General features: G+C 53.6%; 115 protein-coding genes, 2 tRNA genes and 1 riboswitch (1 of these 118 running past the window's edge). Of the genes, 61 read left to right on the top strand and 56 right to left on the bottom strand.

What is annotated here, in order from left to right; translation table 11 throughout:
- The 4 genes from ABJV08_RS07125 to folK all read right to left on the bottom strand — a co-directional run.
- Positions 1-731 carry the 5' portion of a nucleotidyltransferase family protein gene (locus ABJV08_RS07125; RefSeq protein WP_348040436.1) on the bottom strand. Its footprint begins 346 nt before the window's first position, so the window shows 731 of its 1,077 coding nt (coding positions 1-731); the start codon lies at positions 729-731; its stop codon lies beyond the left edge, outside the window.
- A gap of 7 nt (positions 732-738) precedes the next feature.
- A complete protein-coding gene (locus tag ABJV08_RS07120) occupies positions 739-1,035 on the bottom strand; it encodes an ATP-binding cassette domain-containing protein (RefSeq protein ID WP_348040434.1) in 297 nt (98 codons plus the stop codon).
- Positions 1,036-1,073: 38 nt separating this feature from the next.
- Positions 1,074-1,149, bottom strand: a tRNA-Lys gene (locus ABJV08_RS07115).
- 45 nt (positions 1,150-1,194) lie between these two features.
- On the bottom strand, positions 1,195-1,725 hold the full coding sequence (gene folK, locus ABJV08_RS07110; RefSeq protein WP_348040432.1) for a 2-amino-4-hydroxy-6-hydroxymethyldihydropteridine diphosphokinase: 531 nt from the start codon (positions 1,723-1,725) through the stop codon (positions 1,195-1,197).
- A gap of 117 nt (positions 1,726-1,842) precedes the next feature.
- Between folK and ABJV08_RS07105 the strand changes: the two genes are divergently transcribed.
- The 4 genes from ABJV08_RS07105 to ABJV08_RS07090 all read left to right on the top strand — a co-directional run bounded on the left by ABJV08_RS07105 (position 1,843) and on the right by ABJV08_RS07090 (position 4,648).
- Complete coding sequence (locus tag ABJV08_RS07105) at positions 1,843-2,394, top strand: superoxide dismutase family protein (protein WP_348040430.1); 552 nt, start codon at positions 1,843-1,845, stop codon at positions 2,392-2,394.
- Between the two features lie 43 nt (positions 2,395-2,437).
- Entirely contained in the window at positions 2,438-2,902 is a 465-nt protein-coding gene (locus ABJV08_RS07100) for a low molecular weight protein-tyrosine-phosphatase (protein ID WP_348040428.1), read from the top strand.
- A 204-nt stretch (positions 2,903-3,106) separates the two neighbouring features.
- On the top strand, positions 3,107-3,841 hold the full coding sequence (locus ABJV08_RS07095) for a Bax inhibitor-1/YccA family protein (RefSeq protein ID WP_348040427.1): 735 nt from the start codon (positions 3,107-3,109) through the stop codon (positions 3,839-3,841).
- 150 nt (positions 3,842-3,991) lie between these two features.
- On the top strand, positions 3,992-4,648 hold the full coding sequence (locus ABJV08_RS07090; protein ID WP_348040425.1) for a hypothetical protein: 657 nt from the start codon (positions 3,992-3,994) through the stop codon (positions 4,646-4,648).
- Positions 4,649-4,724: 76 nt separating this feature from the next.
- Here ABJV08_RS07090 and ABJV08_RS07085 read toward each other — a convergent pair whose 3' ends face one another.
- On the bottom strand, positions 4,725-5,339 hold the full coding sequence (locus ABJV08_RS07085; RefSeq protein ID WP_348040423.1) for a glutathione S-transferase family protein: 615 nt from the start codon (positions 5,337-5,339) through the stop codon (positions 4,725-4,727).
- Positions 5,340-5,359: 20 nt separating this feature from the next.
- Here ABJV08_RS07085 and ABJV08_RS07080 point away from each other — a divergent pair, with 20 nt between their 5' ends.
- Positions 5,360-5,743: an EthD domain-containing protein gene (locus tag ABJV08_RS07080; protein WP_348040421.1), complete on the top strand. Its 384-nt coding sequence runs from the start codon at positions 5,360-5,362 to the stop codon at positions 5,741-5,743.
- A gap of 108 nt (positions 5,744-5,851) precedes the next feature.
- On the opposite strand, the gene clpA is transcribed toward ABJV08_RS07080, so the two are convergent.
- Both clpA and ABJV08_RS07070 read right to left on the bottom strand, forming a co-directional pair.
- Positions 5,852-8,170 carry an ATP-dependent Clp protease ATP-binding subunit ClpA gene (clpA, locus tag ABJV08_RS07075; protein WP_348040419.1) on the bottom strand — a complete coding sequence of 773 codons (2,319 nt, stop codon included), beginning with the start codon at positions 8,168-8,170 and terminating at the stop codon, positions 5,852-5,854.
- 272 nt (positions 8,171-8,442) lie between these two features.
- Positions 8,443-8,637: a DUF1192 domain-containing protein gene (locus ABJV08_RS07070; protein WP_348040417.1), complete on the bottom strand. Its 195-nt coding sequence runs from the start codon at positions 8,635-8,637 to the stop codon at positions 8,443-8,445.
- A gap of 100 nt (positions 8,638-8,737) precedes the next feature.
- On the opposite strand from ABJV08_RS07070, the gene ABJV08_RS07065 reads away from it, so the two are divergent.
- The 5 genes from ABJV08_RS07065 (at position 8,738) to ABJV08_RS07045 (ending at position 13,900) form a co-directional block, all read left to right on the top strand.
- Positions 8,738-9,748, top strand: a complete 1,011-nt coding sequence (locus ABJV08_RS07065) for an NAD(P)H-quinone oxidoreductase (protein ID WP_348040415.1) — start codon at positions 8,738-8,740, stop codon at positions 9,746-9,748.
- Between the two features lie 101 nt (positions 9,749-9,849).
- Entirely contained in the window at positions 9,850-10,764 is a 915-nt protein-coding gene (locus ABJV08_RS07060) for a UDP-2,3-diacylglucosamine diphosphatase (RefSeq protein ID WP_348040413.1), read from the top strand.
- Positions 10,761-11,825, top strand: coding sequence for a glycosyltransferase family 1 protein (locus tag ABJV08_RS07055; RefSeq protein WP_348040411.1), 1,065 nt, complete (start codon positions 10,761-10,763; stop codon positions 11,823-11,825). Before ABJV08_RS07060 ends, ABJV08_RS07055 begins: the two co-directional genes overlap by 4 nt.
- Before the next feature lie 154 nt (positions 11,826-11,979).
- Positions 11,980-12,666: a DUF1013 domain-containing protein gene (locus ABJV08_RS07050; protein WP_348041259.1), complete on the top strand. Its 687-nt coding sequence runs from the start codon at positions 11,980-11,982 to the stop codon at positions 12,664-12,666.
- A 115-nt stretch (positions 12,667-12,781) separates the two neighbouring features.
- Positions 12,782-13,900 (top strand): MBL fold metallo-hydrolase, encoded by a 1,119-nt coding sequence (locus ABJV08_RS07045; protein ID WP_348040409.1) that lies wholly within the window; start codon positions 12,782-12,784, stop codon positions 13,898-13,900.
- Positions 13,901-13,920: 20 nt separating this feature from the next.
- Here ABJV08_RS07045 and ABJV08_RS07040 read toward each other — a convergent pair whose 3' ends face one another.
- Positions 13,921-15,204: a TCR/Tet family MFS transporter gene (locus ABJV08_RS07040; protein ID WP_348040407.1), complete on the bottom strand. Its 1,284-nt coding sequence runs from the start codon at positions 15,202-15,204 to the stop codon at positions 13,921-13,923.
- A gap of 96 nt (positions 15,205-15,300) precedes the next feature.
- On the opposite strand from ABJV08_RS07040, the gene ABJV08_RS07035 reads away from it, so the two are divergent.
- Positions 15,301-16,980 (top strand): long-chain fatty acid--CoA ligase, encoded by a 1,680-nt coding sequence (locus ABJV08_RS07035; RefSeq protein ID WP_348040405.1) that lies wholly within the window; start codon positions 15,301-15,303, stop codon positions 16,978-16,980.
- 28 nt (positions 16,981-17,008) lie between these two features.
- Here ABJV08_RS07035 and ABJV08_RS07030 read toward each other — a convergent pair whose 3' ends face one another.
- Positions 17,009-18,301: an NADH:flavin oxidoreductase/NADH oxidase family protein gene (locus ABJV08_RS07030; protein ID WP_348040403.1), complete on the bottom strand. Its 1,293-nt coding sequence runs from the start codon at positions 18,299-18,301 to the stop codon at positions 17,009-17,011.
- Between the two features lie 207 nt (positions 18,302-18,508).
- Here ABJV08_RS07030 and ABJV08_RS07025 point away from each other — a divergent pair, with 207 nt between their 5' ends.
- The 3 genes from ABJV08_RS07025 (at position 18,509) to ABJV08_RS07015 (ending at position 21,209) form a co-directional block, all read left to right on the top strand.
- Positions 18,509-18,901 (top strand): hypothetical protein, encoded by a 393-nt coding sequence (locus ABJV08_RS07025; protein ID WP_348040401.1) that lies wholly within the window; start codon positions 18,509-18,511, stop codon positions 18,899-18,901.
- 87 nt (positions 18,902-18,988) lie between these two features.
- Positions 18,989-20,335: a TldD/PmbA family protein gene (locus ABJV08_RS07020; protein WP_348040399.1), complete on the top strand. Its 1,347-nt coding sequence runs from the start codon at positions 18,989-18,991 to the stop codon at positions 20,333-20,335.
- A gap of 85 nt (positions 20,336-20,420) precedes the next feature.
- The gene (locus ABJV08_RS07015; RefSeq protein ID WP_348040397.1) at positions 20,421-21,209 is read left to right on the top strand and encodes an inositol monophosphatase family protein; all 789 of its coding nucleotides are present in this window, start codon (positions 20,421-20,423) and stop codon (positions 21,207-21,209) included.
- 17 nt (positions 21,210-21,226) lie between these two features.
- Here the strand turns inward: ABJV08_RS07015 and ABJV08_RS07010 are convergent, their stop codons facing one another.
- From ABJV08_RS07010 to crtY, 3 genes are read right to left on the bottom strand one after another with little or no spacing between them, the layout of a single operon-like run.
- Positions 21,227-22,153: a phytoene/squalene synthase family protein gene (locus tag ABJV08_RS07010; RefSeq protein ID WP_348040395.1), complete on the bottom strand. Its 927-nt coding sequence runs from the start codon at positions 22,151-22,153 to the stop codon at positions 21,227-21,229.
- 45 nt (positions 22,154-22,198) lie between these two features.
- The gene (locus ABJV08_RS07005) at positions 22,199-23,710 is read right to left on the bottom strand and encodes a phytoene desaturase (protein ID WP_348040393.1); all 1,512 of its coding nucleotides are present in this window, start codon (positions 23,708-23,710) and stop codon (positions 22,199-22,201) included.
- 13 nt (positions 23,711-23,723) lie between these two features.
- Entirely contained in the window at positions 23,724-24,896 is a 1,173-nt protein-coding gene (crtY, locus tag ABJV08_RS07000) for a lycopene beta-cyclase CrtY (RefSeq protein ID WP_348040391.1), read from the bottom strand.
- A 109-nt stretch (positions 24,897-25,005) separates the two neighbouring features.
- On the opposite strand from crtY, the gene ABJV08_RS06995 reads away from it, so the two are divergent.
- From ABJV08_RS06995 to ABJV08_RS06985, 3 genes are all read left to right on the top strand, one after another.
- On the top strand, positions 25,006-25,770 hold the full coding sequence (locus tag ABJV08_RS06995; RefSeq protein ID WP_348040389.1) for a sterol desaturase family protein: 765 nt from the start codon (positions 25,006-25,008) through the stop codon (positions 25,768-25,770).
- A complete protein-coding gene (locus tag ABJV08_RS06990) occupies positions 25,712-26,170 on the top strand; it encodes a DUF2141 domain-containing protein (RefSeq protein WP_348040387.1) in 459 nt (152 codons plus the stop codon). The genes ABJV08_RS06995 and ABJV08_RS06990 overlap by 59 nt, the downstream gene beginning before the upstream one ends.
- Positions 26,171-26,260: 90 nt before the next feature.
- A complete protein-coding gene (locus ABJV08_RS06985) occupies positions 26,261-27,127 on the top strand; it encodes a MipA/OmpV family protein (RefSeq protein WP_348040385.1) in 867 nt (288 codons plus the stop codon).
- Between the two features lie 22 nt (positions 27,128-27,149).
- On the opposite strand, the gene ABJV08_RS06980 is transcribed toward ABJV08_RS06985, so the two are convergent.
- Both ABJV08_RS06980 and ABJV08_RS06975 read right to left on the bottom strand, forming a co-directional pair.
- Positions 27,150-28,934, bottom strand: coding sequence for a flotillin domain-containing protein (locus tag ABJV08_RS06980; protein WP_348040383.1), 1,785 nt, complete (start codon positions 28,932-28,934; stop codon positions 27,150-27,152).
- A gap of 89 nt (positions 28,935-29,023) precedes the next feature.
- The gene (locus tag ABJV08_RS06975) at positions 29,024-29,665 is read right to left on the bottom strand and encodes a YqiJ family protein (protein WP_348040381.1); all 642 of its coding nucleotides are present in this window, start codon (positions 29,663-29,665) and stop codon (positions 29,024-29,026) included.
- A 131-nt stretch (positions 29,666-29,796) separates the two neighbouring features.
- Positions 29,797-29,914, top strand: a riboswitch (TPP riboswitch).
- A 47-nt stretch (positions 29,915-29,961) separates the two neighbouring features.
- Between ABJV08_RS06975 and ABJV08_RS06970 the strand changes: the two genes are divergently transcribed.
- Together ABJV08_RS06970 and thiC are read left to right on the top strand one after the other, a co-directional pair.
- Positions 29,962-30,366, top strand: coding sequence for a hypothetical protein (locus tag ABJV08_RS06970; RefSeq protein WP_348040379.1), 405 nt, complete (start codon positions 29,962-29,964; stop codon positions 30,364-30,366).
- 34 nt (positions 30,367-30,400) lie between these two features.
- Positions 30,401-32,299 (top strand): phosphomethylpyrimidine synthase ThiC, encoded by a 1,899-nt coding sequence (gene thiC, locus ABJV08_RS06965; RefSeq protein ID WP_348040377.1) that lies wholly within the window; start codon positions 30,401-30,403, stop codon positions 32,297-32,299.
- 7 nt (positions 32,300-32,306) lie between these two features.
- Here thiC and ABJV08_RS06960 read toward each other — a convergent pair whose 3' ends face one another.
- From ABJV08_RS06960 to ABJV08_RS06950, 3 genes are all read right to left on the bottom strand, one after another.
- A complete protein-coding gene (locus tag ABJV08_RS06960; protein WP_348040375.1) occupies positions 32,307-33,389 on the bottom strand; it encodes a DUF262 domain-containing protein in 1,083 nt (360 codons plus the stop codon).
- Positions 33,386-34,126 (bottom strand): FRG domain-containing protein, encoded by a 741-nt coding sequence (locus ABJV08_RS06955; protein WP_348040373.1) that lies wholly within the window; start codon positions 34,124-34,126, stop codon positions 33,386-33,388. Before ABJV08_RS06955 ends, ABJV08_RS06960 begins: the two co-directional genes overlap by 4 nt.
- 383 nt (positions 34,127-34,509) lie before the next feature.
- Entirely contained in the window at positions 34,510-35,211 is a 702-nt protein-coding gene (locus ABJV08_RS06950; RefSeq protein WP_348040371.1) for a hypothetical protein, read from the bottom strand.
- Between the two features lie 419 nt (positions 35,212-35,630).
- Between ABJV08_RS06950 and ABJV08_RS06945 the strand changes: the two genes are divergently transcribed.
- Positions 35,631-36,077, top strand: coding sequence for a DUF4442 domain-containing protein (locus tag ABJV08_RS06945; protein WP_348040369.1), 447 nt, complete (start codon positions 35,631-35,633; stop codon positions 36,075-36,077).
- A gap of 159 nt (positions 36,078-36,236) precedes the next feature.
- Positions 36,237-37,616: a nuclear transport factor 2 family protein gene (locus tag ABJV08_RS06940; RefSeq protein ID WP_348040367.1), complete on the top strand. Its 1,380-nt coding sequence runs from the start codon at positions 36,237-36,239 to the stop codon at positions 37,614-37,616.
- Between the two features lie 17 nt (positions 37,617-37,633).
- Here ABJV08_RS06940 and ABJV08_RS06935 read toward each other — a convergent pair whose 3' ends face one another.
- Positions 37,634-38,074 (bottom strand): hypothetical protein, encoded by a 441-nt coding sequence (locus ABJV08_RS06935; protein WP_348040365.1) that lies wholly within the window; start codon positions 38,072-38,074, stop codon positions 37,634-37,636.
- 76 nt (positions 38,075-38,150) lie between these two features.
- On the opposite strand from ABJV08_RS06935, the gene ABJV08_RS06930 reads away from it, so the two are divergent.
- Complete coding sequence (locus ABJV08_RS06930) at positions 38,151-39,065, top strand: 3-keto-5-aminohexanoate cleavage protein (protein ID WP_348040364.1); 915 nt, start codon at positions 38,151-38,153, stop codon at positions 39,063-39,065.
- Positions 39,066-39,080: 15 nt separating this feature from the next.
- Here ABJV08_RS06930 and ABJV08_RS06925 read toward each other — a convergent pair whose 3' ends face one another.
- The 4 genes from ABJV08_RS06925 to ABJV08_RS06910 form a co-directional block, all read right to left on the bottom strand.
- Positions 39,081-39,830 (bottom strand): GGDEF domain-containing protein, encoded by a 750-nt coding sequence (locus ABJV08_RS06925; protein ID WP_348040362.1) that lies wholly within the window; start codon positions 39,828-39,830, stop codon positions 39,081-39,083.
- 101 nt (positions 39,831-39,931) lie between these two features.
- Positions 39,932-40,225, bottom strand: a complete 294-nt coding sequence (locus tag ABJV08_RS06920) for a hypothetical protein (protein WP_348040360.1) — start codon at positions 40,223-40,225, stop codon at positions 39,932-39,934.
- A 174-nt stretch (positions 40,226-40,399) separates the two neighbouring features.
- Positions 40,400-40,831 carry an ester cyclase gene (locus ABJV08_RS06915; RefSeq protein WP_348040358.1) on the bottom strand — a complete coding sequence of 144 codons (432 nt, stop codon included), beginning with the start codon at positions 40,829-40,831 and terminating at the stop codon, positions 40,400-40,402.
- 12 nt (positions 40,832-40,843) lie between these two features.
- Complete coding sequence (locus tag ABJV08_RS06910; RefSeq protein WP_348040356.1) at positions 40,844-41,335, bottom strand: Rrf2 family transcriptional regulator; 492 nt, start codon at positions 41,333-41,335, stop codon at positions 40,844-40,846.
- Positions 41,336-41,494: 159 nt separating this feature from the next.
- Between ABJV08_RS06910 and ABJV08_RS06905 the strand changes: the two genes are divergently transcribed.
- Complete coding sequence (locus tag ABJV08_RS06905) at positions 41,495-42,355, top strand: cupin-like domain-containing protein (protein ID WP_348040354.1); 861 nt, start codon at positions 41,495-41,497, stop codon at positions 42,353-42,355.
- 45 nt (positions 42,356-42,400) lie between these two features.
- On the opposite strand, the gene ABJV08_RS06900 is transcribed toward ABJV08_RS06905, so the two are convergent.
- Positions 42,401-42,955: a lipocalin family protein gene (locus ABJV08_RS06900; RefSeq protein WP_348040352.1), complete on the bottom strand. Its 555-nt coding sequence runs from the start codon at positions 42,953-42,955 to the stop codon at positions 42,401-42,403.
- Positions 42,956-43,083: 128 nt separating this feature from the next.
- Positions 43,084-43,533 (bottom strand): GFA family protein, encoded by a 450-nt coding sequence (locus tag ABJV08_RS06895; RefSeq protein WP_348040350.1) that lies wholly within the window; start codon positions 43,531-43,533, stop codon positions 43,084-43,086.
- Positions 43,534-43,653: 120 nt separating this feature from the next.
- On the opposite strand from ABJV08_RS06895, the gene ABJV08_RS06890 reads away from it, so the two are divergent.
- Entirely contained in the window at positions 43,654-44,646 is a 993-nt protein-coding gene (locus ABJV08_RS06890) for a hypothetical protein (protein ID WP_348040348.1), read from the top strand.
- Positions 44,647-44,836: 190 nt separating this feature from the next.
- Here the strand turns inward: ABJV08_RS06890 and ABJV08_RS06885 are convergent, their stop codons facing one another.
- The gene (locus ABJV08_RS06885; protein WP_348040346.1) at positions 44,837-45,514 is read right to left on the bottom strand and encodes a hypothetical protein; all 678 of its coding nucleotides are present in this window, start codon (positions 45,512-45,514) and stop codon (positions 44,837-44,839) included.
- A gap of 142 nt (positions 45,515-45,656) precedes the next feature.
- On the opposite strand from ABJV08_RS06885, the gene ABJV08_RS06880 reads away from it, so the two are divergent.
- The 4 genes from ABJV08_RS06880 (at position 45,657) to ABJV08_RS06865 (ending at position 47,661) form a co-directional block, all read left to right on the top strand.
- Positions 45,657-46,223 carry a hypothetical protein gene (locus ABJV08_RS06880; protein WP_348297219.1) on the top strand — a complete coding sequence of 189 codons (567 nt, stop codon included), beginning with the start codon at positions 45,657-45,659 and terminating at the stop codon, positions 46,221-46,223.
- 116 nt (positions 46,224-46,339) lie between these two features.
- Positions 46,340-46,672 carry a DUF2834 domain-containing protein gene (locus tag ABJV08_RS06875; RefSeq protein WP_348040342.1) on the top strand — a complete coding sequence of 111 codons (333 nt, stop codon included), beginning with the start codon at positions 46,340-46,342 and terminating at the stop codon, positions 46,670-46,672.
- Positions 46,673-46,675: 3 nt separating this feature from the next.
- Positions 46,676-47,158, top strand: a complete 483-nt coding sequence (locus ABJV08_RS06870) for an anthrone oxygenase family protein (protein ID WP_348040340.1) — start codon at positions 46,676-46,678, stop codon at positions 47,156-47,158.
- Positions 47,056-47,661: an N-acetyltransferase gene (locus ABJV08_RS06865; RefSeq protein ID WP_348040338.1), complete on the top strand. Its 606-nt coding sequence runs from the start codon at positions 47,056-47,058 to the stop codon at positions 47,659-47,661. The genes ABJV08_RS06870 and ABJV08_RS06865 overlap by 103 nt, the downstream gene beginning before the upstream one ends.
- Positions 47,662-47,664: 3 nt before the next feature.
- On the opposite strand, the gene ABJV08_RS06860 is transcribed toward ABJV08_RS06865, so the two are convergent.
- From ABJV08_RS06860 to ABJV08_RS06845, 4 genes are all read right to left on the bottom strand, one after another.
- Positions 47,665-48,102, bottom strand: a complete 438-nt coding sequence (locus ABJV08_RS06860; protein WP_348040336.1) for a hypothetical protein — start codon at positions 48,100-48,102, stop codon at positions 47,665-47,667.
- A gap of 1 nt (position 48,103) precedes the next feature.
- Positions 48,104-49,564 (bottom strand): S41 family peptidase, encoded by a 1,461-nt coding sequence (locus tag ABJV08_RS06855; RefSeq protein ID WP_348040334.1) that lies wholly within the window; start codon positions 49,562-49,564, stop codon positions 48,104-48,106.
- Between the two features lie 199 nt (positions 49,565-49,763).
- A complete protein-coding gene (locus ABJV08_RS06850; RefSeq protein ID WP_348040332.1) occupies positions 49,764-51,356 on the bottom strand; it encodes an isocitrate lyase in 1,593 nt (530 codons plus the stop codon).
- Positions 51,357-51,546: 190 nt separating this feature from the next.
- Entirely contained in the window at positions 51,547-52,269 is a 723-nt protein-coding gene (locus tag ABJV08_RS06845; protein ID WP_348040330.1) for a LuxR C-terminal-related transcriptional regulator, read from the bottom strand.
- 282 nt (positions 52,270-52,551) lie between these two features.
- On the opposite strand from ABJV08_RS06845, the gene ABJV08_RS06840 reads away from it, so the two are divergent.
- Complete coding sequence (locus ABJV08_RS06840) at positions 52,552-52,962, top strand: hypothetical protein (protein ID WP_348040328.1); 411 nt, start codon at positions 52,552-52,554, stop codon at positions 52,960-52,962.
- 101 nt (positions 52,963-53,063) lie between these two features.
- On the opposite strand, the gene ABJV08_RS06835 is transcribed toward ABJV08_RS06840, so the two are convergent.
- Genes ABJV08_RS06835 through ABJV08_RS06825 form a run of 3 tightly spaced genes read right to left on the bottom strand, consistent with a single transcriptional unit; the run spans position 53,064 to position 54,598 of the window.
- Positions 53,064-53,516, bottom strand: coding sequence for a DoxX family protein (locus ABJV08_RS06835; protein WP_348040326.1), 453 nt, complete (start codon positions 53,514-53,516; stop codon positions 53,064-53,066).
- Positions 53,513-53,941, bottom strand: a complete 429-nt coding sequence (locus ABJV08_RS06830) for an ion channel (RefSeq protein ID WP_348040324.1) — start codon at positions 53,939-53,941, stop codon at positions 53,513-53,515. The genes ABJV08_RS06835 and ABJV08_RS06830 overlap by 4 nt, the downstream gene beginning before the upstream one ends.
- A 6-nt stretch (positions 53,942-53,947) precedes the next feature.
- On the bottom strand, positions 53,948-54,598 hold the full coding sequence (locus ABJV08_RS06825) for a hypothetical protein (RefSeq protein WP_348040322.1): 651 nt from the start codon (positions 54,596-54,598) through the stop codon (positions 53,948-53,950).
- A gap of 228 nt (positions 54,599-54,826) precedes the next feature.
- On the opposite strand from ABJV08_RS06825, the gene ABJV08_RS06820 reads away from it, so the two are divergent.
- On the top strand, positions 54,827-55,033 hold the full coding sequence (locus ABJV08_RS06820) for a cold-shock protein (protein ID WP_089132154.1): 207 nt from the start codon (positions 54,827-54,829) through the stop codon (positions 55,031-55,033).
- Between the two features lie 75 nt (positions 55,034-55,108).
- Here ABJV08_RS06820 and ABJV08_RS06815 read toward each other — a convergent pair whose 3' ends face one another.
- Positions 55,109-56,257: a cupin domain-containing protein gene (locus ABJV08_RS06815; RefSeq protein ID WP_348040320.1), complete on the bottom strand. Its 1,149-nt coding sequence runs from the start codon at positions 56,255-56,257 to the stop codon at positions 55,109-55,111.
- Between the two features lie 144 nt (positions 56,258-56,401).
- Here ABJV08_RS06815 and ABJV08_RS06810 point away from each other — a divergent pair, with 144 nt between their 5' ends.
- From ABJV08_RS06810 to ABJV08_RS06800, 3 genes are read left to right on the top strand one after another with little or no spacing between them, the layout of a single operon-like run.
- Positions 56,402-56,947 (top strand): pseudouridine synthase, encoded by a 546-nt coding sequence (locus tag ABJV08_RS06810; protein ID WP_348040318.1) that lies wholly within the window; start codon positions 56,402-56,404, stop codon positions 56,945-56,947.
- 58 nt (positions 56,948-57,005) lie between these two features.
- Positions 57,006-57,971: an alpha/beta hydrolase gene (locus ABJV08_RS06805; RefSeq protein WP_348040316.1), complete on the top strand. Its 966-nt coding sequence runs from the start codon at positions 57,006-57,008 to the stop codon at positions 57,969-57,971.
- 50 nt (positions 57,972-58,021) lie between these two features.
- On the top strand, positions 58,022-58,396 hold the full coding sequence (locus ABJV08_RS06800) for a hypothetical protein (protein ID WP_348040315.1): 375 nt from the start codon (positions 58,022-58,024) through the stop codon (positions 58,394-58,396).
- Here ABJV08_RS06800 and ung read toward each other — a convergent pair.
- Positions 58,356-59,090, bottom strand: a complete 735-nt coding sequence (ung, locus tag ABJV08_RS06795; protein WP_348040313.1) for a uracil-DNA glycosylase — start codon at positions 59,088-59,090, stop codon at positions 58,356-58,358. The genes ABJV08_RS06800 and ung overlap by 41 nt on opposite strands.
- Before the next feature lie 132 nt (positions 59,091-59,222).
- Here ung and ABJV08_RS06790 point away from each other — a divergent pair, with 132 nt between their 5' ends.
- Genes ABJV08_RS06790 through ABJV08_RS06775 form a run of 4 tightly spaced genes read left to right on the top strand, consistent with a single transcriptional unit; the run spans position 59,223 to position 62,275 of the window.
- Positions 59,223-60,356 (top strand): beta-ketoacyl-ACP synthase III, encoded by a 1,134-nt coding sequence (locus ABJV08_RS06790; RefSeq protein WP_348040312.1) that lies wholly within the window; start codon positions 59,223-59,225, stop codon positions 60,354-60,356.
- Between the two features lie 15 nt (positions 60,357-60,371).
- Positions 60,372-60,776, top strand: a complete 405-nt coding sequence (locus ABJV08_RS06785) for a GFA family protein (RefSeq protein ID WP_348040310.1) — start codon at positions 60,372-60,374, stop codon at positions 60,774-60,776.
- A complete protein-coding gene (locus ABJV08_RS06780) occupies positions 60,773-61,339 on the top strand; it encodes a hypothetical protein (protein ID WP_348040308.1) in 567 nt (188 codons plus the stop codon). The genes ABJV08_RS06785 and ABJV08_RS06780 overlap by 4 nt, the downstream gene beginning before the upstream one ends.
- Positions 61,340-61,372: 33 nt before the next feature.
- On the top strand, positions 61,373-62,275 hold the full coding sequence (locus ABJV08_RS06775; protein WP_348040306.1) for an alpha/beta hydrolase: 903 nt from the start codon (positions 61,373-61,375) through the stop codon (positions 62,273-62,275).
- Positions 62,276-62,307: 32 nt separating this feature from the next.
- On the opposite strand, the gene ABJV08_RS06770 is transcribed toward ABJV08_RS06775, so the two are convergent.
- The 5 genes from ABJV08_RS06770 to ABJV08_RS06750 form a co-directional block, all read right to left on the bottom strand.
- Positions 62,308-63,084, bottom strand: a complete 777-nt coding sequence (locus ABJV08_RS06770; RefSeq protein WP_348040304.1) for an enoyl-CoA hydratase — start codon at positions 63,082-63,084, stop codon at positions 62,308-62,310.
- The gene (locus tag ABJV08_RS06765; RefSeq protein WP_348040302.1) at positions 63,084-63,908 is read right to left on the bottom strand and encodes an SDR family NAD(P)-dependent oxidoreductase; all 825 of its coding nucleotides are present in this window, start codon (positions 63,906-63,908) and stop codon (positions 63,084-63,086) included. Before ABJV08_RS06765 ends, ABJV08_RS06770 begins: the two co-directional genes overlap by 1 nt.
- Complete coding sequence (locus ABJV08_RS06760; RefSeq protein WP_348040300.1) at positions 63,908-64,297, bottom strand: hypothetical protein; 390 nt, start codon at positions 64,295-64,297, stop codon at positions 63,908-63,910. The genes ABJV08_RS06765 and ABJV08_RS06760 overlap by 1 nt, the downstream gene beginning before the upstream one ends.
- Positions 64,298-64,307: 10 nt before the next feature.
- Entirely contained in the window at positions 64,308-64,625 is a 318-nt protein-coding gene (locus ABJV08_RS06755) for a DUF3297 family protein (RefSeq protein WP_348040298.1), read from the bottom strand.
- A gap of 90 nt (positions 64,626-64,715) precedes the next feature.
- A complete protein-coding gene (locus tag ABJV08_RS06750; protein ID WP_348040296.1) occupies positions 64,716-65,171 on the bottom strand; it encodes a DUF805 domain-containing protein in 456 nt (151 codons plus the stop codon).
- A gap of 258 nt (positions 65,172-65,429) precedes the next feature.
- On the opposite strand from ABJV08_RS06750, the gene ABJV08_RS06745 reads away from it, so the two are divergent.
- Positions 65,430-66,932, top strand: coding sequence for a PQQ-dependent sugar dehydrogenase (locus ABJV08_RS06745; RefSeq protein WP_348040294.1), 1,503 nt, complete (start codon positions 65,430-65,432; stop codon positions 66,930-66,932).
- A 58-nt stretch (positions 66,933-66,990) separates the two neighbouring features.
- Here the strand turns inward: ABJV08_RS06745 and typA are convergent, their stop codons facing one another.
- Both typA and ABJV08_RS06735 read right to left on the bottom strand, forming a co-directional pair.
- Complete coding sequence (typA, locus tag ABJV08_RS06740) at positions 66,991-68,808, bottom strand: translational GTPase TypA (protein ID WP_348040292.1); 1,818 nt, start codon at positions 68,806-68,808, stop codon at positions 66,991-66,993.
- A 63-nt stretch (positions 68,809-68,871) separates the two neighbouring features.
- Entirely contained in the window at positions 68,872-69,498 is a 627-nt protein-coding gene (locus tag ABJV08_RS06735; protein ID WP_348040290.1) for a D-Ala-D-Ala carboxypeptidase family metallohydrolase, read from the bottom strand.
- A gap of 64 nt (positions 69,499-69,562) precedes the next feature.
- Between ABJV08_RS06735 and ABJV08_RS06730 the strand changes: the two genes are divergently transcribed.
- Positions 69,563-70,522, top strand: coding sequence for a bile acid:sodium symporter family protein (locus ABJV08_RS06730; RefSeq protein WP_348040288.1), 960 nt, complete (start codon positions 69,563-69,565; stop codon positions 70,520-70,522).
- Here ABJV08_RS06730 and ABJV08_RS06725 read toward each other — a convergent pair.
- Both ABJV08_RS06725 and ABJV08_RS06720 read right to left on the bottom strand, forming a co-directional pair.
- Positions 70,519-73,029, bottom strand: a complete 2,511-nt coding sequence (locus ABJV08_RS06725) for an FtsX-like permease family protein (protein ID WP_348040286.1) — start codon at positions 73,027-73,029, stop codon at positions 70,519-70,521. The two genes, ABJV08_RS06730 and ABJV08_RS06725, sit on opposite strands and share 4 nt — an antisense overlap.
- Positions 73,026-73,751, bottom strand: coding sequence for an ATP-binding cassette domain-containing protein (locus tag ABJV08_RS06720; protein WP_348040284.1), 726 nt, complete (start codon positions 73,749-73,751; stop codon positions 73,026-73,028). The genes ABJV08_RS06725 and ABJV08_RS06720 overlap by 4 nt, the downstream gene beginning before the upstream one ends.
- Positions 73,752-73,768: 17 nt before the next feature.
- Here ABJV08_RS06720 and ABJV08_RS06715 point away from each other — a divergent pair, with 17 nt between their 5' ends.
- The 3 genes from ABJV08_RS06715 to ABJV08_RS06705 all read left to right on the top strand — a co-directional run bounded on the left by ABJV08_RS06715 (position 73,769) and on the right by ABJV08_RS06705 (position 76,570).
- Positions 73,769-74,485, top strand: a complete 717-nt coding sequence (locus ABJV08_RS06715) for an arylesterase (RefSeq protein ID WP_348040282.1) — start codon at positions 73,769-73,771, stop codon at positions 74,483-74,485.
- Positions 74,486-74,644: 159 nt separating this feature from the next.
- Positions 74,645-75,850 carry a toxic anion resistance protein gene (locus tag ABJV08_RS06710; protein WP_348040280.1) on the top strand — a complete coding sequence of 402 codons (1,206 nt, stop codon included), beginning with the start codon at positions 74,645-74,647 and terminating at the stop codon, positions 75,848-75,850.
- Between the two features lie 6 nt (positions 75,851-75,856).
- Positions 75,857-76,570 carry a hypothetical protein gene (locus ABJV08_RS06705; RefSeq protein ID WP_348040278.1) on the top strand — a complete coding sequence of 238 codons (714 nt, stop codon included), beginning with the start codon at positions 75,857-75,859 and terminating at the stop codon, positions 76,568-76,570.
- A gap of 7 nt (positions 76,571-76,577) precedes the next feature.
- Here ABJV08_RS06705 and ABJV08_RS06700 read toward each other — a convergent pair whose 3' ends face one another.
- Positions 76,578-77,021 carry a glyoxalase superfamily protein gene (locus ABJV08_RS06700; RefSeq protein ID WP_348040276.1) on the bottom strand — a complete coding sequence of 148 codons (444 nt, stop codon included), beginning with the start codon at positions 77,019-77,021 and terminating at the stop codon, positions 76,578-76,580.
- A gap of 298 nt (positions 77,022-77,319) precedes the next feature.
- On the opposite strand from ABJV08_RS06700, the gene ABJV08_RS06695 reads away from it, so the two are divergent.
- Entirely contained in the window at positions 77,320-77,907 is a 588-nt protein-coding gene (locus ABJV08_RS06695; RefSeq protein ID WP_348040274.1) for a carboxymuconolactone decarboxylase family protein, read from the top strand.
- 11 nt (positions 77,908-77,918) lie between these two features.
- Positions 77,919-79,190 (top strand): cytochrome P450, encoded by a 1,272-nt coding sequence (locus ABJV08_RS06690; protein WP_348040272.1) that lies wholly within the window; start codon positions 77,919-77,921, stop codon positions 79,188-79,190.
- Positions 79,191-79,219: 29 nt separating this feature from the next.
- Here ABJV08_RS06690 and ABJV08_RS06685 read toward each other — a convergent pair whose 3' ends face one another.
- A complete protein-coding gene (locus tag ABJV08_RS06685; RefSeq protein WP_348040270.1) occupies positions 79,220-79,972 on the bottom strand; it encodes a siderophore-interacting protein in 753 nt (250 codons plus the stop codon).
- A 906-nt stretch (positions 79,973-80,878) separates the two neighbouring features.
- Between ABJV08_RS06685 and ABJV08_RS06680 the strand changes: the two genes are divergently transcribed.
- A complete protein-coding gene (locus ABJV08_RS06680) occupies positions 80,879-81,193 on the top strand; it encodes a hypothetical protein (RefSeq protein ID WP_348040268.1) in 315 nt (104 codons plus the stop codon).
- A 66-nt stretch (positions 81,194-81,259) separates the two neighbouring features.
- Here the strand turns inward: ABJV08_RS06680 and ABJV08_RS06675 are convergent.
- Positions 81,260-81,333: transfer RNA gene (locus ABJV08_RS06675), tRNA-Gln, on the bottom strand.
- Between the two features lie 57 nt (positions 81,334-81,390).
- Positions 81,391-81,576 carry a hypothetical protein gene (locus ABJV08_RS06670; protein ID WP_348040267.1) on the bottom strand — a complete coding sequence of 62 codons (186 nt, stop codon included), beginning with the start codon at positions 81,574-81,576 and terminating at the stop codon, positions 81,391-81,393.
- Positions 81,577-81,689: 113 nt separating this feature from the next.
- On the opposite strand from ABJV08_RS06670, the gene ABJV08_RS06665 reads away from it, so the two are divergent.
- Complete coding sequence (locus ABJV08_RS06665) at positions 81,690-82,799, top strand: Ppx/GppA phosphatase family protein (protein ID WP_348040266.1); 1,110 nt, start codon at positions 81,690-81,692, stop codon at positions 82,797-82,799.
- Positions 82,799-83,467: an RlmE family RNA methyltransferase gene (locus ABJV08_RS06660; protein WP_348040264.1), complete on the top strand. Its 669-nt coding sequence runs from the start codon at positions 82,799-82,801 to the stop codon at positions 83,465-83,467. Before ABJV08_RS06665 ends, ABJV08_RS06660 begins: the two co-directional genes overlap by 1 nt.
- 2 nt (positions 83,468-83,469) lie before the next feature.
- Here the strand turns inward: ABJV08_RS06660 and ABJV08_RS06655 are convergent, their stop codons facing one another.
- The 3 genes from ABJV08_RS06655 to ABJV08_RS06645 all read right to left on the bottom strand — a co-directional run bounded on the left by ABJV08_RS06655 (position 83,470) and on the right by ABJV08_RS06645 (position 88,539).
- The gene (locus tag ABJV08_RS06655) at positions 83,470-84,255 is read right to left on the bottom strand and encodes a DsbA family protein (RefSeq protein ID WP_348040262.1); all 786 of its coding nucleotides are present in this window, start codon (positions 84,253-84,255) and stop codon (positions 83,470-83,472) included.
- A gap of 84 nt (positions 84,256-84,339) precedes the next feature.
- The gene (locus ABJV08_RS06650; protein WP_348041257.1) at positions 84,340-85,653 is read right to left on the bottom strand and encodes a M48 family metalloprotease; all 1,314 of its coding nucleotides are present in this window, start codon (positions 85,651-85,653) and stop codon (positions 84,340-84,342) included.
- 207 nt (positions 85,654-85,860) lie between these two features.
- A complete protein-coding gene (locus ABJV08_RS06645) occupies positions 85,861-88,539 on the bottom strand; it encodes an Rne/Rng family ribonuclease (RefSeq protein WP_348040260.1) in 2,679 nt (892 codons plus the stop codon).
- A 520-nt stretch (positions 88,540-89,059) separates the two neighbouring features.
- Here ABJV08_RS06645 and ABJV08_RS06640 point away from each other — a divergent pair.
- The 5 genes from ABJV08_RS06640 (at position 89,060) to phoU (ending at position 95,688) form a co-directional block, all read left to right on the top strand.
- Positions 89,060-90,304, top strand: coding sequence for an N-acetylmuramoyl-L-alanine amidase (locus tag ABJV08_RS06640; protein ID WP_348040258.1), 1,245 nt, complete (start codon positions 89,060-89,062; stop codon positions 90,302-90,304).
- A 109-nt stretch (positions 90,305-90,413) separates the two neighbouring features.
- Positions 90,414-92,942, top strand: coding sequence for a PBP1A family penicillin-binding protein (locus tag ABJV08_RS06635; protein ID WP_348040256.1), 2,529 nt, complete (start codon positions 90,414-90,416; stop codon positions 92,940-92,942).
- A gap of 21 nt (positions 92,943-92,963) precedes the next feature.
- Positions 92,964-93,587, top strand: coding sequence for a GNAT family N-acetyltransferase (locus tag ABJV08_RS06630; protein WP_348040254.1), 624 nt, complete (start codon positions 92,964-92,966; stop codon positions 93,585-93,587).
- 157 nt (positions 93,588-93,744) lie between these two features.
- On the top strand, positions 93,745-94,785 hold the full coding sequence (locus tag ABJV08_RS06625) for a substrate-binding domain-containing protein (RefSeq protein ID WP_348040252.1): 1,041 nt from the start codon (positions 93,745-93,747) through the stop codon (positions 94,783-94,785).
- A 186-nt stretch (positions 94,786-94,971) separates the two neighbouring features.
- A complete protein-coding gene (phoU, locus tag ABJV08_RS06620; protein ID WP_348040250.1) occupies positions 94,972-95,688 on the top strand; it encodes a phosphate signaling complex protein PhoU in 717 nt (238 codons plus the stop codon).
- Between the two features lie 41 nt (positions 95,689-95,729).
- Here phoU and ABJV08_RS06615 read toward each other — a convergent pair whose 3' ends face one another.
- Positions 95,730-97,124 (bottom strand): porin, encoded by a 1,395-nt coding sequence (locus ABJV08_RS06615; RefSeq protein WP_348040248.1) that lies wholly within the window; start codon positions 97,122-97,124, stop codon positions 95,730-95,732.
- Positions 97,125-97,239: 115 nt separating this feature from the next.
- Positions 97,240-97,416, bottom strand: a complete 177-nt coding sequence (locus ABJV08_RS06610; RefSeq protein WP_348040246.1) for a hypothetical protein — start codon at positions 97,414-97,416, stop codon at positions 97,240-97,242.
- A gap of 116 nt (positions 97,417-97,532) precedes the next feature.
- On the opposite strand from ABJV08_RS06610, the gene lepA reads away from it, so the two are divergent.
- Entirely contained in the window at positions 97,533-99,338 is a 1,806-nt protein-coding gene (lepA, locus tag ABJV08_RS06605; protein ID WP_348040244.1) for a translation elongation factor 4, read from the top strand.
- 74 nt (positions 99,339-99,412) lie between these two features.
- Here lepA and ABJV08_RS06600 read toward each other — a convergent pair whose 3' ends face one another.
- From ABJV08_RS06600 to ABJV08_RS06590, 3 genes are all read right to left on the bottom strand, one after another.
- On the bottom strand, positions 99,413-100,144 hold the full coding sequence (locus tag ABJV08_RS06600) for a class I SAM-dependent methyltransferase (protein WP_348041255.1): 732 nt from the start codon (positions 100,142-100,144) through the stop codon (positions 99,413-99,415).
- A gap of 221 nt (positions 100,145-100,365) precedes the next feature.
- Complete coding sequence (locus tag ABJV08_RS06595; protein WP_348040242.1) at positions 100,366-102,720, bottom strand: EAL domain-containing protein; 2,355 nt, start codon at positions 102,718-102,720, stop codon at positions 100,366-100,368.
- A 152-nt stretch (positions 102,721-102,872) separates the two neighbouring features.
- The gene (locus tag ABJV08_RS06590) at positions 102,873-103,808 is read right to left on the bottom strand and encodes an NAD(P)-binding protein (RefSeq protein ID WP_348040240.1); all 936 of its coding nucleotides are present in this window, start codon (positions 103,806-103,808) and stop codon (positions 102,873-102,875) included.
- 134 nt (positions 103,809-103,942) lie between these two features.
- On the opposite strand from ABJV08_RS06590, the gene ABJV08_RS06585 reads away from it, so the two are divergent.
- The 4 genes from ABJV08_RS06585 to ABJV08_RS06570 all read left to right on the top strand — a co-directional run bounded on the left by ABJV08_RS06585 (position 103,943) and on the right by ABJV08_RS06570 (position 106,932).
- Positions 103,943-104,302: a DUF393 domain-containing protein gene (locus ABJV08_RS06585; RefSeq protein ID WP_348040239.1), complete on the top strand. Its 360-nt coding sequence runs from the start codon at positions 103,943-103,945 to the stop codon at positions 104,300-104,302.
- On the top strand, positions 104,299-104,793 hold the full coding sequence (locus ABJV08_RS06580; RefSeq protein ID WP_348040237.1) for a DUF427 domain-containing protein: 495 nt from the start codon (positions 104,299-104,301) through the stop codon (positions 104,791-104,793). Before ABJV08_RS06585 ends, ABJV08_RS06580 begins: the two co-directional genes overlap by 4 nt.
- 4 nt (positions 104,794-104,797) lie before the next feature.
- A complete protein-coding gene (locus ABJV08_RS06575) occupies positions 104,798-106,141 on the top strand; it encodes an AarF/ABC1/UbiB kinase family protein (RefSeq protein ID WP_348040236.1) in 1,344 nt (447 codons plus the stop codon).
- A gap of 188 nt (positions 106,142-106,329) precedes the next feature.
- Entirely contained in the window at positions 106,330-106,932 is a 603-nt protein-coding gene (locus ABJV08_RS06570) for a 1-acyl-sn-glycerol-3-phosphate acyltransferase (RefSeq protein ID WP_348040235.1), read from the top strand.
- 132 nt (positions 106,933-107,064) lie between these two features.
- On the opposite strand, the gene ABJV08_RS06565 is transcribed toward ABJV08_RS06570, so the two are convergent.
- Complete coding sequence (locus ABJV08_RS06565; RefSeq protein ID WP_348040233.1) at positions 107,065-107,697, bottom strand: TetR family transcriptional regulator; 633 nt, start codon at positions 107,695-107,697, stop codon at positions 107,065-107,067.
- A gap of 156 nt (positions 107,698-107,853) precedes the next feature.
- Between ABJV08_RS06565 and ABJV08_RS06560 the strand changes: the two genes are divergently transcribed.
- The 4 genes from ABJV08_RS06560 to ABJV08_RS06545 are packed head-to-tail and all read left to right on the top strand — an operon-like array spanning position 107,854 to position 110,838.
- Complete coding sequence (locus ABJV08_RS06560; protein ID WP_348040231.1) at positions 107,854-108,507, top strand: DsbA family protein; 654 nt, start codon at positions 107,854-107,856, stop codon at positions 108,505-108,507.
- Between the two features lie 37 nt (positions 108,508-108,544).
- On the top strand, positions 108,545-109,339 hold the full coding sequence (locus ABJV08_RS06555; RefSeq protein WP_348040229.1) for an SDR family oxidoreductase: 795 nt from the start codon (positions 108,545-108,547) through the stop codon (positions 109,337-109,339).
- A 13-nt stretch (positions 109,340-109,352) separates the two neighbouring features.
- Positions 109,353-110,429: a glutathione S-transferase family protein gene (locus tag ABJV08_RS06550; RefSeq protein WP_348040227.1), complete on the top strand. Its 1,077-nt coding sequence runs from the start codon at positions 109,353-109,355 to the stop codon at positions 110,427-110,429.
- 55 nt (positions 110,430-110,484) lie between these two features.
- Positions 110,485-110,838, top strand: coding sequence for a hypothetical protein (locus ABJV08_RS06545; protein ID WP_348040225.1), 354 nt, complete (start codon positions 110,485-110,487; stop codon positions 110,836-110,838).
- The last annotated feature ends 1,004 nt before the right edge of the window (positions 110,839-111,842 follow it).

Genomic DNA, 111,842 nt, shown 5'->3' with positions numbered 1-111,842 from the left:
ACTAATAGAGATAAATCCACAACCCATTTTAGTCGCGGCCAAAGCGCTAAAGCACCATGAAGAATGAAATAGAAGCAATAATAGACATTGTTTATCGACGGGTATCTTTCAAACCCAACAGCTTCGTTAAAATTTGAGATCAGACCATCGGGTTCTATTTTAAATAAACGCTCGTGCAACTCGATCATGGTCGAGAATTTCAAATCTGCAAACGTCTGATCTTTGAGTCTTTTCATATCTGAGATTTGTCGAGATTCAGAAAATGATCTTCTCTTTCTTATTACCGAAGGTTGGTGAACATATCCTTTTTCATTGAATAATCGTATTGCAGATGCTGACGCTGTCTTTGGGATCAAAATATCGATATCTTTTGATTGTCGGGAATTGGGGTCATCATAAAGCTGGCGTGCCAGCCCCCATCCTTTCAAAAAGGTAAATGGGATGGCTTCACTTTCCAACAAAGCTATCAGTTTTTTTGACGTCGCGCGTTGAGTTAATATGGCACGAACGTTCTCACGATAAGATTGTTCGAGCCGAAGCTGTTCGGAATTCTTGGTCGCACCAATCTGCTCCAATGCCTTGTAGAGTATTGGACCAACACGATGCCGATGGATAGCGTAGGACACCAAATCCTGGTTGAGCGATATATTTTGAATGTCGAACGGAAGGCCCAATTGTGGACGAATAAGAGTGCTCAAGCTTTCAAGTTGGGAAAATCGTTTGTCATTCATCAGCAGTCTACCGGTTGTCCTGACGCTCAGTAGAACGCCCATGCATATCGGATTGAACTTGACCACCGTCCAAAATTATCAACTGATCAGCATTTTCCAATGTTGGTAACCTATGGCCAATAACGATAACCGTCATTTCATTTTGCAGTTTATCAATAGTATCGCGGATACGTGTTTCATTTTCTATGTCCAGCGCGCTTGAGGCTTCACCCAGAATAAGGATTTGTGGTTTTTGCAGCATTGCTCTGGCAAGAGCAATGCACTGCTTCTCTCCGCCTGATAGCCCATTGGTATCCCAACGCATCACATGCTCACCCCATTATCCATAACCTATTGAAATAATGGTGAGCCCTGCTGGGTTCGAACCAGCGACCTACTGATTAAAAGTCAGTTGCTCTACCGACTGAGCTAAGGGCCCCTCTAGCGACTGGTGCAGTGCACAAAGCCGCTGGGAAGCGCTTCCCTAGTGGCGCTTGGTTGTGCGGTCAAGCGGCTTTGGCGCTTTTTCCAATCGTTTTTTTTGTCGCCGGTTGCGGGCGTCCAATTGGGTGATGGTCAGGCCGCTTAGGGGATCACGCCAATCCCCCGCAATTTCCTTGGCTGGACCAAGTACAAAGCGGCGTTCCCGCATTAGCGGATGTGGGATGGTGAGGGCGGGTATAGTGGTGGAAAATACCCCGCCGCTCCACAATATAATGTCGAGGTCGAGCACTCTGCGCGACCAGGCCTGACCGCGCCGGTGACCGAATTCCGCTTCGATACGCTTGAGCGATGACAGCAGGACAGGCGGAGGTTGGGTTGTAGCGATCACCGCGACGCTATTGGCATAAGACCGTTGGGATGGTCCGATCGGACGCGAGGTGATGATGCGAGATGTCTCAATCGGGGACAGATCTTGTTCGGCCAGTCGGCGCAAGGCCGCCGCAATGACATTCCGCGGGCCGCCAAAGCGCTGATGGCGCTGGTTCGAGCCCAAGGCGATCAGGTAAAGCATGTCCGGCAATCTGGCTCCTGCGAAGCGATGAAAATTAGAGATAGGAACAAATGGTTCCAAGCGGCTCGTTCGGCTGCTAGCATGCAATTCATGCCAAGGAAATCAAGGAGAAGCTTTGTGCGCCAGCGTCCCATCATTTTGTCGAACGTGGTCCTTTTGTCCCTCGTGGTTGCCGGATGCGGGCAGCAAGGGGAATCTCCAGGCGAAGTCAGTGGCAATGTCGCCCGTGCGGCGCTCGTAGGCGCAGATCAGGCGCAATATGGTGAAGTGATTGTCGCAGAAGGCGGCGATGGCTTGATCGTCAATATCAATGCACAAGGCATGACACCGGGGCCGCATGGCGTGCACATTCACGAAACGGGCAAGTGCGAAGTTCCCGATTTCAAATCGGCGGGTGGTCATTGGAACCCCACGGCGAAACAGCACGGCTTTGACAATCCGCAAGGCGCGCATGCCGGCGATTTTTTCAATCTGGATATTGGCGCAGATGGCAATGGTGCGCTGGAGGCCACGGTTTCTGGTGCAAAGCTTAAAGACGGCGAAAATGCCCTGCTTGATGCCGATGGCGCCGCTTTTGTGGTGCACGCTGGGCCGGACGATCTGAAGACTGACCCTTCTGGAGAAAGCGGTGGTCGGGTGGCCTGTGGTGTATTTGTCGGCGGTCGTTGATCCGTTCCAATTGTTTGGCGAGCGTTAGAGTTAGAGTAGTTTTATGACCCAATCCGTGTTGTTTGTCTGTTTGGGCAATATCTGTCGTTCCCCTCTTGCAGAGGCCGCCTTGCGGCAAGAATGCGCCAATGCCGGCCTGAATATCATCGTTGATTCTGCGGGAACCGGCGAGTGGCACGTCGGACAGGCGCCGGACGAGCGTGCTGTGGCTGTCGCGGAGCGCAATGGCGTAGATATCAATCATTTGCGCGCACGGCAGGTGACCGCATCAGATTTTCGCGATTTCAATCATATCATCGCGCTCGACAATCAAAATTTGAATGATTTGACTGCTATTCAACCTGCAAAGCCCGGCGCAAAACTATCCTTGTTATTTGATCATGTTGAGGGTCGGGCAGGCGAAGATGTCACTGATCCCTATTATGGCGGAGCAGAAGGGTTCGACCAAACTTGGGAAGAAGTGACCGAGGCTGCCCAAACGATCCGCGGCTGGCTGGAAGACCGCTAGACTTTGCTAGTAGATCGCAAAACCTGTGGTCCTTTCAAAAAAATCCATGCGCAAATTAGCGGGTTCGATAGATTTTGTCTATCAATGCCGATGATGATATTTTGGGTAGCCTTACCGGTTTTCCTTGAAATATCTGCTATATTACCCGATATTGATAGAGAAAGAGCCCGTTTGTCGGCTCGCTAATTTGAGGAGTATGGAATTATGGCTTGGCAGGATCCAAGAACAACCTTCGGTCAGCCCGCTGTGGGCGCCACAGCACAAACGGATGTGGCGTTTGATGCGGGGCTGCGTTCATACATGCTCAAAGTGTATAATTATATGGCGAGCGGTGTTTTGCTGACCGGTATTGTTGCTATGCTCTTTGCAAGCTCCGGCATGGCGCAGGAGGTCATGTTCGGCGGCGGCCCTCTAAAATGGCTGATTATTCTATCGCCTCTCGCGATCGTTTTTGCGATGAGCTTTGGTCAAAATAAATTTTCAACCTTTACGTTGCAGGCAATGTTCTGGGGTTTCGCGACCCTGATGGGCCTCTCCATGTCGACCATTTTTCTGGTCTACACTGGGGCATCTATTGCGCAGACATTCTTCGCAACATCAGCTGCGTTCCTAGGCCTGAGCCTCTATGGATATACCACCAAGAAGGATCTGTCCGGTTGGGGCAGCTTCTTGATCATGGGCGTGATCGGTTTGTTGGTTGCCATGGTGATCAATATCTTCCTGCAATCAACGGTCATGCACTTCGCCATCAGCGCGATCGGTGTCCTGATCTTCGCAGGTCTAACCGCATATGATACGCAGCGGATCAAGAGCATGTATAGCTATGTTGCAGGTACGGATATGGTAGGCAAAACCATCGTTCTGAGCGCGCTCAGCCTGTATCTGGACTTTATCAACATGTTCCAGTTCTTGCTCACATTCATGGGCAGCCAAGACTAGCTTCAAACCCTAGGCACGAAATGCAAAAAAGCCCGGCAGGAAACTGTCGGGCTTTTTCTTTTGCCGGTTCGTCGAGATTTACATGCTAATACTGGACAAGCATCGGGCGTAACCATAAGGAAACGGCTGTTGTTGCGGGAGAAAATCATAATGTCGCGTTTGAAGGGCCTTCGTTTAATTGTGGTAGCAGGGGGGGTAGCCTTGCTGGCCGCCTGTCAAACGGCTCCAGCGCCAGTCGCAGCGCCGGTTGTACAACCGCAATATACGCCGCGTGCGCCGACTCCGCCATTTGGCGCCAGCACCTTGTCGGTCATTCCCAAGCTGCGCGCTGATGGCATGCGGGACACGATCAACCGTGATCTCGGCCCCTTAGAGACCTTATGGCATGTACGGGCCGGTTTGAATGTGGCTGCGCTCAGCTGCACCGGACCGCTCTATGACCGGCTGGTTGGCGACTATAATGCGTTCATCAAGAATAACAGCGCGTCTCTGCGCCGCGCAAATGCTGCGATTATCGGCAAGTTCCAGCGTGAATTTGGAAGCGGGCACAAGAAGGAACATGATCGGCACCAGACGCGCCTATATAATCACTGGTCCTTCTCTCCTCTTCGTCGTCCTTTCTGCGATCAAGCGGTGCAAGTGAGCCAGCGTGCGATTGTAACCAAGTCGGCTGATCTGAACGTTTTCGCTGCAGAAGCGTTGGCAGAATTGGAACGGCCGTTCAATGAATTCTATCTCGCATATGAAGAATATGAGCGGGATCTGGAAGCCTGGCGGGTCCAATACGGGCAACCCACGGGCAGCTAAACGGATTTGATCCTGTAAAAAAAAGGCCGGATGGTAAAACCATCTGGCCTTTTTTCTTGTCCGATCGATCGTTCCACTATTGATTGGCAATGAGCGCATCATCAATGGCTTTGGCGTCCTTATAGGCGCTGCGGCCTGTTAGCCGTTCAACATATGTGGCAAAGGAGTCTCGCTGGGGCAGGGTGCCGAATTGCGAGCCCCAGATGACCTGAGCGCCAACATAGACATCGGCCATGGTAAAGCGGGGGCCACAGACATAGTCATCGACTTGAAACTTGCTGTCCAGGACTGCGACAACCCGGTCATAATTGCCGTAACCGGCCGTCATTTCCTTGTCCGGTTCGATTTCAAAGCCCAGCGTGCGGTTGGTTATGGCGGATTCCAGAGGTCCGGCGGCATAGAATAGCCAGCGATAATAGTCCGCCCGTTCCGCAGCATTTGGCGCCAGTCCAGCCGCGGGGAAGCTATCCGCAAGATAGGCGCAAATAGCGGCGCCTTCGGTGACGGCTTTGTTATCATGGACAATGGCAGGAACCTTGCCCATCGGATTGATTTTTAGATAGTCTTCCGCCTTCATCGATGTCCCGTAATCCAGCAGAACCTGCTCATAATCCGCGCCAGCCTCGTGCAGCGCCCAGCGGGCAATCTGACCGCGTGACATTGGATTGGTGTAAAAGCTGATAGTGGACATATCTCTCTCCTTCGGTTTCAATGGACCATAGCAGAGGCCTGCACGGACTGGAAAATAAGATGATCAAGCATTTCTTTTTGATTTCAAAGAAACCGGAAGTTTCCGCGGAGGATTTTCGGGCTTATTATGAAGCGCATCATGTGCCGCTTATCAACCGATTGCTGCCCATGTTTGTCCATTATCAGCGGCATTATGTCGACCTGTCCGAAAGCCGCGTGTCCGAGAAGCAAGCCGATCCCGGATTTGATGTGATCACGGAAATTCATTTTGCCACGCAGGCCGACTATGATGCGTTTCTCAATGCCACGTCCAATCCCGAGATCATTGCGGAGATCCGAGCAGATGAAGCCAATTTCCTGATCAGCGATGCCACGCGATCGCTGCGTATGGATAGCAGCAGCTAAATGTTTATGGGAAAAGGGTTTCTGGGCGGAGCGCACAAATAAAAAACGGCGTGTGACCAGACACGCCGTTTTTTATTTTGTAGGGCCTTGGGGCCCGTTTGCAGCAGGCTATTTTGCCTCGCTGTCGGCCTTTTTCTTGGCCGGGGGTTTCTTTTTCTTCGCCTTGGGCGCAGCCGCGGTGACTTCGAATGTCAGGGCATTGTCCTTCAAATGCACCTTGACCTCGCCGCCATTCTTCAGCTTGCCGAACAACAATTCCTCGGCGAGCGGCTGCTTGATCTTTTCTTGGATCAGGCGGCCCATCGGGCGGGCACCATAGAGCTTGTCATAGCCGCGCTCGGTGAGCCACGCCAAAGCATCCTCGTCCAGCGTGATATGGACATTTTGGTCGGCCAGTTGCATTTCGAGTTCGAGAATGAATTTCTCGACGACCCGGGCAACGACTTCGGTCGGCAGATAGGCGAAGGGCACAACCGCATCCAGACGGTTGCGGAATTCGGGGGTGAACATTTTCTTCACCGCTTCTTCGCCGGCGTCTTCCTTGGACATATTGCCAAAGCCAATGCCCTCTTTTGCCATATCGGACGCACCGGCATTGGTTGTCATGATCAACACGACGTTCCGGAAATCGACGGTCTTGCCATGGTGATCGGTGAGCTTGCCATTGTCCATTACCTGCAACAAGATGTTGAACAGATCGGGATGGGCTTTTTCGATTTCGTCGAGCAGCAGCACGCAATGCGGATTTTGATCGATGGCATCGGTCAACAAACCGCCCTGATCATAGCCGACATAGCCCGGAGGCGCGCCAATCAGGCGGGAAACGCTGTGGCGCTCCATATATTCCGACATATCAAAGCGTTTGAGCGGAATGCCCATGATCGATGACAATTGTTTCGCGACTTCTGTCTTGCCGACGCCGGTCGGGCCACTGAACAGGTAATTGCCAATCGGCTTTTCCGGTTCGCGCAATCCGGCACGGGATAGCTTGATGGCGCTGGACAGCTTGCTGATCGCTTCATCCTGGCCAAAGACAACACGCTTCAAATCCTTCTCCAGATTCTCAAGTGTTTTCTTGTCATCTTTGGAGACTGATTTGGGCGGGATCCGCGCCATTGTTGCGATAACCGCTTCTATGTCCTTGGTGGTGATCATTTTCTTGCGCCGCGATGGTGGCAGAAGCATTTGCATCGCGCCGACTTCGTCGATCACGTCAATGGCTTTGTCCGGCAATTTGCGGTCGTTGATGTAGCGAGTGGACAATTCTACTGCTGATTTCAGTGCATCAGGCGAATAGCGCACTTTGTGATGCTCTTCGAAGGCACCGCGCAAACCAGAGAGAATCTTGATCGTATCTTCCACGGATGGTTCGTTGATATCGATTTTCTGGAACCGCCGCAGCAAGGCGCGATCCTTCTCAAAATGGTTGCGGAATTCTTTGTACGTGGTCGATCCGACGCAGCGAATGACACCGCCGGATAGCGCCGGCTTCAAAAGATTGGAGGCGTCCATCGCGCCGCCGCTGGTCGCACCAGCACCGATCACTGTGTGAATTTCATCGATGAATAGGACCGCATCCGGCATTTTTTCAAGCTCGGACACAACCTGTTTCAGCCGTTCTTCAAAATCGCCGCGATAGCGTGTTCCGGCCAGCAAAGCGCCCATGTCGAGCGAGTAGATGACGGCAGGAAGCAGAACTTCCGGCACATTTCCTTCAACGATGCGCAATGCGAGGCCTTCGGCAATGGCGGTTTTGCCGACACCAGGTTCACCGACATAGAGGGGATTATTCTTTGAACGGCGGCACAGAATCTGCACCGTCCGGTCGACTTCCGCCTGCCGGCCGATCAACGGATCAATCCGGCCATCGGCGGCTTTCAGGTTCAGATTGACGGTGAATTGATCGAGCGCCGTCTCTTTCTTGGTCTTTTCTTTCTTGTCATCTTCGCCTTCAAGGCCCGACAATTCTGCGGGTTCAGCGGTTTGGCCGCCTTTGCCGACGCCGTGGCTGATATAGCTTACCGCGTCCAGACGGCTCATATCTTGTTGCTGCAGGAAATAGACCGCGTAGCTTTCCCGCTCGGAGAAGAGTGCGACCAGAACATTTGCGCCGGTGACTTCATCCTTGCCGGATGATTGAACATGGAGAATAGCCCGCTGCACAACGCGCTGAAATCCGGATGTTGGGGAGGGGTCTATCGCCTTTTCGACCTTCAAGGAGTCCAGCTCGCTATCGAGATAGAGCACAACCGCATCTTCCAGTTCTCCCAGATCGACGCCACAGGCATTCATCACTTGAGAAGCGTCGCCGTCGTCAATCAATGCGAGAAGAAGATGTTCCAGAGTCGCATATTCATGGCTGCGGTCTGAGGCATTTTTCAAAGCCTGATGCAGAGTTTTCTCGAGTGATTCAGCGAAGGATGGCATATATATTACTCCAAATTTGGGCCGCTTTTGGCGGTCCTGTTGCCGAAGCCGATGATGTCTCATCGGGGTTCGGGCTTTAACCAATTGCTTGCACTCTAGATCGTGAGCCGGACCTTAAACGTCAAGGGTACAGATGCTTGTATCTGCGGGCATCAGGCCAAAAGTTGTGCGTTTTTGTCTGTCTTCTCCAATGCGGTTCAATATGGAACGGTAGAACCCGTTTATTATTAAACAAGGTTAACAAATGCTTTACGATTTGCCAGCCTTTATCGCTATTTGAAGAGATTTTCCGCACTTGCGCGGTGGCTGACGGCAAAGCTTTTCTTTGCCTCGCAGCGACTTATTTCCGATTTCAGCAAAGAAATCCGCTGATCCAGCTCGTCGACCGATAGTGGATCGATATCTTGTTTTATCAGCAAAGCCAGGGGATCATTGGCGTTGCGCGGCAGATTGTCGTCTTCATCCATGAATCTTCGAGCCTCCTTAATCGCAATGTTGACCGCCCGCGCTTTGCTGTCAATAAGGGGCTGTAGGGCGGAAGGTCGCAAATTTTCTAGGGGATCGTCAATGACCGTATCTGAATTGTTGCAAAAAGAGATGACTGCTGTCGCTATAAGCGAACCTGGCGGACCGGAAGTGCTGAAACCGGTCACGGTCGAAGTGCCGCAACCAGATAGCGGCGAAGTGCTGATTCAAGTTGCTGCTGCCGGCGTGAACCGGCCAGATGTGGTCCAACGCATGGGCTTTTATCCGGTGCCGCCCGGAGCGTCTCCTTTGCCCGGTTTGGAAGTGTCCGGCACTGTGGTGGCTCTTGGCGAAGGGGTCGAACCGGAATGGATGGGCCGCAAGATTTGCGCGCTGACCAACGGCGGTGGCTATGCCGAATTTTGTGTTGCGCCCATCGGTCAATGCCTGCCGGTTCCCGAGAGCCTGACCATGACCGAAGCTGCAGCGCTGCCAGAGACGCTGTTCACCGTCTGGGGTAATTTGTTCAACCGGGGTTTTGCCCGGGAAGGAGAAACCGTGCTTGTCCATGGCGGCACCAGCGGCATTGGCACAATGTCGATCATGCTCGGCAAGCTTTTTGGTCTGAATGTGATCGTGACCTGCGGCAGCGATCAGAAATGCACCGCCGCCAAGCAGATCGGCGCAGATCATGCGATCAATTATAAGAGCCAGGACTTTGTTGAGGAAATCCAGAAGATTACCGACGGGCAAGGCGTCGAAATTGTGCTGGATATGGTGGCGGGCGACTATGTCGCGCGCAATCTGCAATGTCTGAAGGAAGATGGTCGCCATGTAACCATCGCGGTTCAGGGCGGTTTGCAAGCCACGATCAACATGGCCCATGTCATGATGAAGCGACTCATATTGACCGGTTCGACGCTTCGGCCACAATCGGCAGACCGCAAGGCGCTGCTCGGTGATGAACTTTACAACAATGTCTGGCCCGATGTCGAAGCGGGCAAATTGAAGCCAGTGATGGATGAGAGCTTCCCGCTTGCTGATGCCGCCAAGGCCCATGCCCATATGGAAGCGGGCGATCATATCGGAAAAATCGTGCTGATCGTCGGATAATGCGCTGCAATCTGGTCACCAAAACTTCATAAAACGGGAATCTGGCTGTCACAATCAAGGCGTAAGGAAAGGTTCATGGGTAGTTTCCATGGGAGCTTTCAATGGCCAAGCAATTTCCATCCGTTACCAAAGCCGATACGCCGCTGCTTGATGATGATCTGTATGAAGCGCGGCTAAAACGGAAACCGCGCGTCGATGTGCAGGACCGGACGCGATATCGAACCATCTGGATCTCCGATATCCATCTGGGCACGCGGGGTTGCAATGCCGACCTGCTGATCGATTTTCTGGATCATGTGGATAGCGAGACGCTCTATCTTGTTGGCGATATCATTGATGGCTGGCGACTGAAAAAGCGGTTCTTCTGGCCGGACGCGCACAATGATATTTTCTGGCGGATATTGAAGCGGGCGAGGCGTGGCACACGTATCGTCTATATTCCTGGCAATCATGACGAGATGTTCCGTCAATTTACCGGCCTGAATTTCGGCGGGGTGGAAATCCGGCGCTCCGCGATCCATGAAACCGCCGATGGTCGTCGTTTGCTGGTCCTGCACGGCGATGAATTTGACACCGTCATGCTGGCCCATCGCTGGCTCGCTTATGTCGGGGATGCTGCTTACGGGATATTGATGCGACTCAACTGGCTGGTCAACAAGCTGCGCAACCGCATGGGACTGCCCTATTGGTCACTCTCCAAAATGGCGAAGCACAAAGTCAAAAATGCGGTAGAATTTATCGGGCGCTATGAAGAGCTAGTTGCCAAAGCTGCGGACAGTCGCGGCGTTGATGGAGTGGTCTGTGGTCATATTCACACCGCCGAGCATCGCATCATAAAGGGGATTGAATATTATAATGACGGCGACTGGGTGGAGGGCTGCACCGCCTTGGTGGAGTGCGACGACGGAATGATGGAAATTCTGCACTGGGCCGACGAGATTGCGGCGCGAAAGGAGCGGCAGAAACAGCCCGCACGCTTGATGTCGGTTAGCGCCAATTGGGATGAAGCAGCATGAAGATCGCTTTGGTGACGGATGCTTGGCATCCGCAAGTCAACGGCGTCGTCCGGACTTTGGATACAGTTGTCGGCCTTTTGCGCGATTGGGGGCACGAGATACTGGTGATTTCACCGGAGCAGTTTCGTTCCATCCCTGCGCCAAGCTACCCTGAAATCCGATTGGCCTTTACGCGGGCCTCTACCGTTGGCAGGCAGATCGAACAATTTGAAGCCGATGCGGTGCATCTAGCCACCGAAGGACCGCTTTGTGTTCAGGCAAGACGCTGGTGTCGAAATAATTCACGATCATTCACAACAGCTTATCACACACAGTTTCCAGAATATCTTGCCAAAAGAACGAAATTGTCACCGCGCGTTTTCTGGCCCTATATCCGCTGGTTCCACCAAGCGTCGGAAGCGATCATGGTTTCGACCGAAAGCGTCCGCAATCAATTGCGGAGCGAGAAACTGTCGCATGTTCATCATTGGAGCCGCGGAGTCGATCTTGGGAATTTCGGTCCCGCCGCTCCGTCACCGACAATTTATGAAGAGCTCGAGCGGCCGGTCCAGCTTTATGTCGGGCGGGTGTCGGTGGAAAAAAATATCGAGGCCTTTCTGGACAGTAACCAGCCGGGGTCCAAGGTTGTCGTCGGAGATGGGCCGGCGCTGGCAGCCTTGCAAGCGCGCTACCCACATGCCCATTTTGCAGGACGAAAATCGGGCCGGGAGCTGGCAGGCTATTATGCCGGAGCGGATGTTTTTATATTTCCCAGCAAGACCGACACTTTCGGGCTGGTCATCATTGAAGCACTTGCCTGCGGCACTCCGGTTGCGGCTTTTCCGGTGACAGGGCCGATCGATATATTGACGCCGGAGAGCGGTGCCATGGATATGGATCTAAACACCGCGATCCAGCGCGCCTTGAAGCTAAATCCAGCTGATTGCATCGCCCGGGGAGGGCAATATAGTTGGAGCGCCAGTGCCAATCAATTTCTGAGCGGTTTGGCCTCGCAGGAACGTTGGCTGGATTGCCACATGTCGCGTCGCATCCTCGCCAAGGCAATATTTGCGCGGGTTTAGCCAAATATCTTGCCGACTCTCTCCAAACATCCTACATAAGCTTCCAACAGGCCGTCTCCGCAAGGGGGCGGCCCTTTATTTTTGAATTGCCGCTGGCCATGAAAACGCCAGCTATTGGAAGGATGCCATCATGGCCGAACAAGCAACTCCTCTTATGCAACATGCTACTGCCAGCTGGCTTGTAGACAATACCGGACTTAGTTTTGAGCAGATCGCCGAATTTTGTGGCATTCATATTCTCGAAGTCAATGCGATGGCCGATGATCTTGCGAGCTCGAAATATACCGGTCGTGATCCTGTGCAGGCGCAGGAGCTGACCCATGAAGAAATCGAGAAAGCCGAGAAAGACTCAGACTATCGGATGGTCTTGCAAAAAGGGCCGGAGCAGGTGCGTCGGACCAAGGGACCTCGCTATACGCCGGTTTCCAAGCGTCAGGACAAGCCCGATGGCATCGCCTGGTTGTTGCGCAATCATCCCGAAATTTCGGATGCGCAGGTTGGCAAGTTGATTGGCACCACCCGGACCACGATCAATGCAATCCGTGAGCGTGAGCACTGGAACATCGCCAATATCGCGCCAAAGGATCCGGTGACCCTTGGCCTTTGTTCACAGCGTGAATTGGATGCTGTTGTTGCCAAGGCTGCGAAAAAAGCTGGCATTGAACCAGATGGTGAAGATGACGCGAAATTGGGTGGCGATAAAGAAGCCTTGATTGCCGAGCTGCACGAAGAGCGCGCGCAAGCGGTCCGTGATGCAGAAGCCGAACTTTCGGGTGATGCAGACGATGCCGACAAGGCTCCGGTCGAGCATACAGCTGAAACGCTTTTCAAAGACAGCTAAGCTTTCACAATTGCCGGGGACGTCGGTTGGCCGCTGTCCTCGGCTCCGTCACTAGATTTAACTAACCGATTAAACCGGGTTGCGCTTCGCGTGATCAAGCGGCTATGGCTGGTGCATGGATGCACCCCGAAAACCACCCGCTTATGATGCGATGCTCGCCGATCATGGCTTTGATCCGATAATATCGGAAGGCTTGACCTATCCGCTTGGCGACTATGAGCCGAAATTCGGAGAATATTTTGAACTGATGCCCGGCATCGGTTGGACCCGGACGCCCGTGCCCGGTCCGCTCGGTCATATCAACAATTGGGTATTGGCCGATCGCCATGCCGATGGCAGCGAGGGATTTGCTATTGCCGACACCGGATTGTTCATGCCGGAGGTGGTCAAAGCCTGGAAATATATATTCGAAGAAGGCGCGTTGCAGGGGCAAAGCGCAACGAAGATCATCGTCACCCATTATCACCCGGATCATGTCGGCTGCGCCGGCTGGCTGGCAAAGCGTTTCAAAGTGCCATTGCACATGAACCGCACAGAATGGTTGATGACGCGGCTGTTGATCGCTGACAAACGGGATGGTGTCCCGCAAGAAGCTCTGGACGAATGGCTTTTCTGTGGCTGGGAGCAGCATCTGATTGATGATTTCGCGGCCAAGGGCTGGGGCCGTTTTGCCCGGGCTGTGTCGGAATTGCCAATCGGTCATGTCCGGATGGAAGAGGGTACCAGAGTAAACACGGGTGATCACGAGTGGCGCGTGGTAATTGGCAACGGCCATACACCCGAACATGCCTGTCTGATCGACGATACCGCCAAGGTGATGATCTCTGGTGATCAGATATTGCCGCGGATCACGTCGAACATTTCAACCCTGCTCAGCGAACCGACCAGCGATCCTTTGGGAGAATGGTTGGCAAGCATCGACCGGTTCCGCAACGAGCTGGACAATGATCTGCTGGTTCTTCCTGCCCACGGTCGCCCGTTTCTGGGCGCGCATCAGCGGCTCGACGCGCTGGCGATGCGCCACAATGAAGCGTTGGATGATCTGGAGAAGGGCCTTCGCGAAAGCCCGAAGCGCGTGGTCGATAGCTTCCCCTATCTGTTCCGGCGTCCGATCACGCCCGACGTTATAGGGATGGCGAGCGGCGAGGCCATGGCGACCTTGCGGCATCTGGAATATACCGGACGCGCCCGCCTGGAAATGAAGGATGGTACCGCCTGGTATAGCGCGACCTGAAACGCACGTGCTGCTTCTATCTAGCCCGCAAGACCTTTGTCATCCGTGGGCGGCTTCACTCCGCCGCTGGTGCGGTGTAGCGCGTAACCGCGCAAGAATATGGCAAGTGCAACCAGTGACACAATTCCCGCCAAGCCGAATGGAGCACCCGGTAGATAAAAACTGCTTCCAGCGACCGTAAAAGCTGCGAACACGGCGGCAAATAGCGGTGGTCCGACAACCGAGGCGAGGCTTTGCAGACTTGCCACCGCGCCTTGCAATTCGCCCTGCGTATCATCCGATATTGCGTTGCTCATCAAACCATTGATAGATGGCTGAAACAGGCCTTGCATCGCCCCGATGGGAATGGCGATGAAGATGAGCCAGGCATGTTCCGGACTGGCGATGACATAGAAGGCGCAACTAACCGCCATGGTGGCCGCCCCCAGAATGACAGAATTGCGTTCGCCAATACGCGGCACGAGCACGCGGATAAGAAATCCCTGAACGATAGCGGCACCGAGCCCGACGGCCGCGAAAGACAGGCCGACAAGCAATTCGCTCCAATCAAAGGACTCGATGAGATAAAATGCAAAAATGATCGGGAAAACGACATGGGCGGTCATCCACACGGTCAATGCTGCGGCATACCAGAGCACAACCTTATTCTGGCCACTGAGGGCCTTCAGGGCGACGACCGCATTGGCCCGCGCCAGTTGGAACGGGCGCCGCTTTTCTGGTGGCAGGCTCTCTTTGAGCATGAAAAAGCCGAAGACCAGATTGAACGCAGCCAGCGCGCCAGCACCAAAAAAGGGCAGGCGGGTGCCATATTCGCCCAATATGCCGCCAATCGCTGGACCAATGATGAACCCCAAACCAAAAGCCGCACCGATTAGGCCGAAATTCTGGGCTCGTTTTTCAGGCGGAGAAACATCAGCGATATAAGCATAAGCGGTGCTGAAACTGGCGCCCATGATTCCGGCAATGATCCGGGCGGCGAACAGCCATAGTAAAGATGAGGCAAAGCCCATCAGCGTGTAGGCGATTGCATAGCCTCCGAGCGCGCCCAACAATACCGGCCGGCGTCCAAATCTGTCTGATAGATTGCCGATGATCGGACCGAAGATAAATTGCATGGCGGCATAAGCAAAGGCGAGCCAACCTGCATAGACGGCCGCATCGGAAATGGTCTCCCCGGTAATGCTGGTGATCAATTTGGGTAGAACCGGCATGATTATGCCAAAGCCCAGCATGTCGATCAGCACGACGAGAAAAACAAACACCAGAGATGATTTTGCGGCGGGAGGGTTAGCGGACTCGGTCATTGCTTCACTCCCTACACTCAGGCTTCCCAGAATGGGAATAATTAAGCTGTGCAATTTTCATTGTCAGTTCACACAGTTTCACTTACATCAATGTCAATGACTGACCAAAGCTCCGACCAGCCGCCGATCTGGAAATCCCGCTATAATCATCCCACCCAATGGGACCAGTTCTACTCGCCTCTTACGATGCCGGGCATGTTCTTCCGCTCTGCGGGCCGGCGCGGGGAAGCCAATTTGCTGGATTTCATGGGCCGCAAATATAGCTATGCCGAAGTGGCCTCAGGCGTGGTGCGTGTGGCCAAAGGGCTTCAGGAACTGGGGATCGGGAAAGGGGACCGCATCGGTTTGTTCCTCCCCAACGTGCCGCACTATGTCAGCGCATATTATGGCGCGATGGCGATTGGCGCGACGGTTGTGAACTTTTCTCCTCTCTATACCGTTGAAGAGCTAAACCATCAGATCGAAGATAGCGGCACCAAGATCCTCTTTACGCTTTCGGCCACCGCAGTCTTCCCGACGGCATATAAAGTGCTCGAACAGTCTAGTCTTGAACGGCTCGTGGTCGGCAGCATTTCTGGTGCACTCCCGGCAGGCAAGGCGATTCTATACTCATTGTTCCGCCGGAAAGAGAATAGTCCGCAACCGGCGGATGACCGAATTACCGCATTTGCCGACCTGATCGACAATGACGGCAACTACAAAGCGCCCAATATTCGGCCCGACAAAGATATTGCGCTGCTGCAATATACCGGAGGCACCACTGGCTCTCCGAAAGGAGCAATGTGTAGCCATCAGAATTTGACTGCAAATGCTCGCCAGATCAACGGTATAGATCCCTATATCGACGAGACCGACCGGTTGATGGGCGTGCTGCCTTTCTTCCATGTCTTCGCCAATAGTGCGGTGCTGAACCGCACCATTGAGCGTGGCGGAGAAATCGTCATGCTGCCGCGCTTTGATGCAAAGCAGACGTTGAAGGCCATTACCCGCTCAAAAATCACGGCAATGCCCGGCGTTCCGACGATGTACCAAGCTTTGCTCGACCATCCCGATATCGACAAGACCAATTTCTCTTCGCTGAAGGTCTGTGTATCAGGCGGTGCGCCGCTGCCGATGGAATTGAAAAAGAAATTCGAGGCAAAGACCGGTGCCAAATTGGTTGAAGGCTATGGTCTGACCGAAAGCTGCGGCGTGGTCAGCGCCAATCCCTATGAAGGATTGAACAAACCCGGCACGATCGGCCAGCCTGTCCCGGGGACGCTGGTGAAGCTTGTCGACAAGAGTGACCCGACAAAACCACCTCCGGAAGGAGAGCCCGGCGAGTTGATATTTTCCGGACCACAGGTGATGCAAGGCTATTGGAACTTGCCGGAAGAAGACGAGCAAGTGTTCGTCGACGGCTTCCTGCGCACGGGAGACGTGGCGACCATCGACGAGGATGGCTATATTAAAATTGTTGACCGTCTAAAAGATATGATCGCTGTCGGTGGCTTTAAGGTCTTTCCCAGTCAGGTCGAGGAAGTACTGTACAAGCATGAGGCGGTCAAAGAGGCTTTGGTTATCGGCGTGCCCGATGACTATCGTGGGGAGAGTCCCAAGGCCTATGTTTCTCTGGAACCGGATATGAGTGTTGCCGGCGACATATTGAAGGACTGGCTCAATCCCCAGCTTGGCAAGCACGAGCGGGTGACCGAAGTGGTAGTGCGCGAAAGCCTGCCCAAGACGATGATCGGCAAGCTGGACCGCAAAGCGCTTCGGGCGGAAGAATTGGGCTAATGCCGGCGCAGCAAAAATCTGCCTTTGATTAGCTTGGACTGCGCGCCGCCAATATCCGTTTGTTGCGTTTTTCAACGGCTTGAAATGCCTTAAATACGCTCAGCTTGGGATTGGTTGTTCCGGTCTTGCCAATTGTTTCCAATTGTTCGTAAAACCAGAAGATGACCGCAAAACTGGCCACCGCCTTGATCATTTGAAAACGCATGAGAAAGCCGAGCCAGCCCGGTAGGAGCTGCAGTTCGTCTTCATAGCGCGGCAATGCATCCAGACCTTCCAGCAATTGTTTGGGCGCATCGGTCATCACGCACATCGGGCGGCCCAGGCCGATCAGGTCGGCTGCACCGCTGTTGAGCGCGGACTCCATCGCAGCGCGGGTTCGGAATCCACCAGTGACCATCAACGGGACCTTTACGGCGTCCTGCATGGCCTTCGCGAAATCAACAAAATAGGCCTCGCGCGCCTTGGTCGAAGGGGCGACATTTTGTTCCTCTTTTTCCTCCATCCCGTCTGCGCCCATAAGTGCGGGCTGTTCATAGGTGCCGCCGGAAATTTCGACCAAATCAACGCTGGCATCTTCCAGCCATTTTAACACCTGAAGGCTGTCTTCGAAATTGAATCCGCCTTTCTGGAAATCGGCGCTGTTGAGCTTGACCGAGATCGGGAAGTCCGGGCCGACGGCGGCGCGCGTTTTAGCGACCACGGCCAGCAAGAATCGCGCCCTGTTTTCCAGACTACCTCCATATTCATCGGTTCGCTGGTTGGCCCGAGGACTCAAAAAGCTGCTCAAAAGATAGCCATGGGCCGCGTGGATCTGTGCGCCGGTAAAACCAGCCGTCTGACAGGTTTTTGCAGCCAGAGCAAAACGATCCACAAGATCTTCAATCTCGCTTCGGGTGAGCGCAACCGGTTCGCCGAATTGGCCGCCAGGCAAGCCCAGTTTGATGGCCGAGGGCGCTTTGGGATGTTTGTTGACGTTGCTTTGGGTCTGTCTGCCACCATGGCTGATTTGTGCCCAGAAATGATTGCCGTTGCGCGTTGCGGCCTGCGCCCAACTGGTAAGCGTGGTCATCATCTTGTCACTCGCGGGTCCGTCGATGACGACATTGCCTGGCCGCTCAAGATGGTCACGGTCGACCTGGATGTTACCGCTCAGCAACATGCCCGCGCCGCCATCGGACCAGAGGCCATATAGCCTTTCAAGTTCCTGTGTCGGGACGCCGTCCGGTGTCGCCATGCCTTCGGTCATCGCAGCCTTCGAGAACCGGTTGGGTAGGACGGCCCCGCAAGGCAGTGTCAGCGGATCGGCAAGGGAAAGTGTCATAGTATGGGCCCCGGATTTGAATTGCGATTGAAAACTGATTCTGTCGCAAGTTGCAATTTTTGGCAAGTAGAACCGTGCGTTAACGACATTATGTACCGGAAAACAGGAGATTTGGCTTTTCTGACAAAATGGGTATAGTGTGGCTATCGATTGCACGGGGGCAAACTTCCGGCAGTGGAGAGGGATGATATTCTGAGGGGAATGACAATGGTGGCAGCAGCTTCTCGCAAATCGGTTAGCAAAAATCGCGCGCAACATGACGTGCAGCATTTGGATGTCCGCTGGGACAAGAAAATGAGCAACAATTGCGCTGCTGCTTTGCTGGCCTACACTGTCCTGCAAATTTTTGTTGTGCTGCGCTTCATTGAAACCACGGGCATGTCGATCGCTCCTTATTTTGGTCTGGTTCTGCTTGTTGCGGTGATCATTCCCTTTTGCCGCAATTTTGAAAAGCGCTGGACAGATATGAGCAGCAGCGGCTTGAGCGAGCAAAGCCTTGCTGCCAAATTTCGATCTGATCAAATCGTTCTTTGGGTATTGGCCATAGGCTTACCATTTGTCTTTGTGGCTTTGATCAAAGCTATTGGAATGATGTTCTAAAGACGCGTGTCAAAAAACACCGACTGATATTGCAGCATTTGACACCGTATCGTTGACCTTGCAGGGCGCCGCACCTATGTCCGGCCCATGCTAAAACCTTCCGAAGCGCAAGACCGCGCCGACGCCCTTATCTCCCAAGCCAAAAAAGCCGGTGCCGATGCTGCCGATGCTATCTATGTGTGCGACGCTGCAACGCAGGTGCAGATCCGCCTTGGCAATCTCGAAGATGTCGAACGATCCGAAGGTGAAGAAATCGGGCTCAGGGTCTTTGTCGGCAAACGGTCTGCAACCGTATCTTCTTCCGATATGGATCCGCAAATTCTGTCTTCCCTCGTCGGACGGGCGCTGGATATGGCGCGGGAAGCGCCGGAAGACCAATATGCCGGACTGGCGCCCGAAGACCGGTTGTTGAAAACAGAACCGCACCCGATTGAAGGCGATGACGGACAAGATCCGGAACCGGAGCTTTTGCGCGAACTGGCGTTAAAAGCCGAGGATGCCGCGCGGGCCGTAAATGGCGTCAGCAACAGCGAAGGCGGCGGCGCTAGCGCCGGACGCAGCATCGTCGCGCTGGCAACCAGCCATGGGTTCTCCGGTGCTTATTCCACCAGCGGCTACAGCCTGTCTGCCAGCGTCATAGCCGGAGAAGGCGACGGTATGGAACGCGACTATGCCTATGATAGCGTCCGTTTTCTGGAAGATCTGGAAGATGCCGAGAAAATTGGCAGAGAAGCGGGTGAAAGAGCCATCTCTCGTCTCAATCCGGTGGAATTTGATTCCGGCGCAATGCCGGTGGTCTATGATCCGCGCGTCGGCAACAGCCTGCTGGGTCATTTCGTTGGCGCCATTGCCGGCAGCAGCATAGCCCGGAAAACCAGTTTTTTGCAGGATGCGCTCGATAGCGAGGTTTTTGATAGCGCCCTGACGATCATCGACTGCCCGCATCGCAAGCGCGGCCTCCGGTCCAAGGCCTTTGACGGCGAAGGACTGCCCACAGCGAAAACCAAGTTGATCGATAATGGCCGCCTGACGCAATGGCTGATGGAAAGCGCCTCGGCGCGCCAACTGGGCATGCAGCCCACCGGCCATGCTTCGCGCGGTGTCGGCGGAGCGCCGGGTGTCAGCGTCACCAATCTGCATATGGGCAATGGTTCGGTTAGCAAGTCAGATCTGATCAAAGATATCAAACATGGTGTCTATATCACTGAATTGATTGGCATGGGGGTCAACCCTGTCACCGGCGACTATAGCCGCGGGGCCGGCGGGTTCCTGATTGTCGATGGCGAGATCGGACCACCGATTTCGGAAATCACCATTGCCGGCAATTTGAAAGATATGTTCAAAAGCCTGATTGCTGCGGACGATCTGGAATATCGCTATAGCATGAACGTGCCGACCTTGCGGACCGACAGTATGACGGTCGCAGGGGGGTGATCAATCCGCTAGTGGTGCGCCAGTCGCACCGCGTCTATCGGATTAAAAACGGCCTTTGATATGCTCAGGCCCAATGGAGACTCTCTTGGCTGATATAGATTTTGATCGGGTCATCGCGATCGCCGTAGAGGGCGGGGCTCTGGCCATGCGTGACTGGAAATTGGGTGAGAAGGCGGACAAGACTTGGGAGAAATCACCGGGCCAGATCGTCAGCGATGCCGATCTCGCGGTCGACGGGTTTTTGCGGACCGAATTGGAAAAATTGCTCCCCTCTGCCGGCTGGTTGTCGGAGGAAACCCATATCGATCACAGCGGGGCTGGCGACGAGCTGACCTGGGTGGTTGATCCGATTGACGGCACCAAAGATTTTGTCGCCGGTAAAATCGGTTGGTGTGTGTCCGTCGCCTTGGTGCAGAATGAGGCGCCGATCTTCGGCATATTGGTCGCTCCGGCAAAGGGAGAGATCTGGGTGGCCAAGGCTGGCCACAAAAGCGAGGTGAATGGCAGAACGCTGGTCGCCAGCGCCTGTCAGCAATTTGAAGGATGCCGTGTCCCGACGGAAGGCCTCCCTCCCGAAATTAACTTGGTGCCGGTGCCAAAACCGAACAGCATCGCGCTGCGCATGGCCATGGTGGCCGATGACCGGGCGGATTTCGTCGCTTCTACGCGCTGGGGCCATGAGTGGGATATTGCCGCTGCCCATGTGATTGCCGCCGAAGCGGGGGCAAGCGTTAGCAACGCTTTGGGCGAGAAACTGGTCTACAATGGCACGCACGGCAAAGCGCTGGGCGTATTATGCTGTGCGCAAGACATATATGATGATGCGGTGCAGCGCATTGGCCATTATGTCACCGAAAACGGAGCCAGCCACTAAGGCCTGCGGCCAACAACCTAGCTGATGCGGGTTCTCGTCCACAAGCCAATGCGGTCGCGACCGGATTTTTTGAACAAGGCTTGTCCAAAGGCTTTCACGATCCAGCCCAGCTTTTTGCCTTTGCTGGTGAATATCCGCTGCTCTAGCGACATGCCATCACTCTGCTTTATCGCGCGGGCGATATCTCCATAGATTCCTGCTGCTGCGAGGACAGCCCAGCGGGACCGGAACGATAGGCTTGATGCGCCGACACGTGCGGAATCTTCATAATCGCCCGCCAGATCGCAAAGCCGGTTGATCAGGGCGATCAACGCGTCTCGATGATCATTGTCCATCACATGGTCAGGATCAATGCCCGCTTCGGTAAGCCATGCTTTGGGCAGATAGCATCGCCCGGCTTCCGCATCCTCGGCCACATCCCGCGCGATATTGGCGAGTTGGAATGCCAGTCCGAGATCGCAGGCGCGATCGAGAACCTCTTGCTCTCGCGCAGAAACGCCCATCACGATGGCCATCATACAACCGACAGCGCCGGCAACATGATAGCAATATTGGAACAGGTCATTTTCGGTTTCCGGCCGCCATCCTTTGGCATCCAGAGCGAATCCATCGATCATGTCATTGGCGAAGGTGATGGGAATCTGGCATTCCTGAGCAACGGTACCAAAGGCATCAAACGGCGGGTTTCCGGTATGTTCGCCGCCATGTGCCCGGGCAGTCATCATTCGCATGGCGGCAATGGTTTTGTTCGGATTGGCGACTTTCGACATCCCGTGCCCGTGATCCTGACCATCGGCAAGATCATCGCAGGCGCGGCACCAGCTATAGAGTAGCCAGGCCCGTTCGCGGGTTTGCTTGGAAAAGAGTTTTGACGCACGGGCAAAGGACTTCGATCCACGCTCGATGCTGGTCTTGGCCTGAATGATAAGGTTCGCGCGATTCATAAGATCATATCGTTATTCTCAACGGGCATCCCACCCATGGAAATGTCACCCCATATCCTCAATCATCAATTCAGCCGTCGCCTTTGCACTTCCCACCACGCCAGGAATGCCAGCGCCCGGATGGGTGCCCGCACCGACGAAATACAGATTTTCGATAACATCATCGCGATTGTGCACGCGGAACCATGCGCTTTGCGTGAGTAGGGGTTCCAGGCTGAACGCGCTTCCCAAATGGGCATTGAGGTCGGTGCCGAAATCCTGCGGTGTATAGTGAAAGCTGGTCACGATACGCTCATGAATATCGGGAATCAGCCGCTGACCGATTTCATCGAGAATGCGTTTCTTGTAAATTGGTCCCATCTCGTCCCAGTCGATCGGCAGCTTGCCTTGATGGGGCACCGGCGCAAGCACGTAGAATGTGCTATAGCCTTCGGGCGCCATTTCCGGGTCGGTGACCGTGGGGTGATGCAGGTAGAGCGAGAAGTCGTTCGGCAGCACGCCATTGTCATAGATGTCGTCGAGCAGGCCTTTGTAACGCGGTCCGAGCAGGATCATATGGTGCGGGATGCCCGGCCAGCTGCCCTTCAACCCGAAGTGGACAACGAAAAGCGATGGCGAATATTTTTTCTTCTTCAGCTTGTCAGTGACCGTGCTGCTGCGATGTTTGTGACCGAGAAGGTCGCGGTAACTGTGCATGACATCGGCATTGGAAGCGACGGCATCGAAATTCTCGCTCCAGCCGGATTTGCAGGTCACGCCGGACGCCCGGTCGCCAACGGTATCAATCCTGGTCACCGGATCCTCGTAGCGGATCACGCCGCCAAGCCGTTCGAAATGCTTCACCATTGCAGAAACCAGCATATTGGTTCCGCCCTTGGCAAACCAGACGCCACCAAGCCGCTCGAGCTTGTGGATCAGCCCATAGATGGCGCTGGTCTTCATAGGATTGCCGCCGACCAACAATGACTGGAAGGAGAGAAACTCGCGCAATTTCTCGTTCTTCACAAAGCTGGAGACCTTGGCATAGACCGAGCGATAGGCTTCATATTTCATCAGGGCAGGCGCAGCCTTGATCATCGATTTGAAATCGAGAAACGCCTTGGTGCCGAGTTTGACATAGCCTTCTTCATAGAGGCCGCCGCTATATTCCAGGAATTTCTTATAGCCCTCGACATCATCGGGTTCTATCGCCGCGATATTGGCGTGCAGCTCATCGGGGTCATTCACATAGTCGAAGTTGGTGCCGTCGGGCCAGTTGAGCCGGTAAAAGGGCGAGACCGGCATCAATTCAATATCTTTGGCCATATCATTGCCCGTAAGCTCCCACAATTGGGACAGGCAGTCAGGGTCGGTGATGACCGTTGGTCCACCGTCAAAAATAAAACCGTCCTTTTCCCAATAATAAGCACGCCCGCCCGGCTTGTCGCGACCCTCCAAAATGGTTGTCTGGATGCCAGCGGATTGCAGGCGAATGGCGAGTGCCAGACCGCCAAAGCCGGAACCGATCACCGCCGCTTTTTTAAACAGTTCATTTTGCGATTTGGCAACGTCACTCATCGAAATATCATACTCATTTATATTTTAACAAAAGCGGGATAGCGCGGAAAATCGAAATTGGCGGCTTGCCGGTCAACAGACGGATCTTGTCCAGTCTGGTCGATTGTCCGGCATAAAAACGGGCGAGCAATTGTTCATCCTTGGCATAGGTATGCTCCAGTGTCTTGTAACGTTTTGTAGGTTTGGCACCCAGAAACAGGAAGGCGCAGAGCAACCGATAGAATTTGCCGCTCTTCCAATGGCGGTGGGCCAGATTGCGGAGCATTTCATCGAGACTATCCTGATTGATATCAGGCATGTGGGCAATCATGTTTGCCGTTTGGACTGCCATCGGCAGAGAATAGCTTGTGATTGGCTGGATCAGCGCGGCTCTCGCGCCAGCGCGCGCATCGACGCTCTCATTGGCGGTCCAGAAGGCTTTGAAGTCTCCGCCGTAAATGACAGGAAGTTGCCCATTCTCTTGGCTCAGAACGGCCTCTATTTGCCATCCTTTGGCTGCCGCATATTCCGATATTCGGCGCTGGCTTTCGGCGCTGTCCATTTCCGCCGTGTCTGCATAATATGTGTCTTCGACAAACAGTTCCGTGTCGCTAAACGGCAGGCAATAAACGAACCGATAGCCGTCAATCTGCTCGACCGTAGCATCCATGATGACCGGCCGGCTCAACCCATGCGGTTTTTTTAACTTGAGCATCTGGCCACAGAATTTCTGCCAGCCGATTTCCAGCGCAGACAAATCGCCGCCGCCGCGGGCGTCGAGCACAGCATATGCCGAAATTTCCGTGCCATCGGCCAGTTGGACGAGGCCTTTTCCGATCTTCGCCGCCGCTTGCCCGGTCCTAAGTGCCTCTGGCGGCAATTGCCTCCGCAACTCCCGGTCAAGATTGTGCGATTCAATCGAAAAATACCCGTTGCCAAGCTGACGACTATATTGGGGAAAATGCACCTCATAACTGTCCCACTCCCGCGAGATCAGAGGATCGACGATCCAGCGATGTGCGGGTTGGACGTCGCTTTCAAAAAAGGACCAGATATGATTGCCGCCAAATGTCTCTTCCGCTTCGATAACGACGATGTCGAGATCCGGTCGCAATTTTGCCAGCGCCAAGGCGATTAGGCCCCCCGCAAGGCCGCCGCCGGCAATAGCCAAATCATAGTGGCGGGAAGAACTGTCGTGCGTCGGCATTCCATGGTCTTAGACGATGGTGCGGGCAGGGGAAAGCCTGTCTGAAAGCATGTAGGCCAATTGTGCTTTAGGCCTTGCTCCGAGCCGTCTTGCACCATATTCCCATGCGATGGAATTTGCCCCCGCCATCATCATTTCGGCCGTTGCGATGACGCTGATCGTCGGAGGGCGATATTTGTTGAGCAGTGGTTTCTTTGCCTGGCTCACCAATCGGGTCCGGCCGGGCCAATATGGCCAGTTAAAGCCCCAGATTGGCCGCGAAATCCGCTGGTCTCTCTTGTCTGCAGCCATTTATGGTGTGCCCGCTGGAATTGTCGCCTGGGGCTGGCAAAATGCCGGTTGGACCAAGATTTACACCGACCCCAATATGTACCAATTGTGGTATGTACCGGTTTCGTTTTTTGTCTATCTTGTCCTTCACGACACATGGTTCTACTGGACCCATCGCCTGTTTCATCGACCACAATGGTTCAAGGTCGCGCATGCGGTGCACCATGATAGTCGCCCACCAACGGCCTGGGCCGCGATGAGCTTTCATCCGGTTGAAGCGATTAGCGGGGCGATCGTAATTCCGGCTCTGGTCGTCGCGATACCGATTCATGTCGCCGTATTGGGGCTGGTATTGCTTGTGATGACGATTATGGGCGTGTCTAATCATATGGGGTGGGAAATGTTCCCGCGCTGGCTGGTTCGTGGGCGTTTGGGGAAATGGTTGATAACCGCTACCCACCACGAAAAGCATCATGAATATTACAGAGGAAACTATGGGTTATATTTTCGCTTTTGGGACAAAATCTGCGGCACGGATATCGGGCTTGCCGATCTTGGGAGCCGCTTCAGCACTGCTGCTGGCAACCAACGCATCGGCGAGTGAAGCCCCGGCGGCGGTCGCTCCGGCGCTCTCCGCATCCATTGATCTTGCGATCACCGGTTTGCGCTCAGAAAAGGGCAATGTACTGGTCTGTCTTAGCGCCAATCCGAAGTTCTTCCCGGATTGCAGCAAAGACAAAAACGCGCGCAAATTGAAAGTGTCCGCGACCAAGGCCGGAAGCATTGAAATCCCCGATGTGAAGCCGGGTACCTACGCTGTGGCGCTGGTGCATGATGAAAACGGCAATGGCAAAATGGACCTGCGCTTGTTTTTGCCGCGCGAAGGCTTTGGCTTTTCCCGCAATCCCAAAATTCGTATGGGGCCGCCCAAGTTTAAATCCGCGCAATTTACCGTCGGTAAAGACAACGCACAATATTCGGTAAAAATGAAATATATTTTATAGTCTGATCGGGCTTCGTCGCTCGATCGATCCAGGAGGTGGAAAAGCCTCTGTGCATGCGTTTGATTGTCGTGACATCAGATTGGAAATAAGTTGAAAGCCTCGAACACCCTCGCTCGCGCTGCTCTATTCACTCTCGCGTTGGGCATGTCATCCGCGCTTATGGCTCAGCAAGATGTTGCGCCCATGCCGCCCTCAGAATCCGTTTTTGACGGTGACTATCTGACCGCCGGTATCGGTGTGGCGGTTGGTTCCAGCTATGAAGGGTCGGACAATTATACCATTTCGCCTTTGCCGGTTGTCATTGGCAGTTTTGCCGGCGTGGATTTCCAGCCGCGCGGCCCCGGTATCGCGTTCGATTTCATTCCCGACCAGAAGGGCGCAAAGGTTGATTTCGTTCTTGGTCCTGTGGTTCGGGCGCGTTTTGATCGGCAAAATTCCATCAAGGACCCTGTTGTTAATTCTCTCGGCAAGCTCGACTTTGCCCTCGAACTCGGCCCGTTCGCCGGAGTTCAGGTCAATCGCGTGCTCCATCCCTATGACTCCCTGACCGCGCAGGTGGACGTGCGGTGGGATGTCGCCGGCGCGCACGACGGTATGGTCGTCTTCCCCAGCCTGACCTATTTTACCCCTCTCAGCCGGGGTGTTATCACCAGTCTTGCGATCAGCGCGGAATATGTCGACGATAATTATGCTGACTATTATTTCAGCATTTCACCTGCAGGATCGGCCGCCAGCGGTTTACCGACCTTCACCGCAACCAGCGGATGGAAGAATGCCGGCGTTACGATGTTGACCGCCGTCGACCTTGATGGCGATGCCACCAATGGGGGTTTTGGTTTGATATTCCTGGGCGGCTATTCGCGCATACTGGGCGATCCGAAACGGTCTCCCGTCACATCCATCCGTGGCAGCGCCAACCAGTGGTTCGGGGCCGTCGGCGTGGGATATACGTTCTAGATCGCCTGAAGCAGCAAGCAGTTTAGGCTGTTTCTGGGTTGCTGTCGCCGGTAGGTTTTGCAATCTTGGGTTTTCCAGCGGTTTTCGGGACGCTCTTTTGCTCTGGCTGCACCGGAGCAACTTTTGTTGGGGCTTTCTCATCGACTTTCGGCAATTGTGCATCATCGACTTTTGCCGCGCCGGCAACTAGGTTTTCAAGGGAAGACCCGTCCAGCCCCAATTCATTCAGCAGACCGTCTATGACCGGCGCTTGCGCTCGATAGGAGAGGGCGGCTGATACGGCATCGGTGGCAAGATTGCCGCTATTGCCAGAACCAGCAGATCCCATGCTTGCCGCACCGTTGGTTGAGCCGCCCTTTTGGTTGATACCATCAAGTTGTACAATTTTGATTGAGTCAATCGCCTCCATCGGTTTGACGGACTCCTTGACAACTTCCGGTAAGACTTGAAGCAGTGCCATCTTGGTCTGGAGCGAAATTTGATCCGAGGAAAGGATGTTCGCCGCTTCGTTGATAGCTCGTTGTCCAGCGGCTTCGACTTCGAAGCGCACGCGCGCAGCTTCTGCCCGCAGCTTTTCGGACTCAGCTTCGCCCTCTGCATCCAATCGCATGGCGGCCGCGCGATTTCCTGCCGCTTCCTTCTCGGCTTCTGCCTGAACTTTGACACCGATGGCCTGACGTTCTGCCTGTTTCGAAGCTTCGATCAATTCAATTCGCTTGTCTCGATCTGCGACCTCGGTTTCACGAGCTGTAGTGACTTGCTCTTCGGCAGCAACTGCTTTGGAGCGGGCTTCATCAGCTTCGGCCTTGGCCTGACTTTCTTCACGAGATTTATTTTGAATGGCAATCTGTTGCTCCTGCCGGGCAATTTCAATGGCCTGGGTCTGGGCAATTCGAGCCTCTTCAACGGCACGATCGGCTTCGATCTGACTGCTATCTACTTGCTGCTTTGCTCTGATTTGCGCATCTTTTGCTTCACGATCACGACCCGCTTGCTCCTGGGCCACTTCCGATGCCTGACTAGCCCGGCGAACTTCGACTTCGCGTTCTTGTTCTAGCCGGGCAAATTCATTGTCCCGACTGATTTCGAACGAGCTTTGATCGGCTTGCAGGTTTTTCGTTTCGATCTGGACCCGGGTGTCTTGTTCAATGTCGTTACGCGCCTTTTTGCGGAGTTCAATCTGTTCCGTCAATTTGGTCAAACCTTCGGCGTCGAAGGCATTGTTGGCGTTGAAATGCTCGATACTGGTTTGATCGAGGCCGGTGAGCGATACGGATTCCAATTCCAGTCCGTTCATCGCCAGATCGCTGGACGATGCCTGTTGCACTTTTTGGACAAAATCGGCGCGTTGTTCGTGCAGTTCGTTCATCGTCATGCCGGCAGCGACTGAACGTAGCGCGTCAACAAACTTGCCTTCAACCAGATCCTTCAGCATCTCTGGCTGCATTGTCCGCAAACCCAAAGTCTGAGCCGCCATGGCGAGCGATTGAGAATCTTGACGGACCCGGACATAAAATTCCGCTTTCACATCAATCCTAAGTCGATCAAGCGTTATCAGAGCATCGACATTGTTCCGTTCGACGGCCAGCCGGACTGTATTCATGTTTACAGGCATCGTTTCATGGAAAACCGGGAACACCATAGCGCCGCCGTTCATCACGACTTTTTCGCCACCAAAGCCGGTCCGGACAAAAGCAATTTCTTTTGAAGCGCGCTTATATAATCTCGTCAGGATCAATGCAAAGATGAGCAATCCAACCAAAGGCGCGCCTGCATAAATTGCAATTTGGGTGACATTCTCAAGCATCTACTGTCTCTTTCTCTATGTGACGTCCGTTCATCGGACATCTGTTTTCTTGCGTCTTCAATCGAAAATATATGGCCGTCATTCGGCTTTTATGTTTCCTCTAGCCAGTGCGTACCGACAGCAACGGCTTTAAATATATCATCCTCGCGCCTGACCAAGAGCACTTCCTCGCCAGCGTTGAATATGCCATCATCGCTGTCTGGTTCTACCATCAGCGCGTGGCTGTAGCCATGGCGGTCCTTAGCTTTTGCGCGAGCCGGAAAGCCTGGCTTGGCAGTGCCAATGTCGATTGTCGCCCGGCGGCCCGTGAGATCATCTATTGATACAGCCGTTGTCTCATCTTTCGGGATGATGCGCGACAAAGGCCTTGAGAGGATACCCGTTACCGGAAGAGCTGCGAGGGCAGCTGCTGGTGCCGCAATAAATGTCGGGAGCAATCCGCCGGTTACCGATTGAACGATTTGCTGTCCTGCAAATCCCGTCAGTCCGAAGACCATAAGGAAAAGTACCAGCAGCATCATGAATGGCAATCTCCCCCATCCCAGAAAGGAGAGAAGGCCGTCTGCAACGCTGGCGTTGCCAACATCGACATCCAAGTCAGCGTCAATATCTATATCAGCATCGGCGCCAAATTCGCCAAGCCCGACGAGTTGCAAAAGACCAACGGCGATCATCAACACAAAAGCTGCGGCGAAAAACAAGTTTTCGTCTGCCAGCCAAAAGTCGATCACTATGTTCCCCCACAAATAGTTTATCTATTATTTAGTGTATCCAAGAGAAAATTCAAGATTTGATCAACCGATTTCAGTCTTGATCAATCACGAAAGCACCTCGACAGCGAGGATGTTCCGCCCTAACATCCCATACATCCCCGGGGAGTCGTTTGACTGAGAGGGGCGCGTAACGTCGCCCGACCCGCAGAACCTGATCCGGCACCGTGCACACGGCCTACCGGCGTAGGGAGGGAGCGGTATTTTGGATTTCCCGGATACGCTCTTTCTCCATCAGGCAGATAAGGAGAGAGACGATGGGCAGTACAGGCGATATCAGCGGATGGATCACCCTTTTCTTTGGCCTCTATGGTCTGGCCGCGGGCATTGGCGAGTTTCGCAATCCCGGTTTCTGGGCCAAGATGGTCCGCGAGATCCGCGCCAGCAGCGGCCTGCAATTTCTCACCGGCATGGTCACGCTGACCATCGGTGCGGTCATCTATCTCGCCAATCCCTTTGACCCGTCAGACTGGCTATCGATCCTGATCACCGTCATCGGCGGCTGGATTGTTATCGAGGGCTTGTTGATCCTTGCGTTTGGCGACTGGTTCCTGGGCTTTGCCAGCCGCATGATGTCCAGCGGTTCACCGGTCTGGGCGATCCTTTCCATCATCATCGGTCTGGCGGCGATATTCGCCGGTCTGCTTCGCCTGCAAGTTTAACATACAATTTCAACCTCTTAAGAAAGCAATATTTATGGCTGATCTCCCAGCAAAAACCGAAATTGGCGTAACCACCGGCCCGATCAGTGGATCAAAGAAGGTTCATGTCGCAGCGCATAGCGGTAGCGGCATTCGGGTGGCGATGCGGGAAATTGCGTTGGAAGGCGGCGAGGAACCGGTGCGCGTCTATGACACCAGCGGCCCCTATACCGATCCGGAAGCCCTGATCGATATCAAGACCGGCCTGAACGAGTTGCGGTCCCCGTGGATCCGCGCGCGCGGTGATGTCGAAGAAGTCGACCAGCGCGAAATCAAGCCGGAAGACAATGGCCAGCTTGGTCCCGACCGCAGCGGTGGCGTCGACCCGTTTCCCAATGTGCGCCGCAAAGTGCTGCGCGCCAAGTCCGGCGCCAATGTCAGCCAGATGCATTATGCCCGTCAGGGGATCATCACCCCGGAAATGGAATATGTCGCCGAGCGCGAGAATCTCGGGCGCGAGCGGCTGAAAGAATATGTCCGCGATGGTGAAAGCTTTGGCGCGTCGGTTCCCGATTATGTCACGCCGGAATTTGTCTGTGACGAAATCGCGCGGGGCAGGGCAATCATTCCGAACAATATCAACCACCCGGAAAGCGAACCGATGGCGATCGGGCGCAACTTCCTGGTCAAGATCAACGCCAATATCGGCAACAGCGCGGTGGCATCGGATGTCGCCAGCGAAGTCGACAAGATGGTTTGGTCGATCCGCTGGGGCGCCGACACGGTCATGGACCTCAGCACCGGCCGCAATATTCACGACACCCGCGAATGGATCATCCGCAACAGCCCCGTGCCGATCGGCACCGTGCCCATCTATCAGGCGCTGGAGAAAGTCGGCGGCGTGGCCGAAGACCTGACCTGGGATATTTTCCGCGATACTTTGATCGAGCAAGCCGAGCAGGGGGTCGACTATTTCACCATCCATGCCGGCGTCCGTCTGCCCTATGTGCCGATGGCGGCGAAGCGCGTCACCGGTATCGTCTCGCGCGGCGGTTCGATCATGGCGAAATGGTGCCTCGCGCATCACAAGGAAAGCTTCCTTTACGAACATTTCGACGACATTACCGAGATCATGAAGGCCTATGACATCGCCTATAGCCTTGGCGACGGTCTGCGCCCCGGTTCGATTGCCGACGCCAATGACGAAGCGCAATTCTCCGAGCTGTATACGCTGGGCGAGCTGACCCACCGCGCGTGGAAGTCGGATGTGCAGGTGATGATCGAAGGCCCCGGCCATGTGCCGATGCACAAGATCAAGGAGAATATGGAAAAGCAGCTCGAAGTCTGCGGCGAGGCGCCGTTCTACACGCTCGGCCCCCTAACCACCGATATCGCGCCGGGCTATGACCATATCACCAGCGGCATCGGTGCGGCGCAAATCGGCTGGTATGGCTGCGCCATGCTTTGCTATGTCACGCCCAAGGAACATCTGGGCCTGCCCGACCGCGACGATGTGAAAGTCGGCGTTGTCACCTATAAGCTCGCCGCCCACGCCGCCGATCTGGCGAAGGGCCATCCCGCCGCCCAGGTCCGCGATGATGCGCTCAGCAAGGCCCGCTTCGAGTTCCGCTGGCGCGACCAGTTCAACCTCAGCCTCGATCCCGACACGGCGATGGAATATCACGACCAGACTTTGCCGGCAGAAGGCGCGAAAACCGCGCATTTCTGCTCCATGTGCGGCCCGAAATTCTGTTCGATGAAGATCAGCCAGGAAGTCCGCGACTTCGCCAGCACGCAAAACCAGAGCGCCGAAGGCTTTATCGCCTCGGAGAAATTGGGAGCGGATACCGCCGCGGCGAGCAAGGCCGCAGCGGAAGAAGGCATGCGCGAGATGGCTAAGGTCTATAAGGACAAGGGGGATCGTTTGTATTTGCCGGAGGATGAGGTTGGGTGAAATTGCATTAAAATTCGTTAGCAGTTAAACCCAACTCATAAGCCAGAATAGAGTAACGCTCCTTTATGTTCGATGCATCATTTGTTCCTTGTTGGGAAAGGCGGTCATATTCTAAGAGCGCGAATGAAGAGTCGGTGTAACTTTCTTCTGCAATTTTCCGGTTTTTGGCGAGTTTCTTACGGAATTTGAGTAGCTTATTACGTGTAATTTTTGACAGTTCATCATTCTCCATAGCAAAACGATGAATCAGATAATAAATTATCATATTGCCTTGGGCTGCAAGCAGTTCGTCTTTTTTAGTAAAAGTTTCCTTCATGGCGTTTAACACTGGTATAACTTTTGCACGAAGCTTGGCGGGCACTCGACTGTTTGTACCGACGTAGTCTTTTGTCATTGAGTCTAGGTAAACTTTCTTTGTATCGGTGAGCTTGCCAGTTCGTTGCAAGCTATGCTCTGTTAGAAGCATTCTCGCGCTTATCTCCAAATATTGATAGCGCTTGTTCGAAAAACGAACGCTGTCGTTGAAGAACGGATGTGTTGACACCTTCCGAATTGCAAGCACCATCGGTCCCGTAAAGGCATTTCGCTTTTCTGCTGCATTCAACGGGACGGCTTCGTTTAATCTCGAGAACATGTCTTCGATTAAGTCCAAATCGCCATCGCTAGTTGTGACAGTCACGATAGGAAGAACAAAGGAATCGATCTTAATTTTAATCTTTGGGTACTGATTGGCAATATCGTTGTAAGACAATCCAGCCAGATCAATTTTACGATCTCGTTGATATTCGAAATCATCAGCAAGTGTAAATTCATCGTCAAGAAATGCCCAAATAGTCTCTAAACGTTGCCGACCATCTATAACCGAAAACCTGTAACCTGCACTTTTTATTTCTGACCCTTCCAGCTCGTGAAAATAAATCTTGGGCAGATCATAGTCGTTCAAGATTGAGTCAATTAGTAATTGCTTTTTTTCCAGGGTCCATACGCTTCCCTGTCTTTGATATTCTGGGTTGATACGAATTTCATCTCGTTCAGAGTAGAGCAAAATAACCGTACTGTTTTTTAATGTAGAGGTTTCGACAAAACTCATGACGCTAATTCCTTTAAAATCTCGCCAACAGAGGCCAGTTCTGGAAACACTGAAAACTTGCTTAGTCCGAGAACTTGTAGTTCTTTTTCAAGTGTTAACTTTGCCTCGGGAGGAATTACATATTTGACAATATGCTGGCCGTCTCCAACTTTATCCACAGAGACCTTATTTCTATGATGGATAGTGAAAACACCCATTTGAGCTTGAATTCTCGGATTGTTTCTAGTTGCAATCGTCGCGATGGGAAAGAGCTTCGTACGTTCGTTTGCTCGAAGGCTTTCTGTTGTATAATTTTCTAATTCTCTATCATCGAACGAGGGGATGTAATAAGCCTCATGCTCATCTTCAATGCTAGCATTAAGATTAAGATCAACGGGTTTTAAACAATAGAGGGCAAGACTTCCTTTTGTTTTAACGTTCTGCAATGCGAAATATAAGCCGATAAGCGGACTTTCGCTCCAGTCCAATAGTCTTGTCGGTACCCCATAGTGTTGCATCAAGAAGAGCCAATCGAATGGTCCTTGCGGCGGTTGATCAACTAGCAGTGCAGCCGATTGTTTGAACCTAGTAAGTAAAGTAGCCTCAGACGCCGATGGAGTGCTTCTGAGATAGCTTGGCAAGAGCCCCCATTTAGAATTAGGCTGACCGCGAAACCAAACGGGTCCATCATAATCCACGAAATCGGCACTAAGATTTTCAATTAAGTCTGCTACGGACTCGATGGTTTTCTCTGGCATAGTTCCCCCTATCAAAACAAAATGCAATAAATATTGTTTTCAAACAAGTATAAACTACTGAATTAGGAGAGGAGATTAATAATTACCGGAATACGGTGACAGCACACCTTAAAGCCAACACCCTTTCCTACAAACCCCCACACAACCACCCGTCCGTCCCATGACAGACCGCACCAATTCCCGGCCCGCAAAAACGCTCCCACAAAGCGAGGAACCACCCGATCTCCCGCTCGCCCGCCTTCACACCAGTCCCGCTGCGCGCGCGGAAGGACGGGTATTTGCGCTCCGCGCACAATTCGGAATTCTGGAGGTAGGCGCTGTTGACGAAAGGGCTTCGGTTCGGAGGCCGGAGCAAAATTCCTCAAAACAAACGCTATCGGTTATTAGCGATCAACTTCCATTTCTTCAGATGAGATTGGGGGTTGACCCACGCATATTGATCTTGGTGCACTATCATGTCTGAGATCATTCATACCGAAATCATTAAGTCCATTTCCAAATAGAAAAACATAAACAGCATTTAACGGCTTCCCGAGTATCCCGCGATCAGGTTCGGGAAGCCCTCCTTTTGCATTTGCGGATATGACATAGCTATAATAGGCTCCGTTACTCGCCTTTTCATGAGGAATAACAAAACCAAAGGAACGCTGTAAGATGTTTTCGGGAGAAAATATTTCTTCCACCCTTATTTTGTCTGGCGATCCAGGTACCAGGCTTTCGGGTACCAGTAATTTTGACAAGCTATAAGATGCAAGTTTTTTCTTTTCCGTTTTTGAAGGTTCAACATCTTGAATTCGATATACATTGAATTCGACCTCATCGATTTTGAACGCCAGCGCACCAGCATTTTTGATTGAGAAGGAGCCCGATATATCGCAATATTCTTTGTCATTCTTGAAATATGAAGCTTGACCTCTGTTTACGACAAGTGTTGTATCGCCAATAGGCATGGCTTCTCTTCCTAGAATTTTCGCTCTTTTGTCTATAAGGTCAGTCCCGCTCCACAGAAGCCAAACAGCCCCAACCATCATGACTCCGTACTTTAAGAAAAACTCGATCTGCTCCCGCTTTTCTTTATCATGCATCCCCCACACAGTATTTTCTCCCTATATTACTGTTCTATATTAGTACTGTAATTTCATTTCGCAATCCGTGATTCTTGTCACGGACAAATGTGAGGATGAATCGCAGTGACACGGCACTTCTAACCCAAACCCTTTCCTACCCCCCCCACATAACCATCCGTCCGTCCCATGACACACCCCGCCAATTCCCGGCCCGCAAAACGCTCCCGCAAAGCGAACCATCACCCGATCTCCCGCATCCCGCCTTCACGCCGGTCCCGCTGCGCGCGCGGAAGGATGGGTGGAATTACGGTGACAGGTGCAACACCCCCCGACCCCCTATCAAAAGCAAGCCTATAGCTCCCCAGATTGGCTGATAAACTCACTGGCATAACGGCACGCCGTCCCGTCGCGACGGTGCGCAACAGGGAGAGGCCATCATGAGCCAACAAGGCGAAAACAAACCCAAATTTCGTGTCGAATTTGTCGAGCGCACCGGACTCAAGCGGCTTGAGGAAAGCCATGGCTATGCGCATCTGTTGATGCCGCTGGCGGGGAATGAGAACCATGTTGGCGTGCTCTACATGGGCGCTTATACCGTGCTGGCGGAGGCGGTGGCGGCACTGCCGGGCATTTCGTTTCTCGACGCGGCGCTCTATTTTCCGATCCTGAAAGATATTTACGTCGATTTCCACAAGCCCGCTGCGAGCGATGTCACCGCCGAATATCGCTTGTCGGAAGATGAGGTTGCAGGCCTGCTCGCCGATCTGGAGCGCAAGGGCAGCGCTGGCTATATCGCCGAATTCCCGATGCATGACGCGGGCGGTGTCCATGTCGCCACCGGGCGGGTGACGGTGAAGCTGCTCTCGCATGGATGGAAAAAATAGCGCCATTCGGCGCGTTCCCGCTATATTTTCCGACCATCGTTCGGTTAATCGTCGCAGCGACAGAATTTTCTCCCCCAGCCGGGATTGAATTCACTGTCTTGCCACCGTAAGCACTGGGGCCTTAGTTAGAAAAATACTTTGGTAGGGAACTGATAAACCATGAGAATATTGATTATCGGCGGTACCGGCGCCATTGGTGGCCATGCGGCCTTGCACCTGAAATCTCTGGGTCATGATGTGGTTCTCTCTTCCCGCAATCCACCCGCCAAAGGGACCGGTTTGGAGTCGCTGGAGTGGCTCGCCGGTAATTACTTGGAAGGCACATTTGGTCAGGCGGATCTCGAAGGCTTTGAAGGCATCGTCTTCGCGGCGGGCAATGATGTGCGGCACTTGCCGGCAGGATCGGAAGCGGGACCCGAAGCCGATGCCCATTATATCAAAGCCAATGGCGAGGAAATTCCGAAATTTGCCGCGCTGGCCAAGGCTGCCGGCGTCCAATGTTTCATCAATATCGGCAGTTTCTATCCGCAAGTCCTGCCCGAGAAAATTGAGACCGATGCCTATGTCCGCTCGCGGGATATGGCCGACAAGGGCGTGCGCGCGCTGTCGGATGACAGCTTCCGCGCGATGAGCTTGAACGCGTCCTTTGTGGTCGGTCATCCGGACGGCATGGCCAGCGATATGTTCGCTGCCTATATCAACTATGCGCGGGGCCTCTATCCCAATGTCAAACCCTTTGGTCCGGCGGGCGGCAGCAACTTCATTTCGGTGCAATCCCTGTCGGAGGCGATCGCCGGTGCGGCGGAACGCGGAGAGGGCGGAGCCTCCTATTTGATCGGCGATGAAAATCTGAGTTTTCAAAAATATTTCCAGCTGTTCTTTGCCGCGGCAGGCAATCCGGTCACGATCCCATCGCTGGATGAAGAACATCCGATGTTACCGGATTCCGCGATTGTGCAGGGCCGGGGCAATTTCATCCGTTTTGAACCGGATGCAAAAGAGGCCGTGCTGCTGGGGTTCCGGCGCAATGACATTGCCCGCACGGTCAAGGCCATGGTTGCTGATCTGGACCAGCGTGTCGGCACGGTCGTGCCGGTCACCATCGGCCCCGATGCGCAGAATGTACCGGAACTGACCCGGCTCGCCCATCTCTATGCCCGCGCCAATGATGCGGGCGATGTCGATATCCTCAAAGCGATCATGACCGATGATATCGTGGTGCAGGGGCCGGGCTTCAAAATTGAAGGACTGGACAATGTTTGCGCCGTGCCCGGCATGTTGCAGCAATTTTATGATGGCACGGAACATATCGTCAATCAGGTGCTCGTCGAAGTGACCGGCGATAGCGCTGTGGGCGAGACCTTCTGCACCGCCAATCATATCCTCTACCCCGAAGCAGGCCAGCCGCGGCGGATATTGACCTGGAACATCCGTTATCAGGATCGTTTTGTGAAAGTCGATGGCAGTTGGCGTTTCCAATATCGCGGCTTGCTGGTCGATTGGCTGGAAGTGCGCGCGGTGGCGATACCGATTGTTTAGAGCCTATCGCGAACCAATCATGCCGCGAGCGTCTGGCTCTCCGGCGGCGCTTTCCGATTGGCCCAGATCAGAAGCATCGTGGCAAGGACCGACAATCCCCACAGGAATATCTTCGGGTTGACGGTCATGAAATTGACGAACAGCGCCCCGTGGCTCAGCAGGTAGATGCCGATCAGCACCAGACCCCAGTGCTTGCGCCACATCTGCCCGATCGCGCCGAGGCTGATGGTTATTCCCATGAACATGATGAAGCCAAAATAGGTGAGGGGGGTGAAGCCAACGAGATTATATTCGCGTTCGGCAATGAAGCGCTGCGTCTCGGAGAGCGCTTCGGTCGCTTCGCCACCAAAGGCCCACCAGCCCAGAGCCTGCCCGATCATCAGCAGGCTGACACCGATACGGATCAGGCCGGATGCGAGGAAGACGAGGCATATGGTGATGGCGAGTTTTCTTTTCATGCTGTATTAATGTAGTAATACGGTATGAAGGTCAAGAGGGCTGGGGATGACGAGGGGCTTATGCTAGGAGATGGCCATGACCCAAATCTCCGATATTCCGCTCATCATCGAAGTGTCGCTCAACGGTTCCGTCAAAAAGACGCAGAACCCCAATGTGCCCTATAGCGACGACGAGATCGTCTCGCAGGCGGTGGCCTGTATGGAGGCGGGGGCGGCGCTGGTGCACAATCATACCGAGGCGCCGGTCTTTGGCGGCACCGGAGTGATGGATGCGGAAAATTACGCACGGCCGTGGCGGAAATTGCTCAAACTACGCCCCGATGCCATTCTCACCCCGACCATGCCGGGCAAAGAGGGCGTGCCGGTTGAAGAGCGTTTCTCGCATATCGAGGCGATGGCGGCCGAGGGCCTGATCGCGCAGGGCCTGTGCGATCCCGGCAGTTTCAATGTTGCGGTGCCCGACCCCGATGGCGTCTTCGCTCCGACGCAGCTAATCTATCGCAACGACATGCACGACAGTCACTATTATGTCGAAGCGTGCCGCCGGCTGAAGCTGGGGATGAGTATATCGATTTTCGAACCCGGCTTTGTGAAGTTCATCATGGCGCTGCACCGCGCGGGCAAGCTGCCGCCGGGCGGGATTATGAAATTTTATTTCGGTACGGAGGATCAGCCCTTTGGCCTACCGCCGACCGCGAAAGCGCTCGATGCCTATCTGGAAATGATCGAGGGCAGCGGCCTGCCGTGGCTGGTGTCGAGCTTTGGTGCGGATTGTGTCGGCTGCGGTCTGGCCGAGAAAGCGATCCTGCGCGGCGGCCATGTGCAGGTCGGGATCGAACCTTATGGTGGCCCGCGCACGCCGCATAATGTCGAATTGGTCGAAGAGGTTGTGGCGCTGGCCAAGCGATTGGGCAGGGCGATTGCGACGCCCGCACAAGCGGCCAAAATCATGAACTTGCCGAGCTATCCGGTACGATACGGCATAGCCTAGGCTCGGCGCTAACGCCTATCCCCGCAACAGCTGGCTGGCTTGCCCCTCGTCACCAAAATCATATTGGTCACGGCCGGCATGTTTGGCCTTATAGAGTCGCCGGTCGGCGATTTTGAGGCTGTGGCCAATGGCGGTGGTTGCGGCGTGCAACGTGCCACCGATGCTCAGCGTGATGCCGATAGACCGGCCTTCGACGATCATCTGGACTTGACGCATGGTCTGGCAAATATTGGCGGCGACCTGCTGGCCTTTTTCGAGGTCTGTGCTGGGTAGGAAAATTCCGAATTCCTCGCCGCCCAAACGCCCGACTATCCCTTGATTTCCGACCGACTGTTTCAACGTGTTCGCCAGGATGCGCAGCACTTCATCGCCACCGGCATGGCCATAGGTGTCGTTGATAGTCTTGAAATGGTCGGCATCGGCAATCATCAACACGCCCGAGGCTTCCCGCCCGCGAACACTATCCAGAAAATGATTGCGGTTGAGAATGCCGGTGAGCGGATCGAAGCGGATTTGCGAGTCCACTTTCTCGATCGTTTCCTGCAGCATGCGGACGATGGAGAGGACAAAATAGGCGCAAGGCGGCGCGATCAGCAGTGGAATGAACAGGGCGATGGAAACGCCCCAAAGCCATATCAGCCAGTGCATGCCGGGAATGACCGCCATCAACGCACCAACAACGCCCGTCGCGGCAAATGTCGCGATAGCGGTGATGAGGGCTGTGTATTTCCATACGGCCCTTTTGTCTTTGATCTCGATGCGCACGCAAGGCGACTAGCAGCTTTAGATTGTCGCAATATTTGTGCCCATGGTTAAACGCGGCGTAACCTTTGTAAAATGCTATTGGGCGTTCAGGCGATATTGTCTCAAGCCTTTGACTGAGAAGCTGCCCTATTTTCGCTCGCGAGGACAAGCCGGTTCCAGGCATTGATCTGGGCAATGGCGTAGCAAAACACTGCCACCTGACGCTGATCGAAATACCGCTCCATGGCCTGCTGCGCGGTGGTCAGGGCAGCAGCATCCTGCACATTTGTCATGGCGGTAGCCAGCGAGAATAGGGCGCGCTCGCTTTCGGTAAGAGCGCCCATCTCACGATGGACGATGATATCATCGGCTAGCGCAGGGGAAAGGCCAGCGGCGATTGCCGCGTCTCTATGCATGGTAATGCAAAAAACGGCATTTGTTGAGGACCGAGCACCAGAGGCGGGCGAGCTCCAGCAGCCGCTGCGATAGACCTTGAGCTTCGCACTGCCGATCCACCGCGATCATCGCGTCGCGGCCTTCTGGCCAGATCGTGAATATAGCGGGCATCGCTGGCCGGTTCAGAGCCCCGCTCATGCCGCCAGCGGGATGCTGGGTTGGCCCAGCTGCGCCATGATCATGTTCAAGTCATAGAAAAACCGTTCGCCCGAAAGCAGTCCGTCCTGAAAGAGGACATAGACTGTGAACGGAAAGCGGACCTCCAGACCAGTCGGCTCGATGCCCAGAAACGGCCCGGTATGTTTGCCAACGAAATGGGCGTCACCGATGACGAAGTCATCCTTCACCCAGTGCAAAGCCCCGCTGTCGGTCTGGATTCCAAAGGCGCTCCACCAAAGGTCATAGTGACGCGCCGTGGCTTCGCGTCCGTTCAATGTCAGCCCAATGGGCTGGTCTTCGAACAAGGCATCGGGATGGATGGTGGCCAGCGTGCCCGCCATATCATGTTCGGCTTCTGCCTTCATGTGGCGGAGCAGGCATTTCTGGTTGATTTCGCGGGTGGTCATGGGGCGGCCTTTCTAATTTCTGAGATGATCGGCAAACCAGTCTTCGGTCTCTTTCTGGATCGCGGGCGCGGTGGTTTCGCCGGTGGTGTGAAGCAGGTCGGCGATGCTCACCTTTTCCAACGCACTGCGCCAGGCGAGGGTTGCCATGTCCATGGTCTGGGCGATGGCACAGCGCGGGGAATAGTCGCCCTTGGCACCGGCACAGGGGCCGTTGCGGCGGATTTCGTGGCAATGGAAGCTGGGCTCCACCCCCTCGATTGCAGCGGCCACTTGATAGACGCTGATCTGCGCCGAACTGCGCGCCAGTCGATAGCCGCCATAGCGACCAGCAGACCCCACAACCAATCCTGCCGCAGCCAATTGCTGCAGCACTTTTGCAAGGGTTGAGCGGCGCAATTCATGAAAGTCGGCCAGATCATTAGCGGCCAGTTCTCGGCCAACAGGCGCGGCGGCCAATAGCAGCATGATATGAAGGGCGGGTTCGATGGAGCTGTTGGTTTTCATAATTAAGAATTTATAATTCCGAATTAAAAATGTCAAGGCTCCAAATATCTCGAAGGGCCGATCGGGGGTGACCATATCGGCAATCCACTGGGCTTCGCAGTTTTTTAACCCGTTCCCGCTATTCCCGCGCTCGGGTCAAGCAGCAGGAACGAAACCGTTATGGGTTTTCAGCCATTTTCCAACGTAGAAATTGATAGATTCGCCTCGGCCTATCCATCGGTGCCGAGCCATCTCGGCCATCAGATCGCCAGCCATCCCTTGCTGGAGCTCGACGCCTTGGCAGAGCTTGCCCGCCGCATCCGTACGGAATCGATCGAATTTAACGCCGCCACCGATCTGCCGCTGGGCATCACCAATGAAGAGACGCCGCACACCGGCCTCGATGTGCATGAAACCATCGCCCAGATCGAAACCAGCGGATCATGGGTGCTGCTCAAGACCATCGATCAGGACCCCGCCTATGCGCAATTGATGCGCGATGTGCTGGCTGAGCTGGAGCCGGTCGTCCATCCGCGCACCGGCGCTATGATGCGACTGGAGGGCTTTGTCTTCATCTCCTCGCCCCGCGCGGTCACTCCGCTGCATTTCGATCCGGAATATAATATCCTGTTTCAGGCGCGCGGCAGCAAGACGATGACCTTCTATGACTCCGCTGAATCCCGGATCATAAGCGACGAATTTTTCGAGCAATATTTTGCCGGCGGGCCACGCAATCTGCCGTGGCAGCCGGAATGGGCAGAGCGTAGCCAGCCGATTGCGATCACCCCGGGCGAGGCGGTCTATGTGCCGATCCTCAACCCCCATTCGGTGCAGGTCCATGACGAGGTCTCGATCTCGCTATCGCTCACCTGGCGCAGCGAGTGGAGCTTTCACCATGCCGACGCCTGCCGTTTCAATGGCCGCTTGCGCAAGCTGGGCCTGAACCCGGCCTCGCCGCAACGCTATCCCGCCGACAATCGTCTGAAAAGCTATAGCGAACGGGCGTTGGCGCGGGCCGAACGGATGTTCGCGAGAAATTAGTCCAGCAAAGGGGCAGGGCGCAGGCCGCTAACCCACCAACAGGTCTCAGCTTTGATCGGTGATCCGGACAAGGCTCCAGTCATAGCCAAGTTCCTTCACCCGTGCTTCGATCAGCGCGCGGGTTGCGGCATCGGGCTGTGCCTGCCGCGTCAGCATCCACAAATAACGCCCGCTCGGTTCGCCAATGATCGCCCAGCTATAATCTTCCGCCCGGTCGAGGATCCAATAATCGCCGTAAAAAGGCCCGAAGAAGGATACTTTCAGCTTGGCATTCTGGCTGCCGGCAACGACCTTGGCCTTGCCATTGGCGACGCTGGTCTTGCCGTCCTTGGTGCAGCTGTTGACGACCTTTATCTTCGGATCGGACGGATCGGCATCGCGCAGCGAATAGTCCGCCGTCACCCGGTCGCAGCCTTTCTGGAACGGCGCTTCATAGCGGGCCATTTCAAACCATTTGCCGAGATAGAGATCCAGCGCCACCGCTTTGGCCGGTTCCGGTACCGCAACATTGCCAACGGGTCCGGGCTTGCCCGCGCAAGCGCCCAGCAGCGCCATAGGCAACAGGCCCAGCGCGAATTTGCTTTTGGCTGATAGAGTCATCTCATCATCTCCATTTTTATGGAGACTAGCTAAGCGCGCCTGAGCCAATGCTGAATATGGCTTTTGGGGCAGGGGCAGGGCGAGCGTCCTAATGCGCCTCAAGGCATCCCAGCACGCCTAAGCCGTCTCTAGTCCTGTGGCTCCACACCAGCCTGCGCAAACAGCTCCGCACCGGTCAGCATCTCGCTATCCCCGGCAAAGCTGTAATAAGAGGGCTTTTCGTCGATAAACACCTGCCGGCGGAGGGCCAGCCCGTCGTCCTTGTCGGTCGCGTCGTCGAACAGCCCGGCACAGACCATATGCTCGCTCGAACCTTTCAGCCGATAGAAGAGATGCGAGCCGCAATCCCCGCAAAAGGCCCGCTCCGCCCATTCCGACGAGCTATAGACGGTCATCTTATCCGCCCCGTCAATCACCACATCGGTCCCGCAATCAATCTCCACAAACGGCCCGCCACCCCAGCGCCGGCACATCCGGCAATGACAGGAATCGACATGGCTGACGGCCTGCGCGGCAGTGATGGTGATGGCGCCGCAGAGACAGTGGCCTTGGCGTTGGGTGGGTTTGGTGGTGGTCATGGTGGGGCCTCCTGTTGTGGTGGGTTGGGCGAGGGTATCAAATGCTGATTGCTTTTGCATGAGGTAATATTAGGGTAGAGGGAGTGATCTGGCTGAGAAGGCCTGGGGTGAGGTGGAGCGATGATCGAATGTCCTATTTGGGGAACACCAGCGTACGAACTTCAGGAATATTTAGGTCGTGATGGTTCAGGATATTTTTCTCCCCGTGCTGGTGGAAACTATTTTCTAACGGGTACCGCGTTCGCATTGTTGAAAAATCTCGATGATCAATCGAAGGTAAGACTCACCCACGAGATAGTCTCAAATTTGATGTCTGGCGCCACGCTGGAAATTGGATCTTCGACATTGGACCAAGCCCGACTGGCAAAGCCTTCTTTACCTTCTCAACGAGCGGTTAGATTGCTGCGGTATTTGGCTAAAATATCTACGTATCTTGGAGCCAAAATCAGATTTCCTAGCGAATACGGGATTTATCCCGCTGACGTAAACAAGAATCTGTCGGTAGATACGGGCTTTAGGACCGATGAATTGTATGCGTGGTCAGATTCAATCAAGTATGCAGAATTGGCTTATCTTCTTGAAATGCTTGAAGCGGATAAACTAGTTAAATTCGAGGACGGCGGATCACCACCAACTTTGATTGTTACGCCGTTAGGCTACTCTCGAATTGAAAAGGAACGGGTCAACCCAGTTAACGAACAGGTCTTTGTGGCGATGTGGTTTGACGCCTCAATGGACAAAGTTTTTTCGGAGGGGTTCGACCCTAGTATAAGAATGGCGGGTTATCGCCCCATTCGGATAGATCAAAAAGAGCACTTAAACAAAATCGATGATGAGATCGTAGCTGAAATCAAGCGATCTCGTTTTCTGGTCGCAGATTTCACGTCGGCTCCGAAGTCCCCAAGGGGAGGAGTATATTTTGAAGCTGGCTTGGCGCTTGGTCTCGGAATGGATGTTGTTTGGTGTTGCCGGGAGGACATGATAAACGAAGTCCACTTTGATACTCGGCAATTTAACCACATAGTATGGAAGACATCGCAAGAACTAAAGACAAAGCTTCATAAACGAATTTGTGCGACAATTGGTGAAGGCCCGCTCGGTACAATCGGCTGATTAAGAACGAATTACGGTAACAGCGCACTAATTCTTTAAACACAAACCAAAGGCATCACGCGCCCAATATACTCGATCACTCGTTTTTCTGCGATGGCCTGTGAAGCAACCATGGGATTGCTACCCCGTTTTTGACGTCGTCGGAAATGGCGGTCGATTGCGGGCCCTCCGTGTTTGATTGTCGCGCTGGCTATAGTGGGGGTTGGCAAATGTTCATCGATTTCGTGATATGCTTGAGATCATTGGGCTTGAATGCGATGTTGATCGAACCGGAAATGAAACTTGCCAGCCGATCGGCTAGCGAGTTGGCTTCGGACTCAATATACGCTTTGGCATTGGCCACGACGATATAATTGCTGAATTTGCTGTGGCCGCCAACGTCGTTGGTCATTGGAACAATGAAGCCGAATGATCTTTGCAGCTCATTTTTCAAACCAAATTGTTCGTGTATCGGCAGTACAATCGGCTTGCCGACGGGTATGGCTGCAAATTTGCTGCCCTTTTGCAGCCGTTCTGAAAGCGTGTAAGACGTGGGTCCTTCAGTGCTCAATTGATTGGTCGTAATGAACGGCAGCTCATATAGTTCAATGGTGACACTCTCGACGGTAAACGGATAGGCGCCTGTGTTTGTTATATTATAACTGCCTCTGACGTAGCAAAATTCACCTTCCTCAGGCCCTGTGGCATATCTGTTGTGGTCAAGGGACAAGATGTCGGTGTCGCCAATTAACTTGGCTTTCAATGTTTGTTCCAGATCAGATTTGGCCCAATGAGCCGTTCCAAACAGCAGCGCGACAATAGCGCCTATGATCAACACAGAATTTTTTATGAAAAACTCGACCTGCGCGCGTTTTTCTTTGTCATGCATTCCCAACATTCCTGTTCTCCCTGTTGATCTGCTACATCCCGGTTACCAAAATTCTGCCGCTTATCCCGCGTTCGTTATCACTTACGATCGCTTAGAACTTAGACTTCTGGCAAAAGAAAACAACTTAAAGGCGGGATCGGGGTTGGGCGTGAATCAAACCGGCGATAGGCTAAAAATCCCTTTCCTACACGACCCCATCCATGCCTTAATCCGCGCCATGCCCTCCGATCATCCAACCTCCCGCCTAGCCCCCCGCAGCCGTTCTGTGCAAGAACGCCGCATCTCCCGCATCCCTGCGTTCACGCCCGTCCCCCTGCGCGCGCGTGTCGACGGCTGGTCACCGGTCCGGCAGGCGGAATTTATCGGCCTGCTGGCGCAGACCCGTTGCGTCAAAAAGGCGGCGGCGCTGGTCGGGATGAGCCGCGACAGCGCTTATCGGCTCCGCCGCAAGCCCGGTGCCGAGGAATTTGTTGCGGCCTGGGATATGATAATGGGTGTGCCGGTAGGTCAGCGGCGAAAGGTTACACTAGAAACGCTGTTCCAGCGGATACAGCAAGGCAGCTACCGGCCCGTCCTGCGCGGCGGCCGCTATGTCGGGACGGTCAGGAAAGCGGACAATAGCGCGCTTTTGACACTGCTCGGGCGGCTTGACCGGATGCTGCCGCCGGAGGAGGATGGGGGCGAGGGGCTGGAAGGTGACAGAAAATAAAAGCGCGCGATTGTGTAAAGTTCGGAGCAGGGCGTGATTTGCCATCGCGGCGCTTCCGGCCTAGCTTGCCGGCCGGTCCACCGGGAACAGGCGGGCAATAGGAGAGAGATGATATTATGAGCGAACCATTGTTTAAAGCCACGATCATCGCCGCTGCTGCGGTGTTTCTCGGGATATTCATCATGCTGGTGATCCCGCCCCAGATCGCCGAGCCCGATGTTGTCGGCGCTTTTGCCGCCGGGTTCGTCAATCCTTATGCCAGCGGCTATTCGTCCGATGTGCTGGCCTGCTGGGTGATATTGGCCGCCTGGATTGCTTATGAAGCAAAGACTTTGGATATTCGTCATGGTTGGATTTGCGCTGTGCTGGGCATCGTCCCCGGTGTCGCCGTCGGCTTTGCGCTCTATCTGCTGTTGCGGATGCGCCAGATGAAGCAACGGGAGGTCTAAAATATGGAACAGGTGATCACCGCAACGCTCTGGTTCGCTACGATCTCGGTCGGGATCATGGCGGGGGTCTATTTCACCTTTTCCGCCTTTGTCCTGCAGGCGCTAGACGCCGCGGGGCGACCGATCGGCATGCTGGCGATGCAGTCGATCAACCGGATCATAGTGCGGTCGTTGTTTCTGCCGCTGTTCTTTCTGAGCAGTCTGGCCTGCCTGTTGCTCGCGGTCTTTGGCGTGATGCAATGGGGCAGTGCTGGCGCGTGGCAGATGGTTGGCGGCGGGGCGCTTTATGTTCTGGGCATGTCGGTGGTGACGATGGTCGGCAATGTGCCGCTGAACAATGCTCTTGAGGCGATTGACGCCAACGGGCCGGAAGCAGAGGCGATGTGGCGGCGCTATATGCAGCGCTGGTTGCCGTGGAACCATGTCCGGACGATCAGCTGCACGGTGGCGCTAATCCTGCTGATCGCCGGGATTGCGGCGCGATGAGCCTTGTCATCCGCCCCGAAACGCCCGCCGATCAGGCCGCGATCTATGATATCACCAAACGCGCTTTTGCGCCGATGGACTATGCTGGTGGCGACGAGCAGGACTTGATCAACCGGTTCCGGGATGCCGGGGCGCTGGAGATTTCTCTGGTTGCGGAACAGGGCGGCGCGGTCGTCGGGCAGGTGACCTTTACCAAGGCTTTTGCTGCCGATGGTTCTACCGGATGGTATGCACTGGGTCCGGTGGCGGTTGAACCGGATTTGCAGGCGCAGCATATCGGCAGTCAGCTGATCGAGGCGGGGATCGCCATGCTGCGCGAACGTGATGCGGCAGGCTGTGTGCTGACCGGCAATCCGGCCTATTACAGCCGCTTCGGCTTTCGGGTATTTTCCGATCTCTGCCCGGAAGGCGAACCGGCTGCTTATTATCAGATACTCCCGTTGCGGGTGCAGGAACCGAAGGCCGTGGTGGCCTTTCATCCCTTATTCTATGGGGCGGGATGAGATTTATGACCGCGTCGGGACCTCATCATTGCGCTCGACCGCGGCGACTTTGGCGACCAGTCCATCCGCCTGTCGCTGCCATGCGGCGCTGGCGCCATCGGGCCAGTCGGAACCGGCGCGCTCGGCCATTATGGTGATGACCAGGGCGAACCAGCTGGCATAATCTTCCGGCGTGAAATCGGCATAATTGTGATGCAGGTCGATGAAGTTGGTGACCGTATGATCGACCCAATTTTCGTCTGCCGCGAGACCCAGCATCACCTCCAGCGTCTCCCGGGTCATCCGCTCTTGCGCGGCATCGGGGTTGAGGAAGACCGGGGCATGGTGCGGATGGTCGGCGATATATTGGTTGAACAAGGCGCCGGCCATCCCGTCATAACGGTCGCCCAATGCTTCGATACTGGCTTCCATCAGACGGTGATCGGCAGGCGCGAAGGGCATATCAGAAAGCGCCCGGCACCTCGCGTTGGGCCGGGGTGGGTTGCTCCGGCATCAGCATCTCGCGGGGCAGGGTCATCGGCTCGCGCTGTCCGGCAATATTGCCACTGGCCGCGCTGCTGATCGGGGTGCAGGCCGCGCCGGAGAGGAAACCGAGAGCCTGCGCTGTCGATGCTTCACCCGGGTCGCCCAGCGGTAGCGTGATATCGTCGGGCGCCTGACAGCTGTTGGTAAGGGAGCTGGCGAGACCGGTAAAATAGTCGGCGTTGCCATCGGCATTCTCGGTGGCGAAGGCGAGGATCCGGATACGGTCGTCGCACGCAGCACGATCAAGACCGACTTGACCCACCGGCTTGCCGAAAGTGTCGCTGCCGATCAGCGCCATATTGGCGTCGTGATAAGGGATCATAGCGTTGATCACCAGCTCGCTGGCCGATGCCGAACCGCCGGTGGTGATGAACGCCATCCTGGTCGGGGCGATCGACTGGGCGTTTGTCTGGAAATTGCGGGTCTGGTTGTTGGATGATTTGCTAGCGCGGAATCGGGTGATCGACTGGACCTCGTTGGTGAAGCGGTCCCGGCCCAGCAAATCGGCGAACAGCTCAGCGGTCCTTACCAGTCCGCCGCCATTATAGCGTAGATCGACAACCAGCTCGGTCACCCCGGCATCGCGGAATTGCTGGAAGGCATCGCGAAGCTGCTGTTCCGCGCTGTCGATAAAGGTGCGTAAATTGATATAGCCGACCATCGTGCCGCCATTGTCGATAATCTGCACGCCATAGCGCGGAGAGATTGGCTGGATGTCATAGTCGGCTTTGGTGATGGTGGTTGTGGATTCAACGCCCGCTGCATCGCGGAAGCGCAGAACGCGACTGGTGCCTGCGGTAGAGGGGCCCAAAGCAGTGCTGACCGCGTTGGCTCCGCCGCTTGCAAAGAGCGAGCTTACCGTCTCGAGATTGGCAGTGCTTGTGCCAATCGCCAGCAACTCGGCGCCGCGATCAAGTCCGGCCGCCAAAGCAGGTGCGCCTTCGAAGGCATCGAGAATGAACACACGGGAGGCAGCGCTGTCATAGCTTAACCGGATACCAAAGCCAGCCGTCGCACCGGAATTGAGAAAGGCATTCTCGTCGGCAATTGATGTAACGAAGGTGAAAAAACGATCCCGTCCCTGACTGCGGGCCGTCGCCGTGAGGGCGTCGATATAATCTTTGACCGTTGCATAAGGCGCAGGGTCGAGACTCGCTGGCAAGGTTTCCGGAAAAAGATACCATTCGTTGATCTGGCTGAAGGCCCAGTTTTGACGATTTTGGAGCGAGCAAGTGGAACTTGTCGGAGAGGGTGCTGGCGTTGCTCCGCCCCCGCCTGGTGGCAAGCTAACCGTATTGTTATTGCTACCACCACCGCCGCCGCAGGATGCCAACAGCGCTGCTAACGCCAATATCGAACCGGATTTTCGCAAGGCCATGATGTCCCCAAAACTAAACAGGAAGAAAGTTAGACCCTACAGCCTTAACCCAATATGATCGGCCCGGATAGCGTTCCGGACATCTGTTTACACAAAAAATCCGCCGACATTGCTGCCGACGGATAGTTTTTTCCTCCCCAGGAAAACTGGTTTGGTCAAGTGCCCCCAAGGGGGTAGGGGCACCCGACCTATCTGTTGATTAACCGAACTGGTTCATCGTGTTGTGCGCACCGCCAGCTTTCAGGGCGGCATCACCGGCGAAATATTCCTTGTGATCATCGCCGATATCGCTGCCGGACATATTCTGATGCTTCACGCAGGCAATGCCTTCGCGGATTTCTTTGCGCTGCACGCCAAGAACGTAACCCAGCATGCCAGCCTCTCCGAAATATTCCTTCGCCAGATTGTCGGTCGACAGAGCAGCCGTGTGGTAGGTCGGTAGCGTGATCAGATGGTGGAAAATGCCAGCGCGTTTCGAACCATCGGCCTGGAAGGTGCGGATACGCTTGTCAGCCGCTTCGCCAAGCTCGGTGTCATCATATTTGGCATCCATCAGATCGTCACGATCATATTCGGAAACATCAAGCCCTTCTGAAGCCATCGCATCAAAAACCTGCTGACGGAAATTCAGTGTCCAGTTGAATGAAGGCGAATTGTTATAAACCAGCTTTGCATTTGGAACGACTTCACGGACCCGATCCATCATGCCGGCAATCTGTTCAACATGAGGTTTCTCGGTTTCGATCCACAACAGGTCAGCGCCATTTTGCAATGAGGTGATACTGTCTAGAACACAGCGGTCTTCACCGGTTCCGGATTTGAACTGGAACAAGTTGGAAGCCAGGCGCTTCGGACGCATCAGCTTGCCGTCGCGGTTCAAGATGACATCGCCATTTTGGGCGGTAGCGGGATCGATTTCCTCGCAATCAAGGAAGCTGTTATATTGGTCGCCGAGATCGCCAGGTTCGTTGGAAACCGCAATCTGTTTGGTCAGGCCAGCGCCAAGCGAATCTGTGCGGGTGACGATGATGCCATCGGTTACGCCCAGTTCCAGGAAGGCATAGCGACAGGCTCGGATTTTAGCGATAAAGTCTTCGTGCGGTACCGTAACCTTGCCGTCTTGGTGACCACATTGCTTCTCATCCGAAACTTGGTTTTCGATCTGCAAAGCGCAGGCGCCCGCTTCAATCATCTTCTTGGCGAGTAAGTAAGTGGCTTCCGCGTTACCGAAGCCAGCGTCGATGTCGGCAATGATCGGAACAACATGGGTCTGGAAATTTTCAACCTTGTCCATCGCCGCTTTTTCCGCCGCTGTATCACCAGCATCACGAGCCGCATCAACGTCGCGGAACAGCAGGTTTAACTCGCGGGCATCCGCTTGACGGAGAAAGGTGTAAAGTTCTTCGATCAATGCAGGAACAGAGGTTTTTTCATGCATCGACTGATCAGGAAGGGGACCAAATTCACTACGCAAGGCTGCAACCATCCAGCCAGAAAGGTATAGGTAGCGGCGTTTTGTGTCGCCAAAATGCTTCTTGATTGAAATCATTTTTTGTTGCGCGATAAATCCATGCCAGCAACCTAGAGACTGGGTATATTGTGAGCTGTCGGCATCATAAGCTGCCATGTCTTCGCGCATGATAGCGGCGGTATATTTGGCAATGTCGAGACCAGTTTTGAACCGGTTTTGCAATTGCATCCGGGCAACGGATTCGGCATCGATACCGGTCCATGCGCCATTTTGGTCTTTAATAAGATTGTCTGCTGAGCGTTTAAAATCTTGATATGACATGTGCGTCTTCCTTAATCTGGGGAGGCGGTTATCGATAATGCTGTCAAAATATTTGCAGCGTCTGAGGGAATGTCTGCGGGATAATGCGAGGTTAAGCCAGAAAGTTTTGTAAATTTTCGAGTCGCAATGTCGAGAAAACGCATCATATTTTTGTATTACTGTAAACTTATTTACAAAATGCTGAATGCTGCTAGGTCCTGATGATATCCAAGGAAATAGCCTTCACCGCAGCAGACGTCCGGTCATGCACATCAAGTTTGATAAATGCTCGTCGCATATAGGTGTCGATCGAGTTTTCCGAAATATTCAGGATCATGCCAATTTCGGAATTTGATTTTCCCATGGCAACCAACGCCACGATCTGCATTTCTCGTCGAGACAGTGGTTTTTCAATCTCGAATTGGTCTGGGGTCAGCTGGCAAAAGCGCAAATGGGCCATTTGTGCAAAGATCTGAAATTTATCTCCAATTTCCGTTCGCATCAAATCGGCTTGATTGGGCAAGCCCAGAGACGCCAATCCAACTCTGGCCTGTGGGCCAAAAAGAGGAAAGAGCCAGCCATCGTCAATGCCCTGTCTGTTGGCATCGATTTTGAGTTCGGTAAACCGAGCCTTTTCTGGCGTTAACTGGGCCAAATCGAGCCAGCGAATAGCCTTGGCATTTGTAATGCTATTCGAGGTTGTGAGATGGCCTTGGGCCACCAAGCCTTCGACCGCAAACTTTTGGAACTCCGCGTCGCTCATGCCTCGATATCTTATAATTGTATCTTTGTGCGTGGGCTTTTTGTGAGGAGGAGGGCATGCATAGATTGTCGCTCTGAACCCTAAACTTCTGCCTGTTTTGACGCAAAAAGCCCAAAGTTGAGATGGTGATTCCTTCTCATTCAGGCGCAGTAAGTCACGTTCAAAACTCATCTTCAGTTACACCCCACAATATACGTTCGCCTGGTCAAGTTTTCGTAATCTGTCACGCAATCTCGCTACACAACGTCTGGTTTGGAAAGGTTGAGGTTTAAGCACCGATCGCGGTAAATTAAGGGCTAAGCCTAACCAAGGCTCTGTTTTACCGGCAACATGATACACTTGTAACAGACATGTAACGCAATTCAGTGACAAGACCAATTGAAAGTAGGCTGTTACACAATGTTAACCATGGTTCTATCAAGAGCCACGGCTGACGTAGGAACGCGATCAAAGATGAAAACCCTTATTTTCAAAGGTGATACGGGAAAAGTCGTTCAACTGGAGGCATCGCGCTACCAACTCGCAATTTATATGAGTAAACGGAATAGCGAGAGGTCTAAATATGTTCCTGACATCGAATTTGGTGATGCTTCTTGGGACATTTTGCTGGACTTATTCACTGCTGAATATTTAGACAGATCGACTTCTGTCAAAGATATCGCAGGCCGTCTTGGAATGTCAGAGCCTTTGTGTGATCGATATGTAAATTACCTGCTGAGCCAAGAGAAACTGTTCAAAAATACGAACAAATATACGGCGGATGCGATGCCTGTTTTGATTTCAGATTCCACGAAAAGCGGTATTACTGCATGGCTGGATGATTGCATCGCCAATTCTCTTCAGTTTGAGGGACGGTTTTCCTGACAAGAACAATAGGGTGTCCGCAGCATGCAGCTATGCAATATATCTCCATAAATGCCGGCAGCCCTGCGTCGCGAGGTTAATATTCCGCACTTGAAGGCCGCTTAAGCCTGAATATGATTTTCTTTGATTGTTTGCTTTTTACCGAATGGCCAGTTTGTAACGCCGCCAGCGACTAGAGCCCACCAGATGAACACGGGCTGGAAGGCGAGGCGAGGGCCATGGTAGATCCAACCGGCTATTTCTCCGCCGATGGCAATATTGTTGATCGCATGGTTTATGTTCGCGGGATAGACACACAGCGCATAGAGGGCGAGGCCGATGCCAGCTGCGGAACGAAGGCCTGGAATAATCTTGGTTGGAACGATTAAGCCAACCGCGCCAGCAATCTCTGCGATACCAGTGAACAGGACGACTTGTTCGGGGAAAGGTACCCAATCGGGTGTGATCGCTAGAAAGCCACCAGGTGATCGGATGTGCAGAATGCCGGCGACTAAATAGATTATGGCCAGCAGCCAGCGAAACAGCCCACGCTTCCGGGTTTCTGGTTCTGTCATCGGCTGCTTCTCATACGAGCTATAACGGTGACAAAAAAGGCCGTGGACCAACCAAGAAGCAGAAAGCCGTTGAGCCCTTCAATCGCTGCGACCATTTGCCATTGGGGAGAGAGGCCTTCGCTATTATATCCGGTGGTGGAATAGGTGATGGTCGAGAAATAAATGGCTTGATCAAAAGTGGGGATCGCATCGACGACCCGGTATACGATGGCATAAGACCAGATTTCGATACCGTGAAGGACGAAAAGTCCCAGAACCAAGCCAAGCGTGACAGCGATTCCTCGAGGCGACATTGGGTGGAGGTTCTCCTCCGCTTCTTCCCGAGACTCAACCCGGAGCCATCGCCCCAAGCCAAATATCCCGATTCCGTGGATCAACACAGTCAACAGGATCATTCCTGTTCCGACAGCAAGCTGCGCCAGCATATTGTTTTAGTCTCCCCAAGGAGGCGGAGGCACAGCGATCGATTTGGAAAGGTCGAATTCTACCCTGAAATGCCGTCCACCGGCCGAACTTGGCCGGCGCAACTCATAAGAAAATTTAGCGTCGCCTTGGCCTGGTTCGCTCACTTCAACGGCCCAGATATTGGTCACTGACTGATCAAGGCCATTGGCCTTGAATGACGCAATGGACTCTTCGTCCACCGGAAAATCCTGACGGTCCGCGGTGCCCTCGCTAGCCGTATCTCCGCCATAGTTGGTTACCTTGTCTAAGCTGCCGTCTTCATGGCGGTGCCGGTGCTTCAGACGCAGCCCCTTATCTGTGCGGGTGATGAACCATGTGCGGGACCGGTTCCATTCACTTGGGCCTTCGGCGATATGGAAGGGAATCTGTATTTCGTTCAAGTCGCAGGAAGCGGCGTGCATAATCATTGGCTTTCCCACCATCTCAGCATCGGCTTCCTGGTCGGACACCAATGTGCCAGCATATGCTTTGCCGCAAAGCAGGCTCAAACGCTCGAAAAACAAATCTTGAGGAGATGGTTCCGGCGCCGGGGCTGGAGACGTATCGCACGCTACCAGAGGGACAGAGAGCAAAAACACGACCGACATGTTCAATATAGACTTTTTCATAACCGCCATTGCTACACAATTTATGCGGTCCATGAAACCGCTGAAATTCATGTGTTTGCTTATTGACGAATAGGCTGCTATGGATGCGGTAGCTAATAAATCGCGTTACGACGAAATCATGGTTTCGCAACCCCCAAGGTCGCATACTCTTTTTCCCATTTCTCGAAGTTGGCCATCCCGTTCGGTTCTGCAATTCGCATGATCGGGCATAATTAAGTTATGAATAGGAATAAGACTATGCCTACAGGCACCGTAAAATTTTTCAACACCGACAAGGGCTATGGTTTCATTGCTCCTGAAGATGGTGGCGATGACAGCTTCGTGCACATCACAGCAGTTCAGGCTGCAGGCATGCAGACTCTCGAAAAAGAGCAACGGCTGACATATGACGTTGAAACCGGAAATAATGGCAAGAAAGCCGCTGTAAACCTACAGCAGGCATAAGCCTTACATACCGAATATCGAAAGGGCGGGGTTGCTATGGCAATCCTGCCCTTTTTTGACTTTCCAAGACCTGGTTTAACCCCAGTCGAAGGATAGGTTGCCGCGATTGTACAATTCGCCCAATAGCTTGACCACATCATCCGATTTCTGCCACTCAGGATCGATTATGAATTGGTCTTGAGCGCATAGCCTTTCTGCTAGTGCGATAGTTTCATCCGCGCAGTTGAAGCTTTCCCCATCGACAAAGAGCAGCAGTTTGTTCTCATCCTCACGAATGAAGGAGAAGCGACTAGCGGGGTTGCGGAGCAATGGATTGTCAGCGGTTAACAAGCCACGCAAATGCTCGGTTTCGATCGGTTCTTCTGGTCGCCAATCTGTCTCGGGATATCTTGCTGTGCTGCTATATTCGCCAAACCACCGCGCAAAAGCAGCTCGATCGGTCAGTTTCTCGGTAAGCAAGGCGTGCAGTCGATTGATTGCATGCCCGGAGATTTCGCCGGGGTTTTCTTGTTTCGACAAATCGGGATCGCAATAGCGATCATCATCATTCATGTTCGGTAGCAGCGTATCACACCAATTCCCGATCAATTCCTTTCGCGATGGAGAACGAAAACCGACGCTGTAAGTCATGCAATCCTTGCCAACCGCCACGCCGTTGTGAGCAATGCCGGGCGGAATATAGAGCATATCCCCCGGTTCCAATATCCATTCATCTTCCACATCGAAATCGGCAAGCAGCAGCAGGTCTTCGTGAGAGCGCAGAGGCGTTCTATCATCGCACATGCCGCCGATTTGCCACCTTCGTTGGCCAAGGCCCTGGATCAGGAAAACATCATAATGGTCAAAATGGGGTCCGACGCCGCCGCCATCACTGGCATAGCTGACCATAATGTCATCGATCCTCCAATTGGGAATGAACCGAAATGGTTCAATCAGCGCAGCTACATCTGGCGCATGATGATCAACTGCTTGCACGAGCAGGGACCAGGGGGATTTTCCCAATTCTCCGAAGCGCGCCTCAGGCAACGGGCCATGTTCGGCATTCCAATCCTCGCTGGATTGCGTGATCAGGCGCGACTCAACATGATCTTCGCAAGCCAATCCAGCAAGCTCATCTGGTGACAAAGGGTTGTCCCAAGAGTGCCAGGGGTTTCTGATCAACAGCGGCCGCTTCTGCCAATAGTCCCGCAGAAAAGTGCTTATATCGAAATTGTTGAATCGCATCGGAAGTTGTTACACAAATTCGCGATGCATCGGTAGTCATTGCATCAGGGAACATGCAATCTTCTCAGGATGGAATGCGGCAGGGTCATTCGCGCAATTGCTATGGTACGTTGCTCATTTTGTTCGCGACTGCCAAAGTGAAGCATGGCAAAACTAATCCTTTTCAACAAACCCTTTGGCGTGTTGCCGCAATTCACCGACCGGGGGAGCGAAACCAAGCGTGCAACGTTGTCTGACTTTATAGACATGCCCGGCGTCTATCCTGCAGGTCGGCTTGATCGGGATAGTGAAGGGCTGATGATGCTCACGGATGATGGAAAATTGCAGGCGCGCATATCCGATCCCAAATATAAGACACCAAAGGTCTATCTCGTGCAGGTTGAAGGCGACGTTGCGGAAGAAAGTCTCGACATGTTGCGGAAGGGTGTTGAATTGAAGGACGGTCTGACAAGGCCCGCCAATGTCGAACGAATAGACGAACCGGACCTTTGGTCGCGTGATCCCCCGATCCGTGTGCGCAAGAGCGTGCCGGATTGTTGGCTCAAGATAATCATCAGTGAAGGCAGGAATAGACAGGTGCGCAGGATGACCGCAGCCGTGGGTCACCCCACTTTGCGGCTAGTTCGCTGGAACATTGGTGATTGGTCGCTCGAGGGGCTGCAGCCCGGACAATGGCGAACGGAAGGTTAAGTCACTGGTATTTTCTCACTTTTCCGTTATAAATCAACCATCCAGATCGAGGTAAATCATGAAAACGATGATCCGTATCATCCTGCTATTGTTGGTCCTCTTAGGAGCGGCCTTTCTGTTTTTCCGCACGCCTGACACAGATCGCGCAGAGATGATTGCCAAATACAGCAATGAAGCGTCGCGTTTTCTTGATGATGGCCATGGCGCAAAGATCCATTATCGGGATGAAGGCAATAAGGATGGCCCGGCGCTTCTGCTGATCCACGGGTCAAACAGCCTGCTTCAGACCTGGGAACCGCTGGTGGCGTTGCTAGGCGAAAAATATCGCCTGATTTCACTTGATCTATATGGCCATGGTTTGACCGGCCCCAATCCCGATGGAAGCTACGATGCTGATACCAATATCGCAACCGTGGTCAAAGTTTTGGACGCTGTCGGCGTCGAAAAGGCTTATTGGGTGGGCAATAGCATGGGTGGCTGGCTGACTTGGCGGGCGGGACTTTCTGTACCAGAACGCACGGTAGGGCTGGTGTTGATCGATGCATCAGGCGCGCAAGTCGAGGAAAAGGGAGAGCTCTATCTTGGCGCGCGACTGGCGCGATCATCCATTGGGCAATTGCTGTTGCCGGAAATCACACCACGTTCTCTTGTGAAGTCATCCTTGGAAGAAAATTTTGCGCAACCCGATCGACTGACCGAGGAGTTGGTCGATCGTTATTGGGAATTGTTGCGCTTTCCGGGAAACCGTAAAGCGGCGGTGGATCGCGGAAAGACAGCGCGCGAACCGGAAAAATGGGCAGAAGTGGGAACATTGAAAATGCCGGTTCTGTTGCTGTGGGGAGAGAAAGACACACTCATTCCTTTATCCCATGCCAAAGCTTTTGAAACCGCTATTCCGGGAAGCAAGCTGATTACCTATGCAGATGCTGGCCATCTTCCGATGGAAGAAACACCAGAACAGGTCGCGCGCGACATTGATAGCTGGATTGATGGTGTAACAATGGAGGCCGCGGCGCCGAACTAGAGTGGATGTCACATTCAGCTAATCCTCAATCGGACGCTCATATTGATAGCTTGATCATCGTTTATAATGCCGATGAAGGCTGGGCATCATCTTTGATGGATGCGGTGCACAAGATCGTCCGACCCGAAACTTATGCGTGTAGCCTCTGTATGATCAGCTATGGCGCAGTATCGATGCGCAAGCCGTGGCGCAAATATCTGGATGGCTTGCCGCATGATGTGCAATTCTATCATCGACAGGATTTTTCCCGCGCCTATCCGCCAGAGCGGTTCCCGATAGTTAAAACATTGGATCTGCCGGCAATCATGGTTGATGTCGCCGGAGACTTGCAGATTTTGCTATCTAGCGATCAGCTTGCTCTTCTGGCCGATGTGGAAGACCTGATTACCCAAACAAATCAGGGGCTTCTTGCGATCCAAAACTGATGTCGGGTAGGCTCCAGTCAATGGGAGCCATTCCATGTTCTTTCAGAAAGCCATTGGCTTTGCTGAAATGCCCGCAACCGAAGAAGCCCTTATAGGCCGAGAGCGGAGAAGGATGGGGGGCTTGCAGCACGAGATGCTGTCCGCCCTGTTCAGCGTCTCTGACAAAGGCTGCCTTTTTCTGCGCATGGCTGCCCCACAGAAGAAATACAACCGGTTCCGGCTTGGCAGCAATCAAGCGCACAACTTTATCGGTAAACGGTTCCCAGCCCTTGCCGCGATGTGAGGCGGCTTTGGCCATTTCCACTGTTAACACGCTGTTGAGCAGCAGCACGCCCTGCTGCGCCCAATGTTCTAGAAATCCATGGGCTGGACGGTTCAGTCCCAGATCACGCTCGAGTTCCTTGTAGATATTGACGAGCGACGGCGGCGGGCGAACGCCGGGTTGTACGCTAAAGCTCAAGCCATGGGCTTGGCCCGGTCCGTGATAGGGGTCCTGGCCCAATATGACCACACGCACCTGATTGAGGGGCGTTAGCTCCAGCGCTCGAAAATACTCGTCATTTTTTGGATAGATTTGTTTGCCTGCGGCTTTTTCTTGCAGGAGGAATTCGTTTAATTCTGCCATATGGTTGCTGGCAAACCCATCCGCGAGAGCTATCTTCCAGCTGTCATCCAGTATCACGCCATCTTGCATATGAGGCTGATAGCAAAGCAATATTGATAGGCAAAGCGTGATCAACCCCGCTTGCCAGTTTCGCTAAGGAGGATTACCATTGCATCAAGCGCCATCAGAAAGCGCAAGCGCAGCAAGGAAATTTAAAGCCCCATGACCGACAGCAATATTCCCGTCATCTCCGCAACCGGCCTCTTCACGCCGGAAGACAGTATCAGCAACGAAGAACTTGTTGCGAGCTTCAATGCTTATGCCGATCTCAATAACCGTCAAAATGCAGACGCGATTGCTGCTGGTGAAATGGCGGAAACGCCGCATAGTTCGGTAGAGTTTATCGAAAAAGCTTCGGGTATTAAGTCACGGTTCGTGCTGTCCAAGGAACCGATCCTGGACCCGGAAGTAATGTGTCCCCGCTTGCCTGAACGTCCCAATGAAGAAATTTCAGTTCTTGCCGAAATCGGTGTCAAAGCAGCGCTGCAAGCGCTGGAGCGGGCTGGGCGCAAGCCTGAAGATGTCGATGCAGTGCTGTGTGCTTGTTCAAATCTGCAACGGGCCTATCCTGCGATCGCGGTAGAGATTCAGGATGCTCTCGGGATGGAAGAGGGCTTCGGTTTCGATATGAACGTTGCTTGTTCTTCTGCAACATTCGGCATCCAGACGGCCGCTGATTATATTAGGTCAGGCAGCGCCAAGTCGGTGCTGGTGATCAATCCGGAGATCTGTTCCGGCCATCTCAATTGGCGTGATCGGGACAGTCATTTCATTTTCGGGGATGTTGCAACGGCCATTTTGATCGAAGCCAAGAATATCGCGCCCGCCCAACATTGGGAAATTGTTGGTACGAAATTGAAAACTCAGTTTTCCAATAATATTCGGAACAATTTCGGTTTCCTCAACCGCACCAATCCGGAGAGCCGCGATGATAAGGATAAGCTGTTCGTTCAGGAAGGACGCAAAGTGTTCAAGGAAGTGGTGCCGATGGTCGCAAATATGATCAATGCACAGTCCGAACGGCTTGGAATCGAAGCCGGCGGACTGCGCCGACTCTGGCTCCATCAGGCCAATGCTGGAATGAACCGGCTTATTGCCCAGCGGGTGTTGGGCCATGAAGCCAGTGATGATGAAAGTCCGACGGTTCTCGACACATATGCAAATACATCGTCAGCCGGGTCGATCATCGCTTTTCACAAGCATAGTGAAGATTTGGCAGATGGAGACATGGGTTTAATCTGTTCATTTGGTGCCGGCTATTCGGCCGGAACGGTTTTTATACGCAAGGTTGCGTGATCAAGGGGAATTGAGATGACGAAGACAGGCGAGTGCTTATGCGGTGCCGTAAGCTATAAGATCGAAGGAGATCTGCAAATGTGCGGTGTTTGTCATTGCAAGAATTGCCAGCGCCAGGCGGGCAGCTCCTATTCCGTACTAATCGCGATAGCCGATGACCAGATCGAGATCAGCGGTGATCTGACCACCTATGATGACAAGGCTGAAAGCGGCAATGTCGTGCACCGTCATTTCTGCGGGACCTGTGGCTCTCCTATAAAAACATCGCTGCCGACCCAACCGGGCATGACCTATATCAAGGCGGGAACATTGGATGATACCAGCGTGCTGGAGCCACAAATTCATTTTTGGACAGGCAGCAAGCAGCCATGGGTTGAAATAGATTCGGATGCCACACAGATCGAAGCCAATCCTGGATGAATATCATCCGCAAGATTGCATCTCCGATTATTGCTTTCACCCTGCTCGCAGCTTGCGTCGCGGCAGAGGAACAAGGGCCAGTAACAGACAAAGTCGAAATCAGTCCGCAATTGACGCCAATCATTCTGCGGGCAGATGGTGTTTCGCAAGCGAAGGGGCAAAGATTTTCTTATGGCTCCGAAAAGGCCGCCGCCATAGTCATGCTTGAACGTTTTGGCCCGGTTGTTCAAAATGAGAACGAAGAATGCGGCGCCGGACCGATGGAATTTGCTGCGTCTTCGGAGACCGGACTGACGTTGAACTTTCAGGATGGAAAGCTCGTTGGATGGTTTTTCGATGGCGATGGGAAATCGGCGCAAACCGCTCAGGATATCACCATCGGCTCGACCCGTGCGGCCCTTGAAAAGGCGATGCCAATCGAGTTGCAATTGGATAGTACTTTGGGGATCGAATTTTACGCCCAGTTTGAAGATTTCCATTTTATCGGCGGTTTCCTCTCAGATGAAGGCGAGGATGCGGTCGTGGAAAGCCTCTATTCGGGGACGACCTGTTTCTTTCGTTGACGGTCTCCGCACACCAATTTGGAAAGCGATGTCATGAGTTTTAGAGCGCGTCTGCTGTTTTTCATTGTCCGGATTTCCGGATTGAAAAACTATCTTCTTAAGCCAGGAATAGCCGAGAAGTTCATCGCGAGAGACCATGCGCGCGGCCATGCAAAGCCTGGTAGCTGGTTGCAGAAACATTGTGACGTAGAAACGGTCGATATAAATGGCCGACCTCTGTTTAGGCTAAGGCCAAAGGAGAACGGCAGTTCGCTGCATATCTTCTATCTTCACGGCGGTGGCTATGCGTTTAACATCGTTTCATTGCATTGGCATTTTATCAAAAAACTGATCCGGAGAACCGGTGCAAGTGTTACTGTCCCGATCTACCCGCTATCGCCAGACAACAAATGGGACACAAGCTATGCGATGGTGATGGAGGCGTTCGAACAGGCGGTCTCCCGGCATGGTGCAGAGAATATCGTCGTGATGGGAGACAGCGCCGGTGGTGGCTTCTCGCTAGGCTTGTCTCAGATGCTGCGGAACCAGAACAAGGCTTTGCCGAGCAAGCTGGTCCTGCTCAGCCCCTATCTTGATCAAACCGCTTCTGATCCAGCGCAGCTGGAGTTGGAAAGAACCGATATTCTGGTCTCGGTCGAGGGCATAAAACGTATCGGTAGCTGGTGGGTGAAGGATGGAGAAGAGCCAGCTGTTTTTCCGGTTAGTCCTCTATTTGCGCCGGTCGATCGATTGCCACCGATGTTGGTGTTCGCCGGAACCGATGAAATGCTGCTCTCCGACTCCTTGCGTCTGAAACAAAAAGGTGACGAAATCGATGCACCAATTGAGTTGAGGGCCTATGACAGGATGCAACATGTGTGGATGTTGCTTCCGATTCCGGAGGCGAAACGGGCTTTGGATGAAATTGTTGAGTTTCTAGAGGTCTCCGAAGCCTAGGCTGCAGTTTCCTGCCACCTGTAGGGTTTCAATCAATTTTTCAAAGTGCGTCCGCGTTCGACAACTTTCAGTCTCTGTTGCTCGACACTTTCCGCTGTCACATTTTCATTCCAAGCATCGGTGGTTTGTTTCTCCAGCGCCATGGCTTCCTTGAAGCTGCGGTCATAGCCGTCGAAAATCAGTTGCTTATATGCTTTCAGAAAGTCTGGATCGACACTGATCATATCCATCGCCAAAGCGCGGGCCTTGGGCATTAGCTCTCGGGGCTCGTAGAGATGATTGACCAGTCCCCAATCACAGGCGGTCTCGGCACCCAGAAACTGACCGGTAAAGCTAAGCTCGCAGGCGCGGGACAAGCCTATGAAGCGTGATAGTTTCTGTGAAAGGCCCCAGCCCGGAATGACCCCGACCCGAGCATGGGTGTCGGCAAAGCGGGCATTTGTCGAAGCGATGCGGATGTCGCAGGCCAGCGCCAGTTCAAAACCGCCCGTAATGGCGACACCATTAATGGCACCGATGACCGGAATGCTAAGGGATTCGAGCGCTCGGCAGGGGTTGCGCGCTGGATTTTGATCGGTTGCTGCACCCAGTCCCTGTTTGCCCAATTCTTTCAGATCCAGTCCTGCGGTAAACGCCCGTTCGCCCGCGCCGGTCACGATGACCGCGCGCATTGTGGGATCGTTCGATATGTCCTGGCAGGCGTCAAAAAACTCTGTTCTCAGGTCATGGGAGAGCGCGTTCATCGCATCCGGACGATTGAGTGTGATTGTGGCAATTCCATCGGATTTCTCCAGTAATACCAAAGCCATCAGTCGATTTCTCCCGCTTCATATTTTTTCCCGATTTGTACGCCGAATGCCGATGTCATGGCAAAGCATTGATCCGGATCACTCTGCCGTAACAAGGCTATCTGTTCTTCAACACCTTCGGCGATGAGCAATTCGGGAACCTTGTTTGCAACGGCTTCGAGAATCTGCCGCGCGCATTCTGCTGGTTCTATGCCATTATCGATGACGGCATCAGACTTCCCTCGGCGGTCGCCATATTTGTCCAGCGCATTGCGGGAGACGTCTGTCCGAATGGCTCCGGGAAGAATATTGGTGACATGGATATTGTGCATAGCCTCGGATTCGGCACGTAGGGCATCCATATAGCCGATCAGTCCGTGCTTGGCGGCGCAATAGGCCGTGCGCAGGGGTACGCCGACCCGGCCAGCCACAGAGCTTATCCCAACGATATGCCCGCCGCCGGCTTTGATCATATGGGGCAGCAACAGCTGGGTCAGCCAGATAGGTGCCAAGAGATCAATATTGATGATCTTGTGATGCACGTCAGGATGCGTGTCTAGCGCCAGACTGCGCTGGCTGATGCCTGCATTGTTGACGAGAATGTCGACTTTGCCTTTCCAGCCAAGCGCTTCTTCAATCTTGGCGGGGAGGGCGTCATAGTCGGTTGTCTCGAACGGCAGGATCAAACTATCGGTTTCTATGCCTGCAGCGACTTGCTCCAGCGCTTCTGTCCGGCGGCCAGACAAGATAATATGCGCGCCCTGAGCGGCGAAGGCGATTGCGAGTGCTTCGCCAATTCCCGATGACGCACCGGTGATCCAAATAATCTTGTCTTTAAATTCCATCACTCTGTTCCCCGTTCCATTCGTTTGGATTTCTTCCAACCGACGTAGCAAAGTGCCAGCATGATCAAATTGCCGACCGCGTCAAGCAATCCCATGTTGGTGAACACCGGATCATGAAATGTGTAATAATAGTTGAACCCAAAAAAGGGTAGCAGGGCGACTCCGTAGACAAGGAATGTAATTGCCGAGAAGCGAGAAAAGGTCGCGAACAAACCCGACAGCAACGCTTGTGCCCCGAAGCAGGCTATTGCAAATGGCAACAGGCGACCACCTTCTCGATATTCGGGTAGGAATACCGTATCAATGACATGCTGCGGAAAAAAGGTTGCCCATCCACCAAGTATGAAGAACACCAACGCAATAAAAAACTGAATGCGCTTCGGTGTCATGCTGCGTGGCTTAGGCGCTTTTGCTTATCTTGGGTGCATCATCACCCAGGTCTTCGAACCAGGCTTCAACATCGCCGTTAAGCTTGATTAGCAAAGGATTGCCTTTGCGGTCCATGGTCTTGCCCGCCTGAACTTTTACCCAGCCTTCAGAAACGCAATATTCCTCAATATTATGTTTGCGATCGCCGCGAAAGTTGATGCCGATGCCGCGGGTCAACAACTCGCCGCCATAATGCGGGCTGCGAGGGTTGATCGCCAGATGGTCAGGCGGAATGTCGGGGCCGGAGGCTGCACTATTGGCTTGGTCTGGTTGCTGATCTTCTGTCATAAAATATACTCGTTCTCTGAAGTTGAGAGCGCTTTGCCATAACCACCACCAAAATCAAATAGATGTTGGTTGATGATCTTGCAAAGGCGGCTAGCGAAAAACATCCCCGATATTCTCATTCATTTTTGGATCTCGGCCATATTGATTGTCACCCTTTTTCCCTTCAATGAACATGAAGATCAAAATCACAATGCCGGGTAGGGAAAAAATTATAGTCCCAACATATAGCAAAATTCCGACGATGCCAGGGATGCCTTGGTCATGGAAGCGTCTGGCGACCACCGCTGCATTGGGGATTAACATCGCAAACCAGAATATGCCCCAAAGCGCAATCAGGATAAAAAAGGGAGTATAACCAAGGGGTGTATCTGTAATAACACTAGCATCACCAATCGAGTTGGCTTCTGGACCCGTTGTCACACCGACGGCAATCATGAGCGCAATAAATGCAATATGGACAAGGATCTGGAATAGGAAAAACAACCAAAATTCTTTGCGCCGTGACCGCCCGCTAAAATCAACATAGCGCCGCAGTGATAGCAACATCCATTCCACGATTTCACCCTCTTCTCAAGCCCAAGTCGCCCCAAGACTAGCGAGAAAAATTCGATGATCAAGCCGCTTCTGCTTATGACAAGAAGGCGCTTCTTCAGTTCATTCGTGAATCTCGTATTTTATTTTCCAACCGATAAATCCATCTTGTGTAAGAGTATTTATACAAAACAGAAAAGCCATGGGTTCTGCGCTTGAAAGATGCAATTAAGAAGGTTACCATATTAAAAATCCGGGTGGAGTTTTTTTGTGATGCGTAGTTCTTTATTTGCAATTGCTATTCTTTTACTTTCAGGGTGTGGCGGTGGAAGTAAGACGTCATCATCGGTGCAGCTTCCGCCATCAGCGAATGTAAGACCTCAAATATCGACGATCGCAGCTCAACAAATTGCGGAAAACCAATCAGCTGTGCTGACGGTCCAAGCGAGTGATGCCGATGGTGACCAGTTGAGTTTTTCCGTTTCGGGTGAAGATGCAGATGACTTCGTGATCAATTCGTCTGGTGCCTTGTCATTCAGGGTAGTTCCAAATTTTGAATTGCCTACCGATGCCGACATGAACAATGTGTATAATGTCGTTGTCACAGCTAGTGATGGGAGTCTGACGGCCAGTTCGAACGCTACAATTACGGTTGAGAATGATCGAGAAGGAATTCTGGTTCGTCGCTTAGCGACTGGGTTGAATGATGTTACTGTTATATCGACTATACCGAGCCAAGCTAAAGTGTTTGTCGCAGAACGCGGTGGCAATGTTTATGAGATGGATACAGTCGATGGGACGCGCAGTCTCGACCGTACAATTCTCAATGTAAATACAGCTGGCGAAGGCGGCCTTCTAGGGCTTGTGGTTGACCCCTCTTTCACGGCCAATAACACATATTGGACATTTGTGACTTCTGCAAGGAGTGGGCCATTCGCTAGGTCAGGAAGCGATATTTCGATCCGAAAGATAAACCGCCAGAGGCCTGAATCATTGTTAGGGAGCGGTGTTCAACTTGAAATCCCTCACGATTCTGACATAAATTATGGCGGCTGGCTGGGTTTTGACCCAGAAAACAATCTTTATGTGATGGTCGGCGATGCTGGTGAGATTGGTAATGCGCAAGATCCGAATTCAAAATTGGGTAAAGTTTTGCGATTGCGACCAAACCCGGATCCGTTTGCTGGCGCAGCCCCTGCATTGTTTCTGGTTCCCCAAGGAAACCCTTATGCTGGCGGCGGAGGAGATCGCTTCGTTTATACTCTTGGCTTACAGGACCCGAAATATGGAGCCTTGTTCGGCGATGGAGTATATTTTTCTGACCGCGGTAGTTCAGTGGCAGAGGAAATAAATTTCATGGCTCACAACCTGGGCGGTGTAAATTTCGGATGGCCCTTTTTTGAAGGGAGCACACCATCAACGGGGAGCACAACAGAGACTCTAACAGCATCGGTGACCGAATACCCAAGAGGAGGAGGTGACCGAGAAGGGAACTCCGTGGTAGCTGGCGCTATCTATTCCGGACCGATTGTTAGTTTACAATCGAAGTACATTTTTGCGGACAAGGGTAGCGGAAAAATTTGGGCCATCGGTTTAAATGACCTAACGGGAGGCGAAACAGTCCCTTCATCAAAATATGAATTGCTGAATACTGATTTTGAACCCGATGCAGGCAGTGTCGACACAATTGTAGCGATCGGGACAGACCGAGAAAATAATTTGATTATCGCCGACTCAGACGGAGAAATATTTGTCGTTGAGCCATCGGGGTTTTAAGCCTTGCCGGTTTAGATCAAGAGATGTCTGTCCTTATGTCAGAGGAAACAGAGTTGATTCAAGCAGCCTCTGCCTTGCGCATCGCTTTCTTACGATCGTTCGGATCCAGATGACGTTTGCGTAAGCGCACATTTTTTGGTGTGACTTCCACGAGTTCGTCATTGTCGATATAGGCAATGGCCTGTTCCAGTGTCATCACGGTTGGCGGCGTAAGACGAACAGCATCATCCTTGCCGGTAGACCGGAAATTGGTCAGCTGCTTGGACTTCATTGGGTTGACATCGAGGTCGCCGGGTTTCGCATTTTCACCGATTACCATACCTTCGTAGACCGCAGTCTGGCCGCCGATGAACAATATGCCGCGTTCCTCTAGCGCGTTGAGCGCGTATGGAACCGCGTTGCCTGTGCCGTTGGAGACGAGTACGCCAACCGGACGACCGTCGATTATGCCTTTATACGGGCCATATTTTTCAAACAGTCGGTTCATGATGCCAGTACCGCGTGTGTCGGATAGGAACTCGCCGTGATAGCCGATCAACCCACGGGATGGGGCTGAGAAGGTCAGGCGGGTCTTGCCGCCGCCGGATGGCCGTTGCTCTGTCAACTCAGCTTTGCGACGCTGCATTTTTGAAACAACCGTGCTTGAATATTCATCATCAACATCAATTACGACGGTTTCATAGGGTTCCTGACGACCGCCATCTTCTTCGCGATAGAGGACGCGGGGACGAGAGATACCCAGTTCAAAGCCTTCGCGTCGCATGGTTTCGATGAGAACGCCGAGTTGTAATTCGCCACGGCCCGCAACTTCAAAGCTATCTTTGTCTGAGCTCTCGGTGATCTTGATGGCCACATTGGACTCCGCCTCGCGTAGCAAGCGATCACGGATCACCCGGCTGGTGACCTTATCGCCTTCTCTGCCTGCCATCGGGCTGTCATTGACCGAAAAATTCATCGAAAGTGTTGGAGGATCAATTGGCTGTGCCGCAATCGGGTCGGTGACCGATGGATCGCAGATGGTATTTGAGACAGTGGCCTCGGTCAAACCAGCCAGCGAGATAATATCGCCCGCTTTTGCGCTGTCTACGGGAACCCGCTCCAGGCCCCGGAAAGCCATAATCTTTGTCGCCCGACCGGTTTCGACTACCTTGCCATCCATATCGATTGCGTGAATTGGCATGTTGATGTCGATTTTTCCGCTTTCTACTTTTCCAGTTAGAATGCGGCCTACGAAATTGTCCCGATCAAGCAAGGTCACGAGAAATTTGAATTGGGCATCGGGATCGACGTCTGGTTCAGGAACATGCTCGACAATTTTATCGAGCAGCGGTGTCAAATCACCTTCACGCACTTCCGGTGTTTCGCCAGCATAGCCGTTTCGGCCGCTGGCAAAAAGCGTCGGGAAATCCAATTGTTCGTCATTGGCGTCTAGGTTGACGAACAGGTCGAACACTTCGTCGAGCACTTCTTCTGCGCGGCCATCAGGACGGTCAATCTTGTTGACGACGACGATTGGTTTCAAACCGAGTGCCAACGCTTTGCCGGTCACGAATTTCGTCTGCGGCATGGCGCCTTCAGCGCTGTCGACAAGCAGAATCACGCCATCGACCATCGACAGAATGCGTTCCACTTCGCCACCAAAGTCGGCATGGCCCGGTGTATCAACAATATTGATCCGCGTGCCTTTCCACTCGACGCTGGTGCATTTTGCGAGAATCGTAATGCCGCGTTCTTTTTCCAGATCGTTGGAATCCATAGCCCGCTCTTCGACACGTTCATTGTCGCGGAATGTGCCAGATTGGCGGAAAAGCTGGTCAACCAGCGTGGTTTTGCCGTGATCAACGTGCGCAATGATTGCGATATTGCGAAGGGACATATTAATTCTACCGTTAGAAGAGGAAGGGGCGGCCATAAGCAAAGCCCCGATATTGCCGCGCCCTTAGCCTGTTTGGTGCTGCACCGCAACATCAGATAAACATGGCGAGGAACTTGCTTTCTTGTCCTGCCCCCACGTTCGGTATCCGGCGGTATCAATGTGGAATCGCGTGGCTCGGTAAATTCCGAGACCGACATTCAGCCGTTTTCCCGACTTTTTGTGGAATTTGCATAGCTTGAGAATCAATGTTTCGCGATCCATCTTGCCAATCGGTCGCATATCGATAGCGAAAAATTGCATGTGATAACTTCGCGAGGCTCCGCCAATGCAGTTATTGATTTTCGGGTCACGGTAAACGGATAGACCTTCTACTGCGCCTACCAAAGGAACAACGACGTCGCGGGTGACTTTGAGGGTCTCAACTATATTGGGCCATTCGTCTGGGGGTGGGACCATGAAAGGTTCTGAACCACATCGGTACCAGCGGACATCGCTGCGGAGCAATTGTTCGAGGGGGAAGACATCTGAAACATTGTTATCCAACAAAAATGCTTGAAACTCGTTGATGGTGCTGGACTGTTCATGCCGCTCGACCCAGTTTTCAAAATCGGACGTAACGATCTTTTGTGGTGTTTGTTCACAGCCTGTGACGAACCAAAATAGTATAAAACCAAGAAACAGTCGGCTCATGATGAAATCTGCGGCCTCTAAATGCTTGCAAGAATAAGTGCTGTGAAGCACTAGCCGACTTGAAATGCAAACCCTTCGCCTCATCCTTGCCGACAAATTCATATGGCTGCTCAGCGGAGCGGTCCTTCTGGCGACGTTGATCCCTGTTGAGGGACAAGCAAAAGACATCGCCTCGATCCTCTTCAATGCTGGCATCTTTGCCGTCTTTTTGCTGCATGGTATCCGTCTGGAACGGCATGAAGTGCGCGCCGGCCTTGGCAACATCCGATTGCAGGGAAGCATATTCCTTTGGGTATTCGGCGTGATGTTGATGATTGGCCTGCTATTGTCCAATTTGCTTGATACGGTTCTGCCGGCTGATGTTGCATTAGGGTTCCTGTTTCTGGGAGTGTTGCCGTCCACGGTGCAATCAGCGACAAGCTATTGCGCCATTGCCAAAGGGAATGTTGCGGGCTCGGTTGTTGCGAGCGCCTTTATAAATCTGGTCGGCGTGTTTTTATCGCCGCTACTATTCGCGTTGCTCGCACATGCCGCGGGCGTTGTGATAACGACCGAAACGGTGACCAAGCTTGCCGTCATATTGGTGCTGCCCTTCGTTCTTGGGCAGATCTTCCAGAAATGGCTGCGGCCTTGGGTGATAGAGCATAAGGACCTGACCGGCTGGCTCGACAAGGGGGCTATCGCATTGGCGGTCTATGTGTCCTTTTCCGCCGCGATTATTGCGGGCATGTGGAGCAGGGTGAGCGGAGCTGAGTTTGTCTGGCTAGCGGCGGCGCTTTTGCTTTGGTTGGGTCTCGCCTTTGGCGGAACCTGGTTGTTGGGCGGCATGATGGGTTTTGTGCGCGGTGACCGGAAGACTCTTTTGTTTTCGGGGGCGCAGAAGAGCGTGGCTATTGGCGCTCCGCTGGCGGCTATTATCTTTGCTCCCGAGCGCGCCGGTCTCGTGATCTTGCCGCTGATATTTTATCATCTCGCGCAGCTGTTCCTGTCCGCGCCGGTTGCTGTGCGACTGGCAAAAGACTAAAGTTCGCGTAGCGCTCGAGCCGGTTTGGCGGAGAGTACCGGTATAGAACCCAACAAGCCAATACCCAATGTTGCAACGGCACCAATGCCCAGCGTCAACATTACGATAGGCCAATCCGGTTGCCAGGTGAATTCGAAAATCTGAGTGATTACGAACCAGCCTGCAAACAACCCGAGGCCTAAGGCAACGACTGACAGTAAAAATGCCAGCAGCGCATATTCAATCGCCTGAACCGTTAAAATCTGTGACCGGGTTGCACCGAGCAGTTTTAAGATCACGCTGTCATACACGCGGGCCTGACGAGATGCAGCGATGGCCCCGATCAACACGGCAATGCCGGAGAAGATCGCGATTGACGCAGCCGCTGCGATCGCGGTTGCCATTTGGTCCAATATTTCGCCGATCTGTGACGCGATTTCCTTGACCTTGACCATCGAAATAGACGGGAACTCTTGGGGCAATACGCCTAGCAACAGGTCTTCTTTGCTCACATCCATCTGAACCGTCGCGGCGACATTATGGGGTACGTTGTCTAGCACGTTGGGCGGGAATACCAGCACATAGTTAAATCCGAAATTCCGCCAGTTTACGGTCCGGAATGACGCGACTTTGGTTTGTATTTCGACACCAAGAAGACTGACGGTAAGGCTGTCTCCGATCTTCAAACCCATAGCCGCACCTTGTTCTGCATCGACCGAGACCAATGGCGGTCCGTCATAATTTTCATCCCACCATTCGCCCTCCGCAATCTCGCTGCCTTCGGGGATTGTCGCGCTATAGGTCAGGCCGCGGTCACCGCGTAAAACCCATGCGCCTTCGGGCAATGTTTCCAGTTCGGACACCCGTTGACCGCGAAATTCAGTGATCGTCCCGCGGAGTGTGGGTACGATATTGACCTCTGCATCGCTGGCGGTGTCGGTGACTCTCGTGCGGAACTCATCCGCGCGTTCGACAGGGATATCGAGCACGAAAAAGCTCGGCGCATCGCGGGGTACCGTCGAGCGTATCTCATTGGTAAGGCTTGTCTGGATTGCTGCCAAAGTTGCGAACAGGGTCAGACCCAGACCGAGAGCTACCACCAACTGACCGGTCTGTGCACCGGGACGATGGAGGCTTGTCAGGGCGAGACGCAACAAAGGGTTTTTCGGTCGAGGGGCCTTGCTTGCCAGCCAGCGAATGAGCGCTCCCAGTGCCGTCAGCAAAAGCAATATCGCTGCCGCTGCTCCAATGAATGAGGCGGAGAATAGCGGCTCATTGGCGGTGCCAAGCGCGAGCGCGATGATCGCGGCAATCGCAAGGCCTACGCCGATCCAGCTTTGCCGGTCAATTTGTCGCCAAGAACGGCCTTCGCCGCGGATGATGCCGGCTGCCGGGATTGTTTTAGCCCGTGACAAGGGAGGCAGGGCGAAGATGACCGCGATCAGCAATCCATAAAGCGCGCTGACCAGCAACGGTAGCGGATAGACAGCAAATTCCGGTTTGATCGGCAGCACGTCGCCTGCGATCTGAATGATCGCAAGCGGCGCAATCGCGCCAATCGCTAAACCCAGGGCAATGGCACCGACGGCCACGGTCATGATCTGGAATAAATATATCCGAAAGATCATGGCGCTATCGGCACCGAGAATCTTAAGTGTGGCAATCGCACCTTGCTTGCCGCGCAAATAAGAGGCGACGCCATTGCCAACACCTATGCCCGCTATCACCAGTGAGGCCAGGCCGACCAGCGTCAAAAACTGTCCCATGCGCTCAATGAAACGCCTGGTGCTAGGCGCGCCGTCATCGCGTGTTTTGGTTTCCCAGGAAGCATTGGGGAACTGTTCGATCAACCCGTCGGCGACCTCGCGAGGATTAGCCGTCGCAGGAAGCTTAAGCCGGTATTTGCTCTCGAACAGGCTGCCCGGTTGAATCAATTCGGTCGCTCGCAGGCTTTCGAGGGATGTGATGGCAACGGGACCGAGCGACAGGCCTTCGCTGAGCCGGTCGGGTTCTTCGGCGATGACGCCGGAAATGGTGAAGCTGGCTTCACCAAAGGCGATTGGATCGCCGATTTGGAGAGAGAGGCGCTGCACCAGGGCAGGGGTGACATAGATGTTTTTGGGCTTTGGAGCAGAGACTATTTTGCCGTCTTCCAACGTGAATTTACCGTAAAGTGGGTAGGTTGCATCGACCCCCTTCAACTCTACCAATTGCGTGTCGCTGCCATCGGGCAGGCGGGCCATTGCCTGCATGCGGATGGTTTCAGACAAAGTGCCGGCCTGACCAAGGGTTGTCAATTCCGCTTCGGTTGCTTCGCGCTGGGCCACCGCTATCTCAAGATCGCCTCCCAATATTGCTTGGCCGCGGTTGGCCAATTCTTCGGTGATCGCGTTGGTCAGGCTGCCGATGGCCGCCAGCGTGGCAACGCCAAGAAACAGGCAGATGATCAGCAGGCGCAACCCGACAAACCGGCCGCGCAAATCGCGCCGCGCTATAGTCCATGCTTTGCCAAGGTCAGAGGATATCACGCGGCGCTGTCCCGTTCGATCAGGCCGTCGCGCAATTCAATGATCCGGTCGCAGCGTTTCGCCAACTCAGGATCATGAGTAATGATCAACAATGTTGCAGCGGTTGCCTTCTGACGGTCGAACAGCAAGCTGATGATTTTCTCACCGGTTGTGCCGTCAAGATTGCCTGTCGGTTCATCCGCGAAAATGATCGTTGGCCGTGATGCCATGGCCCGGGCAATCGCGACGCGCTGCTGTTCTCCGCCGGACAGTTGAGTGGGATAATGGTCAAGCCGATCACCAAGACCCACTGCGGTCAACTCTTCCGCCGCAATTTTGAAGGGTTCGGCTTGTCCGTCCAGTTCTAGCGGAACGGCGACGTTTTCCAGAGCGGTCATGGTAGGAAGAAGGTGGAAGGCTTGGAGAACAATACCAACGCGGCCCCGTCGTGCGACCGCTAGCTGATCTTCGTTCATCGTGCCGAAGTCGGCACCTGCGATATCCACCGAGCCGCCGGTTGCCCGCTCCAAGCCTGATAGAATTGCCATCAATGAAGACTTGCCTGAGCCGGAAGGGCCCAGCAATGCCACGGTCTTTCCTTCTTCAATCGACAAGTCGATGCCACGCAAGATATCGACTCTTGCCTTTCCTTCCCCCAAAGACAGGGTGACATTTCGGGCCGCAATAGCGATATGAGGTCCGGTTTCGGCGGCGTCGCTCGATGCGGCGGTTTTTTGGATCATGGGGGTTAGACTATCCGATGTTGAAGAATTTTTTTCTATATGGGTTCACGCTGGCGGTTCTGCAACTTCTGATCGCTTGTGGCGCTGCACCGGAAGCGGAGCAATCTGTTCTCAAGGACGTAGAAACGGACAGGGCAGCAGATGCGGGTGACCAAGCGGCAGCAGCGGCAGAAGCGGAAATTCTGATCGTGGCTTTTGGCGACAGCCTCTATGCGGGCTATGGTCTGGACCAGAAAGAGGGCTTCGCACCAGAGCTGCAAGCCGCCTTGAAGGCCGCTGGCAAAGATGTTCGAGTGCACAATGCTGGCGTGTCTGGAGACACCACTGCCGCCGGTTTGCGGCGAATGGATTTCGTTCTCGATAGTCTGCCTCGGCAGCCTGATCTGGTGATTTTGGGTTTGGGTGGCAATGATCTGTTGCGCGGTCTGAAACCGGCGGACACAAGAGCCAATATGGAAAAAATGGTGCAAAAGCTCGAAAAACGGGGCATTGCGGTCATGCTAACCGGTATGCTGGCTCCACCCAATCTGGGGGCTGATTTTAGTGACGAGTTCAATATTATCTATCCCGCCCTTGCCAAGAAATATGATGTGGCACTCTATCCCTTTTTCATGGCCGGCGTGGTCGGTAACCCGGATCTCTTCTTGCCGGACGGCCTTCACCCTACGGCGGAAGGCATTGATATCATCGTTGGAAAGGTTGCGCCGCAAGTAGCAGAACTGTTGGAAGGCTGATCATCAGGAAAGCTGGAAGAATTGGAAGCATGTTGCGGATATCTGCCAAAACTGTACTATTTTGCTAATACAGTTCTGGAAATGCTTGAAAAGCAGGGCATTTGTATCCATTTATAGAGAAAGCCCCGCATTGGTGCAGGGGCAGGGAGGCTGAATAGCATGGCGACCGAAACAATCACCGCAACCGAAGAGCTGCAATTGACTCCACCAGATCCGGTGGCTGTGGTTGCGCCAGAGAAGGCGTCGGGCCTCGTGCCGGTAGGCGAAGAGATAAAATCGAAACTTGAGGAAAAAGTTGACGGTTTCATTACAGATTTGATCTCGGAAGACGAAAATAGCCCCGAATTTGGTAAAAAAGTGGATCAGATCACCAATATGGGCCGCAAGGAAATAGCCGAGGCGGCCGGTCAATCCAACCGCTTCCTCGATCGTCCCATCCGGTCGATGGACGAAGAGAGCGGGATCGGCTCTGATCTTGCCGAATTGCGCCGCACCGTTGAAGATCTCGATCCCGGCAAGCGCGGCAACCTGACCGCCAAAAGAAAAATTTTCGGGATCATTCCCTTTGGCAACAAGATGCGCAATTATTTCGATGGTTATAAAAGCGCACAAGGCCATATCGGTTCGATCCTAGACCGGCTGCGTTCCGGCAAGGATGAACTGCTGATGGACAATGCGGCGATTGACGTCGAACGGAAAAATCTGTGGGCGGCGATGGGCCGGTTGGAGCAGATGATTCACGTCTCCAAAGTCATGGATCAGCGACTTGAAGATAAAGCAGCAGAGCTGGACGCAACCGATCCGGCCAAGGCCAAAGCGATCCGTGAAAGCGCGCTTTTCTATGTGCGACAACGCACGCAGGACCTGCTGACCCAGATGGCGGTCACGGTGCAGGGCTATCTCGCGCTGGACCTCGTCAAGCGCAACAATGTCGAATTGGTCAAAGGCGTCGACCGCGCGAGCACGACGACAGTGGGCGCGTTGCGCACTGGTGTTACCGTGGCCCAAGCGCTGACAAACCAGAAGCTGGTTCTCGATCAGATCAGTGCGCTCAACACGACCACAGCGGGCGTGATTGATAGCACCAGCGAAATGCTGAAAAACCAGACCGGCCAAATCCACGAACAGGCCGCATCATCAACCATTCCGCTCGAAACGCTGCAACGCGCATTCCAGAATGTCTATGACACGATGGACAATATCGACACGTTCAAGTTGAAAGCATTGGAAAATATGAAAGTGACGGTGAATTCACTGTCCGGCGAAATTGAAAAATCGAAAGGCTATATCGCGCGCTCGGAAGGGCAGGCAAAGGCGCAGCTAGAAGCGCCTGCTGAAAATCCATTTGCGGCTCTGGAAGAGTAGAGCCTCGTGCCTGAATCCAACCAGCAAATCTTAGATGGCGCGACCCGCGCGCTGCGGGAATCGCAGTTCCGTCGATCGATCGGCAATCGCTCCCACCAGATGAAACGCGGCCATTTCTTCAAGAAACTGGGCCGCGCTGCGCTCTGGACTGCGGGCGTATTGGTTGGTGCCAGTATCGTCGGCGGTATTTTGAGCGGCATCGGTTTCTGGGGCGTGATGATCTCAGCTGGCTTGATCGGCGGCGGCATATGGGCGTCTATGAAATTCCCGAAAATGAAAATGCCGACACCAGAATCGATCATCCAGTCCGATCTTAAGTCATTGGCCGGCAAGACGGAAATCTGGCTGGAAAACCAGCGCCCCGCCTTGCCAGCGCCGGCGATTCAGATCGTGAATGGTATTGGCGCACAATTGGATATGCTTTCTCCGCAACTGCAGAAGCTCAAGGAAGGCGACGGCGCAGCCTACGAAGTACGCAAACTGATGGGTGAACATCTGCCCGAGCTGATCAACGGTTATAAAGCGATACCCGTTCCGATGCGCAGCAAAACGACCGATAGCGGCAAATCGCCCGACGAGCAGTTGATCGGCGGGCTATCGCTGATCGAGAAAGAAATTTCCGGCGTTACCCAGCAAATTGCCAAGGGCGACATCGACAATCTTTCGATCCGCGGCCGCTACCTCGAACTCAAATATGAGCAGAGCGCCGAAGCGGAATAAACCATCCTCACAACTCCAAGAACATATGCGGTTCGCCATTCGATGTCTTGGCGGGAGAAATGCCGCTTTGATCAACGGTACAATTCAAGCGTTTCCGGAAGTTGGAGAAGGAATCAAACGTGACAACATCAATGGCCTCTTTTAGCTGGATCGACACCTGATAAAGCTGCCCCAGTTTGAGCGTCTTTATACCAACGACTTCACCGACAAACGGTTGGCCCAGATAGTGACCTTTGACCGTGTCATTCAGACTTAGCGTCTCGAAGGCCGGGCGGTTGGAGGCAGAGGCGTGCAATGTGTTCCAGTCTTTGAACCCTTTTTGATGGGCAACCATCTCAAGGGATTTGCTGTGCGAAATGGGCGCAGAATCACGTGCAGTTTCAGCCCGCAAGCGCTTTGCCTGCTGTTTCAATTCCTGCAAGGACAGGGTATTTTGGTGACGGGTGTTCATATCAAATCTCATTCATAACAAAAATATGCTCTGTGAGAATGGTGCTCGCATTGCCATCTTGAAGCATGTTCTGGACATGACGAGATGTTTGTCTTGAGGGAGCTTCACCACGACTATCGTCTGCGAGCGGCCGGTGTCCCAAAACCGCAGTCCAGATATTCTGAACCTGTTTCCAAGTCAATCACCTTAAATTCAATGTAGTCGTGGCCACTATGCCCCTGCATCAATTCGACAGTTTCATTGCCGTCAGGAAAATCTAGTCTCTTCCAAACGTCATTGACAGATTGGAGAGGATCGGATGAGCCGGATATCGAAACTGCCGCCGGAGGAGTGGGATCCCCGGATCAGGGATGCAGTCAATCCCGATGCCGCCACCGACCTTGAGCAAGGGCTGACCCGCTATTTTGCCCATTGTCCCGAACAGGCGATTGGCTTGATGCAATTTGGTGGCGCGCTCAAAATGGGGCGCAGCCTGCCGGAACGGCTTGTGGAGCTGGTCCGTCTGCGCATTGCTTTTTTCAACCAGTGCCGCAGCTGCATGGCGATCCGCTATACCGATGCGGTCGATGACGGGGTTGATGAATACGCGGTCTGTTCGCTGGAGAAGCCGCAGGAAGCGGACAATCTCAGCGCCGCGGAAAAGGCGGCGATCCATTATGGCGAGTTGATGGCCACCGACCATCTCGCGATTGATGATGCGGTCCATGCCGGTTTGCGCGATCATTTCAGCGAAGCGCAAATTGTCGAACTCGGCATGACCTGCGCCTTTTTTGTTGGATTTGGTCGGCTGGCAGCGACCTGGCACATGGTCGAGGAATTGCCCGAAGCTTTCCAGAAAGCCGAAGCTATCGCCCCGTGGGGCGCAGAAAAAATTCAGGTGCGCTAAGGAGATAAGACATGGCAAACAAGGCCGATATCAACGTCAATCTGTTCGACGCGGAAACGCAAAAATGCCCTTATGATGCATATAAGACCTTGCGGGAGGAAGCGCCGGTCTACAAGCAACCGGGCACCGATATCTATGTCGTCACCCGCTACGAGGATGTGCGCCGCATATTGCTCGACCCTGCCACATTCCCCAGCAGTCCCAAGAAATTTGCCGCATTTAATAAAACCGGTGCCACCGAGCGGCAGCAGGTTGTGCAACAGCGTTTCGTGGAAAAAGGCTGGCTTCCCGAACCGACCTTATCCAGCCGGGACGATCCCAATCACAAACAGATGCGGGCGATGTTCAACGAGGCGTTCAAACCTAGCAAGATCAAAACGATGGATCCGCTGGTCGAGACTCTGGCCTATGAATTGATCGACGGTTTTATAGAAGATGGCCAGTGCAATTGGGTCAGTCAGTTTGCCGTGCCTCTGCCGCTCTATATCATTGGCGAACAAATGGGCGCACCGCGCGAGGATATGTGGAAAATCAAGCGTTGGACCGATGCTTTCTTTCATCGTATTTCGATGATGCTCGACGAAGATGCCGAACTGGAAATGGTCGACCGCGAGATCGAAGGGCAGCATTATTTCAATCCGGTTTTCGAGCGGTTGCGCAAAAACCCGGATGACAGTCTGCTCAGCGAACTGGTCAACCGGGTGATCGAAGAATGGGGTAGGCCATTAAACGACAATGAGCTGCACGCCGAGATGATGGCAGATACTTTCGTCGGTGGCAGCGAAACCACCACCAATGCTCTGGCATCGGGGATCAGATTGCTGATTGAAAATAAAGATGTCTGGGAGCAACTGAAAAGCGATCCCGACAAATATATGAAAACCTTTGTCGAAGAGGTGGTGCGCCTCGAATCCCCTGTGCAAAGCCTGATGCGCTTTGCCGGAGAAGAGGTCGAACTGCATGGCGTGACCATCCCCAAAGGGGGCCTGATCAATATCCGCTATGCCGCCGCCAATAGAGACGAGAATGTGTTCGAATGCCCGGAAAAGATCAATCTGGAACGCAAGAAGGCCGGAGCCCATATGGGCTTTGGGTCCGGCGTCCACCATTGTCTCGGCGCACCTTTGGCCCGGCGCGAACTGATCTGGGGCTTTACCGCCGTGGTCGACCGGTTCGAGGACATGTGGTTCATCGAGGGCAAGAATGATTTTGCCGTCCACCCGCATTTCCTGCTGCGGTCGCTAAAGGAATTGCATATCGGTTTTACGCCAAAGGCAGTCTGAAAGCGCTTGATGCTGGTTTAGGCCGACTGTCAGCCGCCGGCTTGTGCATCTGAGCGCTTGACCTGCTTATGCTCGTCTTCGATCAGGCCACGTTTCCAATAGCTGGATATGTAAAGCCGCTCCGGTCCGAATTGCTGTTCGACGCGCAGATATTCCCGCAGCAATTTCATCGACTCGAATTCGCAAGCAACCCATGCGTAGGCCAATTCTTCTGGCGCAGATATTTTGCGCGCAGCATCGGCTAGCAGCGCCGGACTGCTGCCGAGATCGGCATCAACGATCCATTGGATCGTCACCCCGTCCGGTTTCTCAATATCCTGCTTGTCCGCATCGTCGCGGATAAGGATGATCGCATCACCGGTGGCATTCTTGGGCAGGGCCTCAAGATTGACGGAAATAGCGGGCAGGGCGGTCATGTCTCCGACCAGCAAAAATGGTCCGCTGCCCTCCGGCAACGGCTTGGCCGCGCCCGGCCCACCAAGCTTGATGCTGTCGCCGACTTGTGCGTTCAGCGCCCAGCTGGTGGCCGGACCAGAATCTTCGTCCGATCCGTGCAAAGCGAAGTCTATGGCTAAGCCATCCTCTGTTTGGTGGCGGATAGTATAGGTTCGTACGCAAGCTTTTCCGCCCTCAGGCCCGGGTAGAGAGAGTTTGACATATCCACCCTTTTGGTCGCTGGGGAAATTAGCGAGCGCTGGACCGCCTACGGTCACCCGGTGCAGATTGGGGGTCACGCGAAAACTGTCGGTTACCGTTAATATACGTGGTTCTGGTCGTGCCATAATTGTCCGTTCATTAGAATTTCTCGCCGCTGGTGTCCCCGTTCGCACGATGGATGCAGCGGTGATGTTTATATGGTTAGATGATTTGATTTTGAAACATCTATTGCATTTTATCCAGCCCTAACCCGCGAAAGGGTCTTGCTTATGGTCTGGACTGGGAGGCGGCGCTCATATGTCGCCGAACAAATTGCCAAGGTAGTTGTGGCTAGCATGTGTCGTGGCTTGGAGAAAACCTATAGTCGCGATACTATCTATCACCTTTGCCCATGCTAAAATCCGGATGCCGTGCCGCGCCATGGGAAAGAGGTTTATGGAGTGTGTTGCGGATTTGCAGGGCAAAATTGCACTGGGATCCGCTGCGGGCGAGGTCCCCTTCGGGTTGATACATATGGAAGTGACTGCTGGATCATAGCTTGCAGCAGGGGTGTAGGCACAATCGGCAAAGTCAGGTCAGTGTGAAATTACCAAAGGGATTGAGAGGATCGCCGTCTGCTAGGCCAGCCACAGGCTGTCGTACGTTCGATCACTATGAACGGCGCGCGGTTTGGTCTTGAAGGGGTAAGGCATCTGCTGATCCAAACGCAACAATCGAACCCCCCGTTTCCATGTCCGAAGTTTGTTGGCCCAATCATTTGCGCCAATCCCGACAATAATAACGCGCGAAGGGAGGTGGATTTAAGTGCGGCACAGAAAATTAGAAAAGTGCCGAACCGGCAAAAAACTGGTGAATGATTGTCGGTTTTGCTTGTTGTTGCGGTCCCATCGGTAGCCGGCCCTGATGGGGTGAAGGTTACAGCGGGCCTTAATTTTTGCAACTATCGGCCGTTTTACCATCAAGATGGATTGTAACGATCATAGGGATCAACGGTCAGATAAGTGACCGGAGCGCCAATTTGAGAGATGATAATGTTGAGTGCAAGTTCTGCGGAAAACTTCGATGTCATTGGGCGGTCTAACGTCGCAAGACGCTATAAGTATAAGGTAAGCGGCATCGTCCTGAACCGAATCAAGGCTGACAAGCTGAGGACGGGGGTTGGCTCGCGGGCTTTGCTGCATGGGCTCGGCCATATGTGCCCACAGGGTCTGTCTGCCGATATGATTGACAGATGGATTTCCGGCAGGACGGAAAAAGCGAACTGGGAACATGTGGACTGGGTTCTCAAGCGATATGCCAGCTTGCCGACAAAATTGAAAATTCAAGGCACGCGGATCGCGCAATAGTGAGCTGAACCAAAAGGGCTACCGCTCTGGTGCGGGTTTTTTACATCCTGCGGATTATTGAAAAATTGGATCCCCCGTGAGGATTCGAACCTCAATTAACGGAGTCAGAGTCCGTGGTATTACCATTATACGACAGGGGAGTGCCGGTGCGCGGCAATAGGCAGGGACTTGCCTAGGGTCAAGCCTTTTGGTGATCGCTAGCGCGGATCCAGTGCGGGCAAATCCGGACCATTGTTGACGATGGCTGACCGACCGCCGTTGGCCCTGGTCTGACGAGCAGCATTGAGGCGTCGTTGCTTCGTTCCAACCGATATGCTGTCTTTGGTCTCATGCGGATTCTGGCTGCAATGAACCGCTTCATCCCTGGGTTTGTGATCGCACATGATATTTTCGGTTACACTGGCGTGCCGCCCCTTGCGTCATAGGCGCTGCGGCGTTATCTTCGGTCTCAAGTACCGGCGGAATTATCCGATCCGGAGAACATAAGAGTACGGTTATGGCGGATCAAGCATCCCCATCGCCGCAAGATACAAAAGGCGGATCATCCGCAAGGAAATCCCGCCCGAAACCTGCGGCGACACATAAAGGACAGAGTCGCATTGCGTCTTCAGTCCCTTCAGCCTCCGGACGCTGGCCAAAATTGCGGTCCTACGGAGCCATAGATTTGGGAACCAACAACTGCCGGTTGCTGGTGGCGAAACCGTCTTCTGACGGCTTCATTGTCACCGATGCCTTTTCGCGCGTTGTGCGACTGGGCGAAGGCTTGGTTGAGTCCGGAAAGATCAGCAGCCGGGCGATGGATAGAGCGGTCGCCGCATTGTCCATTTGTGCGGACAAGCTGCGCCGCCGCAATGTGACGCTCGCTCGCTCAGTGGCCACCGAGGCCTGTCGGCGGGCCACCAACGGCGACAAATTTATCGAGCGGGTCCGGCGTGAAACCGGCATCGCCCTCGATGTTATCTCTGCTGAAGAAGAAGCCCGATTGGCGGTATTGGGCTGCCATATCTTGCTGGAGCCCGGCGAAGGTCCGGCGCTTATTTTTGACATTGGCGGAGGTTCGACGGAGCTAGTGCTGGTGGACACAAACGGTTCGGCGCCGGAAATACTCGACTGGCAAAGCGCGCCGTGGGGTGTTGTTTCCCTGACTGAAAGCGAGAAGTTCAATGGGGATGATCCGGTGGCACGCAGCGAGGCATTCGCTGCGATGCGCGCGCGGGTCACAGAGAGTTTTTCCAGTTTTGCGGCGCGTTTGCCGCGGATGGACAACAGTGACTACCGGCTGTTGGGCACCAGCGGAACCGTGACCACCTTGGCCAGTCTGCACCTGAAACTGCCACAATATGATCGCAAAGTGATCGACGGCTTAATTGTTCCAACGGAATCCATGCGGGAAATCAGCACGATGCTGGCCCATGCTACACCGGATGAGCGCGCTGATATTCCTTGCATCGGCAAAGAACGGGCCGACCTTGTGGTCGGTGGTTGCGCGATATTGGAATCGATTCTCGATATCTGGCCAGCCAGCCGGGTCGGTGTTGCGGACCGGGGTATCCGCGAAGGTATCTTGCGTTCGCTAATGTCAGCGAACGAACGGAGATCTGGCTGATGAGCCGGGGTAGATCAGGAGGCAAGCAGCGCGTCAAAACTGCCAAGGGACGAAAAATCGGTTCGACCCGCTGGCTGGAACGGCAGCTCAACGACCCTTATGTCAAACAGGCGAGGGCAGAGGGCTATCGATCGCGCGCGGCCTATAAATTGCTTGAACTGGATGAACGCTTCAAATTGGTGCGCCAGGCCAAAGCGGTGGTCGATCTCGGTATCGCACCGGGAGGCTGGGCTCAAGTCATGCGCAAATATGCACCCAAGGCTGCGGTGGTCGGAATCGATTTGCTCGACGTCGATCCGATTGAAGGCGTTACCATTTTCAAAATGGACTTTATGGACGATGCGGCGCCGGATAAGTTGATTGAGGCGCTTGGAAGCAAACCCGATCTGGTATTATCCGATATGGCTGCCAATACGGTGGGGCATCAGCAGACGGACCATTTGCGGACCATGGGGCTGGTGGAAGCTGGTGCTTATTTCGCGGTGGAAAATTTGCAACCCGGTGGTGCCTTTGTTGCGAAGGTGCTTGCGGGTGGAACCGACAATGATTTGCTGAATCTCTTGAAGAAGCATTTTGACGTTGTGAAACACGCCAAGCCGCCGGCCAGCCGCAAGGGATCGTCCGAATGGTATGTGATCGCCCAGGGTTTCAAGGGCAGGGCAGAATAAGCCTATTTCGCCGCCCTGGCATTGGCGATCATTTCTTTCAGGCCGTCATAGCCGATCGCGCCCACTTCCGACTGGTTGCCAACCACCCAGGCCGGCGTACCGGTAAATCGCATCTGCTGGGCAACCGCTATGTTGTTTTCGATTTCTTTTTTGGCTTCCGGTGACGCGATAAAGGCGCGCGCGGCGGCCATATCGAGACCGATTTCATTGGCAGCGGCCGCGATGGTGGAGGGCGTAGGACGTCCGGTGGCAAACATGGTTTTGTGAAAGGCATAATATTTGCCTTGTTTCGCAGCAGCCAGCGCCATGAGTGCCGCATCATTGCTGGCTTCGCTCAATATCGGAAGCTCGCGGAACACGACTTTCACATTCTTGTCCTCTGCAATCACTTTGGCGATATCCCGCTCGGTCTGCTTGCAATAGGGGCAATTGAAATCGGAATATTCGACGACCGTGACATCACCATTGGGATTGCCGGCAAAGGCATTTCCGGCAAACGGTTTTTCAATTTGTGCGCGTACCGCATCGATAGCGGAAGCTTTCTGGCGGTTCTGCAATATTTCGACCGCTTCTGGAATAATTTCAGGATTGCTCAAAATATAGTCGCGGACAATCGCCTCAATGGCTTTTTGTTCCTGCGCATCAATGCCGGCAGCCAGGGCTGCTTCGCTGGTGGCTTTGGTTGAACTTATGCCTCCTGCTTGCCAGAACCAAACGCCCAATGCCGCCGCTATGGCCAGTCCGCCACCCGCCATAATCATCCACTTTCTATTAATATTGTCATCCACAGTCAGGTTCTTTCATTGAAGAATGGCATTGGCCATGGCGGTGCAAATTGTCCAGTCCAAATGGTTCCGCGAACCGCAAGACGCCTAGCGGCGGCGACTGTTCCTTTCGAACTCTGCCTTGGCAATGAAAGAAATATCCTGCGCCCGAATCCAGTCCGGTGTGTTCTCCGCGATGCCGGCCATCGCTATCTGGGAGCTCCGGATAGCACCGGCATAATTGCGTTGTAGCAAGGAGCTTTCCGCCGTTGCCAATTGCGCGCGCGGCATGTCGCCCTGCTGCGAATAGACGACGCCCAATTGATACCAAGCAAAAGGATTGCGATTGTCTTTGGTGACGGCGGCTTTAAGCACTTGCGTGGCTTCGTCAAAATATTGCGGATCCTCGGTGGCGATCAGGGCATGGCCGAAGAGGCTGGCGATCAACGGTTGATTGTTGGTCAGTTGCACTGACTTCCTGAGCGCTGCCAGTGCTTCGTCGGGTTTCCCGGATTCGAGCAAAATCTGCCCCTGTAACTCGAGGAAATAGGGGTCGTTTGGTGATGACTGGAGCAAGCTGTTTATTTCGTATAGCGCGCGATCCGGGTAGGCGCTCTTGTGCCATGCATAGGCGCGGGCATAGCGGGCAGGGACGGATTGATCGCTTTCGGGATATTCACGCAAGGTTACCGTCGGTTCGGCGGTATAGCCGAGCAGCTTGGCCTTGACCCGTTGGAAACGGGCTTCGATCTCAGGGTCGGATGGCGTGTTCCATGCCGGATCTGCTTGATAGACATCTCTGAGCAAGCTGATCCGTTCACCGGACAGAGGATGGGTGCGTCCGTAGCTATCCTCCTGCGGAATACCGAGGCGAAACTCGTAATTTTGAAGCTTCTTGAAAAAATCGATCGAGCCTTTTCCGGATATCCCCGCATCTGAGAGATAGCGTGCGCCAGCGGAATCAGCCGATCGCTCTTGCACCCGGCTGAAGGCCAGGAACTTGCCCAAGGCGGCTTGCTGGCCTGCGGCCAATATGCCCATGCCCGCATCGCCCGCGCCGGCGGCTATGGCCGCCGCTCCCAGGATAAGACTGAGTATGGTGATACCGGTTGCGGTTTTCAGTCCCTCATCAAACCGGATGGCGTGCCCGCCGGTGATATGGCCGAGTTCGTGGGCCATGACGCCTTGTACTTCATTGGCACTTTCGGCTTTTTCAATCAGGCCGGAATAGAAGAACATTCTCTGGCCGCCCGCGACAAAGGCGTTGATCTGACGGTCGTTGATCAAGATGACCTCGACCTCGTTGGCGTCCAATTCGGAAACTTCCACGAGAGGCGATACCATGTCTATGAACAGGGCTTCGGTTTCGGCATCGCGCAATATTGACTGGGCTGCGACCGGTTGAACGGTGATTGACACCATCAATAGAAATGCAACCAGGAGGCGGCTGAAACGCCCTATGGCAGGGAAGCCGATGCGGGGTAAAGAAACAGCAAGAATATTGCGCATGAAACTCCTAAGCCTGAAAATCTTGTAAGAGCCTCTTTCTCTGACAGCGTTTGCCTGAACCACGCATGAAAAATCTACCGTTCCCGCGCGAAAGCCGCAGCGGGAACGGTATTGTTTCGATTATCCGAACGTGCGCTGCCACCAGCCCTGACGGGGCGAACCGTCGCTGGACTCAGACGCATCGCTGTCGGACGCTTTGGCCACAGCTTCGTCTTTAGGTTTAGCGGCCGCTTTTGCTTTGCGCGGTTTGGGCGGCGCTTTCTCTTTTGTTGCCGACGCGGCGGCCTTGGCTGGCGTTTCTGCGCTGTCAGCCTTTTTGGCGCGGGAGCGCGGAGCCTTTTTGGCCGGAGCCTTTACCTCAGCAGTTGCGTCAGAGGCATCTGCTGCTGGCGCAACGGTTGCTTCTTTTGTTTTGCGGGGAGCCCGCCGACGCTTTGGTTTTTCTTCCGTGGTGTCGGCTTCTGGCTGCACGCTGGCTTCTGGCTGTTCCGTTGCGGCTTCGCTCTTTGCAGAACGGCGTCTGCCGCGCGGTTTTGCTTCGGCTTCGACCTTTTCATCACCGCTGGTTTCCGTTGCTGCAACGGGTGCGGCATCTGCCTTGCGTGCGCTGTTTCTGCGTGCACGGGGCTTCGGCTTCTTATCCTGATCGCCGCCATCCGCGTCGCTTGGATGCTCGGCTGTTTCATTCGCATTGTTGGCGCCTGCATTATCAGGGCCGGCGTTGTCAGATCCCTGGTTGTCAGAGCTGGCATTTTCGGATGAACCGGATTCCGCACGATCGCCACCACGGTTGCGTCTGCCCCGACGGCGCCGTTTGCGCTTGGGACGTTCGCCACCATCTTCGCGCGCTTCTGCGCCGGAAACGTCGGTTTCTGCTGAATGATCGTCTTCGTCCTCATCAACAATGGGCTCGAATTTGGGCATGTTCTTCGGCGGGCTGCCAGAGGTCTGGATCTCCATCCGGGCCCCTTCGGTTTCGCCGTCGGGTACGATTTCGATTGAAACGCCGTAACGTTTCTCAATGTCTTCGATTTCGTGACGCTTGCTGTTCAAGACGTAGATGCAGGCTTCCTGGCTGGTGCGCAGGCTGATCTTGCTGGCTTTGCCTTTGGCGGCTTCTTCTTCTAGCAAACGCAGCGCCGACAAGGCCGAAGAGGATGCTGTGCGAACCAGTCCGGTGCCCTCACAATGCGGGCAAACTTTGGTGGAGGCTTCAAGCACGCCGGTCCTTAGACGCTGGCGGCTCATTTCCATCAGGCCAAAGCTTGATATGCGGCCCACTTGGATACGTGCCCGATCATTCTTCAGCGCATCACGCATCGCCCGTTCCACTTTGCGGACGTTGCCGTTGCGGTCCATGTCGATAAAATCGATGACAACCAGTCCGGCCATATCGCGCAGCCGCAATTGGCGCGCGATTTCAGCGGCAGCTTCCATATTGGTTTTGACCGCGGTCGCTTCGATGCCATGTTCGCGTGTGGATCGTCCGGAGTTGATGTCGATAGACACCAAGGCTTCGGTCGGATTGATCACCAGATAACCGCCGGATTTCAGCTGAACCTCTGGAGAATACATGGCCGATAGCTGATCCTCAACGCCATAGCGCTGGAATAGCGACACGGGGTCGGCATAGCTTTTTACCCGCTTGCTGTGGCTAGGCATCAGCAGCTTCATGAAATTTTTCGCGGCTGAATAGCCGTTGGCACCTTCAACCAGCACTTCCTCAATCTCGCGATTATAGATGTCACGGATCGCACGTTTGACGAGATCGCTGTCGCTGTGGATCAGGCTTGGAGCCGTCGCGCTCAGCGTTTTTTCGCGGATTTCGTCCCACAAACGGGCAAGATAATCAAAGTCGCGCTTGATTTCCGGCTTGGTGCGGGAAAGTCCGGCGGTGCGAACGATACAACCCATGCTGGTTGGCAATTTCAGATCGGCAATGATCGACTTCAGGCGTTTACGGTCACCAGCATTGTTGATCTTCCTGCTGATTCCGCCACCGTGCGAGGTGTTTGGCATCAGCACGCAATAGCGGCCGGCTAGGCTGAGATATGTGGTAAGCGCAGCGCCTTTGTTGCCGCGTTCTTCTTTGACGACTTGCACAAGTACAACTTGCCGACGTTGGATTACATCTTGGATCTTGTAACGTTTGCGCAAAGCCATACGCTTCTGGCGGGCCTGATCGCTGGCCTTCGGCATACTGCCTTTTCCACGACCGCGGTTGCGACCTCCGCGACCGCGACGGCCGCCTTTGCCTTTGCTTTCGGTCTTGGCCTCTGACGATTCTTCTTCGGCTTCTCCTGCCTGGTCATCATCGTCATCATCATCGTCATCATTGTTATTTTCAACCGGGACTTCGCCTTCGGTTACATCGATCGTATCGACGCTTTCATCCTTGTCGACTTCGACCAGCGCCGTATCGAGCTCTTCGGTCGCATCGCTGCGCACCATATCCGCGGGCGCATCTTCCTCTTCTTCTTCCTGGGCACGCAAGGCTGCTTCTTCCGCAGCATGTTGGGCTTCCTCAGCGAGAAGCTTCTCACGATCTTCTTGCGGGATCTGGTAATAGTCCGGATGGATTTCGGAAAAGGCCAGAAATCCATGGCGGTTGCCGCCATAGTCTACAAAGGCAGCCTGCAACGAGGGTTCAACCCGTGTGACTTTCGCTAGATAGATATTGCCTTTAAGCTGTTTGTGCTCGGAAGATTCAAAATCGAATTCTTCAATTTTGTTCCCTTTTACGACCGCCACCCGGGTTTCTTCCTGGTGGCGCGCGTCGATTAGCATGCGCGTTGTCATTCAATAGTCTCCTGGCATGGCACAACAGGCCGAAGCCCATTTGGGCCATGCGATATGATAGGGATGACGAGTGTTCGCGCGCGGTCCTTTGATGAGGGGCGGGCGGCGTCATCCGGTTGATTTGAAATATTTCAGATAAAAATGCGTCTGCAACAACTGCATGGCTCTGGCCGTTAGCCAAAGTCCATCCGCCTGTGGAAGCGCTTCCGATGTGGAGAGCTTCAAAGCCGGAAATGTCATGCCTCATGTCGCGTCAACCTGGTAGATGCCGAATGATTTCCGGCATTTAGATAAACCGCTTCAGGGAATTTCCCGAAAGGTTGCACGTAGTGCTAGCACCGCTCAAGCGGATCGGCAACACAAACTGTGACAAGGCAGAAACACAGCCTCAATATTGGAGATTCGAAAAGTTATAGCTAACTTGCCGTTAACCGCGTCATTTCATGCGGCCTTACGAAAGCATCCTTAATGGCTTTTTCACCGCGTTGTGTGGTGAGAATAATTGAGGAAGCCAGATTTTATGAAATTTGACTGGACCAAAAAGGGCTGTGCGTTGCATAAGCAGGCCATGGCGTTGGGAACAATTCTGGTATCGGCATTGCTGATGACCAATCCGGCACAGGCTGGATCGATAAGCCGGATTGAAGCCAGCGGCTCCCAGATCACGGTATCCTTTGATGATCTCGTGGAAGGGGCTTCGACCTTTTCCCTGATCGGGCCCAACCGCATTGCTGTTGACGTAAAGGGTGGCAAAGCTGGTCATGGTGGTTATGCCACTGGCATTATAAAATCGGTACGCCAGGGACAATATAGTCCGAACACCGCGCGGATCGTGTTTGACCTTGATCGGCCCGCAGTGATCACCAACGGTGGTTTTTCGAACGATGGCAAAAGCCTGAAGTTGAGTTTGCGCGCAGTCGGGCAAAATCAGATTGCGTCCGGTCGCAAGTCTTTTCTACCACCGATGAAATTTCGCGCTGAACCGCCAAAAAACAATTATAGCGTCAAAGTACCCTTGGGCAAACCTCGGGATTCTGTCGGCTTGCCAAAAATATATGGTCCTAATGATCCCAGCCGTCCGCTGGTGGTTATCGATGCTGGACATGGAGGGCACGATCCCGGCGCAATTTCCCCGCATGGCAGCGCGCGCGAGAAAAATGTTACCCTAGCAATCGCACGCGCCATTCGTGACCGGTTGGTTGCTGGCGGCCGCGTCCGGGTAGCGCTGACGAGGGATACCGACAAATATCTGGTCCTGGAAGAGCGCTATGGCATTGCTCGTCGACTGGAAGCGGATCTGTTCATGTCGATCCATGCCGATGCAGCGGGCAATGAAACGGCTTCCGGCGCTACTGTATATACATTGTCGGAAGTCGCCTCTGATCGCGAAGCCGCAAAATTGGCGTCTCGCGAAAACAAGGCTAATATCATCAATGGTATCAATCTCGGCGGTGCGACACATGATGTCTCTTCGATCCTGATCGATCTGACCCAGCGTGAAACGATGAATATTTCAGCCGATTTTGCGAAACTGCTGCACCGCGAAGGCAGCCGGCAAATGCCGTTTCGAAAAACTCCGCATCGCTATGCTTCCTTTGTTGTGCTCAAAGCGCCGGATACACCGTCTGTATTGTTCGAAACTGGTTATCTTACCAACAAGAACGACGTTGCCTTCCTCAATTCCCGTCAGGGACGAAGCAAAGTTGCCGCCGGTGTCGCTAGCGCGATCGAATCTCATTTCGCTCGGAAACTGGCTGCACGCTAGCATATTTTACTATTGAATTCGGATGAGACCGTCCCGCCGCGAGGCAGAGCGCGATTTTCATCGATAATTGCTGGAAAATGGTTGCGAGGCGGTTTAGATAGCGCAGCCTATGGTAAATGATGCGTCTGATACGGCTGGAGAAAGTCTCGCCTACAAGCTGGAACGAAGCACGGGTAGCTTTTTCGAGCGGGTTGAGAATCTTTGGCAAAAGAAATGGTTTCGGCTGTTTGTGGCTTTCCTTGTGCTGTGCGCGCTTGGTTGGCTCCTGATTTGGTTAATCTTTGCGCGGGATTTGCCCGATGCAACCGCGCTGCAGACCTATGAACCGCCTCTGCCGACAATGGTTCGCGCTTATGATGGCGAGCCTGTCCACAGCTATGCTCGCGAACGGCGCGTCCAGCTTGATTTCTCGGAATATCCAGCCCTTCTGGTGCGCGCCTATCTTGCTGCGGAAGACCGTACCTTTTTTGAACATGGCGGCTTGGACTATCCCGGCATTGCCACGGCCATCCTAACCAATATTTCCAACAGCGGCCGGCCAGTGGGCGCGTCCACGATAACGCAGCAGGTCGCGAAGAACCTGTTGCTCAGCAGTGAAGTGTCTTACCGCCGGAAAGTGCGCGAAGCGATCCTTGCCTATCGGATTGAGGATGTGCTGACCAAAGAAGAAATTCTCGAACTCTATCTCAACCAGATTTTTCTCGGTCGCAACGCTTATGGTGTTCAGGCCGCCGCGCAGGCCTATTTTGGCAAGGATGTGGACGCTCTGGCGCTACACGAGATCGCCTATCTTGCGATTTTGCCCAAAGGCCCGTCCAACTATCGCCCCGAAGTGCATGAACAACGCGCCATTGGCCGGCGCAACTGGGTGCTGAAAGAAATGCGCGAAAATGGCTGGATCACGCCAGCGCAATTTGAGGCGGCATCATCTCAGCCGCTTGGCGCCATTTCCAGTTCTGGACCCCGCTATGAACGGGTCGGTGGCTATTTTATTGAAGAAGTGCGTCGTCAATTGATCGAACAATTTGGCGAAAATGAAAAAGCCGGACCTTATAGCGTCTATTCCGGCGGACTTTGGGTGCGCACGTCGCTGAACCCGGAATTGCAGGAATATACCAAGGACGCATTGCGGGGCGGACTGTTGCGCTACAGCCGCGGCAAGGGTTGGAGTGGTCCGATCAACAAGATCGAGATTGACGAGAAATGGGCCCAGCGCCTGAATTCAACTTTCATCAATACCGATTTTCAAAACTGGCGGATCGCTGTTGCGGTTAGCCGGTCGGGCGGCGGTGCTGAAATCGGCTTTAGCGATGCCACCACAGGACGGATAAATTCGGTGCCTAGCGCTTTGAAAGCCGGCGATATTATCGCGGTCAGCCCTTTGGGCGGGAGCAGCTATCGGCTTGAGAATGTGCCCGAAGTTTCCGGTGGTATGGTTGTTCAAAACCCTCGAAATGGACGGGTTTGGGCGATGCAAGGCGGTTTTGATGACCGGATGAGCTCGTTCAACCGAGCGACCCAGGCGGAACGTCAGCCTGGCTCTACCATCAAGCCGTTTGTCTATGCGACGGCGCTGGAAAACGGGATGACACCGGCGACGTTGATCGCAGACAGTCCCTTTTGTGTCTATCAATCGGCGGCGCTCGGACGCAAATGCTTCCAGAATTTCGGCGGCTCGCGCGGCGCTGGTGAACAGACTTTGCGTTGGGGTGTCGAACAGTCACGCAATTTGATGACCGTCAGAGCGGCCAATGACGCCGGCATGGAAAATGTCGTCAAGACGATTAAGACCATGGGCATTGGCGATTACAAGCCTTATCTCGCTTTTGCTTTGGGTGCCGGTGATACCACGGTGATGAAGCTGACCAATGCTTATTCGATGCTGGCCAATCATGGACGCGAACTTAGCCCGACGGTGATCGATTTTGTTCAGGATCGTCAGGGCAAGGTGATTTTCCGTGCTGATAAGCGGGTTTGTGAAACGTGCAATCTACGTGATTGGGATGGTCAGCCGATGCCTCGTCCACGCCACGCCGGGAAACAGCTGATGGATCCGATGACGGCTTATCAGATGGTCGATATTTTGCAGGGCGTGATTACGCGCGGCACCGCTCAGAATTTGAAAAGCCTGGATCGACCTCTGTTTGGGAAAACGGGAACCACCAGCGGTCCAACCAACGTCTGGTTCGTGGGCGGGTCACCCGATATGGTCGCCGGCGTGTATCTGGGCTTTGATCAACCGCGCAACATGGGCGGCTATGCACAAGGCGGCACTTTGGCCGCGCCGATCTTTCGGCGCTTTGCCGAACGGGCGATGGTCGGCATGAAGAAAACGCCATTTGTTGCGCCAAAGGGCGTGCGGATGGTGCGTGTGGATCGCAAGACCGGGAAACGCGTCTATGGCGGATGGCCGTCCGATGATCCCAAATCTGCGGTCATCTGGGATGTGTTCAAGCCTGAAACCGAACCGCGGCGTTCGATCCGTAAAGAAGAATTGCTCGCCCGGCTTGAAGCGCGCAAAGCGCAGCTGATCGCCCAACGTGCGGCGGCCCGGAACAATTCTCAGGCCGTGAAACGTAACAGTGGTCCAGCGCAAAATGATGATGAATTCTTGCAGGCTGAAGGCGGCATCTATTAGCCTCGGTTGGCCTTTACGCGGATGTTGAAAGCATCTGACATTGCTCTGGGAGAAGACATCCAGACAGTGGGCACTGAGAGCGTCACAGCTCTTTCGGATATAACCGCTGACGCGTTTCGCGATGATCCCTTCAACAGCTGGTTGTTCGGCGGCTTTGGTCCGATGCATCGCACCTTTGCCAATCTGGCCCGTCATGTTTACACGCCCAACGGCTTTTGCCAGATATTGAGTGAAGAGGGCGAAGGCCGCGCCGCGACCATGTGGTTGCTGCCGGAGGACAAAGCAGATTCTCCGCTGACCGGGATGTTGCAAACCTATTGGGGGTTGTTGGCGAGCGGCGGCTTTTCTGCGCTGATGCGCGGTAAAGCGGCCGGAGAAGCGATGGCAAAACATCACCTAAAGGAACCGCATGCTTATCTGTTTACGGTGGGAGTGGGGAGCGCTGGCCGAGGCAGAGGGCTTGGTCGGAGGCTGATCCAGCCGGTTCTCGACGCCTGCGACGAGAAAGGCACCATAGCCTATTTGGAAAACAGCAATCCGGCGAACCAGCGGTTCTACGCCAGCCTCGGTTTTGAGCGGATCGAGTTGTTCCACGCTGCATCGGATAGTCCGCCGCTGGAGGCGATGAAGAGAATAGCTCGTTAGCGCCGGCTTCCAATCGCCTGCCGCTGAAACAATTGTGAAACATATCTGTAATTCAAAAGTCATTGAGCGGTCGTAGATGCATGTTCGAACGGTCGCACCGTTTTAAACGGTGCGATATCAACCTTCGACGCAGTCAACTATCGACAAGGATCTTTTGATGAAAACCAAAATTGCAATTTTAGCCGTAGCCACACTCGCACTGGCGGGCTGTGAAAATCAAGCTGGCGGCGGCGGTGGCAGCCGCGAGCAGATCCGCATAGTCGGATCCTCGACCGTATTCCCCTTTGCAAAAGCTGTAGCTGAGAATTTTGTCAGTGCTGCGAGTTTTAAAGCTCCGGTTCTGGAATCAACCGGGACGGGTGCTGGCATGAGCCTATTCTGTTCAGGTGTTGGCGCTGACACGCCGGATATTGAAAATGCCTCGCGCCGCATGAAAGCGTCCGAATTTGAATTATGTGCGACAAATGGTGTTACGGACGTCGTGGAAATCAACATTGGCATCGATGGTATCGCTGTGGCGCAATCGAAGGAAGGTCCTAGTTTCGCGCTGACCCCCGAGCAAATCTACAAAGCTATTGCCGCCAAACCTTTTGGCAAGGACAATGTCACCAAAAACTGGTCCGATATTGACGCTTCCCTGCCGTCGATTCCGATCAGTGTCTATGGCCCGCCTTCGACGTCAGGGACGCGCGACGCCTTGACCGAACTGATCATGGAAGTTGGCTGCAAGACGGATGCGGCGACCAAAGACCTCAAGAAGAGCAATAAGGATGAATATAAGTTGATTTGCCACGAGATCCGGACGGACGGTCCATATCTGGACACGGGCGAAAATGACAATCTGATCGTGCAAAAGCTGAAATCAAACCCCAATGCGGTTGGTGTCTTTGGCTATAGCTTTCTCGAAGAAAACCTCGATACCGTACGCGGGATCGCGGTCTCTGGCGTTCAACCTGCTTATGATGCGATTGCCTCCGGTGAATATCCCGGTGCCCGGCCGCTCTACATTTATGTGAAAAAACAGCATATCGGCGTCATCCCAGGGATTCAGGAATATATCACTGAATTCGTCAACGCGGGAACGCGGGATGGCTATCTGGTCAAAGCTGGTCTGATCGCTTCCCCGGATGAAACGCGGGTATCGATGATGGAAGTTACAAAAAACCTGCCTATTCTCAGCAAAGACGTGCTGGAATAGACGATCCATATTTCCTTGGAACTAGACAAGGAAGGGGGCTGTTGGCGACAACAGCCCCTTTTTTTGTCGGAAATTCAAACGAACAATGACCCGCCGGACCATCTCCGACAAAATGGCGAAACCGCAATTGCATTGCTTAGTTTATGACATTTTTGTTACAACAGCTCCTTATAATGAGGAAATTCCATGAATACCGGCACTTCGCAACATACCGTGACGGCCTTTGATGCCGAAATTCTCGATCTGAGAAAAATGGTCCTCGAGATTGGTGAAAAGAGCACCATCGCCATATCCCGTTCGATTGAGGCGCTTGAGAAAAATGACCTTGAACTGGCCAAATCTGTGGTTGCGGATGACCGTGAAATTGATGAGCTGGAACGAAAGATCGACGCATTGTCGATCCAGACAATCGCTCTGCGGGCACCGATGGCGGATGATCTTCGTCATCTGATTGCGACGTTCAAGATTTCAAGCATTGCCGAGCGCATTGGCGACTATGCTAAGAATATTGCCAAACGGGTGCCTTTGGTTGCAGAATCCAGCCACAAGATTGAACCCGCCGCGCTGTTGCCCTCAATGGCGAATATTGCTGCCGAACTGGTCCGGGATTCGTTCAAAGCCTATGCCGATGGCGATGTTGATATGACGGTGTCGGTGTGGGCCAAAGATCAGACTTTGGATCATTTCTACACCAGCATCTTCCGCTCGATCATAACCTATATGGTCGAGAATCCGGCCTATATCAGCGAATCCGCGCATCTTCTTTTCATTGCAAAGCATCTGGAACGGATTGGTGATCATGCGACCAATATCGCCGAACTGACCTATTTCTCCGAGACCGGCCGCCAAATGCCCGATCGCAACAAGGGCGACGATGTCGGGACTATCTGGGAAGACCAATAGTGTCCGTTATCCAAGCAATATTCCGCGCCGCCGTCAGCTCGTCAGAAGCTGATCTGGAACCGTCCGGCGAAGGCATCGACGTCGTAGTTGCCGTTGCCCGCAGCGAGGATCGCTGCATTGCTATAATCCTGTTTATAGTAGGAGAGCATGAACCGGACATAGTCGATCGGGGTCCAGATCAGAGATGCCTGATAGCTGTCTTGTGTGCCCCCGGTAATTCCCGCATCGGTCAGATCGAGATGGTCATAGCGGACATTGATTTGCCAAGCACCCAATCCGCCTTTGCCGACCGGATTGGACACTTTAATCCCTTTGAATATGCCATTTTTATAAGCACGCGTGTCGTCGGTCAGGAAGAATCCTGCCTCGATTGCTCCGCCGAAGAAGGTCGGGTCGGCTAGATTACCGGTGCGGTTCAGCTTCAACCAATGGGCTTCTGCTGTCGCATGGAAGCGGCCCGCGATAACCGCGGATTCAAGACCATAGCTGGTCTCGGATTTGGCATCGCTGATATTGCCGGTGTTGATGAAGCGCGTATCGGTGAAGTGCACCACAGGGCGCTGGCGATAGCGGCGCGAATTGATCGAATCGCCGAGATCGCGATAATGGTAGGATGCCCCGAAATGCGTCTGGGTATCGCCAAATTTAGGCATTGCCACGGCACGCACATCAAAGCCGATACTATTATCCTCGTCGTTGGTCAGGTCATCCATATTGGCGGTGAAGACACCGGCCTGAAACAACAGGTCCGATATTTTATATTCGGCAGAAATACCTACTCGCCGTTCAAAGCCGAAGGCATCGGTATAGGCGGCGCGTTCGATAAAGCTGGTGTCGTTGCTGCTCGACAGCTCCTCGAGACCCTGGAACGTATTATGTTGTCCCAGTGTAACCTTCAGCCCGTCATCCTTATAGGTGAAGAATGCGTCGGTCAGAGCGAGATCATTGCCGGCAAAGTCCAGTTCCAGCTTATAGCCAAATCCGCCTGGCATTGATCCGGACGCACCGATGCGGGTTCGACGGGCTTCATTGGCAAAGCCTAGACCGGCATCGTTAATGGCCGCCGGCGCATTGACCGTGCCAAAATCATATTGGATGCGGCCGCGCGGTTTGAAGCTCCAGCCGTCCTCGCCCTTCATCTCCGGTGCGCCTTTCCAGGCCACTTTGACCGGTTTCTGCTGCTTGATCTGTTCCTCGGTAGCAGCAATTTTCGCTTCGGCCGTGGCGATGGTGATGGCTGATTGCTCTTGGCTTACCTGCACATTGCCCAATTGCCGCCGCAGATCGGCAACCTCGCGCTCCAGCGCATCCAATTTGTTCAACAGGGTTGCCGCTTGCTCGGCAGAGATGGTTTCCGCCATGGCCGATGCGGGATATAGCGCGATCGTCGCGGTGCCGGCCAGCAGGCCAATGGTTTTGAGCATGGGGTTTTTCATAGAATCATCCGTCTGTTGCATTTACGTTGCATGATGGAGGATGATCTATGACCCGGGCGTTTCCCTTTCATGGCAGATTTATTTCACGTTTGTGACAAAGCGGGGGAGGCGCGTCTCAGTCGACAGTAGGCAAGCGGCGCTTGCCCTTGGTCCGGCTGGTCAGATGATATTGGAAGCAGCGATCACAGTGATAGGGGCGAAGGTCAATGCTTGCACTTTGCGCTGCCGCGATAGCGTCCGCCTCGCTGGGAAAGCGCTTTTTCTTCTGGCAGACATTTTGGCGGGTTCGCATGGGCTGGGCTTAGTGGCTTGCGGGAAGACGGGCAAGATGCGCGATCTCCCGATAGTTGCGTTCCCCGGTAGACGTTTCCTGCTGACATTGCGGCACGCCCCTGCTAACGGGCGCGCATGACTGAACGTTCCCATATCCGCAATTTCTCCATCATCGCCCATATCGATCATGGCAAATCGACTCTCGCTGACCGGCTGATCCAGCATACTGGCGGGCTGACCGAGCGGGAGATGAGCGCGCAGGTGCTCGACAATATGGATATCGAGCGCGAGCGCGGGATTACGATCAAGGCGCAGACGGTGCGGCTGAACTATACGGCGAAGGATGGCGAGACTTATGAACTCAGCCTGATGGACACGCCGGGCCATGTTGATTTTGCTTATGAAGTGTCGCGTTCGTTGGCGGCTTGCGAAGGCGCTTTGCTGGTGGTCGATGCGGCACAGGGGGTCGAGGCGCAGACGCTCGCCAATGTCTATCAGTCGATCGAACATGATCACGAGATTATTCCGGTGCTGAACAAGATCGACCTGCCGGCCGCCGAGCCGGAGCGGGTGCGCAATGAGATTGAAGAAATTATCGGGCTGGATGCATCGGAAGCGGTGTCGGCCAGTGCCAAGTCGGGCATTGGTATCGAGGATATCTTGGAGCAGATTGTTGTCAAAATCCCGCCACCGGGCGGTGATCGCGACAAGCCGCTCAAGGCGATGCTGGTCGATAGCTGGTATGACCCTTATCTGGGTGTGGTGATTCTGGTGCGGGTGATCGACGGGGTACTGACCAAGGGTCAGCGGATCAAGTTCATGGCACAGGGCACCGAGCATCTGGTCGACCGCGTTGGCTGTATGCGGCCGAAGGTCGAGCAGTTGCCAGAGCTGGCGGCGGGCGAAATCGGCTTTATCACCGCGCAGATCAAGGAAGTCAGCCAGACCGCGGTCGGCGATACGATTACGACGGTGAAAAACCCGGCGCCGGAGCCGCTTCCCGGGTTTAAGGAAGTGCAGTCGGTGGTTTTCTGCGGGTTGTTCCCGGTTGACGCGGCGGACTTCGAGAAATTGCGCGAAAGCATCGGCAAGCTGCGGCTGAACGACGCCAGCTTCACGTTCGAGATGGAAACCAGCGCCGCCTTGGGGCAGGGCTTCCGTTGTGGTTTCCTGGGGCTTCTCCATCTGGAGATTGTTCAGGAGCGGCTGACCCGCGAATATGATCTCGACCTGATCACCACCGCTCCGTCAGTGGTCTACCGGATAGAGATGAACGACGGCAGCGAGCAATTTTTGCACAATCCGGCGGACATGCCGGATGTCGTCAAGATCCGCGAGATCGAGGAACCGTGGATCGAGGCAACCATCTATTGTCCCGATGAATATCTCGGCGGCATATTGAAGCTCTGCCAAGACCGGCGCGGGGTGCAGAAGAACCTGACTTATGTCGGTGACCGGGCGCAGGTGGTCTATGAGCTACCGCTCAACGAGGTGGTGTTCGATTTCTATGACAGACTGAAGAGTATTTCGCGCGGCTATGCGAGCTTTGACTATCACCAGATCGGCCTGCGCACCGGCCAGCTGGTGAAGATGAACATCATGGTCAACGGCGATCCGGTCGATGCGCTGAGCATGATTGTCCACCGCGATGCTGCCGAAGCCCGCGGGCGTCACATGTGCGAGCGTTTGAAAGACCTGATCCCGCGCCATCTGTTCAAAATACCGGTTCAGGCCGCTATCGGCGGCAAGGTGATTGCCCGCGAAACAATCTCTGCGATGCGCAAGGATGTTACCGCGAAATGCTATGGCGGCGACATCAGCCGGAAGAAGAAGCTGCTCGACAAGCAGAAAAAGGGCAAGGCCAAGATGCGCGAATATGGCAATGTCAGCATTCCGCAGGAAGCGTTTATTGCTGCCCTGAAGATGGGCGATGAAGGCTAGGACCTATCCGAGGCGCAAGCCAGGCATTGCTGTTCTTCCGCCGGTTTAGGTTGGATTCGAGAGCGAATTGATCGCTAGTCGCTGTCTCTCTCATAGGGACAAGGCGTTATTTTCCCGGGCAGTATCGGCGGTCCTTTTGCTCGGAATTTTGCGAAATAGCCGCCCAGTTCCGGCCGCTCCATGAAGCCGACCAGTTCATAGCCTACGGCTTCAAACTCGCAGAAAAGCTGCTTCGGTGGAATTCCGTGCTGCGCAAAGTCGCGATTGACATCAACCACGATGACCTCGCCAGCCCCTTCGGCTCCATCCTTTGCCAGCAGAGCAGGGCGCAGGCGTGAGAGAAAGGCATAGGGTTCGCGGACTTCATGATACATGTGGACAAGGAAAACACGATCAAAGCTATTCTCTGGCAGTCTAGGGCTGTCCGGCGCACCAAGTTTGATCGAGACATTGTCCAAGGCATCGCGGTTGACCCGTTCGGCCAGCCGGTCGATCGCACCTTGGTCAATATCCTGCGCCAGTACACGTCCCTTGGCGCCAACTTTTTCGGCGAGGCGCACCGTATAATAGCCTTCTCCTGCACCGATATCGGCAACCGTCATGCCCGGCTGCAGCCCCGCCGCTTTCATAATTTCTTCTGCTTCACCGCGCTTGTCGCGCGCCGTTTCGGTCGACCATTGATTGCCAGCCAGATCTGATACCGGCCGCGAAGCCGGCGGATAAGCCCGCGCGGTTTCTGCCCGGTCGGCATCCGGATCCTCGACCCGCTTACAGGCTGTCAGCGGCGTAACGAGAAGCGAGAGCATCAGCGGAGCGGCCAAGGCGCGGTGTTGCCAAGGCATTTCCATTCTACGGAATCGGTGCAAGGCGTGGTTCCAAAAAGTCATGCATACCAGATTAGGGGAGCGCAACGTTTGGGGCAATGGCGATTTGCTAAAGCAATGAATTGGGAATTCGGAGCATCCCTCTGGCGGTAAGGACCGAGTTTAGAAGATGATAAGCATCCGTGTACGGTAGGACGAACGGTTCAACCGTTGCCGCTGCGCCGTGTTGGGCTTTCGAAGAGCGCCGGGTTTGACCATTGCGAAACGTCTCTCTTGCTGCCGTTTATATAGGGTGTGATCGGTTGGTAGCTTGGTTCCACATTTTGCCCCGTCGCTTTTGCTGATCGATTTTCTGATGAGATGGGTCGCGATATATAATAGCCTTGCGCCGCCGTACAGCCGATCGCTTCGAGCCATTGAAATTGTTCGCGTTCTTCAATCCCTTCGGCGACCGTTTTCATGCCCAATTCTTGGGCCAGGCCGACAATCGCTTTGATGATCGCTTGGCAATCTGAGCGGGTTGCCAAATCGGTCACGAAACAACGATCGATTTTGATCGTATCGAAGGGAAAAGCGCGCAGATAGTTTAACGAGGAATAGCCTGTGCCAAAATCATCAAGGGCAATGCGGACGCCAATGGCGCGCAGCTTGTGCAGCGTTTCCACATTCTCTTTGGTATCGTGCAGCAGTGCCGTTTCAGTGATTTCCAACTCTACTCGACCGGGAGCTACTCCGGTGGCCGCTAGCGACTGCATGAGCACGGCAATGAAACGTTCGGAACGGATCTGGACCGAAGACAGGTTCAGGGCAATCGTCAGTGGTTCGCGCCATTCGGCGGCTTGCCGCAAGGCGTCGCGGACAATCCATTCGCCAAGCGATATGATGAGACCATTTTCTTCTGCGATGCTGATAAATTGATCGGGCATGATCAACCCGCGAACCGGATGGTTCCATCGTACCAGGGCCTCCATTCCGGATGGCTTTCCGGTCGCGAAATCAAGCTGTGGCTGGAAGTCGAGCGAAAACTGGCCTTCCGTTAAAGCCGTGCGCAGATCCAGTTCCAGCTCATGACGCTGGCGCTCCAATTCGTGAAGCGTCGCATTATAGTCCCGATGGCAATTTCGTCCGTCATCTTTCGCTGCATAGAGCGCCAGGTCTGCGCGGCGCATCCATTCTTCAGGCTCGACAGTGCGCTCGTCATTATGGGCAATGCCGATGCTGGCCGACATTCTTATAACTTTCCCTGCGATCTTGAACGGGTCCGAGAGGCGCGCGACCAGTCGGTCAGCCAGGTCGTGGGATTGTTGTAGAGTGATTTTTGCCTTGGTCACGACCGCAAATTCATCGCCACCCAAGCGGGCGACCAGCGTTTCGGTACCGGATTCTTGAACGATCCGCTTTGCCACCGCGACCAGCAAGATGTCTCCGGCGCCATGCCCCAGCGTGTCGTTGATGATCTTGAACTTGTCGAGATCAACAAACAGCAGCGTATGGGAGCTGGCGTCGTTTCTGGACAGATCAACCAGAGTTTCGTTAAACTTCATACGGTTCGCAAGGCCGGTAAGCGAATCGCTTCTAGCCATGCGCGAGAGTTTCTTGTCGCCCAATGTTTGGGCTGTGACATCGCTCATCACGCCGCGCATCGTGCCGCCATCCAAAGGCTTGGCGGATATCGACCACCAGGTTTCGCTCTCTCGTCCCGCCAATTGAATGATCAGGTCGCGAAATCCAGTGCGAGCGTTGATATGGCGTTTCAGCATGTCGCGATCAGGCCCATCCACAAAAAGCGATAAAAGTTCGCAGCCTTCTAGGTCTTCCGCCGACCGCGCCGCCGCTTCCGAAAACCGTTCGGTGATGTCGAGCAGCCGGCCCGTTGGATCGACTTCCCACAACCAGTCCGAGGCAGAGGCTTCATATTCGTGCAACAGCAATCGCACGGTCTGCTCCGAGCGTTCCAATTCAATCTCTTCGATGAGCCGCTCGCGATAGAAACGCGAATGGTCAGAAACGCCGCGCAGGATGATGATGCCATGCACCCATGTCAGCAATATGATGGGAATGGCCAAGCCGACAGGATATAGAGAGGCTATGCCGGTGCCAGCCAATATACAGGCGATCATCAGGAGATAGGCCGCTGGTTTCAGGTGGCGATATTGGAGCAGGGCAGTGGACATAATGCCCGCCGCCAGAACGCACAAAATCAGATATTCACCAGGACTTTGTGCATGCTGCCACAAGACAGCAAAGGCAATTGCCCAGTTAAGACCACAACATTTGGCGAGGATCGTTGCGTAGATCGCGTTCTTGCGGATATAGGCTGGGTCGGTTGAATGGCTGTCAAAATCAAACGTATGTTTGAGCCGCAATCCGTCGAGCAGCAAAAGAGCGGCAATCCAGCTGATCCAGAAAGTGGCATGTTCCGCCGTTGCCAAGGTTGACACAATGATGATCGCGCTCAAAAGCGTTCCCATCGCCGCGCCGCGAACGTTTGAGATAAAGTCGGACATTTGCCGACTGAGCAACTGATCCTCGAGATCAAGCGATGATGTCTGACTCAAGAATTGTCACCTTCCGACTTATCAACCGTTGTCAAAAGGATTTACGGTTGTTTCTCGAGGACTTAAGGCCTTTCGCTCTGTCAAAAGGTCATGCAGTCAATCAGGAGGCGGGCGCGGTCGACGATGTGCCTTCCCCACGATCAGGCTATGGATCAGGCAAGCATCTTCCGTGCAAGCGCGGTCCCAGATAACCAAGCACATTCGATTCTGGGGCCGATTAACCAGTCGCCGCAAACGCCGATCTTCAATTGCTCATTGTACAGCGAACCCTGGTCCGCTGACCCCGACCGTGCGTAGCGCCATCGGTGCGCTGATGCGACAAGTGGCTCGGGCAAAGCAACGTCCAGCAACGTTGCAAAGCGGGCAGACAAAGCTGTGATGACCATATCCTGACTGTCTTCTAGATGCACCCGAGACCAGTCTGGAGAGGCCTGGACAACCCAGCTGTCCGGCCCCGTACGACCGGGTTTGTCTGTATTTCTCGCAGCCCAGCCGATGATGGCATCATCAGATATGGTTTTTATGTCTGTTTCGATGGGATCAGCAAATGCCAACATCAATGTCCAGCATGGAGCGGAGACGGTTTTCGCAGCCATCGCCTGGAAATTTTCTTCCACCGGTGCCAATAGAACCGCGGCCTGTTCCGCCGGAACTGCAAGAATGACGGCGTCAAAAAGCATCTCGATAAGATGGCCATGGCTCCGCAATTGCCAGCCATTTTGCTGTTTCACCAAAGCATCGATGCGTGTTGACCATGTGACATCATGATCGGTTGCAGATGCCTTGATGGGCGCGTTCATTGCCGGGACGCCCACCCATGCGTCCGGCCCGGCCGCTGGCCATGGCGCGACTGCGCCAGCATCTTGCCATTGTTTGACGATTTTTTGAAAGGCCGGATCGCGGGCGGTGAAATGTTGAGCGCCATGGTCAAAGCTGACCTGTCCGATGGCCGTGTCAATGCGCCGTGTGGACATGCGGCCGCCCGGACCGCGGGCTTTATCAAGTAGCGATACTTGATGTCCTGCAGCGACCAAAAGGTCCGCGCAAGCCAAACCGGAGAGGCCGGCACCCAAGATGGCAATGTTCATAACTAGGTCTTTCAGCCGTATGGTCATATAACGCAAAGGCTTACATATAGGACCGAGAGTTTAAATTCCGCCAAGATGGCAGGGGAGTTTCTCTGACAAAGAAGGGCTTAGGTCGCAATATGTCCCAACGGGCGATGAGTAAGATTATTATCTGGTATGACGGGGGGTGTCCCTTGTGTCTTCGCGAGATTGCAATGGTGCGGAGACTGGACAAAAATGATGCCATTGATTTTGTCGACCTGACGTCGCCAAATATATCCTGTCCGCTCGATCGCACATTCATGCTGAACCGGTTTCATGCACAAGAAAGCGGGGTCTTATTGTCAGGAGCCGCTGCTTTCGCTGCTATGTGGCGTGCCGTTCCGCTTTTGCGCCCGCTGGGTCTTGCTGCCCGTATCCCGGGAGTTTTGTCGATTCTCGAGACCGGTTATCGGTTGTTTTTGAACGTGCGCCCCCGCCTGCAACGCTACGCCGGCGGGCGGGTGCAATCATGAGGGCTCGACCGGATCCCATAGAACCGGGCCAAGAGAGCGTCTGGGATTACCCCCGCCCAGCGGTGGCGGAGCCATGCCATTCCCGGGTCATGATTGAGCATGAGGGACAAATTTTGGTCGACACGCGCAAGAGTGCCCGGACGCTCGAAACCAGTCATCCCCCTACATATTATATTCCGTTATCCGACATTGCTGACGGCATATTGCACCGGGCTGAGGGAACCTCTTTTTGCGAGTGGAAAGGAGCGGCCGTCTATTGGGATGTTGTCATGGGCGACACGATATTGCCTCGCATTGGATGGAGCTATCCCATGCCAACCGCTCATTTTCTTATATTGCGCGACCATATTGCCTTTTATGCTGCGCCCTTTGACCGGTGCAGCGTCGATGGTGAAACTGTAACCCCGCAATCCGGCGCGTTTTACGGCGGCTGGATAACCAGCAATCTCGCGGGTCCTTTCAAAGGAATGCCAGGAAGCCGGGGGTGGTAAGGCTATGACCGACGATAGCAATAAACAGAAGAATCGCGCGGTGCCAAGCAGACGCATGTCCCGCCTGGGTCAATTCGGGCGATTGGCCAGCGGAGTCGCCGGGGGCATGCTTGCGGAAGGCGCGCGGCGCCTTGCGGACGGCGAGCGCCCCGCCTTGCGTGACATGATGCTGACGCCCGGTAACATCGCCAGAGTGGCTGATCGCTTATCGCATTTGCGTGGTGCCGCGATGAAGATCGGGCAAATGATCTCGATGGATGCTGGAGACATGCTGCCGCCAGAACTGACGGAGATCATGGCGCGTCTGCGCGATAATGCGCACCGGATGCCGCCGCAACAGTTGCAGCGTGTTTTGACGCAGCAATGGGGGACGGATTGGCGCAAACGCTTTGCCCATTTTGGCGCGACGCCGATCGCTGCGGCCTCTATTGGTCAAGTCCATCGGGCCAAGACTCCTGATGGTCGCGACCTTGCGATAAAGGTCCAATATCCTGGCGTCAGGGAAAGCATCGATGCGGATGTTGACAATGTCGCAACTTTGCTGCGGGTTTCGAATCTTTTGCCAACTGAACTGGATATTGGGCCCTTATTGGAAGAGGCCAAAAAACAGCTTCATGAAGAGGCGGATTATGTTCGGGAAGGACGGTATCTGAAGCGTTTCGGCGCGTTGCTTGCTGGTTCAAATGATTATGTCATTCCGGTTCTCGACGCCGAATTTACGACGGATCAAGTGTTGGCCATGAGTTTCGTCGAGGGCGAAGCCATAGAGAGCCTTGTCGACGCGCCACAGGATGTGCGCGATGCCGCCATGCGTCTGTTGTTTAAATTGGTCATGCGGGAAATATTTGACTTTGGGATCATTCAATCGGACCCCAATTTTGCCAATTATCGCTATCGGCCGGAAAATGGCAATCTGGTGCTGTTGGATTTTGGGGCAACCAGACAGGTCAAGGCGGACGTTGCAGACGGTTATCGCAGATTGATCACCGCTGCCTTGCAGGGTGATCATGATGCTGTGCGTGACGAGGCGGTTGCAACGGGCTTTGTTAGTCAAACCGCCATCGACCGGCATGGTGAGCGGATCGATGCAATGATTGATGTCATTATCGGTGAACTCAATCGCCCGGGCATATTCGATTTCGGCGATCGTGCTTTTGTCACCATATTACGCGAACAGGGTATGGATGTGGCAGCGGACAAAGCAGCATGGCATATACCGCCAACGGATTTGCTTTTCGTTCAGCGTAAAATTAGCGGCATGGCCTTGCTCGCGGCGCGTTTGAAAGTAAGGTTAGATGTGAGAGAATTGGTCGCTGAACATTGGGACATAGAGGAGGGGCAGGGGTGACCCGTTTGGTTTTGGTATCTGCTTTGACCGGTCTAAGGCGAACCCATTTTGCCTTTTGGACCTATTGCTCTTTAGCGAAGCCATTGGGACAAGACTGAGATGACCTATTTTCGAACAATATTCACTGGTGCAACTCAGTTCGAATTGACGTTTGATTTCACGGCATCTTCAAAAAGTGGATATCAAGGATGAGAAAAGTTCATGACAACATACTTTCTGCATCCAGCCCACGTGTGGGAAATGGTTTGACGCGATGGCTTGGACGCATCGTGTTGCGGTGCATGGGCTGGAAAATGGTCGGAAAGCTGCCGCCGGAAAAAAAGCTCATCATCGCCGGCATGCCGCATACATCCAATTGGGATTTCATAATTGCCATGGCATGTATGCAATCGGTCGGGCTCAAAGTTTCCTTCATGATGAAAAGAGAGGTGTTTCGCTGGCCGCTCCGCGGTTTCTTCAAATATCTGGGTGGCGTGCCGATTGACCGTTTGTCGCAAAAAAATGTGACATCGCAAATGGTGAACTGGTTCGGTCGTAACGAAAATGTCTGGTTGGGAATAACACCTGAAGGCACGCGCAGCAAAGTCAGCGCATATAAAAAGGGATATCTGCGTATCTCAAAGGCTGCGGGGGTGCCCATCGCATTGATCGGCATTGACGCCCGGTCAAAAGAAGTCGTCCTGCATGAAGATATATGGAAATATACAGGCAGGAATAATGACGAAGACAATGCAGCCATAAAGGCTTTCGTTGATGCAAATTTCTTTGGGATTAATCAGAAAAATCAGTGATTTAGGTTTAAGTTCTGCCTAGCATTCAAAGGTCTTGGCGTTGCCTATGGGTAGAAGGGCGGACATTAGAAATTTGATGAAAGACTGCCAGTTACTCCGCCAATCGAGATTGCTCTAAATGTCGACAATCTTCTATATTTGCCGATTATCCAACGCTGCTTTGAGCTCGCGTTGCGCCGAGGCCTTCAAATATGGAAACAGAACCGCAAGATGATGTTCAATTCCGCGCTTTTGGTCGTCCCAGCCGACTTGCTCAAGCCCTTCTAGTTCGCGCAGGTGATCAACCCAATAGCGGCTGACGATCCATAATGATCGGCCCAGAACATCTATGCTCTGTCCCTTATCTTCTGCGAAAAGACGCTCTTTATCAATTCGCTTGAGTAAGGCGATTAGTCCATCATAGTCGGCATTCAGCTCCGAATCTGGTCGCCGACCAACCGGTTCGCCTGCATAATGCATCCGGTCACGCAGAAGGAAGCGGTAGCGCCACGTCAGCTGCATTCCGAATAGCAAATGATCGATATACTCGTCAGCCAATGTTCCGGTTTTCGGGGCTGTGCGATGATCTTTCATCAACAATAGCAAATCGTCTTCCAACGCTGTCGTTAGGTCGCGCTTCGTAGGGAAATGATAGGTCAAATTGCCTTGAGACATATCTAGAGCAGCAGCGATTTCTGTGACCGATGTCGCGGCATATCCCTTCGCATTAAATGCGCGTCGGCTGGCATCCAATATGCGGTCTGCTGTGGCTGAGCGCTTTTTCATCTGTTCCAATATCCTCACGGTTTACGGGTGACCTGTAAAAGGGAGTTGCAAATTAGTATGTAATACCTAATAATAGGTATTGCTACCTAATCGTTCATTCGAGCAGGACTTATTTTATGGCTCAGCAGCAGCCAGCGAATTTTGGGAGAGAATATCATGGCCAACACTGTCGACATATTCTGGTCATTCAGAAGCCCCTATTCTTATCTGGTAACACCAGATTTGCTGCGACTGCGCGACGATTATGCGGTTAGTGTTGCGCTGCGCCCAGTGTTGCCAATTGCCTTGCGCGCCAAATCAACCGTGTTCGATGCTGCCGATAAAAAGCGTCCCAAATATATCGTGATGGACTCCCGGCGCCGTGCGGCGTTTCTGGGTTTGCCATTTTTCTGGCCGAAACCGGATCCAGTCATCCAGGATATGGAAACCTATGAGGTACCCAAAGAACAACCCAATATTTGGCGATTATCAATGCTCGGTGTTGAGGCGGAGCGGCAAAGCAAAGGTATCGATTTCGCGCATCACGTAGCGGCTTTGTTATGGGGCGGAACCAAGAATTGGGACCAAGGAGACCATTTGGCACTTGCCGCCCAGAAAGCGGGCCTGAATCTGTCCGAGATGGAAAGCGCTTTCGCTCATTATGATGCCAAGGCTGAGATAAAGAAAAATCACAAATTGCTTGAGCAATCCGGCCATTGGGGAGTGCCCACAATGGTGTTTAAAGGCGAGCCGTTTTTCGGCCAGGACCGCATTGATACGTTGCGCTGGCGTCTCGACGAAGCGGGACTGTGCCGCGCCCCGAAACAATAATCTGTGAAAATTATCTACTAACGGAAGGAGCCTAAAAATGGATCTCATGATTAAAGGCAAAAAGGCAATCATGGCTGGCGGCAGTGCTGGCATGGGCCGAGCGACAGCTGAACGATTGGCGGAAGCCGGAGCCGATTTGGTTATTTCTGCTCGCGGCCAGGAACGGCTTCAAAAGGCCGCAGAAGAAATTGCTGGAAAATATGGGGTATCGGTAACTCCGGTTGTTGCAGACTCCTCCACAGAGGAAGGTCGTCAGGCATTGTTTGCCGCATGTCCTGATCCTGACATTCTGGTAATCACGATCAAGCCGCCTGATCCGAACGGAGACTTCCTTAAGGTAACGCCCGATATGTGGCGTGAATCGGTCGATACCGCCTTGATCGGGCCGATTGAAATCATGCGCAATTATATTCCGGCCATGAAGGAAAAAGGCTGGGGCAGGATCGTGAATATCGCTACTTTTTCGGCCAAGAACCCGATGATCTGGAGGTTGATGTCTGGCCCGGCACGCTCCGCATTGCTCAACTATACAGCAAGCGTTTCCCGGGAAATTGCTCCTCACGGCGTGATCCTGAACAACCTATTGCCCGGTATGTTTGCCACGGAAGGCGCATCGGAAATCATGGAAGCCTATGCGGATGCATTTGGACTTGAACCCGAGCGAGAGATTGTGCGAGCGCATTTCAAGGAGCATAATCACATACCAGTTGGCTCTATGGGGGATGCCGATGACCTCGCGCCAATGGCGGCTTTCCTATGCAGTGGGTTGGCGCGATTCATTGTTGGTCAAAATATAGTGATCGATGGCGGCCAGCACAGCTCCATTTTCTAGTGAGGGGGATCAAATGATAGTCTACGGATCACGGATTTCTTACTATACAGGCAAATTGGAAGCCTATTTGCGGTATAAGAATATCGCCTACACACTTTTGCCGACGCCTTATGGTGAAGCCGAGATGTTGAAAGAAAAAGTGGGCGCGGTGCAGATGCCGATTGTTGATGATGACGGGACGTGGATGTCAGACACGACACCAATCATTACCTATCTTGAGACGCAGCATCAAGATAACCCGGTGTTGCCGCAGGACCCGGTTGTGGGTTTCATTTCCCATCTTATCGAAGACTATGGCGATGAATGGTTGTGGCGGTCAGCAATGTATTATCGCTGGTGGTATGACTATGACCGTCAGCACGCCGCCAATGTCCTGACCGACGAAGTTACAGGACATATAAAATTGCCGCGGTGGTTGAGACAAAGGATGATTGTTCGCCGTCAGGTGAACCACTATGTCAAACGGGACGGCGTTACGGAAACGACGCGCCACAATATTGAACAGAACTATCACAATGCATTGGCGGCGATGACCACGATGCTGGAGAGTCGGCCTTTCCTTCTTGGCAATGCGCCGTCAATGGCGGACTTCGGCATGATGGGGCCGATGTTTCGGCATTACGGTCAGGACTCCACACCTGCAGAAATTATGCGCAACAGCGCGCCAGCTGTTTATGAATGGGTTGCCCGGATGTGGCACGCCAAAGATCAAGTCCAGCCAGAATTCGTATCAAAAATACCGCGCGATGCTGGACCCTTGCTGAAGGAAATATGCGAAACACATCTGGTGCAGTTAGCAGCCAATGCGGAAGCTTTTGCCGAGGATGAAGAGCGCTTTGATATGACAGTGCAGGACTGCAACTACCGGGATATTGCCGTATCTCAATATCGCGTGTGGTGCCTCGAAGAATTGCGACGCCGTTTTGATCTACTGTCCGACGATCAGCAAAATTCGATCAAAGCGCTGTTGCCACATAATGAGGCTGAAATACTCTGGAATGCGAAGCCTCTGGCGCAATCCGGTTTCAACAGCGATAATCATCTGCCCTTTGGGAAGGCCATGAACGTGTTCAAGGGCGGGCTACCCTAGCTTTGTTTAAGGGCCTTCATTCCACCGAGAAGTCCATTTGCCTAATGGTGCGCTCATGTCCGTTTCGGGCGCAAAAGCGGACGTTAGGTTTTTTCCATTTTGGATTCGCATCGGAGAAGCCTTGTGTTATTCAGCTCTAATGGAACATGTCTGGATATTTCATGGGCAGGATGCCGACTTTGCGTCTGCCGTCTTTGCCAAACGCGCTGATGCAGAAACATGGATAAACGAGAACCACTTTTCAGGAGTTTTGACAATCTACCCCGTGGATAAACCCATTTATGATTGGGCTGTTGAAAAAGAGTTTTTCCGGCCAGATCTTGATCATCCCAAGACCGGAAAGTTCATTCAAAATTTCACTTCGGCGTCTCAAGAGCATTTTCACTATGAAAATGGTGTCCTAGACTAGGTTTTTAATGTCCGCTTTCGGGATAAAGTAGAAACCGAGGTACAATGTATAAAAAGATCTTTTTGTTCATTCTGGGAGCATTGATGCTCGCCTCATTTTTTTCATTCATGGTGTTCAGTAATTGGGTGGACTCAGAGCTTACAAAATCAAAAGAGAATTTCGTTTGTGAAGCTACGAAGATTAAGCTTTCAAAAAATGGTATCAGCAAACAAGGGTATGTTATTCAGCGTTATGTGATGACATACAATTACTGGCGATCATGGAAATGGCATTCAGCAGGTTTTCTAACCTACAAGTACATTCAATTTTGGTCAGAGGACGATGTTGCGACAACGTTTCGGTCCATCTGTCCAAACGGAATGGAATGATTCCTAGTGTCCGCTTTCGGGATATAGCAGCCACTGGATTTGTTAGGCAAGTTCTAGCAAGAAGGTACGCAGTATCTCTATTGTTTCCTTATCGACAGACCAGACTGATAGATAATCCAACACCGTTTCAAAATACACGTCTACCTGTTGAGAGTTCCAAACAAGCTTGCCTTCAACGCAATCTTCTCCGTCTTGATAAACAGGCAATTTCAAGTCAGCTTCGGGATGTTTCCTAGCGAACTTTGTGAGTAACCTACGATGCTGTCCGCCGTCATCCTGACCGCAGCCCCACATACAGAAACCCCATCCATTTGGGCCGTAGTTGCCCCCACTTTGGCAATCCTTTACTGGATCGACATCTCCGTAGTGCTCCATCCGGTTTCAGTTCCCTCAATTTTTTGAGATCGATAAACGGCTCTAACATAGATCAAGTTTGGGAACTAAGCTAATGTCCGCTTTCGGGATATTGCGGACTTGAGTCGTCGGGAGAAGTTTTTTGATCAATGCGTCACAGGATAAAACTATATACCGTCGAGTTTTATCGTTAGAAAGCGTTTCAACCTGAAGATGGATCAAGAATTGGACAATTACAAAAAGTATGTCTTTGTCGACTTGATATTGCTGACCGTCGCTCTG

The sequence above is a fragment of the Parasphingorhabdus sp. genome, from assembly GCF_039982395.1.
Lineage (GTDB): Bacteria > Pseudomonadota > Alphaproteobacteria > Sphingomonadales > Sphingomonadaceae > Parasphingorhabdus.
The sequence above is the reverse complement of the archived record's forward strand: the minus strand, read 5'-3'. Positions and strand labels throughout refer to the sequence as shown.

Coding starts and splice junctions, on each gene's coding strand:
- ABJV08_RS07120 (WP_348040434.1), bottom strand. CDS start 1,035: ATGCGTTGGGATACCAATGGGCTATCAGGCGGAGAGAAGCAGTGCATT.
- folK (WP_348040432.1), bottom strand. CDS start 1,725: ATGCTTTACCTGATCGCCTTGGGCTCGAACCAGCGCCATCAGCGCTTT.
- ABJV08_RS07100 (WP_348040428.1), top strand. CDS start 2,438: ATGACCCAATCCGTGTTGTTTGTCTGTTTGGGCAATATCTGTCGTTCC.
- ABJV08_RS07095 (WP_348040427.1), top strand. CDS start 3,107: ATGGCTTGGCAGGATCCAAGAACAACCTTCGGTCAGCCCGCTGTGGGC.
- ABJV08_RS07090 (WP_348040425.1), top strand. CDS start 3,992: ATGTCGCGTTTGAAGGGCCTTCGTTTAATTGTGGTAGCAGGGGGGGTA.
- ABJV08_RS07085 (WP_348040423.1), bottom strand. CDS start 5,339: ATGTCCACTATCAGCTTTTACACCAATCCAATGTCACGCGGTCAGATT.
- ABJV08_RS07080 (WP_348040421.1), top strand. CDS start 5,360: ATGGACCATAGCAGAGGCCTGCACGGACTGGAAAATAAGATGATCAAG.
- clpA (WP_348040419.1), bottom strand. CDS start 8,170: ATGCCATCCTTCGCTGAATCACTCGAGAAAACTCTGCATCAGGCTTTG.
- ABJV08_RS07070 (WP_348040417.1), bottom strand. CDS start 8,637: ATGGATGAAGACGACAATCTGCCGCGCAACGCCAATGATCCCCTGGCT.
- ABJV08_RS07065 (WP_348040415.1), top strand. CDS start 8,738: ATGACCGTATCTGAATTGTTGCAAAAAGAGATGACTGCTGTCGCTATA.
- ABJV08_RS07060 (WP_348040413.1), top strand. CDS start 9,850: ATGGCCAAGCAATTTCCATCCGTTACCAAAGCCGATACGCCGCTGCTT.
- ABJV08_RS07055 (WP_348040411.1), top strand. CDS start 10,761: ATGAAGATCGCTTTGGTGACGGATGCTTGGCATCCGCAAGTCAACGGC.
- ABJV08_RS07050 (WP_348041259.1), top strand. CDS start 11,980: ATGCAACATGCTACTGCCAGCTGGCTTGTAGACAATACCGGACTTAGT.
- ABJV08_RS07045 (WP_348040409.1), top strand. CDS start 12,782: ATGGATGCACCCCGAAAACCACCCGCTTATGATGCGATGCTCGCCGAT.
- ABJV08_RS07040 (WP_348040407.1), bottom strand. CDS start 15,204: ATGACCGAGTCCGCTAACCCTCCCGCCGCAAAATCATCTCTGGTGTTT.
- ABJV08_RS07035 (WP_348040405.1), top strand. CDS start 15,301: ATGACTGACCAAAGCTCCGACCAGCCGCCGATCTGGAAATCCCGCTAT.
- ABJV08_RS07030 (WP_348040403.1), bottom strand. CDS start 18,301: ATGACACTTTCCCTTGCCGATCCGCTGACACTGCCTTGCGGGGCCGTC.
- ABJV08_RS07025 (WP_348040401.1), top strand. CDS start 18,509: ATGGTGGCAGCAGCTTCTCGCAAATCGGTTAGCAAAAATCGCGCGCAA.
- ABJV08_RS07020 (WP_348040399.1), top strand. CDS start 18,989: ATGCTAAAACCTTCCGAAGCGCAAGACCGCGCCGACGCCCTTATCTCC.
- ABJV08_RS07010 (WP_348040395.1), bottom strand. CDS start 22,153: ATGAATCGCGCGAACCTTATCATTCAGGCCAAGACCAGCATCGAGCGT.
- ABJV08_RS07005 (WP_348040393.1), bottom strand. CDS start 23,710: ATGAGTGACGTTGCCAAATCGCAAAATGAACTGTTTAAAAAAGCGGCG.
- crtY (WP_348040391.1), bottom strand. CDS start 24,896: ATGCCGACGCACGACAGTTCTTCCCGCCACTATGATTTGGCTATTGCC.
- ABJV08_RS06995 (WP_348040389.1), top strand. CDS start 25,006: ATGGAATTTGCCCCCGCCATCATCATTTCGGCCGTTGCGATGACGCTG.
- ABJV08_RS06980 (WP_348040383.1), bottom strand. CDS start 28,934: ATGCTTGAGAATGTCACCCAAATTGCAATTTATGCAGGCGCGCCTTTG.
- ABJV08_RS06970 (WP_348040379.1), top strand. CDS start 29,962: ATGGGCAGTACAGGCGATATCAGCGGATGGATCACCCTTTTCTTTGGC.
- thiC (WP_348040377.1), top strand. CDS start 30,401: ATGGCTGATCTCCCAGCAAAAACCGAAATTGGCGTAACCACCGGCCCG.
- ABJV08_RS06960 (WP_348040375.1), bottom strand. CDS start 33,389: ATGAGTTTTGTCGAAACCTCTACATTAAAAAACAGTACGGTTATTTTG.
- ABJV08_RS06955 (WP_348040373.1), bottom strand. CDS start 34,126: ATGCCAGAGAAAACCATCGAGTCCGTAGCAGACTTAATTGAAAATCTT.
- ABJV08_RS06950 (WP_348040371.1), bottom strand. CDS start 35,211: ATGCATGATAAAGAAAAGCGGGAGCAGATCGAGTTTTTCTTAAAGTAC.
- ABJV08_RS06945 (WP_348040369.1), top strand. CDS start 35,631: ATGAGCCAACAAGGCGAAAACAAACCCAAATTTCGTGTCGAATTTGTC.
- ABJV08_RS06940 (WP_348040367.1), top strand. CDS start 36,237: ATGAGAATATTGATTATCGGCGGTACCGGCGCCATTGGTGGCCATGCG.
- ABJV08_RS06935 (WP_348040365.1), bottom strand. CDS start 38,074: ATGAAAAGAAAACTCGCCATCACCATATGCCTCGTCTTCCTCGCATCC.
- ABJV08_RS06930 (WP_348040364.1), top strand. CDS start 38,151: ATGACCCAAATCTCCGATATTCCGCTCATCATCGAAGTGTCGCTCAAC.
- ABJV08_RS06920 (WP_348040360.1), bottom strand. CDS start 40,225: ATGCATAGAGACGCGGCAATCGCCGCTGGCCTTTCCCCTGCGCTAGCC.
- ABJV08_RS06915 (WP_348040358.1), bottom strand. CDS start 40,831: ATGACCACCCGCGAAATCAACCAGAAATGCCTGCTCCGCCACATGAAG.
- ABJV08_RS06910 (WP_348040356.1), bottom strand. CDS start 41,335: ATGAAAACCAACAGCTCCATCGAACCCGCCCTTCATATCATGCTGCTA.
- ABJV08_RS06905 (WP_348040354.1), top strand. CDS start 41,495: ATGGGTTTTCAGCCATTTTCCAACGTAGAAATTGATAGATTCGCCTCG.
- ABJV08_RS06900 (WP_348040352.1), bottom strand. CDS start 42,955: ATGACTCTATCAGCCAAAAGCAAATTCGCGCTGGGCCTGTTGCCTATG.
- ABJV08_RS06895 (WP_348040350.1), bottom strand. CDS start 43,533: ATGACCACCACCAAACCCACCCAACGCCAAGGCCACTGTCTCTGCGGC.
- ABJV08_RS06890 (WP_348040348.1), top strand. CDS start 43,654: ATGATCGAATGTCCTATTTGGGGAACACCAGCGTACGAACTTCAGGAA.
- ABJV08_RS06885 (WP_348040346.1), bottom strand. CDS start 45,514: ATGCATGACAAAGAAAAACGCGCGCAGGTCGAGTTTTTCATAAAAAAT.
- ABJV08_RS06875 (WP_348040342.1), top strand. CDS start 46,340: ATGAGCGAACCATTGTTTAAAGCCACGATCATCGCCGCTGCTGCGGTG.
- ABJV08_RS06870 (WP_348040340.1), top strand. CDS start 46,676: ATGGAACAGGTGATCACCGCAACGCTCTGGTTCGCTACGATCTCGGTC.
- ABJV08_RS06860 (WP_348040336.1), bottom strand. CDS start 48,102: ATGCCCTTCGCGCCTGCCGATCACCGTCTGATGGAAGCCAGTATCGAA.
- ABJV08_RS06855 (WP_348040334.1), bottom strand. CDS start 49,564: ATGGCCTTGCGAAAATCCGGTTCGATATTGGCGTTAGCAGCGCTGTTG.
- ABJV08_RS06850 (WP_348040332.1), bottom strand. CDS start 51,356: ATGTCATATCAAGATTTTAAACGCTCAGCAGACAATCTTATTAAAGAC.
- ABJV08_RS06845 (WP_348040330.1), bottom strand. CDS start 52,269: ATGAGTTTTGAACGTGACTTACTGCGCCTGAATGAGAAGGAATCACCA.
- ABJV08_RS06840 (WP_348040328.1), top strand. CDS start 52,552: ATGAAAACCCTTATTTTCAAAGGTGATACGGGAAAAGTCGTTCAACTG.
- ABJV08_RS06835 (WP_348040326.1), bottom strand. CDS start 53,516: ATGACAGAACCAGAAACCCGGAAGCGTGGGCTGTTTCGCTGGCTGCTG.
- ABJV08_RS06830 (WP_348040324.1), bottom strand. CDS start 53,941: ATGCTGGCGCAGCTTGCTGTCGGAACAGGAATGATCCTGTTGACTGTG.
- ABJV08_RS06825 (WP_348040322.1), bottom strand. CDS start 54,598: ATGGCGGTTATGAAAAAGTCTATATTGAACATGTCGGTCGTGTTTTTG.
- ABJV08_RS06820 (WP_089132154.1), top strand. CDS start 54,827: ATGCCTACAGGCACCGTAAAATTTTTCAACACCGACAAGGGCTATGGT.
- ABJV08_RS06815 (WP_348040320.1), bottom strand. CDS start 56,257: ATGCGATTCAACAATTTCGATATAAGCACTTTTCTGCGGGACTATTGG.
- ABJV08_RS06810 (WP_348040318.1), top strand. CDS start 56,402: ATGGCAAAACTAATCCTTTTCAACAAACCCTTTGGCGTGTTGCCGCAA.
- ABJV08_RS06805 (WP_348040316.1), top strand. CDS start 57,006: ATGAAAACGATGATCCGTATCATCCTGCTATTGTTGGTCCTCTTAGGA.
- ung (WP_348040313.1), bottom strand. CDS start 59,090: ATGCAAGATGGCGTGATACTGGATGACAGCTGGAAGATAGCTCTCGCG.
- ABJV08_RS06790 (WP_348040312.1), top strand. CDS start 59,223: ATGACCGACAGCAATATTCCCGTCATCTCCGCAACCGGCCTCTTCACG.
- ABJV08_RS06785 (WP_348040310.1), top strand. CDS start 60,372: ATGACGAAGACAGGCGAGTGCTTATGCGGTGCCGTAAGCTATAAGATC.
- ABJV08_RS06780 (WP_348040308.1), top strand. CDS start 60,773: ATGAATATCATCCGCAAGATTGCATCTCCGATTATTGCTTTCACCCTG.
- ABJV08_RS06775 (WP_348040306.1), top strand. CDS start 61,373: ATGAGTTTTAGAGCGCGTCTGCTGTTTTTCATTGTCCGGATTTCCGGA.
- ABJV08_RS06770 (WP_348040304.1), bottom strand. CDS start 63,084: ATGGCTTTGGTATTACTGGAGAAATCCGATGGAATTGCCACAATCACA.
- ABJV08_RS06765 (WP_348040302.1), bottom strand. CDS start 63,908: ATGGAATTTAAAGACAAGATTATTTGGATCACCGGTGCGTCATCGGGA.
- ABJV08_RS06760 (WP_348040300.1), bottom strand. CDS start 64,297: ATGACACCGAAGCGCATTCAGTTTTTTATTGCGTTGGTGTTCTTCATA.
- ABJV08_RS06755 (WP_348040298.1), bottom strand. CDS start 64,625: ATGACAGAAGATCAGCAACCAGACCAAGCCAATAGTGCAGCCTCCGGC.
- ABJV08_RS06750 (WP_348040296.1), bottom strand. CDS start 65,171: ATGTTGCTATCACTGCGGCGCTATGTTGATTTTAGCGGGCGGTCACGG.
- ABJV08_RS06745 (WP_348040294.1), top strand. CDS start 65,430: ATGCGTAGTTCTTTATTTGCAATTGCTATTCTTTTACTTTCAGGGTGT.
- typA (WP_348040292.1), bottom strand. CDS start 68,808: ATGTCCCTTCGCAATATCGCAATCATTGCGCACGTTGATCACGGCAAA.
- ABJV08_RS06735 (WP_348040290.1), bottom strand. CDS start 69,498: ATGAGCCGACTGTTTCTTGGTTTTATACTATTTTGGTTCGTCACAGGC.
- ABJV08_RS06730 (WP_348040288.1), top strand. CDS start 69,563: ATGCAAACCCTTCGCCTCATCCTTGCCGACAAATTCATATGGCTGCTC.
- ABJV08_RS06720 (WP_348040284.1), bottom strand. CDS start 73,751: ATGATCCAAAAAACCGCCGCATCGAGCGACGCCGCCGAAACCGGACCT.
- ABJV08_RS06715 (WP_348040282.1), top strand. CDS start 73,769: ATGTTGAAGAATTTTTTTCTATATGGGTTCACGCTGGCGGTTCTGCAA.
- ABJV08_RS06710 (WP_348040280.1), top strand. CDS start 74,645: ATGGCGACCGAAACAATCACCGCAACCGAAGAGCTGCAATTGACTCCA.
- ABJV08_RS06700 (WP_348040276.1), bottom strand. CDS start 77,021: ATGAACACCCGTCACCAAAATACCCTGTCCTTGCAGGAATTGAAACAG.
- ABJV08_RS06695 (WP_348040274.1), top strand. CDS start 77,320: ATGAGCCGGATATCGAAACTGCCGCCGGAGGAGTGGGATCCCCGGATC.
- ABJV08_RS06690 (WP_348040272.1), top strand. CDS start 77,919: ATGGCAAACAAGGCCGATATCAACGTCAATCTGTTCGACGCGGAAACG.
- ABJV08_RS06685 (WP_348040270.1), bottom strand. CDS start 79,972: ATGGCACGACCAGAACCACGTATATTAACGGTAACCGACAGTTTTCGC.
- ABJV08_RS06680 (WP_348040268.1), top strand. CDS start 80,879: ATGTTGAGTGCAAGTTCTGCGGAAAACTTCGATGTCATTGGGCGGTCT.
- ABJV08_RS06670 (WP_348040267.1), bottom strand. CDS start 81,576: ATGTGCGATCACAAACCCAGGGATGAAGCGGTTCATTGCAGCCAGAAT.
- ABJV08_RS06665 (WP_348040266.1), top strand. CDS start 81,690: ATGGCGGATCAAGCATCCCCATCGCCGCAAGATACAAAAGGCGGATCA.
- ABJV08_RS06660 (WP_348040264.1), top strand. CDS start 82,799: ATGAGCCGGGGTAGATCAGGAGGCAAGCAGCGCGTCAAAACTGCCAAG.
- ABJV08_RS06650 (WP_348041257.1), bottom strand. CDS start 85,653: ATGGTGTCAATCACCGTTCAACCGGTCGCAGCCCAGTCAATATTGCGC.
- ABJV08_RS06645 (WP_348040260.1), bottom strand. CDS start 88,539: ATGACAACGCGCATGCTAATCGACGCGCGCCACCAGGAAGAAACCCGG.
- ABJV08_RS06640 (WP_348040258.1), top strand. CDS start 89,060: ATGAAATTTGACTGGACCAAAAAGGGCTGTGCGTTGCATAAGCAGGCC.
- ABJV08_RS06635 (WP_348040256.1), top strand. CDS start 90,414: ATGGTAAATGATGCGTCTGATACGGCTGGAGAAAGTCTCGCCTACAAG.
- ABJV08_RS06630 (WP_348040254.1), top strand. CDS start 92,964: ATGTTGAAAGCATCTGACATTGCTCTGGGAGAAGACATCCAGACAGTG.
- ABJV08_RS06625 (WP_348040252.1), top strand. CDS start 93,745: ATGAAAACCAAAATTGCAATTTTAGCCGTAGCCACACTCGCACTGGCG.
- phoU (WP_348040250.1), top strand. CDS start 94,972: ATGAATACCGGCACTTCGCAACATACCGTGACGGCCTTTGATGCCGAA.
- ABJV08_RS06615 (WP_348040248.1), bottom strand. CDS start 97,124: ATGAAAAACCCCATGCTCAAAACCATTGGCCTGCTGGCCGGCACCGCG.
- ABJV08_RS06610 (WP_348040246.1), bottom strand. CDS start 97,416: ATGCGAACCCGCCAAAATGTCTGCCAGAAGAAAAAGCGCTTTCCCAGC.
- lepA (WP_348040244.1), top strand. CDS start 97,533: ATGACTGAACGTTCCCATATCCGCAATTTCTCCATCATCGCCCATATC.
- ABJV08_RS06600 (WP_348041255.1), bottom strand. CDS start 100,144: ATGCTCTCGCTTCTCGTTACGCCGCTGACAGCCTGTAAGCGGGTCGAG.
- ABJV08_RS06590 (WP_348040240.1), bottom strand. CDS start 103,808: ATGAACATTGCCATCTTGGGTGCCGGCCTCTCCGGTTTGGCTTGCGCG.
- ABJV08_RS06585 (WP_348040239.1), top strand. CDS start 103,943: ATGAGTAAGATTATTATCTGGTATGACGGGGGGTGTCCCTTGTGTCTT.
- ABJV08_RS06580 (WP_348040237.1), top strand. CDS start 104,299: ATGAGGGCTCGACCGGATCCCATAGAACCGGGCCAAGAGAGCGTCTGG.
- ABJV08_RS06575 (WP_348040236.1), top strand. CDS start 104,798: ATGACCGACGATAGCAATAAACAGAAGAATCGCGCGGTGCCAAGCAGA.
- ABJV08_RS06570 (WP_348040235.1), top strand. CDS start 106,330: ATGAGAAAAGTTCATGACAACATACTTTCTGCATCCAGCCCACGTGTG.
- ABJV08_RS06565 (WP_348040233.1), bottom strand. CDS start 107,697: ATGAAAAAGCGCTCAGCCACAGCAGACCGCATATTGGATGCCAGCCGA.
- ABJV08_RS06560 (WP_348040231.1), top strand. CDS start 107,854: ATGGCCAACACTGTCGACATATTCTGGTCATTCAGAAGCCCCTATTCT.
- ABJV08_RS06555 (WP_348040229.1), top strand. CDS start 108,545: ATGGATCTCATGATTAAAGGCAAAAAGGCAATCATGGCTGGCGGCAGT.
- ABJV08_RS06550 (WP_348040227.1), top strand. CDS start 109,353: ATGATAGTCTACGGATCACGGATTTCTTACTATACAGGCAAATTGGAA.
- ABJV08_RS06545 (WP_348040225.1), top strand. CDS start 110,485: ATGTCCGTTTCGGGCGCAAAAGCGGACGTTAGGTTTTTTCCATTTTGG.